This window comes from Meridianimaribacter sp. CL38, from assembly GCF_004328055.1.
Lineage (GTDB): Bacteria > Bacteroidota > Bacteroidia > Flavobacteriales > Flavobacteriaceae > Gaetbulibacter_B > Gaetbulibacter_B jejuensis.
Genome location: NZ_QKWS01000004.1, coordinates 1 through 115,343, shown reverse-complemented (window position 1 = coordinate 115,343; position 115,343 = coordinate 1). Strand labels below are relative to the sequence as shown.

Here is a 115,343-nt window from a genome sequence, read left to right as displayed (position 1 = left end):
AATAATAACTTTGCACAAAACTAAATCAATTTAATGGCGAAAAAAAATAGTAATGTCGACCAATTAATAACTACCATATTAGCTGGTATTGAAGATGTAAAAGGGAAAGAAATAACAATCCTTGATTTAAGAGAAATTGAAAACACAGTTTGTGATTATTTTATTGTTTGCGAAGGTACTTCAAATACGCAAGTAAACGCCATAGTAAATTCAATTCAAAAAAAGGTTAGCAAAGAACTTAAAGACAACCCTTGGCATGTTGAAGGTGTTGATAATGCCGAATGGGTTTTGATAGATTATGTTAATATTGTTGTACATGTTTTTCAAAAACACATTAGACAATACTACGACATTGAAAGTCTTTGGGGAGATGCAAAAACAACTGTTATAGAAACTAGTTACTAAAAAAGAATTAATGGCAAACGAAAATAAAAATACAAATAAGAAACCAAAACTGAATCCATATTGGATTTATGGAATAGCAATTTTTGCTATTATCGCTTTTCAGTTATTTTCAGGTGGATTTGGATCGCAAAATGTGGCGACCACAACCCCTTCTCAATTTTTAGAATATTTAAAAAATGGTGATGTTTCAAAAATTGAAATCATAAACCGAAGAGAAGCAAAAGTTTATCTTACCGAAGAAGCACAAAATAAAGAAATACATAAAAAGACCAAACCTAGTAGTATTTTCCCTGCAATGACTCCTGCTCCAAACTATTCGTTTGAGTTTGGTGATTTGCAAAACTTTGAAAAAGACATCAACAAAACCCTTGAGGATAACAACTTAAATACTGAGCTAAAGTATAAAACCGAAGAAAATCTTTGGGGTAACTTTTTAATCTCCTTATTACCGTTTATCCTAATCATAGGTGTTTGGATTTTTATAATGAGACGTATGTCATCAGGTGCTGGTGGAGGCGCTGGAGGACAAATTTTTAACATCGGAAAATCTAAAGCAAAACTTTTTGATGAAAAGACTGACATTAAAACTTCATTCAAAGATGTAGCAGGTTTAGAAGGTGCAAAAGAAGAGGTTCAAGAAATTGTAGACTTCCTTAAAAACCCTGAAAAATACACTTCACTTGGTGGAAAAATACCTAAAGGAGCTTTACTGGTAGGACAACCTGGAACAGGAAAAACCTTATTAGCAAAAGCTGTTGCTGGTGAAGCACAAGTACCTTTCTTTTCACTATCTGGTTCTGACTTTGTAGAAATGTTTGTAGGTGTTGGAGCATCGAGAGTACGAGATTTATTTAAACAAGCAAAAGAAAAATCGCCTTCTATTATATTTATTGACGAAATTGATGCAATTGGTAGAGCTAGAGGAAAAAACAATTTTTCAGGATCTAATGACGAACGTGAAAATACCTTAAACCAATTATTAACTGAAATGGATGGTTTTGGCACTAACACCAATGTTATTGTATTAGCTGCTACAAACAGAGCCGACGTATTAGATAAAGCTCTTATGCGTGCTGGACGTTTTGATCGTCAAATTTTTGTTGACTTACCAGATGTAAGGGAACGTAAAGAGATTTTTGAAGTTCACCTAAGACCTATCAAAAAAGCAGAGGATTTAGATATCGATTTTCTTTCAAAACAAACACCTGGTTTCTCTGGTGCTGATATTGCCAATGTATGTAATGAAGCTGCACTTATTGCTGCTAGACAAGGTAAAAAAGCAGTAACAAAACAAGATTTCCTTGATGCTGTTGATAGAATTGTTGGTGGATTAGAGAAGAAGAACAAAATCATTACACCAGAAGAAAAACGTGCCATTGCTTTCCACGAAGCTGGACACGCAACTGTAAGCTGGATGCTAGAGCACGCTGCTCCATTAGTAAAAGTAACTATTGTTCCTCGTGGACAATCGTTAGGAGCTGCTTGGTATTTACCAGAAGAACGCTTAATTGTTAGACCAGAGCAAATGTTAGACGAAATGTGTGCTGCATTAGGTGGTAGAGCTGCTGAAAAAGTTATTTTCAATAAAATATCAACTGGTGCTTTAAGTGACTTAGAAAAAGTAACCAAACAAGCTCGTGCCATGGTTACAATCTATGGATTGAGTGATAAAGTAGGAAACTTAACCTACTACGACTCTTCAGGTCAGTCTGAGTATGGGTTCACAAAACCTTACAGCGAAGAAACTGCTGAGTTGATTGATAAAGAAATTTCTAATATTATCGAAACACAGTACCAAAGAGCTGTAGCACTTCTTGAAGAAAATAAAGATAAACTTACTGAACTTGCAGAAGTTTTATTGGAAAAAGAAGTTATTTTTAAAGATAATTTAGAGAAGATTTTTGGTAAGCGTCCTTTTGGAAAAGACGAAGAAGAATAAAAGCCAAAAACATAATATTATTATAAAAAGCTTAAATTAATCACGTGTTAATTTAAGTTTTTTTATATTTGAAATAATACGCAAATTAAAACCTAGGTAATAGCAACCCATACATGAGTCTATTTCGTAAAATCTTCGGCCTAAAATCTGATAGTGAAGAAGATAACATAAAAAGCGAAGAGAGAGGCAAATATATGCCTGAAATTAAATTGCCCGCTGACGAGAGATTTACCATAAATTTTAAAGCCAATGGCGGAAAGTTTTTGTATTGCGAAAATTTAAACGAAGTCAAGGATAATTTATCGCAAATTCTTAGTGAAAATGAATGGGAAGACAAAAACGCTTTACTCTTTGATGATAGACTTTCTGAATTATTTAAAGATTTTCATTTAAATCCAACTAAAAAAGTTTCAGAAAGCACGTATTTTTTATCCACTTGTGAATACCTTATTTCAGATGATGGTTCGCTATTAATTTCTTCAAATCAAATTGCTGAGAAGAAACTAAAAGAGCTGCCTACCAATTTTATAATATATGCAACAACTAGTCAGTTTGTTGAAAATATAGGTGAAGGCCTTAGAGGTATTAAAGGTAAAAACAGAGAAAAAATCCCAACTAATATTACTACGATAAAGCATTTTAAAACTGTTGAGGATAAAGATTTTCTAACTTATGGAAGTAGCTCAAAAAACCTATATTTGCTTCTTCTAGAAGACCTATAGATGAAAGAAGCCGTTACCAGAGCATTATCCGGAGCAATATACATCACATTACTAATCTTGTCACTGTATTGGCAACATGCATTGGCTGCATTATTTTTTGTGTTTGGTATTATTTGTCTAGCTGAGTTTAAAAAACTTATCAACTTAAAAGATTTTTATCCGTTTATAATCTTCACGATTTTATATTTTGTGTTTGGATATTGGTCTACTATTATAACCACTACAAATGGTTTTGATGAGGCTATTCAAATACTTCATGTAATTACAATTTTTGTTCAGTTGTTTTTAATTAAAGATTTATTTTCTGAGAAAACCATACCGCTTTTCAGCTCTAAAAGATATCTAATCACTACTTTTTATTTAAGTAGTGCGTTTGTGTTTTTAATTTTAATAGCAAACTTTAAGCATGAGTTTACTCCATTGTTGCTTTTAGGTACTTTTATTCTTATATGGATTAATGACACATTTGCGTACTTAGTTGGAAAAAACTTTGGAAAGCAAAAGCTGTTTCCTAGTATTTCGCCTAAAAAAACAGTTGAAGGATTTTTAGGTGGTTTGTTTTTTTCGTGTGTTGCTAGTTATTTTATTGCTAAATTTACAAATACGTTAGATTCTACTTATTGGTTAATTTTAGCAATTATAGTTAGTGTTTTTGGTACACTTGGAGATTTGATAGAATCTAAATTTAAACGACAAGCTAAAGTAAAGGATAGTGGTGTAATCATGCCTGGTCATGGTGGCTTATTAGACAGACTAGATAGTATAATATTTGCTGCTCCTTTTATTTATTTATTTTTAAGAATAGTAACTTATGTTTCATAAAGAAGGCCATAAAATTATATTTATTTCACTAGTTATAGTAGTTGGAGCTGTTTTACTCATTGATTATTTTATACAACTACCTTGGCTAAGAACTTCACTAATGCTACTTTTTGTAGTGTTCTTGGTTTTAATTCTTCAATTTTTTAGAAACCCTAAACGAAACACCATTTTAAATGAAAAACAAGCCGTTTCGCCTGTTGATGGTAAGGTTGTAGTTATTGAAGAAGTTTTTGAAAAAGAATATTTTAACGACAAGCGCATACAGGTATCTGTTTTTATGTCGCCAATTAACGTTCATGTTACACGCTATCCAATAAGTGGAAATGTATTGTACAGCAAATACCATCCTGGGAAATATTTAGTTGCATGGCATCCAAAAGCCAGTGAAGAAAACGAGCGCACGACTATTGTTGTAGAAAACAACTCATTTGGAAAAATACTATATAGACAAATTGCTGGTGCACTAGCAAAACGTATTGTTAACTATGCTAAGGTTGATGACAAAGCAATACAAGGTGCTGATGCTGGGTTTATAAAATTTGGGTCGAGAGTAGATTTATTTTTACCTTTAGATGCAGACGTTAAAGTAACCTTGAACCAAGTTGTAAAAGGAGGCGAAAGTATTATTGCTGAAATTTAAAATGACACCTGAAGAACTAGACATAGAGTTTAGAGACGCTGTAGAGCGTATAAACAATCATACCGAACCTTTTCCGGCTGATTTTTTACTTCGCCTTTATGCTTACTACAAAAAGGCTACAAACAACTATGGTAGACCAAGTAGCCGAAAGCCTATAATTAACGCGTTTAAAACAAATGCATTATTTCAGGTTAAAGATGTTTCGCCAGATGAAGCTAAACGTATTTATATTGATTTGGTAAACAATTATTTTTTATACCGAAAATAAGTTAATCCCTTATCAAAGGCATTGTAGAGCAACGTAGTAAACCTTCTTGTTTAGCTATTTCTGCATAAGGAACTTCTTCAACAGTAAATCCATTTTTTCTTAACCAAGTATTTAATCTTGTAAAGTTTTTTTCTGAGATAATCACGTCTTCAGATATTGAAAAAATATTACTGTTCATATCATACATTTCGTCTTTTGTAATGACAAAACAATTTTCTTCTCCAAAGAAATTAAGCAACCACTCATACTCTTCTTCAACTAAAAACCCTTCTTTATGTAAGATTGCTTTATTTGTTCCTATTGGTTGAAAGCAGCAATCTAAATGTAAAGCATTGTCTCTAGGGTTTACTTGAGATTTTTTAAGGTCGAAACTTTTTATGGTTTTATGCGGAAATTTTTCAGTAATGTAATCTACACCTAATTGGTTTGTACGAGCCACAATATAATCAGAATAATCAGCTCCTCGGTAAGTTCCAATAAAGATATGGTCATTCCATACAATCACATCTCCTCCTTCAATGTGAGCTTCTTCAGGAGGTCTAATTACTTTTTTAGGGTCAATTTGATCAATAACATATTGAATGGCTTCTAGCTCTTCTTCTCGATCTGGTAATATATTGGCTTTTACAAACACATCATCAATTACGAAAGCTATATCTCTGGCAAAAATTTGATTACAGTCCTCAATAATATTAGGTCTGTACACTTTTACATCATACTTTTCAAAAACTTTAGCTACTGCTTCCATTTCATTAACCATATCGGCTTCTAAGGGATATGTCCCTGCTTTTATGTGCTCAAGAGATTTTGGGTCGTATGCGTCCTCTATTTTAGGAGTTGGACCATTACTTTTAGCTGTTCCTAAAACCACTGCTCTAAGACGAGAGGTTTCATTTTTAACATTCAATTTCAGCATAATATAAATTATAAAAAAAGCTTCATTAAAATAAATAATGAAGCTTATATGATGTAATAAGCCTAAGCTTAACGCTCGTTAATTCCTTTAAACGATCTTAATGTTTCACCTGTATATACTTGTCTTGGACGACCTATTGGCTCTTTATTTAAGCGCATTTCTCTCCATTGAGCAATCCAACCAGGTAAACGCCCTAGTGCAAACATTACTGTAAACATTTCAACAGGAATATTCATTGATCTATAAATAATTCCTGAGTAGAAATCTACGTTAGGATATAGTTTTCTTTTTACGAAGTAATCATCTTCTAAAGCTTCTTTTTCTAATCCTTTTGCAATATCTAAAATAGGATCTTCAACACCTAAATCACCTAAAACGTCATCGGCTGCTTTTTTGATTATTCTAGCTCTTGGGTCAAAGTTCTTGTATACACGATGTCCGAATCCCATTAAACGGAAAGGGTCTTCTTTGTCTTTTGCTTTACCCATATATTTTTTAGTATCTCCTCCATCTTCTTTGATAGCTTCAAGCATTTCTAAAACTGCTTGATTTGCTCCACCATGTAAAGGTCCCCAAAGTGCAGAAATACCTGCAGATAAAGAAGCAAATAAACCTGCATGCGAAGAACCTACAATTCTTACTGTAGAAGTTGAACAGTTTTGCTCATGATCAGCATGTAAAATTAAAAGCTTGTCTAAAGCATTTACTAAAATTGGGTTTTGCTCATAGTTTTCATCTGGTCTTTTAAACATCATTTGTAAAATGTTCTCAACATAACCTAATGATGAGCTTCCATAATCTAATGGTAACCCCATTTTCTTACGCATTGTCCATGCTACTAAGATTGGGAACTTACCTAAAATTCTAACAATAGCATTGTACATTTCTTCTTCAGAATCTACATTTACTGACGAAGGATTAAATGCTGTCAATGCACTTGTAAGTGAAGATAAAACTCCCATTGGATGTGCTGACTTAGGGAAAGCATCTAAAATTTTCTTTACATCGTCGTCAACAACAGAATGCTTTTTTATGTCTGAATGAAATTTATCTAATTGCTCTTGTGTTGGCAATTCTCCAAAAATCAAAAGATAAGCTACTTCAAGGAAATCTGCTTTTTCAGCTAGTTCTTCAATTGAATATCCTCTATACCTCAATATTCCTTTTTCTCCATCTAGAAATGTAATGGCACTTACACAAGATCCTGTATTTTTATAACCTGGATCAATTGTAGTAACGCCTCCTGTTACACTTCTTAAGGCCTTAATATCTATTGCAACCTCATTTTCGGTTCCTGTAATTAAAGGAAATTCATGTTTTTGACCGTTAATTTCTAATGTAGCTTTATCTGACATTTTTATGTTTATATTTTTTTAAAGTTTTATTGTTAAAAAGATTGTACGAAAATACGAAATATCTTAGGATTTTTAAAGCTTCTCCATAAAGGATTTATCTATTGTGATATTACGAAAATTGATGCTTGGATGTAACTCATAATTGAAAATACAAGCGCACATAAACTACAGCATTATTTGACATTTATTTTATACAATTTCTTGTAATATTCTTTTACTGAAGATTGCCAAGTAAACTTTTGTGATTTAGCATTGAGGCAAATAGTATCCCATTGACTTTTGTCTTCAAAAAAGATTTTTAATGCTTGAGAAAATACCGATAAAAAGTTAGCATTCTTTTCATCAATTGTTTTTCCGTTGAATGAAAATCCTGTTTTTAAATGTTCAACAGTATCTTTCAATCCACCTGTATGGTGTACTAGACATGGTTGCGCATTTCGCATTGCTAACATTTGACTGATTCCGCATGGTTCAAAAAGACTGGGCATTAAGTATAAATTAGATTCGGTATAAATCGAATCAATAACCTCTTCGGACTGTCCATTAAAAAACACAAAGTTGTCATATTCATAGCTTATGTTTTGTAATAACTGCTCATACTCTGGTGCTCCAGTTCCAAGTACTACATAAATACCATTTACTGCTTTTAGTTTTTCTAAAATTGATTTTAATAATTCAGGTGAATTTTTAAAAAAGAAAAACTTCTGCTCTGTTAGTCTTGCAACACTGGCACAAACAAATTTTGCTGGTTCTTTTATGAGTCTTACTATTTTTTCTCCTGTATGAATTAAAAAATCAGCTTTATATTCTTTTTCAGGTTCTTGCAACCACTCAAAAATCGCTTGAATAGCATTAACATAAAATGCTCCATGTTGCACTAAGTTTATGTTTTGATAATTACAACCGTTTAAAATTCCTACTAGGCGTTTTTCTTTATTAGCTTCTTTTAAATAGTTTTCTAAACCTTCTCCACCTATAAAATCTGGAAAATTGCTAGATTTCATTATATCTTCTTTATAGGAAGGAGACACTGTGTGCACAACATCGGCTAGTTTAATTCCTACAGCCATAAGGTTTATACAATCTTGATATCTTGGATCTTTTAAATTCTCATAATCTATATCTAACTCAGGATAAAAAGCATGTAACGAAGAGTAATTATCTTTAAATGGTCTAATACCTTGAATAGCCAAATTATGAATTGAATATACAAACCTTATATTTTGCAATACTTTATAAGAAGGATGGTATTCTTTTAAAAACAACAATAAACTAGTATGCCAATCGTGTAAGTGTACAACATCTAATTTCCCAAAACTATTTTGTGTTATACTCTCTGCTACTGCACTACAGAATAAGGAGAACATACAAGCATCAGTATAAAATGGTTGTTCTGGGTCATTAAAATAAATATGGGCAATATTACCTGACTTTATATCAGGATGATGAATAACATAATGTGTAATATTTTCAATTTCTTTCTTTGGAGCGACTTGGTAAATAATTGCTTTGGCAGTTTCTCCTCTATAAGAAAACTCAACCTCCTTAATCTTTTTTTGCCCTATGTGCAATCGTCCATAAGCAGGAGTTATAACACTAACTTTATCACCTAAAGCTGCTATTTGCCTAGGAACGTCTCTAACAACATCTCCCATGCCACCAGCTTTACATTTTTTGATGGCATCGTTTTCAGCAGAAACAAAAAGGAAATTTGACATTAAGTACTGAGTTTTAATAATGAAGTATAAATTACTTAAAATAAATTTACTTAAAAAACTAATACACATTAATTAGTTGTTAAAAGTAAAAAAGGCTTCTGTAATTAAACAGAAGCCTTTTTTAATACCATATTTTAAATATTACTTTACTTTAAAAGCCTTTTCTTGAGGATAGTAAGCAACGTTACTTAATTCTTCTTCAATTCTTAATAACTGATTGTACTTTGCCATTCTATCACTACGAGATGCAGAACCTGTTTTAATTTGACCAGTGTTTAATGCTACTGCTAAATCAGCAATAGTATTATCTTCAGTTTCACCAGAACGATGAGACATCACTGACGTATAGCCTGCGTTATGAGCCATATTAACAGCTGCAATAGTTTCGGTTAAGGTACCAATTTGGTTTACTTTAATTAATATTGAGTTAGCAATACCATTTTCAATACCTCTTGATAAACGCTCTACATTTGTTACAAATAAATCGTCACCTACTAGTTGTACTTTATCTCCAACTTTTTCGGTTAAGTATTTCCAACCTTCCCAATCGTTTTCATCCATTCCATCTTCAATAGAAATAATAGGATATTTAGCAGCTAATTCAGCTAAGTAGTCTGCTTGCTCTTGACTAGTTCTTACTTGACCTTTGTCTCCTTCAAACTTAGTATAGTCATATTTTCCATCTACATAAAATTCGGCCGAAGCACAATCTAAAGCAATCATTACTTCATCACCTAATTTATAACCTGCTTTTTCAACAGCTTTGGCAATTGTATCAAGTGCATCCTCTGTACCATCTAATGTTGGAGCAAAACCTCCTTCATCACCTACAGCAGTACTAAGACCTCTATCGTGTAATACTTTTTTAAGGTTGTGGAAAATTTCTGTACCCATTTGCATAGCATGAGTAAAGTTTTTTGCTTTTACAGGCATTACCATAAACTCTTGAAATGCTATTGGCGCATCACTATGAGAACCTCCATTAATGATATTCATCATTGGTACTGGTAACGTGTTTGCTGAAACACCTCCAACATATCTGTATAATGGCATTCCTAATTCGTTTGCAGCGGCTTTAGCAGCAGCTAAAGACACTCCTAAAATAGCATTAGCTCCTAATTTTGATTTATTTGGTGTACCGTCTAATTCAATCATTAATTGATCGATAGCATTTTGTTCAAACACTGAAACACCTAACAACTCTTGAGCAATTATAGTATTGACATTTTCTACAGCTTTTGTAACTCCTTTTCCCATATAGGCATTTCCACCATCTCTAAGTTCAACTGCTTCATGTTCTCCTGTTGACGCTCCTGATGGTACTGCAGCTCTACCTACAACTCCATTTTCTGTAGTAACATCAACCTCTACAGTTGGATTACCACGTGAATCTAAAATTTGTCTTGCATGAATATTAATTATAATGCTCATATGTTTCTATTTAATGTTGTTTAATTGTATGTCAAATTTACAAAATTGTTAATCTAAAAGGTGTTTACCTATTCATTATTACATTTTAATTTTACTAAAATGTTTTCGTAAATAAAAAACCTCAATGAAAATCAATTTTCTTTGAGGTTTGTTCATTATTTATTTTTAATATTTTCTATAAATTGGTCAAATAGATACGACGAATCGTGAGGTCCAGGACTTGCTTCTGGATGATATTGAACTGAAAAACAGTTCTTACTCTTCATTTTAATACCTGCTACAGTATCATCATTTAAATGCAAATGAGTAATCTCAATATCTGGATGATTTTCAGTTTCTTCTCTATTGATAGCAAAACCATGATTTTGTGAAGTAATTTCTCCTTTACCAGTAATAAGGTTCTTTACAGGATGATTAATACCTCTATGTCCATGGTGCATTTTATAAGTAGAAATTCCGTTAGCTAACGCAATTACTTGGTGCCCTAAACAAATACCAAATAGCGGAAGGTTACGTTTAATGATTTCTTTAGCCAAATTTTGTGCTTCAACCAATGGCTCAGGATCTCCTGGTCCATTAGATAAGAAATAGCCATCTGGTTTAAATGCTTCTAACTCTTCAAAAGTCGAATTATAAGGAAACACCTTAATGTAGGCATCTCTTTTAGCTAAATTTCTAAGGATATTAGTTTTAATTCCAATATCTAAAGCTGCTATTTTATACGTAGCATTTTCGTTACCAAAATAATATGGTTCTTTAGTAGATACTTTAGAAGCCAACTCTAAACCATTCATATTTGGTACATCTGCTAGTTGTTTTTTAAGGTCTTCAATATTATCAACCTCAGTAGAAATTACAGCATTCATAGCTCCATTATCTCTAATATAGCTTACAAGAGCTCTTGTATCTACATCAGATATAGCCAATACATTATTCTTCTCAAAGAAATTTTCGAGTGAATCATCTGCTGCTGGTCTTGAATAATTAAAACTGAAATTTTTACAAATTAGACCTGATATTTTAATGGAATTAGACTCCACTTCTTCAGAAAGTGTTCCATAATTACCAATGTGCGCATTGGTAGTCACCATTAATTGTCCGAAATAAGATGGATCGGTAAATATTTCTTGGTAGCCTGTAGTACCAGTGTTAAAGCAAACCTCTCCAAATGCAGTACCTTTTTTTCCTATTGATTTTCCATAGAATATGGTTCCGTCTGCTAGTAATATTAGTGCTTTTTCTCTTTTATTATACTTCATAGATTCTAAAAGTTTCGCAAAATTGCATAAAAAAAAGGATAAACTAAAATGTTTATCCTTTAATATTTCAAATGCTTATTAACATTTATTCTTCTTCGTTAGTTGCCTTAGTTTCTGCAACAGGAGCTGCAGCTGCTTTGCTACCACCTCTTCTACTTCTACGAGTAGATTTTTTCTTAGGCTTATCAGCATTGTAGATTTCATTGTAGTCAACTAATTCTATCATTGCCATATCAGCGTTATCACCAAGACGGTTACCAAGCTTAATAATTCTTGTATATCCTCCAGGACGATCACCTACCTTAGCAGCAACATCTCTAAATAATTCTGCCACAGCCTCTTTTTGTCTTAATCTAGAAAATACAATACGTCTGTTGTGAGTAGTATCTTCTTTAGATTTTGTTACTAAAGGCTCAACAAATTGTTTTAACGCTTTAGCTTTAGCTACTGTAGTGTTAATACGCTTGTGCTCTATTAAAGAACATGCCATATTAGCTAACATTGCTTTTCTGTGGGCAGTTTTTCTACCTAAATGATTAAATTTCTTTCCGTGTCTCATGACTTTTGTTTTATCATCTTGCTACCAAATCCAAAGAGTAAGTCTAAGGAGAGCAAAATATGATTAATCTTTATCTAATTTGTATTTGCTTAAGTCCATTCCGAAGTTAAGACCTTTAACATTTACTAATTCTTCTAGCTCTGTTAAAGATTTTTTACCGAAGTTACGGAACTTCATTAAATCATTTTTGTTGAATGATACTAAATCTCCTAATGTATCAACCTCTGCTGCTTTTAAACAGTTTAAGGCACGTACAGAAAGATCCATATCAACTAATTTAGTTTTTAATAACTGTCTCATGTGAAGTGATTCTTCATCATAAGTTTCAGTTTGAGCAATTTCGTCAGCCTCAAGAGTTATACGCTCATCAGAGAATAACATGAAGTGGTGAATTAATATCTTAGCCGCTTCAGTTAATGCATCTTTAGGATGAATAGAACCGTCTGTGATGATTTCAAAAACTAATTTTTCGTAATCGGTTTTTTGTTCAACACGGAAGTTTTCTATACTGTACTTCACGTTTTTTATTGGCGTATAGATTGAGTCAGTAAAGATAGTTCCAATAGGTGCAGAAGCTTTTTTGTTTTCTTCAGCAGGAACATATCCTCTACCTTTTTCAATAGTGATTTCCATATTGATGCTTACTTTAGGATCTAAGTTACAAATCACTAAGTCTTTGTTTAGTACTTGGAAACCTGAAATAAACTTTTGGAAATCTCCAGCTGTTATTTGCTCTTGACCAGAAATTGAGATTGAAACAGACTCATTATCGATTTCATCTATTTGACGCTTAAAGTTTACTTGCTTTAAGTTCAAAATCATTTCTGTTACATCTTCAACTACACCTGCAATTGTAGAAAACTCGTGATCTACACCTTCTATTCTTACAGATGTGATTGCGAAACCTTCTAAAGAAGATAATAAAACTCTTCTTAAAGCGTTTCCTACTGTTAGTCCATAACCTGGTTCTAGTGGTCTGAATTCGAATTTGCCTTCAAAATCAGTAGAATCGATCATGATTACTTTGTCAGGCTTTTGAAAATTTAATATTGCCATAGTGTTCTTCGTTTTAATTGTTATTTAGTTGCGCGATTTAAAAGCTTGAAGACGTCTAATAAATCCTTTGGCTAAATACCAATATGTTTAATTTATTATTTAGAATATAATTCGACGATGAATTGCTCGTTGATGTTCTCAGGAATTTGAACTCTTGCAGGAACAGATACAAATGTTCCTTGTTTAGTATCGTTATTCCATGTAATCCACTCATAAACATGACTAGAGTTTGTTAATGAATTTTGGATTGCTTCTAAAGATTTTGATTTTTCTCTTACAGCTACAACATCTCCTGCTTTTAATTGGTAAGAAGGAATGTTTACGATGTTTCCGTTAACAGTAATGTGTCTGTGAGATACTAATTGTCTAGCTCCACTACGTGAAGGAGACATTCCCATTCTGTAAACTACGTTGTCTAAACGAGACTCACAAAGTTGTAACAACACCTCACCAGTAATTCCTGGAGCAGCAGTTGCTTTTTTGAACATGTTTCTGAATTGCTTTTCTAAAATACCATAAGTGTATTTTGCTTTTTGCTTCTCCATTAATTGGACAGCGTATTCAGATTTTTTTCCACGACGCTTGTTTGCACCATGTTGACCTGGAGGATAATTTCTTTTTTCAAAAGCTTTATCATCTCCAAAAATAGCTTCACCAAATTTACGAGCTATTTTAGTTTTAGGACCAGTATATCTTGCCATTTTTAAATTAAATTATGAGAGTGTTTATGAATTAAGGTCTTAATCTTATCCTTCGATAAACGTGAATCTCTCGTTGATACTTGTTTAAAATTTTTCAGTTTGCAAATTTACATATAAAAAATTAATATCAACTATAAAAAACAGTTGATATTAATTCTTCAAAATATAAATTAAACTCTTCTTCGTTTTGGTGGACGACATCCGTTATGTGGTAATGGAGTAACATCTACGATTTCTGATACTTCAATACCAGAGTTGTGAATAGATCTAATTGCAGACTCTCTACCATTTCCAGGACCTTTAACAAACACTTTCACTTTCTTTAATCCAGCTTCTTTTGCTACTCCTGCAGCATCTTCAGCAGCTAATTGTGCAGCATAAGGAGTGTTCTTTTTAGAACCTCTGAATCCCATTTTACCAGCAGATGACCATGAAATTACGTCACCTTTTTTGTTTGTTAAAGAGATAATGATGTTATTGAAAGATGCAGCAATGTGCGCTTCTCCAATTGCATCTACTATTACTTTACGTTTTTTAGTACTTGACTTTGCCATATTTTTTAGTTTCTAGTTGTTAGCTTTTAGTTGTTAGAATCCTAAACCTTTCGATTTCGAACAGATTCATCTAACGTCTAATTACTAATGACTACTGTCTTGTTATTATTTAGTTGCTTTCTTCTTGTTAGCAACGGTTTTTCTTCTACCTTTTCTAGTTCTAGAGTTGTTCTTTGTACGTTGACCTCTTAATGGAAGCCCAGATCTGTGACGAATACCTCTGTAACATCCAATATCCATTAATCGCTTAATGTTTAATTGAGTTTCAGAACGCAATTCACCTTCTATAGTATAAGTTCCAACAGCGTCACGGATTGCTCCAATTTGATCATCTGTCCAATCTTGTACTTTTGTGCTTTCATCAACTTTAGCCGTTGCCAAAATTTCTTTTGCTCTACTTTTACCTACTCCGTAGATATAAGTTAAAGAGATTACTCCTCTTTTCTGTTTTGGTATGTCTACACCTGCAATTCTTGCCATAATTATCCTTGTCTTTGTTTGAATCTAGGATTCTTTTTGTTAATTACGTAAAGTCTACCTTTTCTACGCACTAATTTACAATCAGCGCTTCTTTTTTTAACTGATGCTCTTACTTTCATCGTATTAGTATCTATAGGTTATACGAGCCTTTGTTAAATCGTAAGGACTCATTTCTAATTTTACTTTGTCTCCTGGTAACAACTTAATATAATGCATACGCATTTTACCAGATATATGTGCAGTCACAATATGACCATTTTCTAATTCAACACGAAACATCGCATTAGATAATGCTTCTATGATTGTTCCGTCTTGTTCTATTGCTGCTTGTTTTGCCATAGTATATAGTTTTAAGCTACTGCTTTTCTATTTTTACCTGTTTTCATCAAGCCATCATAGTGTTTATTCAACAAGTAAGAATTTACTTGTTGCATGGTATCAATTGCAACTCCTACCATAATCAATAATGACGTTCCTCCAAAAAACAATGCCCAACCAGCTTGTACATCCATAAGCTTTACAATAATTGCTGGGAACACAGCTATTAATGCTAAGAATAATGATCCTGGTAAAGTTATTTGAGACATTATTTTATCTAAATACTCAGAAGTTTCAGTTCCTGGTCTAATACCTGGAATAAAACCTCCGCTTCGTTTTAAGTCGTCAGCCATTTTGTTTGTTGGTACTGTAATAGCTGTATAAAAATATGTAAACACTATAATTAAGAGTGCAAATACTAGGTTGTACCAAAATCCGAAAATATCAGAAAACTGTGTTTGCATCCATGTACCTACTTCTCCTGATCCAAATGATTTACCAATTAAACTTGGCACAAACATGATAGCTTGAGCAAAGATGATTGGCATAACTCCTGAAGCGTTTAACTTTAATGGTAAAAACTGTCTAGAGCCAAATGCATTTTTTTCGTATCCACCTGTAGCTGTACGTCTTGCATATTGCACTGCAATTTTACGTACTGCCATAACTAGCATTACTGAGCCTAGTATAATTAACAACCAAATAACAAGCTCAATTAAAATCATAATTAAACCTCCATTAGATTGTGTTACTCTTGCTGCATACTCTTGTAAAAATGATTGTGGTAAAGTAGCTATAATACCTACCATAATTAATAATGAAATACCATTACCAATACCTTTATCAGTAATTTTTTCACCTAACCACATTGCAAAAATACATCCAGTAACTAATATTATTACTGAAGAAATCATAAATGTAGTTGGAGAAAAACCATTAACTAAAAGTGCACTTGTTGAGTTAACTCCTGTTAATGATGGTAAGCTTGCTAAATATCCTGGTGCTTGAACCAAACAGATACCTATTGTTAACCAACGGGTAATTTGAGTGATTTTCTTTTGACCACTTGCTCCTTCTTTTTGAAGTTTTTGTAAATAAGGAATTGCTATTCCCATTAACTGCACTACAATAGAAGCAGAGATATAAGGCATAATACCTAGGGCAAATACTGATGCGTTAGAAAAACCTCCACCAGTAAACGCATTGATTAACCAAATTAATCCACCTTCGGCAGCATCTCCTTGTAATCCTGATAATTTAGTAAAGTCAATACCTGGAAGCACAATTTGTGCACCAAAACGGTAAACTAAAAGCAAACCAAGTGTTAACATGATTCGGTCTTTTAGTTCCGTTATTTTCCAAACATTTTTTATAGTGTCTATAAATTTCATACTTATAATAATCTTATAAAGTTACAGCTTCTCCTCCTGCAGCTTCAATAGCAGCTTTTGCTGAAGCAGTAAATTTATGAGCAGATACTTTTAATTTAGATTTTAATTCTCCACGACCTAATATTTTTACTAAATCGTTTTTACCAGCCAAACGTAATTGTACTAGCGTTTCAAAATCTATAGTATCTTTTATCTTCTTATCGTCAACCAATTGTTGTAATGTATCAAGATTTACACCTTGATATTCTACACGGTTGATGTTAGTAAATCCGAATTTAGGCACACGTCTTTGAAGTGGCATTTGTCCACCTTCAAAACCAAGTTTTTTAGAATATCCAGAACGAGACTTTGCTCCTTTGTGACCACGTGTTGCAGTACCACCTTTTCCAGAACCTTGTCCTCTACCTACTCTTTTTCCTTGATTTTTAACTGAGCCTTCAGCTGGTTTTAAATTACTTAAGTCCATTTTTGTGTCTTATTATTTTGTTTCTTCAACAGAAACTAAATGTTTAACTTTATTAACCATACCAACGATATTTGGAGTGGCATCATGTTCTACAACCTGACCGATTCTTTTTAAACCTAAAGCCTCTAAAGTTCTCTTTTGGGTTTGAGTACGATTGATTGTACTTTTTACTTTTGTTACTTTGATCTTTGCCATCTTCCTTAAGATTAACCGTTAAATACTTTTTCTAATGATATTCCTCTATCCTTAGCAACTGTGTCAGCACTTCTTAATTGTAATAAAGCATCAAAAGTAGCTTTAACAACGTTGTGAGGGTTAGAAGATCCTTGAGATTTAGATAATACATCATGTACACCTACTGCTTCAAGAACTGTTCTTACAGCTCCACCAGCAATTACTCCTGTACCAGGAGCAGCAGGAATAATGTTTACTCTAGCTCCACCAAATTTACCTTTTTGCTCGTGTGGCAAAGTTTTTTTGATGATTGGTATTCTAACCAAGTTTTTCTTTGCGTCTTCAACTGCTTTTGCAATTGCGGTAGCAACATCTTTAGATTTTCCTAAACCATGTCCTACTACACCTGCTTCATCACCTACTACTACGATAGCTGAAAAACCAAATGCTCTACCACCTTTAGTTACTTTTGTAACTCTTTGTACACCAACTAAACGATCTTTAAGATCTAATCCACCTGGTTTTACTAATTCTGCGTTTTTATATTTTTGATACATAATGTCTTAAAATTTTAGTCCGCCTTCTCTAGCACCTTCTGCTAACGATTTTACTCTTCCGTGATATTGATATCCACCTCTGTCAAAAGAGATAGTTTCTACACCTGCTTTTAATGCTTTTTCAGCTACTGCTTTACCAACTAAGGCAGCAATTTCTGTTTTAGTACCTTTTGCAGAACTAATGTCTTTGTCTCTTGAAGATGCAGCACTGATAGTTTTACCTGTTACATCATCCACAACTTGAGCATAAATTTCTTTATTACTTCTAAATACAGCTAAACGTGGTCTAGATTCAGTTCCTGAAACTACCTTACGAATTCTGCTTTTTATTCTTAATCTTTTTTGATTCTTTGTTAATGCCATAACTAAACTATTAAGCTGATTTACCTGCTTTTCTTCTTAATACTTCTCCTACAAACTTAATTCCTTTTCCTTTGTAAGGTTCTGGTTTTCTAAATGCACGAATTTTCGCTGCTACTTGTCCTACCAATTGTTTGTCGTGAGATGTTAATTTTACGATTGGGTTTTTTCCTTTTTCAGAGATTGTCTCTACTTTTACTTCTGGAGCTAAATCCAAAATAATGTTGTGAGAAAATCCTAAAGCTAAATCCAATTTTTGTCCTTGGTTAGATGCTCTATAACCTACACCTACCAATTCTAGTTCTTTTGTCCATCCTTCAGATACACCTTTAATCATGTTGTTGATTAAAGCTCTGTAAAGACCATGCTTTGCTCTTTGGTCTTTTTTATCTGTTGAACGCGTTACTTGTACGCTTCCTTCTTCAACAGCTATATCTACGTCTGAAAATTCTTGAGTTAATTCACCTAATTTACCTTTTACAGTAATTACATTGTCTTTAACTTCTACTGTAACTCCTTGTGGGATAGTTACTGGGTTATTACCTATTCTTGACATGTTCTTTCTGTTTTAAATTAGTAAACGTAACACAATAATTCTCCACCAACGTTTTCTCTTTGCGCTTGTTTTCCTGTTAATACACCATGAGATGTTGAAACAATTGCAATTCCAAGACCGTTAAGGATTCTTGGCATTTCGTTAGCACTTGCGTATTTACGTAAACCTGGTTTACTTATTCTTTGAATTTTCTTGATTACAGGTTCTTTAGTCTCTTTATTGTACTTAAGAGCTATTTTAATAGTTCCTTGTACTGTAGAGTCATCAAACTTGTAACTTAAAATATATCCTTGATCGAATAATATTTTAGTAATTTCTTTTTTTAGATTAGATGCAGGTATCTCAACCACTCTGTGGTTAGCTTTTACTGCATTTCTAACTCTCGTTAGATAATCTGCGATTGGATCTGTATACATTTATATTAATTTGCGGTTTTGGTTTTCGAAAATTAGTTTTTCGAACTTCAAACCAATTTATAATTCTTTGTTTACCAACTTGCTTTTTTAACTCCTGGTATTAAGCCTTTGTTAGCCATTTCGCGTAACATTACACGAGAAATTCCAAATGTACGTACATATCCTTTTGGTCTTCCTGTTAATTTACAACGGTTGTGCATACGTACAGGTGATGCATTTCTTGGTAACTTTTGTAATGCTTCGTAGTCTCCAGCTTCTTTTAAAGCTTTACGTTTTTCAGCATATTTTGCTACCGTTTTTGCTCTTTTCACCTCACGGGCTTTCATTGATTCTTTAGCCATATCTTAGTTCTTTTGAAAAGGTAATCCTAATTCAGTTAATAACGATTGTGCTTCTTTATCTGTGTCTGCAGATGTTACGAAAGTAATATCCATACCAGAAATTCTGTTGATCTTGTCAATATCAATCTCAGGGAAAATGATTTGCTCAGTAACTCCTAAGTTGTAGTTACCTCTACCATCAAATCCTGTAGCTTTAATACCATCAAAGTCTCTAACTCGTGGTAAAGCTGAAGTAATCAAACGGTCTAAAAACTCATACATTTGCTCACCTCTAAGTGTTACTTTAGCACCTATTGGCATTCCTTTACGTAATTTGAATGATGCAACGTCTTTTTTAGATAAAGTTGCAACAGCTTTTTGACCAGATATTTTTGTTAATTCTTCAACAGCGTGATCAATTAATTTTTTATCTGCTACTGCTGCTCCAACACCTTTAGAGATTACAATCTTTTTAAGTTTTGGAACTTGCATTACATTTTTATAACCGAATTCTTCTGTAAGAGCAGAAACTATTTTGTCCTTGTACTCTTGTTTTAATCTTGGAATGTAAGCCATAATTATATTACTTCATTAGATTTTGTAGAAAATCTTACTTTCTTATCACCTTCCATTTTATATCCTACTCTTGTTGGTTCACCTTTACTTGTTAAAAGTGACAAGTTAGAGATATGAATTGGTGCTTCTTTTTCTACGATACCACCTTGAGGGTTTTGTGCACTTGGTTTAGTGTGTTTCTTTACCATGTTTACACCTTCTACGATGGCCTTGTTTTTATCGATAAATACTTTAAGTACTTTCCCTTCAGACCCTTTGTGATCTCCAGCGATTACTTGTACTGTATCTCCTGATTTTATTTTAAGCTTTGTCATCTTGTTTATCAATTAAAGCACTTCTGGTGCTAATGATACAATTTTCATGAATTGTTTATCACGAAGTTCTCTAGCAACAGGTCCAAAAACACGTGTTCCTCTCATTTCTCCTTGCGGATTTAAAAGTACACAAGCGTTATCGTCAAATCTGATATAAGATCCGTCTGGACGTCTTACTTCTTTTACTGTACGCACAACAACAGCTGTTGATACTGCTCCTTTTTTAATGTTTCCGTTAGGAGTTGCGTCTTTTACTGAAACTACTATTTTGTCACCAATAGAAGCATATCTTCTTTTGGTTCCACCTAGAACACGTATTGTTAATACTTCTTTTGCTCCAGTGTTATCAGCTACTTTTAATCTTGATTCTTGTTGTACCATAATTACTTCGCTCTTTCAATTATTTCTACTAATCTCCAACATTTAGATTTACTTAAAGGTCTTGTTTCCATGATCTTTACTGTATCTCCAATGTTACAGTCGTTTGTCTCATCGTGTGCAACGTATTTTTTCGTTTTTAACACGAATTTTCCATACATAGGATGTTTTACTTTTTTAACCTCAGATACCACAATTGATTTCTGCATTTTGTTACTTGTAACAACTCCTATACGTTCTTTTCTTAAGTTTCTTTTTTCCATCTTTCAGCGGAATACAATTATTGTATTTCTCTTTTAGTTAATTCAGTTGCGATTCTAGCTACTGAACGTCTTACGTTTCGTAACTGGATTGGATTCTCTAAAGGAGATACTGCGTGAGCCATTTTTAGGTCAGCATAACTCTTTTGTGTCTCACCAAGTTTTTCTTGTAACTCAGCCGTTGATAGCTGTTTAATTTCTGATTGCTTCATAATACTACTATTAAGCCTCGTAATCTCGAGCTATTATAAACTTTGTTTTAACTGGTAACTTTTGAGCTGCTAAACGTAATGCTTCTTTAGCAGTTTCTAAAGGCACACCTCCAACTTCAAATAAAACTCTTCCTGGTTTTACCACAGCTACCCAATATTCTACAGAACCTTTACCTTTACCCATACGTACTTCAAGAGGTTTCTTTGTTATAGGCTTGTCTGGAAATATTTTAATCCAAAGTTGCCCTTCTCTTTTCATGTAACGTGTTGCGGCAATACGAGCTGCTTCTATTTGACGTGATGTTAAGAAATTCGAATCGAGTGATTTTATACCAAACATTCCATTAGATAACTGGTGTCCTCTTCCGGAATTTCCTTTCATACGTCCTTTTTGGACTTTACGAAATTTTGTTTTTTTCGGTTGTAACATTTTCTTTTACTTTAAAAATTACTTTCTGCGACGAGATTTATTGTTCCCACCACGTCCTCCACCAGACTTACCTTGTTTTTTAGACAACCCTACAAGTGGAGAAAGTTCTCTTTTACCATATACTTCACCTTTCATGATCCATACTTTAATTCCCAATCTACCGTAAGTAGTATGAGCTTCAACTAAAGCATAGTCAATATCGGCTCTAAATGTTGATAATGGAATTCTACCTTCTTTGTAGTGCTCGCTACGTGCCATTTCAGCTCCGTTTAAACGACCACTAATTTGAATCTTGATTCCTTCAGCATTCATACGCATAGCAGCAGCAATAGCCATTTTTATTGCACGACGGTAAGAAATACGATTTTCAATTTGACGTGCAATGCTTGATCCTACTAAGAATGCATCTAATTCAGGTCTCTTAATTTCGAAGATGTTCAATTGAACTTCCTTATCTGTAATTTTCTTAAGCTCTTCTTTTAACTTGTCTACCTCTTGACCACCTTTCCCGATAATAATACCAGGTCTTGCAGTAGTGATAGTAACGGTTACAAGTTTAAGTGTACGCTCAATAATTACTCTAGACACACTAGCTTTTGATAAACGTGCATGGATGTACTTTCTGATTTTGTCGTCTTCAGCAAGTTTGTCTCCATAATCGTTTCCACCATACCAGTTAGATTCCCATCCTCTGATGATTCCTAAGCGATTTCCGATTGGATTTGTTTTTTGTCCCATACCTCTATCTTAGCTTTGTGTGTTATTTAATGCTCCAATCACAACTGTTACGTGATTCGAACGTTTTCTAATTCTGTGTGCACGACCTTGAGGCGCTGGACGTAATCTTTTTAACATAGATCCTCCATCAACTCTGATCTCTTTTACAAATAGGTTTGCGTCCTCAATACTTGCATCTTCGTTTTTTGCTTGCCAGTTAGCTATTGCAGATAACAATAACTTCTCTAAGCGACGAGATGCTTCTTTTGAACTAAACCTTAAAATTTGAAGAGCTTTCTCAGCTTTTTGACCTCTAACCAAGTCTGCAACTAAACGCATTTTTCTTGGTGAGGTTGGACAGTTGTTCAACTTTGCAAAAGCAACTTGTTTTCTGTCTTCCTTTATAGCATCTGCCATTTGTTTTTTACGACTTCCCATAGCTCTACTTATTTTTTACCTTTATTTTTTGCACCTGCATGTCCTCTAAACGAACGTGTTGGTGAAAATTCTCCTAATTTATGACCTACCATATTTTCAGTTACATAAACTGGTACAAATTGACGACCGTTGTGTACAGCTATAGTCTGCCCTACGAAATCTGGTGAAATCATTGATGCTCTAGACCAAGTTTTAATAACAGTCTTTTTATTTGAAGCTACGTTTTCTGCAACTTTCTTTTCTAATTTATAATGGATGTAAGGTCCTTTTTTTAATGAACGTGCCATATTATCTCAATTATTTCTTTCTACGTTCTACAATATACTTGTTACTCGCTTTGGTTTTAGAACGTGTTCTATAACCTTTAGCTGGAATACCATTTCTAGATCTTGGGTGTCCACCAGACGAACGTCCTTCTCCACCACCCATTGGGTGATCAACTGGGTTCATTACTACTGGTCTCACTCTAGGTCTTCTTCCTAACCAACGTGTTCTACCTGCTTTACCAGATACTAACAACTGGTGGTCAGAGTTTGATATAACACCTATTGTTGCCATACAATCTGCAAGCACTAAACGTGTTTCACCTGATGGTAATTTAATAGTTGCAAATTTTCCGTCTCTTGCCATTAATTGAGCAAACGCTCCTGCGCTTCTTGCCATAACTGCTCCTTGACCTGGACGTAACTCTATACAAGAGATAATAGTACCAAGAGGAATTTGGCTTAAAGGCATTGCATTACCAATTTCAGGAGCGATACCTTCTTTACCCGAAACAATGTTTTGTCCAACTTGTAGACCGTTTTGAGCAATAATGTATCTTTTTTCTCCGTCTTGGTAGTTCAATAACGCGATAAAAGCTGTTCTGTTTGGATCGTATTCAATTGTTTTAACTTCAGCTGGAATTCCAGTTTTGTTACGCTTAAAATCAATGATACGATACTTCTTCTTATGACCTCCACCAATATGGCGCATGGTCATTTTTCCTTGACTGTTTCTACCACCAGATCTTTTGTTCGGAGCAAGTAAACTTTTCTCCGGCTTATCAGTAGTGATGGCGTCAAATCCATTTACTACTCTAAAACGCTGAGCTGATGTGATCGGTTTTAATTTTCTTACTGACATTTTCGTCTAATTACATGTTACTGTATAAATCAATAGTCTCACCTTCCACCAGTTGTACAATTGCTTTTTTAATAGCATTTGTTTTACCATGTTGAATACCTGTTTTTGTGTAACGGGTTCTTCTATCTGGACGGACATTTATAGTACGAACTTTTTCAACAGAAACTCCATAAGCAGCTTCAACTGCTTTTTTGATTTCTACCTTGTTCGCCTTTGTATTCACTTGGAAACTAAAGCAGTTGTTTAACTCACTATTAGTTGTCGCTTTTTCAGTGATAATAGGTTTAATTAAGATACTCATGGTTTTCTTATTTACTTAAATTCGACTCAATTTCTTCTAGAGAACTCTCTAAAAGAACTAATTTATTTGCGTTTAAAATTTTATAAGTGTTTAGTTCTGAGTTAGTTACAACTTCAGACCCTTTAAAATTTCGTGATGACAAATATACATTATTATTTGAAGCACCCAACACAAACAACGATTTTTTGTCTTGTATGTCTAATGCTTTCAGTACTGCTGTAAAGTTTTTCGTCTTTGGAGCATCAAAATTGAAGTCTTCCAAAACAACGATATCTTTATCATTAGCTTTCATTGTTAAAGCAGATTTTCTTGCTAAACGCTTCAAGTTTTTATTTAATTTGAAGCTGTAGTTTCTTGGTCTTGGTCCGAACATACGTCCACCACCTTTAAATACACCAGACTTGATACTACCTGCTCTTGCAGTACCAGTACCTTTTTGTTTTTTAATCTTACGTGTACTTCCTGCAATTTCTGCTCTTTCTTTAGCCTTGTGCGTTCCTTGACGTTGGTTAGCAAGATATTGCTTAACGTCTAAGTAAACAGCATGGTTGTTAGGCTCAATAGCGAACACATCTTTAGAAAGCTCTGCTTTTCTACCTGTGTCTTTTCCGTTTATATCTAAAACTGCTACTTTCATTATTTCTCAATGATTACATAAGAGTTTTTGTGTCCAGGAACACATCCTTTTACAACTAGTAAGTTCTTTTCAGGAACTACTTTGTATACTCTTAAATTTTCAACTTTCACTTTTTCGCCACCCATTCTTCCGGCCATCTTCATTCCTTTGAATACTCTCGCAGGATAAGAAGCTGCACCAATAGAACCTGGAGCTCTTAAACGGTTGTGCTGACCATGCGTTGCTTGACCAACTCCACCAAAACCATGACGTTTTACAACACCTTGGAATCCTTTTCCTTTAGATGTACCAGCAATATCTACAAACTCACCTTCAATGAAGTGCTCTACAGTAATTGCATCACCTAATTTGTAATCTCCTTCAAATCCTTGGAATTCTACGACTTTAGTTTTAACAGAAGTACCAGCTTTCTTAGCATGACCTAATTCAGCTTTAGTAGCACTTTTATCTGTCTTGTCATCGAAACCAAGTTGAAGGGCATTGTACCCGTCAACCTCTTCGGTTCTGACTTGGGTAACGATACATGGACCTGCTTCAATTACTGTACAAGGAATGTTTTTCCCGTTTTCATCAAAGATGCTGGTCATACCGATTTTTTTTCCTATTAACCCAGACATATTTATTAATTATTAATTATTACTATTCTATTTATTAAAATTCAAGGCTGAAAAATACGTTTCAGCCTTGAATTGTATTTTTAACCGTTTTTCCCTCGCTCGCAGCTCAGGACATGTTTGTGTTCACTTACACTTTAATCTCAACTTCAACTCCACTTGGTAATTCAAGTTTCATTAAAGCATCAATTGTCTTTGAAGATGAAGAGTAGATATCCAATAATCTCTTGTAAGAACTTAATTGGAATTGTTCTCTTGACTTCTTGTTTACGTGTGGTGAACGTAACACAGTGAAAATCTTTTTATGTGTTGGTAACGGAATTGGTCCTGTTACAACAGCTCCAGTACTTTTTACTGTTTTTACAATCTTATCAGCAGACTTGTCAACTAAATTGTGATCGTAAGACTTTAATTTTATTCTAATTTTCTGACTCATTTTCTTTTAGTTTTAAGCTTCTACGCCTTTAGCTGCTTTGATTACTTCTTCTGAAATGTTTGAAGGAGTTTCAGCATAGTGTGAAAATTCCATTGTTGATGTCGCACGTCCTGAAGACAATGTTCTTAATGTTGTTACATATCCAAACATTTCTGATAAAGGCACAACAGCTTTTACTGTTTTAGCTCCTGCTCTGTCTCCCATATCACTTACTTGTCCTCTACGACGGTTAAGGTCACCTACGATATCACCCATGTTTTCTTCTGGAGTGATAACTTCTAATTTCATCATAGGTTCCATAATCACAGCTTTTGCAGCTTTTGCAGCAGCTTTGAATCCTAATTTAGCAGCTAATTCGAATGATAGCTGATCAGAATCTACATCGTGGTAAGAACCATCAGTTAAAGTTACTTTCATAGCATCAACTTCATATCCTGCTAAAGGACCGTTTTGCATTGCCATTGTGAATCCTTTCTCAATTGAAGGGATAAATTCCTTAGGAACGTTACCACCTTTAATTTCAGAGATAAATTCTAAACCTTCCTTACCTTCTTCAGCTGGCTCAAGAGTAAATACAATATCTGCGAACTTACCACGTCCACCAGATTGTTTCTTATAAACTTCTCTGTGTTCTGCACGTTGAGTGATAGCTTCTTTGTACTCTACTTGTGGCTGACCTTGGCTAACCTCTACCTTAAACTCACGTTTAAGACGGTCAACAATAATATCTAAGTGAAGCTCACCCATTCCAGAAATAATAGTCTGTCCTGAAGCTTCGTCAGTTCTTACTGTAAACGTAGGATCTTCCTCAGCAAGTTTACCTAATGCTAAACCTAATTTATCAACATCAGCTTTAGTTTTTGGCTCAACTGCTATACCAATTACTGGATCTGGGAAATCCATAGATTCCAATACAATTGGGTGTTTTTCATCAGACATAGTATCACCAGTCTTGATGTCTTTAAACCCTACTGCTGCTCCAATATCTCCTGCTTCGATATATTCAATAGCATTTTGTTTATTAGAGTGCATTTGGTAAATACGAGAGATACGCTCCTTTTTACCTGAACGGTTGTTCAAGATATAAGAACCTGCATCTAAACGACCTGAATATGCTCTAAAGAATGCTAAACGACCTACGAAAGGATCAGTAGCGATTTTAAATGCTAAAGCAGAAAAAGGTTCTTTTGCATCTGGTTTACGTACTTCATCAGCACCTGTATCTGGATTTGTTCCTACAATATTATCTCTATCTAATGGAGATGGTAAGTAACGACATACAGCGTCTAATAAGAACTGTACACCTTTATTTTTAAACGAAGAACCACAAATCATTGGAATGATAGCCATATCCATTACAGCAGCTCTAAGTGCAGCGTGCACTTCTTCTTCTGTAATAGAATCTTCATCTTCCATGAATTTTTCTAATAAGTTCTCATCGTAAGTAGCTACTTCTTCAATAAGAAGTGCTCTATATTTACGAGCTTCTTCTTTTAAATCATCTGGAATCTCAATTACATCAAAAGTTGCTCCTTGAGTTTCTTCGTGCCAAACAATAGCTCTGTTTTTTACTAAATCTACAATACCTTTAAAGTCTGCCTCATCACCAATGTTTAATACAATTGGCACAGCGTTTGACTTCAACATATCTTTAACCTGTTGGCAAACAGCCATAAAGTTAGATCCTTGACGGTCCATTTTGTTAACGAAACCAATACGAGGGACTTTATAGTTATCAGCAAGTCTCCAGTTAGTTTCAGACTGTGGCTCAACACCATCAACTGCACTAAACAAGAATACTAACCCATCAAGTACACGTAAAGAACGGTTTACCTCAACCGTAAAATCAACGTGACCTGGAGTGTCAATAATGTTAAAGTGATACCCTTTAGTTTCTGGAGTTGGTTGCGCGTTTTCTAATGGAAACTGCCAAGTACAAGTTGTAGCAGCAGAAGTAATTGTAATACCTCTTTCTTGCTCTTGCTCCATCCAGTCCATAGTAGCAGCACCATCATGTACTTCACCAATTTTGTGAGATACACCAGTGTAATAAAGGATACGCTCTGTAGTTGTTGTTTTTCCTGCGTCAATATGCGCAGCAATTCCTATGTTTCTAGTATATTTTAAATCTCTTGCCATTTTAATTAAAATCTAAAGTGTGAGAATGCTTTGTTTGCTTCTGCCATTTTGTGAGTATCAACTCTTTTCTTAACAGCAGCTCCTTCTTCTTTAGCAGCAGCTAAAATTTCAGCAGCTAATTTTTGTGACATAGATTTTTCATTTCTCTTACGAGCATAACCTATAAGCCATTTCATTGCTGTTGAAACTTTACGATCTGGACGGATTTGCATTGGAATTTGGAATGTAGCTCCACCAACACGACGACTACGCACTTCTACGTGAGGCATAACGTTAGATAATGCATCTTTCCAAGTTTCTAAAGCTGTTTTTTCTTCATCTGTTTTTTTCGATTCTACAATATCAATTGCATCATAGAATACTTTAAAAGCTACTGACTTTTTACCGTCCCACATCATCATATTAACGAAACGAGTTACTAACTGATCGTTAAAACGTGGATCTGGTAAAAGCGGTCTTTTTTTCGCTTGTCTTTTTCTCATGTCTTCTTCTTAAAGTTTTTTAATTACTTCTTAGGGCGTTTTGCACCATACTTAGATCTACGTTGCGTTCTACCCGAAACACCTGCTGTGTCTAAAGCACCACGAACGATGTGATATCTAACACCTGGTAAATCTTTTACCCTTCCACCTCTAACCAATACTATCGAGTGCTCTTGTAAATTGTGACCTTCACCACCGATGTATGCGTTAACCTCGTTTCCGTTTGTTAAACGAACCCTTGCCACCTTACGCATTGCTGAGTTAGGTTTCTTAGGAGTTGTCGTGTAAACACGAGTACACACACCACGTCTTTGTGGACACGAATCTAAAGCAGCCGATTTACTCTTCTTGGTTATTTTGGCTCTTCCTTTTCGTACTAATTGTGAAATTGTTGGCATATATTACTATATAATTTTTATTAAACCCTTGTTTAAAGGGCTGCAAAGGTAGAAATAAATATTAATTTTTCAAACGTAAATCAATTAATTTTAAATAAGTTGCCTATTTATTTTTAGCTAAACATATTTTTAGTGATAAAAATCCGTTAGCTTTGGGTAATCTTTTTATTTATGCCTGAAAAAAAATTGCTGCTACAATTTGCGATTTGGTTGCTTTTTACAGCAAACCTTTTTTCGCAGTCGTTATATTTATCAGCAATTGGTGATAATGAAAATGAAACCGCTGTTATTGATTCATTATTATACAGGAAAACATTTAATGATTATCAAAGTTTATTACAGGAAGTAGACACATTAAAAGCTAGGTTAAACACTATTGGATATATTGAAAGTGAACTCAAGAGTTTTAACAAGTCTAATGACTCAACCTACACTGCTCAATTTTCTTTAAACAATAAATATGATTACATACATATATATTATAAAGGTGTCATCGACAAAAAACTATTATCTTTAATTTCTAACTCTGTAACTGATGATTATTTTGAAGTTAACATCAGCAATTTAGAAGCGTCATTAAACATTCTAAATACTGAAATTTCTAATCAAGGTGATCCGTTTTCTTTTTTACAGTTAGATGAGATTTCTAAAAAAGACACTTCTACACTATCAGCAAACTTAGTACTATCAAGTAAAAGTCAAAGATTTATTGACAAGATCATTGTAAAAGGTTACGAAAAGTTTCCGAAGTCTTATTTACGACATTACCTTAATATTAAAAAAGGACAGACTTTTAATCTTTCAGACATAAAAAATAAATCTTCAGTAATTAACGATTTGAGGTTTGCGAATCAAATTAAAGACCCTGAGGTTTTATTCACAAAAGACTCCACCATATTATATGTATACATCGAAAAAGTAAAAAGCAACACTTTTGATGGCTTTTTGGGCTTTGGCACAAACACTGAAACCAATAAAATTGAATTTGACGGCTACTTAAATTTAAACCTTACAAACAACTTAAATTATGGAGAGTCTTTAAAACTACTTTATAAAAGTGATGAAAACGAGCAAAAAACTTTTGACATAAATACCACGTTTCCTTATATGTTTAGAACTCCTTTAGGCGTAGATTTAAATCTAAATATATTTAAACGAGATTCTTCATTTATTAATGTATCACAAAAGGCGAAGCTTTTTTATCAGTTAAATCCAAACAATCAAGTATCATTAGGAATTAATTCCATAAAATCTGAAAACTTACTTAACTCAAACGTTACAACCATTACTGATTTTAAATCAGATTATTACACGGCCAACTACATCCACACAAGGCCACAAAACTACAACATATTATTTCCTACAAATTTTCTCTTCGACATTACATTAGGTTTGGGAAATAGAAATTCTGAAGGTGAAGATGAAAGGCAAACCAAAGTAGAGTTAAACACCTTTAAAATTTTCAATTTAAATGATAAAAACAGCTTTTATTCACGGTTAAATTTTGCCTATTTAGACTCTAACACCTACTTAGAAAACGAATTATTTCGATTTGGTGGAATAAATTCAATTAGAGGATTTGAAGAAAACAGTCTTACAGCAAACCTATACACTGTTTTAAATACAGAATATCGCTACCAACTAAACAACACTCTCTACGTAAACAGTGTTATTGACGCTGCATATTTTGAAGACAATTTCAATTCAATAAAAGAAAAACTTTTTGGTTTTGGGTTTGGCTTCGGACTACTTACAAACTCTGGTTTATTTAAGTTAAACTACTCTGTAGGGAAAACCGAAAATCAAAAGTTTAAGTTTTCTAACTCAAAACTTCACATTAGCTTATCCGCAAACTTTTAGGGAAAACCATAATTTATTTTCAAAATTTTAATACAATATTATTGTTTTATTAACTTTTTATTAAGACTTTTGGCTTAGGCTAATTCAAATTAATTTAAATATGAAAACAAAGTTTAGTGGAATTCTAACGCTATTACTAGCGTTTGTCGTGCAATTAACTTTTGCACAAGAAAAAACAGTCTCAGGGACTGTGTCAGACGAATCTGGCTTACCTCTCCCTGGCGTTAATATCATTGTAAAAGGAACTACAAACGGGACTCAAACTGACTTTGATGGTAAATACTCCATCAATGCCAATGTGGGTGACGTGTTAACTTTTACATATGTTGGATTAAAAACCCAAGAAATTACAGTTGGATCATCTGACACAGTTAATGTAACTATGTTAGAAGACGCTGCAGTACTTGATGAAGTAGTAGTAACAGCATTAGGTATTGAAAGAGAAAAGAAATCTTTAGGTTATGCAACCCAAGAAGTTAAAGGGGATGCTGTATCTAAAATTAAAAGTTCAAACTTTGTTAATTCACTATCAGGTAAAGTTGCTGGTTTAGATATTAAATCTTCTGGTACTTTAGGTGGATCAACAAACGTTGTTATTAGAGGTAACAGTTCTATCGCTGGTAACAACCAAGCATTGTTTGTTGTTGATGGTATTCCTATTGACAACGGAAACACTAACTCAAGCGACCAAATAACAGGTCGTGGTGGTTATGACTACGGTAATGCCGCATCAGATATTAACCCTGATGACATTGAATCTATCAACGTTTTAAAAGGTGCTGCTGCATCTGCCCTATACGGTTCTAGAGCTGCAAATGGTGTGATTATGATTACAACCAAAAAAGGCGCTAAAAAGAAAGGTTTAGGAATTACGATAAGCTCAAGTTTAACTTTAGGAAATGTTGATAAAGAAACATTACCTGTATACCAAAAAAGATATGGAGCTGGTTATGGACCATATTATGATGACCCTACTGGTTATTTTGGTTTAGCAGATATTGATGGAGATGGAATAGATGACCTTACTACAGTATTTACTGAAGATGCTTCTTATGGAGCTGAATTTGACCCTAACTTAATGATTTTTCAATGGAATTCAATCTTTCCACAGTTAGACACTTACCAACAAGCGTCTCCTTGGGTTGCAGGAGCTAATGACCCTAACTATGTATGGAAAACAGCATCAACAGCTGTTAATTCAGTATCAATTGATGGAGGTACAGACAAATCTGCTTTTAGATTAGGGTTTACCAACATGCTGCAAGAAGGTGGTTTACCTAACAGTAATATTAAAAGAAATACTATTAATTTTTCTGGTTCTCATGAGTTATCAGATAAATTAACTGCATCTGCAACAATGACCTATACCAAAACAAATGGTAAAGGTAGATATGGTACAGGTTATGACGCTAACAACGTAATGCAACAATTTAGACAATGGTGGCAAGTAAATGTTGATGTTAGAGAACAACAACAAGCTTACTTCGCAACTCGTGAGAATATCACTTGGAACACTAACTCTGCTACTGATTTAACTCCAATTTATTCTGACAACCCTTATTGGACGTTCTACGAAAACTATCAAACAGATGAGCGTAACAGATATTTCGGTAATGTTGCTTTAAACTACGAAATTAATGATTGGTTGAGTATTTTAGGACGATTTACATTTGACACCTACAGTGAGATTCAAGAAGAAAGAACAAACGTAGGAAGTGCTAATGTTTCTAAATATAGCAGATACAATAATAATGTAGCCGAATACAACTATGATTTCATCTTAAGTTTTAACAAAGACCTAAATGATAAATTAGACTTAGATGGTAACTTAGGTGCTAACTTAAGAAGAAATGAAAACAGCAGTATTTATGCTTCTACAAATGGAGGTTTAAACTTAGCTGGCCTTTATTCATTATCTAACAGTGTAAGCCCAATTAATGCTCCTGACGAATACGAAGCTGTACAAATGGTAGACGGTATTTATGCGCGTGCAGGTTTAGGTTATGACGATTTTGCATTTGTTGAAGGTACATATAGAATTGACCGTAACTCAAGCTTACCAAAAGCTGATAACACATACGATTATTGGTCAATAACAGGTAGTATGATTTTTACTCGCTACTTAAAAGCAGATTGGTTAAACTTTGGTAAGTTACGTGCTAACTATGGTATTGTTTCAAACGGAACTATTCCTTACAGAGTATTTAATACTTACGGAATTGGAACTCCATTTGGAGGTACTGGTATAGCATCTAACCAAGGCTCACTAAATAACGCAAACCTTAGACCAGAAGAGCAAAAAAACTGGGAAATAGGTTTAGAAATGCAGTTCTTAGACAGACGTTTAGGATTTGACGTAACCTATTACGATGCATTAAACGTTGATCAAATTACAGCTGTTCCAGTATCTAACTCAACTGGGTATACTTCTGTCTTACTTAATGCTGGTACTATATCAAACAAAGGATGGGAAGTACAATTAAATGGTACTCCTTTAAAGACTGAAGACTTTAGATGGGATGTAAACTTAAACTGGGCGAAAAACACTAGTTTAGTTGAAAGTTTAGCTGATGGTATTGATAACTTAGTACTTGGTTCTTTCCAAGGTGGTGTATCAATTAACGCTACTCCTGGACAACCTTACGGTACTATCAGAGGTACAGATTTAGTATACCATGAGAACGGTCAACCAATTGTTAACCAAACTGGTTCTGCTTCAAGAATTGGTACTTACATGGTATCTGACACAAACAACGAAGTTATTGGTGATATCAACCCTGAATGGACTGCTGGTTTATTCAACAGCTTCACTTACAAAAACTTCAATTTAAGCTTCTTAATAGACATGCAAAAAGGTGGAGACGTTTTCTCTCTTGATACATGGTATGGGTATGCAACAGGATTATATGATTTCTCAGCTGGAAACAACGAATTAGGAAACCCTATTAGAGATGCTGTTACTGGTACTCCTGGAAATTATGGTGCCGACAGTGGTGGTATAATACTACCTGGTGTTGCTCCAGACGGTTCTCCTAACGAAGTAAGAGCTAACGCAAATATTTATGCAAACCCTTGGGGTTATGCAAGAGCTGCTAATAAGCAACACGTTTATGATGCAGGATTTATTAAACTACGTGAAGCAAGTTTAACTTATAATTTAGATTCTAAAATTTTAGACAGACTTCCTTTTACAAGCGCTTCGGTTTCAATTATTGGTAGAAATTTATGGATAATTGATAAAGATGTTCCTTATGCTGACCCTGAAGCTGGTTTAAGTTCTGGTAATATCCAAGGATATCAATCTGGTTCTTACCCAACTATGAGAGAAATAGGAGCAAGTCTTAAATTACAATTTTAAAAAAGAAGAATTATGAAAAAAATATTTTTAACAGCTCTATCACTTGTAGTATTGGTGTCTTGTAAAACTGATGACCAATATGAAGATTACAATAGAGACCCAAAAAATCCAACTCAAGTAGCTGCTGAGTTTACTTATAACGCAGCTGTAAAAAGTTTGTTTGACCAAATGACTAGCACAAATGTTAACACTAACATATTTAGACTTTTAGGTCAACATTGGACAGAAACCACCTATACTGATGAGGCTAACTATGATTTTACAACGAGAAATATTCCTCAAAATCATTGGTCTGAAATGTATAGAGATGTATTACTAGATTTAAAAACCACTAAAGAAATTGTTGCTGGTGATACTGAATTGACAGACGCTGAAAAATCAGCTAGAACTGCTCAAGCTGAAATCTTAATGATATACACTTGGCAACAACTTGTGGATACATTTGGAGACATTCCTTATACTGATGCATTAAGCGATGTGACATTACCAACATATGATGATGACACGGTGATTTATGAAAATTTAATTGAAAGAATTAACGCTGCTATCCCAGATATTTCTGGTTCTGGTTTTTCTGCTGCAGATAAAATTTACGGAGGAGATGCTGCCGCTTGGAGTAAGTTCGCTAACTCTTTAAAGTTAAGGCTTGGTATTCGTTTAACTGATGTTAACCCAGGGTTAGCTCAGTCAACAATTACTTCTGCAGTAAGCGCTGGTGTATTTACTTCAAATGCTGATAATGCACTATTACAGTATGAAGGTGCAACACCTAACACTAACCCTCTTTGGGTTGATTTAGTTCAATCAGGACGTTCTGACTTTATTGCTGCTAACACTTTAGTAGATATTATGAATGACTTAAGCGATCCTAGAAGAGAAGTTTACTTTGATCAAAACTTAGGAGCAGGTGTTTATGTTGGTGGTCCTTATGGAGAGAACAATAGTTTTCCTAATTACACTCATGTAGGAGCTGCAATGCACGAACCTACTACTCCAGGAGTATTATTAGATTATGCTGAAGTTTCTTTTTACTTAGCTGAAGCTGCTGAGCGCTCAATTGTAGGAACTCCTGCTGATGCAGAAATGTACTACAACCAAGCTATTACTGCTTCTTTTGATTATTGGGGAGCGGATATCACTGGTTATTTAGCAAATCCTGATGTAGCCTATACAACTGCTGCCGGTGACTGGAGACAAAAAATTGGTACTCAAATGTGGTTAGCAATGTATAATAGAGGTTTTGAAGCTTGGACAGCGTGGAGAAAATATGATGCTCCAGCATTAAATATTGCTGCAATTTCTGAGCTACCTGTTCCTACTCGATATACTTATCCAGTAAACGAACAAAACCTTAACCAAGTTAATTACGAAGCAGCTTCTGCTGCTATAGGTGGTGATGATCAAACCACTAAAGTATTTTGGGATACAATGTAATTGTAAACCACTATATTAAACAACTAAAAAGCCCGAAAAGTTTAAACTTTTCGGGCTTTTTCATTACAACAACCACCTCCTTAATTTAACATATTTTAACGTTTTTAGTGCGCTTTTTTAAGATTTAATCATTTTTCAACCCTTATTTTTGTGAAAATTGTTAAAAAAAGAAAAATGCTATTGAAAAAACACTACTCAATTTTATTGATATGTCTTCTATTATCCATCATTACCAAAGCTCAAAATACAGTTGGTACTATATTAAATACTGAAGACTCATTTGGTGGATATACACTTTTTACAGCTCAAACTGAAACTTATTTAATAAACAACTGTGGAGAAGTAGTAAACCAATGGACTAGTCAGTACCCTCCTGGTAACTCTGTATATCTATTAGAAGACGGTTCTTTATTAAGAGCTTGTAATGTAGGTAATACACACATACAATTTGGTGGTACTGGTGGTAGAATTGAAAAATTTGATTGGGATGGAAATTTAACTTGGAGTTTTGATTATTCTAATACCACTATGTTACAGCATCATGATATTTTCCCAATGGATAATGGAAACATACTGGTTCTAGCCGCTACTGAAATGACTAGCGAAGAAGCTATTGAAGCTGGTAGAGACCCAAGTAAATTAGATAACGGAAGGTTATTAAACGAGCAAGTTATTGAAATTGAACCATCTGGAACAAACTCAGCTACTATTGTCTGGGAATGGAATATTAAAGACCACCTTGTTCAAGATTTTGATAGCACTAAAGACAATTACGGAGTAATTTCTGAAAACCCAAATAAACTTGACATTAACTATCTAGGTGGTTTAAGCGGAAACGAAAACTGGCTACACATAAACTCTATTCAGTATAATAAGAATTTAGACCAAATTGTATTATCGTCTAGACATATGAATGAAATTTACATCATAGATCACTCAACAACCACAGCTCAAGCAGCCTCTAGTACAGGAGGAGTTTATGGAAAAGGTGGTGATTTTCTTTACCGATGGGGAAACCCACAGGCTTACGACCATGGTACTGAAAGCGACAGAAAACTTTTTGGTCAGCATTACCCACATTGGATTCCTCAGGGATTACCATATGCTGGAAAATTAATATTATTCAATAATGGATTTGGTAGAGTTCCTAGTTTTTCTGAAGTATTTATAATTACTCCACCAACTACTAGTCCTGGTGTTTATTCATATTCTCAAAATGTAGCATTTGGTCCTACTTCTACTGATTACACATATACTGACCCTAATAATGAAACGGAATTCTTTTCAAGAATTTTATCTGGAGCTCAAATGCTTCCTAACGGAAACATTTTAATTTGCGATGGAGATTCAGGGTACTTTTTTGAGATAGATTCTAACGAGAACACTGTTTGGGAATACATAAACCCTTCAAGTTCAAATGGAATTTTATCACAAGGAGATAATCCAAATGAAAACCCAAATATAGTATTTAGAGCCACCAGATACTCTCCAAGTTATTCTGCCTTTACAGGAAGAGATTTAACACCTGGAGATCCTATAGAATTGAACCCTAATTTATCAGGATGTGAAGCTCTTAGCTTATCTGATGTTGAACAAAACTCTGTTAGCGTATATCCTAACCCAACAACAAACAGAATCAATATTAAAACCCAAGGTACTATTGACAGTATTGAAGTATATAACGTTATGGGTATGAGAGTAGCTCAAAACAAAAACACCAATGGTATTGATTTGAACAACTTAAAGTCTGGAGTATACTTTTTAAATATTACAGATAATGGTAAGCTAACTACAAAAAAAGTCATAAAGCAATAATTCATCAAATACCATTAACTCTTTTACTTTTAAAGGTTGGTTTTTTATACCTTTGACCCAATGGAAAAAGAGACCACAATTTTCGGCATAAGAGCTATTATAGAAGCTATTAAATCTGGTGAGAATATTGATAAAATATTTCTTCAAAAAGGTTTAAAAGGAGATTTATTTACAGAATTGGAACAACTTATAAGACAAGAACGATTGAACGCGTCTTATGTTCCTATTGAGAAATTAAACCGATTAAGCAAAAAGAACCATCAAGGAGCTGTAGCTCAAATAGCTCCAATTTCATTTTATGATATTGAAGACTTGGTACTAAATGTTATAGAATCTGGTAAAACGCCATTATTCTTATTGTTAGACCAACTTAGCGATGTTAGAAATTTTGGTGCCATTATTAGAACTGCTGAATGTACTGGTGTTTCAGGAATTATTATCCAGAAAAAAGGCGGAGCTCCTGTAAATGGAGACACTGTAAAAACAAGTGCTGGAGCTATTTTTAAAATCCCAATTTGTAAAGTTGACCATATAAAAGATGCGGTTTTTCATATGCAAGCATCAGGAATTAAAGTTATTGCAGCCACAGAAAAAACTGATAATACGATTTATGATGTTTCGTTTAACGAACCTTGTGCTATCATCATGGGATCAGAAGGTAAAGGCATCAACCCTTCGGTATTGAAAGTAGCTGATGAAAAAGCAAAACTTCCTATTCTTGGAGAAATTGAATCTTTAAATGTTTCAGTAGCTTGTGGTGCTTTTTTATATGAAGCTGTTAGGCAACGTCTTTAATCGTCGCCTTCTTCTTTCTTCCTAAAGTCATACACAACCTTTATTGACCTTTGCTCTGAATCTACATTTGTTTCAGGTTCAATCTCAGGTTCTATATGTTCAATAAAATTACCATTTTCATCAAAATGCCTTAAAAAAGGATCATCTTCTTCGTTATACTCTGGTTGCTGCCAAACATACTTTTCAGGTTTAGCAATAGCTTTTCTAAAGATTAAAGCAAATACAAAACCAGTAATTAATCCTGCTAAGTGACCTTCCCAAGAAATGCCTTTTTCAACAGGAAATACATACCATATCATACTTCCGTATAAAAATATGATTAGTAGTGATAATGCTACAAGCCTAAAATGTCTTGCAAAAACGCCTTTAAAAAATATAAAACTTACAAGCACATAAATTAAACCACTGGCTCCAATGTGGTTTGCTGGTCTACCAATACACCAAGTGATTAATCCTGACAGTAAAATACCGTACAAAATCACTTTCCAAGAAATTTTTCGGTAGAAATAAAACAAAGCCATTGAAAGCACAAACAACGGAATGGAATTATTGTATAAGTGTTCAATATCTGAATGAATAAAGGGACTTAGTACAATTCCTTTTAGTCCTTTTAATGTTAATGGATATACACCTAAGCTTTTTATACTAGGAAAAAAGCGCACTTGCATCCAAAACACAAGCCATAGCAACATAACAAAAAAGATAGGATATGCTATCACTCCTGTAGAATACTTAAACTGTTGATGATTGCTCATAGACTAAATTTAAAATTTTATATTCAAAATATTGACCATTTATAGGTTTTATGAAATATTGTCACCTACAATTTTGTAATTTTACTTTATGAATGAACCTTTAGCAGAACGTCTACGACCAAAACACTTAAAAGACTACCTTAGTCAAACGCATTTAGTTGGAAAAAACGGAGCGCTTTCACTGCAAATAAAGCAAGGTATAATCCCTTCCATGATATTTTGGGGACCTCCAGGAATAGGAAAAACTACACTTGCTAACATTATTGCTAATGAATCTGACAGACCGTTTTACACGCTAAGTGCTATAAATTCTGGTGTTAAAGACATTAGAGAGGTTATTGATAAAGCAAAGCAAAGTGGTGGTTTATTTACTACCAAAAACCCTATTTTGTTTATTGATGAGATTCATAGGTTTAGTAAATCGCAGCAAGATTCATTATTGCAAGCGGTTGAAAAAGGTTGGGTTACGCTTGTAGGAGCAACTACTGAAAACCCAAGCTTTGAAGTAATACCTGCTCTCTTATCTCGCTGCCAAGTGTATGTGTTAAACTCGTTTAGTAAAGACGATTTAGAAGCTCTTTTAAATCGTGCAATTACTGAAGATGAACAACTCTTAAAACGCAATATAGAGCTTAAAGAAACTGAAGCTTTAATACACCTTTCTGGTGGTGACGCTCGAAAACTACTTAATATTTTTGAACTGATTGTAAATGCCTTTGATGCAGATAAAAAGCTAATTATCACTAATGATTTAGTGCAACAAAAAGTACAAAACAATACTGCCAGATATGACAAAACTGGTGAGCAACATTACGACATTATTTCGGCTTTTATAAAATCTATTAGAGGTAGCGACCCAAATGCAGCTGTATACTGGTTAGCGCGTATGATTGAAGGTGGCGAAGATGTAAAATTTATTGCGCGACGATTACTTATTCTTGCTAGTGAAGATATTGGAAACGCAAACCCAACTGCTTTGGTAATCGCCAACAATACATTTCAAGCGGTTTCAGTAATAGGAAATCCGGAATCTCGAATTATCTTAAGCCAATGTGCTACTTATTTAGCCTCTTCTCCTAAAAGTAATGCTGCATATCAAGCTATCAACGATGCGCAACAATTGGTAAAACAAACTGGAGACCTATCAGTACCATTATCTATAAGAAACGCACCTACTAAACTTATGAAAGAGTTAGGTTATGGAGATAATTACCAATATGCTCACAACTACGAAAATAATTTTGCAGCTCATGAGTTTTTACCTGAAGAGATAAAAAATACTACTTTGTATCAACCAGGTAACAATAGTAGAGAAAATGCGCAACGTGAATTTTTAAAATCGCGTTGGAAAGACAAATACGATTATTAAAACTTAATATTTAATGTTTTAATTGAAACCGTTTTTCCATCATTGCTTGAATAATACCAAAACCCATCTTCTTTATACACAATTGCATTTTGGTCTTTTACAATAAATACATTTTGCTTTTTGGTTTCTAAAAGCACCATAACAACACTAGGTTTCATATCAACAACCTGAAACCCATTAGCTATTGGTTGTGCATATAGTGCATCAACTTCAGTAAGTTCTGAAATTGTAGGTTCAGTGTGTTTAACAGCTTCAACTACTGGTTGCACTTTAACTTTTGGTTCTTTTGCCGCCTTTTCTTTGGCTTCTTTTAAATCATCAATTTCTTTTTGCAAACGTGCAATTTCAGCTTTTGACTGCTGTACTTCCTCAACAGCAACAACATCAGCAGATTGTGTTTGAGTTGAAACTGATGTAATTTTAGTGTTAGGCTCATACTTATAATCAAGGTGTTGATACGTTTCAAAAGCATCTCTTAATGCTAAATTGTAAGCTTTATCAAACTCTTTTTCTCTAGTTTCACCAACTTTAGATTCATATACAATTCTTCCATTACAGTCTTTTAAGTCTATCTTAATCTTAGTCTTAAAAAGTCCTTTTTCATTTGACACATCAGCATACATTGCTAAACACCTGTTAGACTGTAAATCATCAGGAAATTGGTCTTCATAAAAAAATGCTGTATAACCGTATTTATTAAACAAAAACTTGGTAAGCGAGTTTAATTGGTATTGATCTTTCTCTTTTAAGAAACTATATTCTGAAGGTATAATTACATACTTATAGCTATTAATAGATTCTTGAGAAAAAAGTTGTGATGGCAAACACACTATTGCCAACAACAATAATATAGATTTGTAAAATTTCATTCTTACGTAATGGTTTTTAATATTTATATACAATAGTTAAAGATAGTTTTTTAATTGTAATAATGTATCAACTTCTTTAATGTTTGCCTCTGGTTTTAGTTTGTGGATGTTATATAAAATAGCTTCTAACCCAACATCTAAAGCACCAAGAATATCGGCTTCGTAGTTATCTCCTATCATAATACTTTCATTTGGTTTTGCCTTAGCTTGATCCAAAGCAAAATTGAAAATTAATGGGTTTGGTTTTTTTACACCTACCATTTCAGAGTTTGTAACAGTTTCAAAATAATGAAGAATATTAGATGCTTTCATCTTTTTTTCTTGAGCTTCTTGAAATCCGTTAGTGATAATATGTAATTTATACCTTGTTTTCAAATAGTTTAAAATATCTAAAGTATCATGAAACAAGTGGTTGAAAGAAGTTAAGTATTCAATATAATCCACTGATAGTTTATTGATAACTTCATCTTTAATACTATGTTCAATACTATCAAAACTATCCTTTAGTCTTTTATACCTTAGGTTTTCCTTATCTATTCGTTCTTCACGGTAAAGCTTCCAATAGCTTAAATTAATAGGCTCATACACTTTTAAAAAACGGTCAATTTCAACCTCAACATTGTGTATTTTAAAAATTTTTTCAAAAGTCAATGCTGAGTTTTTATCAAAGTCCCAAAGTGTATGGTCTAGGTCAAAAAACACATGTCGTATACTATTCATCATCTACTGAATCTAAAATTACACCAAATAAATCTCTAAATCCTTTCCAACGTACATCATCGCCAAAGGTATAATTATGAAATACAGGTGTAAAGGTTCCATTTACTTGCTTCACCTGTTGTATTAAACGTTCTAGTTCTTGCTTTTTATCTAAAAAAGACTGCCTTTTTAGCAACGCATAATCTATACAATGAAATGCATTGATTTGCAAAGGTGTTTGCACTTCGTAGTCTAAATCGTAAAACTGAAAAGCTGTACAAGTTCCTGCTCTAAAACCTAGTTCGTTAATATAACCCATTGTGAAATCCTGTTTTACCTCAAGCTCAATAAGGTTTCTATAAGATTCTGGTAAGTTCAATTTAGAAAACGAATGTCTTGAAGCCTCTAAACCATAATTGACAATAGATTCCATTTTTTTCTTTTCCTTTTTCAACACTTCAATATCTTCCAATGCAAAATAAGAGGCTTTGAGTCCTACTTTGCAATAATCAGATACCGATTTTATCAACGACACAAACTGCTTTCTATTAACATTAATATTCTTGTCATAGGTTGAATAATCGCCTATCAAGAAAAAGACGACAAACTTAAACTTGGTTTGTTTTTGCTTAGTGATAATCCATTTAAACGTATCATAAGGGTCTCTTTGAAATCCAAAAAGCACTAAATAGCGTTGGTAAAACTGCCTGAATTTAAACCTAAACAAATCGCCTAAAGTTCCGCCAATGGTTCGTAGCAATCCTTTTTGCCTAAAGTAGTATGCCATTGGGACATCAATAACTGGCTGAATGGAATACGACTTCTTTGGAAATTCAAAATCTGGAAATTGAGCTTGCAACACACTTTTAAATTTATATGCCCAAATATCAATTACAGGTTGGTGTAAAAATCCGTTTTTAAAGGCTAAACTTTCTTTTGCTAAAAAGCGTCCGTACTCATCTTTTACATGTGGCAAATATTCTTCATAGCGACTTAACAGGTAAAAAGTAGCTGCAAAAATATCATAAGGCAAACTACTTTTTTCTGAAGTATTAAAAAATGCTTTAGTAGTGTCCCAATCGTGCACGTGTATTTCTACATCGTTGAGTCCTTGTTCAAACAACAACTCATGACTTCTTATAAAAATCTCATTACTCAACGGTTGTTTAGCATACGAAATCTTTAAGCTTTCATGAGCTATAAACTCTTCAATTGTTGTGGTAAAACTTACTGGAACACCTAAAATTCTTGTGCATATATGCTTAAAAGCATAGCTTAACCTTGGTGTTATTTTATGGGTGAAAACTAATAGCACTTATAAGATATTTTCATCTGCAAAGCTAAAGTATGCTTTTTCGGTAATAATTAAGTGGTCTAGCACTTTTATATCCAAACTCTCTCCTGCATATTTCATTTTTTGGGTAAGTTGCTTGTCGGCTTCACTAGGTTTTAATGTTCCTGATGGATGATTGTGCGCTAAAATAAGTCCTGTAGCACCAAGCTCTAATGCATTTTTCATCACTAAACGTACATCTACTAGAGTTCCTGTAATGCCTCCTTTACTTAATTGTTGCTTTTGAATTACTTTATTAGAATTGTTTAAATATACAATCCAAAATTCCTCATGTGGCAACTCGCCAATAACAGGTTGCATCAATTCAAATACCGAAATACTTGAGGTAATCTTCTTTCTTTCTAGCGCTTCTTCTCCTCTACGTCGTCGTCCCAATTCCATAGCAGCTGCAATAGTAATGGCTTTAGCTTCACCAATACCTTTAAAATCCATCAATTGTTTGAGTGATAGTTTTCCAAGTTCGTTTAAGTTATTGCCAACGCTTGCCAAAATACGTTTAGACAACTCTACAGCACTTTCTTCTTTATTTCCTGAACCTATCAATATAGCTACTAATTCGGCATCGCTTAACGTTGCTTTACCTTTATCGCGAAGCTTTTCTCTAGGTTGGTCGTCTTGACTCCAATGCTTTATAGAAAATGAAGTGGGTTTCTCCTGCATAGCATAAAGATAAATATTGTAACTTTCAGAAGCAATTTTTTATCCATTCAACCTTTTAAAAAATTTACTATGAAATCATTGTTTTCAGAAGACGCAGTTACAGAAATAAAATCTCGTTTAGAACAACTATCACCAACTCACAAACCACAATGGGGAAAAATGAATGTCTCTCAAATGTTAACACACTGCCAGTTTCCGTTACAGGTTGCTGTAGGCGAGTTAAAACTTGAAAGACCAAATGCCTTTAAACGCGCGTTGTTTTCAATGTTTAAATCCTCATTATACAATGATAAACCTTGGAAACAAGGATTACCAACAGCTAAAGAATTTGTGGTTACGACTGATACTGAATTTGCTCCTGAAAAATCGAAGTTGCTCACTGAAATTGATAAGTTTCACGCTAAAAAAACACAAACCCAGTGGCCTGAACATCCTATGTTTGGTAAGTTTAATTCAGAACAATGGGGGCAAATGCAGTATAAGCATCTTGACCATCATTTAAAACAATTTGGTGTGTAATGACCTATCCTCCAAAAATACATCAGGATGACAATAAAGCTCACATGATTGCTGTGATGCAACAGTATCCTTTGGCGACACTTATTTCGGCAAAAAACAATGAACCTTTGATAACACATTTACCATTAATTTACAAAGACGAATCCCTTATTGGTCATTTGGATATGTTTAATCCGCAAGCCGAACTACTTAAGAACAACCAAGCTGTAACGGTTATTTTTTCTGGACCAGAATGTTACATATCACCAAGTATTTACAGTACTGAACAACTCCCAACATGGAATTATGTAAAAGTACATCTTAAAGGAACGGTTGCCGAAATTGATAATCCTGAAGCCATAAAGCAAAGCATGATTGCAATGACCGAGTTTCTTGAACCTGATAATGCGTATGTACTAGAACCTGACAACCCAAAAATGGATGCATACCTGCCTTATGTAAAGGGTTTTAAAATCACAATTAACGCTTGGGAAGGCAAGTTTAAACTCTCCCAAAACCGAAATAAAAAAGATTTTGAATTAGCTAAAGATGAACTGATTAAACAAAACCAGAATAGCATTAAAACTTTTTTGGATAATATATTTTGATTTCTCAGTTACTGAAAAGAATAACTTTGTAATTTCCTGTAGTAACCAGCAGTTTCTGCTGAAAGAAAAACATGATCATCTTTAACCAACCCAATTCCATCAGAATAATAAACGCGATTTTTAGCAGGATAAATAAAGCCATCATCCCTTACAAAAGATACTATTAACTCAAGGCAATCAAAAGTACCTGCTTCGGTATCATACATAACGATTTCAGCTTGAGTTTCTGCAATACTATTTACTATTCCCGAATTCTCTTCATAAGAAGGATATATTATAAAAGAGTCATTAATATTGTTAGAAAATTTAATTCCTCCTTCACTATTAACTAAATACCCTAAGGAATCTCTATAATATTCAAAATGCTCTCCGTTTTCTGGCACAAAACCATAATTTCCATTAAAATTCCCAGTTATTGTTCGACTGAATTTATAATATAAATTGTCATTGATTTCCTCCATTCCTACAATTGAAATTGTTTCATGTAAATCCATTGGGTTTTCATTCCCCTCATTATCGATGCCATACCATCTATACTCCCATAAATTACCTACAGTTAAGGCGTAAAAATTGTTTTCGCTTTCAGACTGAGGTTGTGAACTATCACCTGAATTGCAAGAGAAAATCAATGTTAAAAAAGCTAGAAAGAAAATACTACGTTTCATTTTTGAAAAAATTAGTCGATTAATAACGTAGTTCTATTTTATAAAAAAGTATTGTTGGTTGATATACTCCTAAACGAAAAGGGTTTGGGATTATTATGTTATTTGATGTAAAACCCAAAGAAACAAAGAAGATTCCGCATCGCAGTACGGAATGACAAACTACCCAATCAATCCTTTAATGGCATCAAAATCCAATCCGCCATAATTCCCAGAACTCATTAACAACAAGGCTTTGTCTTTAAAATCTTGAGAGAATAAGTAGTTTTTAAAATCGTCAGGATTGGTATAAATAATTAAGTCATCACGCTCAAACGCTTTGGCAATTTGCTCGTGCGTTACTGCATCTAGCTTTTTAATTTCCACAGCATGCGGACTATAAAATACCACTGCAACATCAGCAGCATCTAAAGCACCTTTGTATTCTTTTAAAAATTCAGCATTTAAACTAGAATAGGTATGCAGTTCTAAACACGCAACTAGCGTTCTGTTTTTATACTGCTCTTTAACCGCTTTTGTTGTGGCTTCTACCTTACTTGGTGAGTGCGCAAAATCTTTGTAAGCAACACTGGTTGCGCTTTCAGCTATTTTCTCCAAACGTTTACTAGCGCCTTTAAAGGTTGCAATAGCTTCATAAAAATCGTCTTCGTCAATTCCCATGTGTTGGCAAATCCATTTAGCTCCTGCAAGATTATTTAAATTATGCTTACCAAATACTTCAATAGGTAAAGGACCTTCTGGAGTTTCTAATAGGGTTTCGCCATCTTCAACCGTATATTCTGGTGTGTAATATGGTAGCTTACGTATGGTATTTTCACTAGCTTCTACTACTCTAGCAACTTCAGCATCTTCAGCATTATATGTCACACTTCCACCGCGAACAATACTATCAACAAAAATGCTGAATTGCTCTACATAGTTTTCATAGGTTGGAAATACATTAATATGATCCCAAGCAATACCACTTAACAAGGCAATGTTAGGTTTGTACAAGTGAAACTTTGGTCGTCTGTCTATTGGTGAACTTAAATATTCATCACCTTCTAACACGATAAAATCGTTGTCATCTGTGAGTTTTACCATAACATCAAACCCTTCAAGTTGCGCACCAACCATATAGTCGACATCACGATCGTGATAATGCATCACGTGTAAAATCATAGACGTAATAGTGGTTTTACCATGACTTCCACCAATAACAACACGTGTTTTTTCTTTTGACTGTTCGTACAAAAACTCTGGATAGCTATAAATTTTTAAGCCCAATTCTTGCGCTTTAAGCAACTCCGGATTATCAGCTTTAGCATGCATCCCTAAAACGACTGCATCTAAATCTGCTGTTATTTTTTCAGGAAACCAACCAAAAGCTTCTGGTAACAAACCTTTATTTTCTAATCTAGATTTTGAAGGGTCAAAAATAGTATCGTCGCTTCCTGTTACTTGATAACCTTTGTTATGTAATGCAATGGCCAAATTGTGCATAGCTGCACCACCTATAGCTATAAAATGTACGTTCATAGTAAAAAATAATTCGAAATGTTACTTCGAGAAATTCCTGTTAGTACAGGATTAAATTAAAAAGTAAATATACTAATTGATGCTGGAAGACCGAAGTTTGAAGTCACAAGTTTTTCTATATTTTTCAAGCTTGGGTTAAGGTCGCTTGCTTTCAAGTTTAGCTTTACGAGTTAATAAACTTTCATCTTTAAGACTCGCATAGGCTTCGTCAATAGTTTTTATTGCCAACTCATAATTTTCTCGCTTTTCATACAAATCAATTAAATGCGTGTAGCACTTAATAGAACCTCCTACTCTCACTGCATTTTTATAATTGCTTTCAGCTGGTCCATATTCTTTTTCGTCTTCATGCACATGACCCATTGCCAAATATCCATCAACTGGAGAAATGGCAAAGAGTTCCTTGGCATACTTCATCGCTTTTTTTGAGCTTCCACCTATAATTCCTGGAACTTCAAGATAATAATGCACCAAAGCCCAACGAGTGTCAATGTGGTTAGCGTCTAAATTTGCTGCTGTTAAAAATGCGTCTTCAACATCTCCAATTAAACCTAACGCTCTAAACTTACTAACCGATTTGGCTTTCATACCAAGAGCGCCTCCATACTTGTAATGGTAATTAGCCACATTGGGTTTAGCTTCAACCAATTTTTCATAGTTCTCTATAGCGTTGTCCCAATCTTTTTGGTGGCCATAAACATCACCCAAAACTTCAATAGCTTCGAGATTGTTTGGATTTTCTTTATGATATTTAAGCGCTAAGGTTTTTGCTTGTTCAAGTTGATTATTGTCTAAAAGCGTATGAATCTGCTCTACAGTTTTTGACTGTCCAATCAGTATCAATGGAAATAAAAGAAAAGCAAAAAATAATTTCATACGTCTTTAATTACTACTACAAATCTAAACTTTCAAATTCAAATGTTATTGTTTTTATAACCTAATTCGGTTTCTTAGTCTCTTAAAAAATGGCTACTTTAACTCAACCAATACTATACTTTACTAATTCATCGTTTTTTGGAATACATTTTGAAGTTAGTTTTGAAGAAAACGCATATTTATGAAACAACTTATAGCACTTTTAATGATAATTCTTTTTGCAAACCACACACATGCTCAGTCCAATAATTATGACGATCTCTGGAAAAAGGTCAGTCAGTTTGAAACTGACGGTTTACCAAAATCGGCTTTAGAGGTTGTGGAGCAAATAAGAACACTTGCCAAAAAAGACAACAATGCTCCACAAAACATTAAAACACTTATCTACAAAAGTAAATATGCTTTAACGCTAGAAGAAGATGCGCAACTCAACATTATTAATGAGTTTAAAACTGAAATTGGTACTAGCGAAACACCTGTTAAAAATGTATTGGAAAATATGCTTGCCACAATGTATTGGCAATATTTTCAACAAAACAGATACCTTTTCTACAACCGTACGCATACTGAAACTAAAGTGGATAGTACCGATTTTAGGACTTGGGATTTACAAACCTTGTTTGACGACATTCATTTGCATTATCAAAATTCTTTAAAAAACGGACTCATACTTCAGCAAACACCTTTGGTAAACTATGATGATATTTTGCTTAAAGCAACTGAATCTAAACGTTACAGACCAACACTTTTTGACCTTTTAAATCACAATGCACTAGCGTTTTATAAAACCGACGAAAACAGTATTACCAAACCTGCTTATCAATTTGAAATTGACAATGCAAACTATTTAAGTGATGCCAAAACATTTGCTAACCTAAACATCACATCAAAAGATTCTACATCGTTACAATTGCATGCGCTCAAAATTTATCAAGACCTGATACAATTTCACGTAAAAGATAAAGAACCTTATGCATTGGTAGATGCAGATATTGACCGTTTACTGTTTGTATCGCAAAACAGCATTTTAGATAATACAGAAAGTCTTCTTCTAGATACCTTAAGAGCTTCACAAGAGCTTTGGAACACACATGAAACCTCAGCTTTATATAGTTACCACATTGCTTGGACACTTTATCAACAAGGTAATAAGTATGTACCTAAGACAAATGCTGATGTGAGATGGAAAACTAAAGAAGCCTTAGAACTTTGTAACGCAGTAATACAAAAATTTCCTGAAAGTAGAGGTGCTGAAAAATGTGAAGTTCTTAAAGGCATGATTTTGCAAAGCAACCTTCAAATTACTACTGAACGCTTTTTACAAATTCAGCAGTATGGCAAAGCTTTGGTAAAGTATAAAAATATTGACCAATTGCATTTTAAAGCTTATAAAGTAACTAGTTCAGAAGCTACAGCTTATAACAAATTATATGATGCTGAAGAACGCCTGAACTACATCAACAAACTAAAAGTTACTGAGCAATGGCAAGTAGAATTGAAAAATGAAAATGATTACCAATTGCACACTACCGAAGTGATTTTACCAAAATTAAACAATGGTCAGTATATCATAATGGCAAGTGTTGATAATGAAGACAAGACATTTGCAACCCAAATCCTTCAGGTCACTGATATGGCAGTTGTTGAAAAATCAGACAAAACCCATCATATTTATCAAATTATTGAAAGGGAAAATGGACAACCAATTGCTGGTTTGGACGTAAAAATTTCTTATAAAAAAGACTATAATCGCAGCTACATTACCGAAGAATTAACCACAAATCAAAATGGTGAATTCAAACTAAAAAAGCATAAAAATGATTTCTTTTACGACCTCAGTATTTATGCTGAACGCAAAGGCGAAATCGCTTTTTTTAACGGATTTTATTTAAGAAATTATGGTTGGAGAGATGATATCATAACCACTTACCGAGCATTTTTATTTACTGATAGAAGTATATACAGACCAGGACAAACCGTTTATTTTAAGAGTATAGCTATGAAAGCCAAAGATGGAAAATCTGAGGTTTTAACAAATGAAAAATTAAGCGTTGTACTGTATGACACCAACTATGAAGTTGTAAAGGAATTACACCTAAAAACCAATGAGTTTGGTTCTATTTCAGGAGAGTTTATACTACCTAGCAACGGACTTACTGGTAATTACACACTTGATTTAAAAGCTAGCAGCAACGATATTCATGCTTCAAGTTCTATTTCGGTTGAAGAATACAAACGTCCTAAGTTTGAAACCAAGTTTAACCCTGTTACCGAAACTTACAAAGTTAACGACTCGGTAACTGTAAAAGGAACAGCTTTAGCTTATGCAGGAAGCAACATTACTGATGCTAAAGTGGTATATCGTGTACACCGAAAAGTGCAATATCCCGATTGGTACTATTGGTATCGTCCTTGGTTTAATAGCGAACCTCAAGAAATAACACATGGTGAAAGCATAACCAACAGCAAAGGTGAATTTGAAATCACCTTTAAAGCACTTCCTGATGAAAGTGTTGATAAAAGTAGTTTACCTGTTTTCAATTATGAAATTACTGCTGATGTTACCGACTTAAATGGTGAAACACGCAGTGCTACAACTATTGTTAATGTAGGTTACCATGCATTAATGGCTTCCATTTTGGTTGATGACACATTAGACAAGAACAAAAAAGACCACACTATTAGTATTGATACCAAAAACCTTAATGGTGAATTTGTTGCTGCTAAAGGAACACTTAAAGTATATAAATTAAATGCTCCTGACAGAGTTTTAAGACAGCGTACATGGGATGCACCAGATTATCAAGTTATTTCTAAAAAAGAATTTACAAGCAAGTTTCCACATGAAGCTTATAGTAACGAACATAATCCAGACAATTGGAAAAAAGGAACACTTGTGTTGACCAAATCTTTTGATACCGAAACCTCAAAAGAGGTTAAACTAGGCACCATTAAAAGATGGGAATCTGGTCAATACATTATTGTTTTAGAAAGTGAAGATAAGTTTGGTCAATTGGTAAAAGACCAAGCTAAAACCACATTATTCAGTGATAAAGACAAAACCTTAGCAGACAATCAACTTTTCAGTATTACAACAGACAAATCAACTTATAGTGCCAATCAAAATGTATTGGTTACTTTAGGTTCAGCTGCTGAAGATATTATTGTAACGCTTGAAGTTGAGAAAGACCAAGACATCGTCAAGACATTTATTATTCCGTTAAGCAACACTAAAAAAATCATTTCTATTCCTGTAACTAGTGATAATATTGGTGGGTTTGCTATTCATTATAGCTTTGCAGCTTACAACAGTTTTATGAGTTCAACATTGCCTATTGCTGTACCATATCCTAAAACCGATTTAGAGATAGAAACCCTAACATTTAGAGATAAGCTACAACCTGGAGCTGATGAAACTTGGAGTTTTAAAATTAAAGGCCCTAAAGGTGAAAAAGTAAGTTCTGAGCTGTTGGCAAGCATGTACGATGCCTCTTTAGACCAATTTAAACCTCACAACTGGACGTTTACCTCAATACAACAACCAACCTATTACTCAAACCATAACCGAAATGCGTCTCGTAGTTTTGGTACAAAAGGTTTTAGAGTGTTTAACCCTTCACTAATCCATAAACGTTTTGAGCGACAACAGTACGACCAACTCAATTGGTTTGGATTGTCTTTTGGAAGTAACTATCACATGTTACGAGGACGAGTTGCTGGTTTAGAGTTACGAGAAGAATCCATGAGAACTTTTTCTGCTGAAGAGATGGAATTGGATGAAGTTGTTGTAACAGATTCTCTTGGTAAAAAAGCTCTAGTATTTAACAGTAAAACTGAACAAAGTGGAGGTTACATAATTGCTGAAACAACTAAGAAAGATTCAAATCAAAAAGAAAACTTTGAAGATGTAGTAATTAGAAAAAACCTTCAAGAAACTGCATTTTTCTTTCCGCAGTTACAAACCGATGAAAACGGAAACGTAAGTTTTAATTTCACAACACCAGAAGCCTTAACCAAATGGAAATTGCAGCTTTTAGCACATACAAAAACGCTTCATAGTGCTGTAAGCAGTTTTGAAACCGTAACTCAAAAAGAATTAATGGTGTTACCAAATGCACCTCGCTTTTTACGTCAAGGTGATGTTATTACCATTAGTACCAAAATTGCTAATCTTACTGAACAAGCGCTTTCAGGACAAGCTAAATTAGAGTTAACAGATGCTATTTCAGGAAAAGATATTAATGAAGATCTTATCAGTTCCAACGTAGTTGAAACCTTTTCAGTGGATGCAAAAGGTAATACTCAAGTGTCATGGACGCTAAACATTCCTGATAATGTGAGTGCTGTTCAATATAAAATTATAGCAAAATCTGGTGATTTTAGTGATGGTGAACAAAGTGCATTACCTGTACTAACTAACAGAATGTTAGTCACCGAAACATTACCGATGTGGATAAAAAGTGATGAAACCAGAACGTTTACTTTAGACAAACTTAAAAACAACACATCTACAACCTTAAAACATCATAAGCTTACTTTAGAGATGACCTCTAATCCTGCGTGGTATGCAGTGCAAGCATTACCTTACCTTATGGAATATCCGTATGATTGTAATGAGCAAACCTTTAGTCGTTACTATGCAAATGCGTTGGCAAGTCATATTGCAAACAGCAACCCTAGAATACAAGAGGTTTTTAATCAGTGGAAAAACACAGATGCATTACTAAGTAATCTTGAAAAAAATGAAGAATTAAAATCTATTCTTATTCAAGAAACGCCTTGGTTACGCGATGCGCAAAGTGAAACTGAACAAAAGAAACGTATCGCTTTGTTGTTTGACATGAATAAAATGAACAACGAATTACAATCTGCATTACGCAAATTACAACAAAACCAAATGAGCAATGGCGCTTGGTCTTGGTTTAAAGGTGGACGCGAAAACCGTTACATTACGCAGCATATTATTACTGGTTTTGGACATTTAAAACACTTAAATGTAAATTCTAGTTTTGAAGAGCAATCAATGATACAACATGCTATGGAATATCTAGATGCTGAATTTGTAAAAGAATATAAAGACCTTAAAAAATACAATAGCAAAGTAGATTTAAGTAAAGACCACTTGAGCTATACACAATTGCATTATTTGTACATGCGAAGCTTTTTCCCTGAAATTAAAACATCAAAAGAAGTTGAAGACATTACCAAATATTACCACACACAAATACAAAAATATTGGTTGTCACGTTCGTTATATGCTAAAGGATTAATGGCTTTAATTACACACAGAATGGAAGATGATAAAACAGCTTCTAAAATCTTAAAGTCATTAAAAGAAAACAGTATTACTTCAGAAGAATTAGGAATGTACTGGAAAGAAAACACAAGTTCTTGGTATTGGTATCAAGCTCCTATTGAAACGCAAGCGTTGCTGATTGAAGCGTTTTCAGAAATTGAAAATGACACTAGAACTGTAGACAACCTAAAAATATGGTTACTTAAAAACAAGCAAACCAATCAATGGAAAACCACAAAAGCAACTACCGAAGCAGTTTACGCATTGCTATTACAAGGTAGCGATTGGTTAAGCGTTACCGAAATGGTTGATGTTGTTTTAGGTAATAAACCTGTTGAACCTTCAAAATTAGAAGCTGTAAAAGTTGAAGCAGGAACTGGTTATTACAAAACATCTTGGAACTCTACCGAAATTAAACCTGAAATGGCAGAAGTAAAACTCACCAAAAAAGGTAATGGCATTGCTTGGGGAAGTTTATACTGGCAATATTTTGAAGATTTAGATAAGATTACTTCCGCTGAAACACCTTTAAAACTTCAGAAGAAATTATTTAAAAAGAATAATACTGATACTGGTGAAGAGCTTACAGAAATTACTTCTGAAACGCATTTAGAAGTTGGCGATTTGGTTCGTGTACGTATAGAATTACGTAGTGATCGTGCTATGGAATTTGTTCACATGAAAGATATGCGAGCAGCAGGATTAGAACCTGTTAATGTAATGTCGCAGTACAAATGGCAAGATGGATTAGGCTATTATGAAGCGACTAAAGATGCAAGCACCAATTTCTTCTTTGATTATTTACCAAAAGGAATTTATGTGTTTGAATACGACTTACGTGTAAACAATTCTGGAGATATGAGTAATGGCATCACAACCATTCAAAGTATGTATGCACCAGAGTTTAGTAGCCATAGTGAAGGCGTGAGAATTTCAGTTAATAATTAAATAAAAAAGGCTTCAAAAATTTGAAGCCTTTTTTATTATTTACTTGGTGGCGTTGTTGGCCTAACCTCTATTTTACTAGGTAAGGTTCTTGGATTCATTTTTAATAAATCAACAACCAATTCACCAATATCTTCACTTTGAATTTTCCAAGCATCTTTATCACTTGGTTCATTACCATTAAAATGTGTAGACACTGATCCTGGCATAATGGTACTCACTTTAATACCATATTTACGCAAATCTAACATAACCGCTTGTGTAAAACCTGTAACACCAAACTTACTGGCATTATAAGCTGAACCATTCGCAAAGAAATTGGTTCCTGCCAAACTTGAAATAGAAATATAATAGCCTTGACTATTTTTTAAAGCATCAACACTTGCTTTAATAGTATAAAATGCTCCTGTAAGGTTTGTATCAATAGTATCTTGCCATTGCTGTAACGTAATATCTTCAATACTTGCAAAATGACCAACACCTGCATTAGCAATTACAACATCTAACTGTCCAAATTGGGAGACCACATCTTTTACAGCGTCTTGTTGGCTTTTAAAATCAGTAACATCGGCTTTGAGTCCAATAGCTTTTGCGCCTGCTTTACTTGACGCGTTTAATTTACCTGCAATTTCATGTGACCTTGCACTACTTCTGCTGGTTATGGCAACATGAACACCTTGATCCATTAAACATTTAGCAATGCCATAGCCAATACCTTTTGTGCCTCCTGTAATGAGTGCAACTTTATTTTGTAACATATATAAATTATTTTTTTGGTGGATAATTTTCTAAAATCTTTACCACAATAGCTTTGAACTTAGCTTCGCGTTTATCTGGTTTTGCATTTGGATTAAAACTGTCTTCACTTACGGCTTGCCAAAACAAACCAACACCGTTTTCATCAACAAAATCAATAATAATTTGACGATTGAGATTTGATTGTCCAACAGGAATTCCAATAGAAACGCCTCCTCCTACATTACGTCCTCCTCCACCTAGACCAACACCAACCGAACTTCGGTTTGCTTCTTGAAACTCATCGCTTTTAATATCTATAAAGAAGTCTGGTGTTTCAGACAAAGTAAGTCCTTTACTTTGAAGCTCTTCGTCTAAAGCGTTCATTAAACGGTTAGTATCCAGCTCACTTAACCCTGATTGGATATTTGCGTAATAATTATAAGTTTTATAAGTTGTAAAGTCGGTTGCAGTTTCGTAGTCGTAATTCACTCTAATTGGAGCGCAAGACACCAAAAACAGCACAACTATTAATGATAAATATCTCATAACTTTTTTATTTAAAGTTACGAAATTAATTACTCATCAGCAGGTTTTGCGTTAAGCATTTGCCAAAGTTTATCTTTAAGTTCTTGAAGACCTTGTTGCGCTACTGAAGACATAAACATATAATCTACTGGGAGTTCATTATCTAATTCTTCTTTAAGCTCTGCTTTTAACTCGTCATCTAGCATATCACTTTTAGAGATAGCTATAAAACGTTCTTTATCTAAAATTTCAGGATTGTAGCGCTTTAATTCATCTAGTAAAATATCATACTGTTTTTTAATATCATCAGCATCCGCAGGAATTAAAAACAACAATACAGAGTTACGCTCAATATGACGAAGGAAATAATGTCCAAGTCCTTTTCCTTCTGCAGCACCTTCGATAATTCCAGGAATGTCAGCAATTACAAACGATTGATGGTCTCTATACTCTACAATACCTAGGTTAGGTTTTAAGGTTGTAAACTCGTAATCGGCAATTTTAGGTTTAGCAGCTGTAACCACTGAAAGTAGTGTAGATTTTCCTGCATTAGGGAAACCCACTAAACCAACATCAGCTAAAATTTTAAGCTCAAGAATAATGTCACGATCTTCTCCTGGAATTCCAGGTTGCGCATATCGTGGTGTTTGGTTAGTAGAACTTTTAAAATGCCAGTTTCCACGTCCTCCCATACCACCTTTGGCAATGATTTTTTCCTCGCCATTTTCGGTAATTTCAAAAAGGATTTCGTTAGTTTCTTTGTCTCTAATTACAGTTCCTAGTGGCACATCCATGTACACATCTGCTCCATCGGCTCCTGTGCTTCTACTCTTACCTCCATGCTCACCATGTTCAGCTCTAAAATGCCTTTTAAATTTATAGGTATACAAAGTCCATAGGTTAGCATTACCACGAATAATAACGTGACCTCCTCGTCCACCATCACCTCCATCTGGACCTCCTTTTTCTATATATTTTTCACGATGTAAATGCGCAGAACCTTTACCTCCATTTCCGGAAGCAACGTGTAGTTTTACGTAATCGACAAAATTACCTTCAGTCATTGTATGAGTTTAAAAGTTGAAAGTTTAAAAGTTATAAATTTTTAAACCCAAATAAAGTTATAACGAATCTATAACAGCACTTAATCGCTCAGTGATATCTTCAATACTACCAACACCATCTACACCATAATATTTGTCTTGTGCAGAATAGTAATCTTTAAGTATAGCTGTTTTTTTGTAGTATTCTTTAATTCGGTTTCTAATAATGTTTTCATCAGCATCATCAGCTCTACCACTAGTTTTACCACGCTCTAATAAACGTTGCACTAAAACTTCATCATCAACTTCAAGAGCAATCATAGCATTAATTTGAGAGTCCTTTTGATCCATTAATTTATCTAATGCTTCAGCCTGTGCATTGGTGCGTGGAAAACCATCAAAAATGAACCCTTTAGCATCTGCATTTTTTTCTACTTCAGCATTAAGCATATCAATAGTTACTTGATCAGGAACCAACTCTCCTTTGTCCATGTATGATTTTGCTAACATGCCAAGAGCGGTTTCATTTTTAATATTGAATCTAAACACATCACCTGTTGAAATGTGTACTAAACTGTATTTTTCTTTTAAAAATTCGGCTTGTGTGCCTTTTCCTGCTCCTGGAGGTCCAAATAGGACAAAATTAGTCATGTGTTGTGTGGTTTTTAATTGATATATCGCTGGCAAATCTCTACCTAGTCCATCATAGTCAAGTCCGTAACCAACTATGAATTTATTAGGAATTTCCATACCAACATAATGTAGTTTAAAATCTTTCTTATAGGCTTCTGGTTTATAAAACAAGGTCGCTATTTTAAGTTCTTTTACATTTTCGTTTTTGAAAATTCTATGAACTTCAGCTAGTGTTTTACCAGAGTCGATAATGTCTTCTAAAATTACAACTGTTCTACCTGTTAAATCTTGTGTTAAACCTACTAGACGCTGAATATCGTCAGTAGATTTTAAACCTTCATAAGACGCTAGTTTTATAAAAGTAACTTCACAAGGTTTTGGGTATTTCTTTACAAAATCGCTTACAAACATAAACGACCCATTTAAGATCCCAACAAACACTGGTACTTCATCTTGCAAATCGTTTGCTATGGCAGTAACCATGTGTTGTACAGTCGCTTGAATTTCGTCTTCAGAAATAAACGGTTTAAAATGTAAATCGTGAAGCTTTATCACTTGTTTTTAATTTTAGAAATGCAAAGATAATCATTTGATTAACGTTTTGCGAATTCTCGTTTAGATTGTTAAGATTTTAGTTTTTTCAGAGGGTTTTGATTTGTACTTTTGTGGAAAATCAACACAATGAATTTTTTCTCTTCAGAATTTAAGCTAGGTATTCTTGGTGGTGGACAACTTGGTAAAATGATGCTTTACAATACCAGAAAATTTGACATCCAGACTAAAGTACTAGATGCTAGCAACGAAGCACCTTGTAAAATTGCATGCGACGAGTTTCAACTTGGTGATTTAATGGATTTTGATGCGGTTTACAATTTTGGAAAACAGGTTGACGTTTTAACCTTTGAGATTGAAAACGTAAACACAAATGCACTTGAAGCTCTAGAAAAAGAAGGCGTAAAAGTATATCCTTCTTCAAAAACTTTGAGAACCATTCAAAATAAAGCAACACAAAAACTGTTTTATAAAGACCATAACATCCCTACAGCCGATTTTACTCGATTCGCTTACACTTCTGAAATTAAAGAAGCTATTCACAATGGAGGTTTACAACTCCCCTTTGTATGGAAAAGCGCTCAGTTTGGTTATGATGGTAATGGTGTAAAAGTTTTAAGAACTATAGAGGATTTAGAAGGTTTACCTAATGTTGAGTGTATTGCAGAAAACATGATTCCGTTTAAAAATGAACTCGCAGTTATTGTGGCTAGAAATGTTGATGGTGATATAAAAACGTATCCAGTAGTTGAAATGGAATTTCATCCTGAAGCCAACCAAGTGGAATATGTTATTTGTCCTGCACGAATTGATGACACTGTTGCGCAAAAAGCTCGTGAAGTGGCTTTAAATGTTTCAAAAGCGTTTAACCATGTTGGACTTTTAGCGGTTGAAATGTTTCAGACTAAAAACGATGAGATTTTAGTTAACGAAGTAGCACCAAGACCTCACAATTCAGGTCATCAAACTATTGAAGCGAGTTACACTTCACAGTTTGAACAACACTTACGTGCTATTCTTAATTTACCATTAGGGCAAACCGATAGTAAAGTTGGTGGAATTATGGTAAATTTGGTAGGAGCCGAAGGTCATACAGGAGATGTTGTTTATGAAAACATTGCTGAAATAATGAAACTAGAAGGTGTTACACCTCATATATACGGAAAAAAACAAACACGTCCGTTTAGAAAAATGGGACATGTAACCATTGTAAATGAAGATATAAACGAAGCAAGACGTGTAGCTGAACAAGTAAAGAAAACCATTAAAGTTATAAGCAAATAAACTATGAGCAAAGTAGGAATCATTATGGGAAGTAAAAGCGATTTGCCTGTTATGCAAGACGCTATTGATATACTAAAAGGATTTGATATAGATATAGAAGTTGATATTGTTTCGGCTCATCGCACACCTGAAAAACTATTCGATTACGGTAAAAACGCACATACAAGAGGCATTTCAGTAATTATTGCTGGAGCTGGAGGTGCAGCACACTTACCTGGTATGGTAGCTTCTTTATCTCCACTACCTGTTATTGGTGTTCCTGTAAAAAGCAGCAACTCTATTGATGGTTGGGATTCTGTTTTATCTATTCTTCAAATGCCTGGTGGTGTTCCTGTTGCAACTGTGGCTTTAAATGGTGCAAAAAATGCAGGAATTTTAGCTGCTCAAATTATTGGTAGCTCTGACCAATGTGTTCTAGATAAAATAATGGTTTACAAAGAAGGTCTGAAAGCCAAGGTAATAGAATCTGCTAAAGATTTATAACAAAAAAACCTCGACAGAAAGCCGAGGTTTTTAACGCTATTAATCAATTATTTCTTTAAAGAGCTCTCTTTAAAACTCTTATGAAAAATCTGCCGCAAAGATAAAATTATATTTTAAATAAAAACCTAAAAAAAAAGTTAATATTCAGTATTTCAATTTCTTAGTAGGAAAAATATCACACTGACTTTAACAATTAATAGCACTTAAAATGAATATTTTAAACAAACCCTTTGACACTCAATTTCATACTGCTCCGTTTTCAAAAATAAAGAACGAGGATTTTCTTCCTGCAATTAAAAAAGGAATTGAAGATGCAAAAGCAGAAATTGATGCCATAACCAACAATACGGAAGCACCAACATTTCAAAATACTATTGAAGCTTTAGATTTTTCAGGTGAACAGTTAGATAGAATCTCAAGTATATTCTTCAATTTAAATTCTGCTGAAACCAACGACGAAATTCAAAAGATTGCTCAAGAAGTTTCACCTTTATTATCTGAATTCAGTAATGATATTACTTTAAACGAAACGTTATTTAAGCGTGTTAAAGTCGTTTACGATGCCAAAGACAGTTTAGATTTAACAACCGAACAGTTAACACTTCTTAATAAAAAATATAAAGGGTTTTCCAGAAATGGAGCCAATTTACCTGAAGACAAAAAACAACAGCTTCGCGACATTGATAAAGAATTAAGTAAACTAAAACTAAAATTTGGCGAAAACGTACTGGCAGAAACCAACAAATATGAACTTCATATTACTAATGAAGCTGATTTAGATGGTTTACCAGAAAGTGCCAAAGAAGAAGCCAAACAAACTGCTGAACAAAAAGGTAAAGACGGTTGGATGATTACCTTACAGTATCCAAGCTACATTCCATTTATGACCTATGCTAAAAATCGTGAGTTACGTAAAAAACTAGCTTTAGCATTTGGAGCAAAAGGGTTTAACAATGATGCATTAGACAATCAAGACATTGTTTTAAAAATTGCCAAATTGCGTCATCAACGTGCCAAATTATTAGGGTACAAAACGCATGCGAATTTTGTTTTAGAGGAGCGAATGGCAAAAAACCCTGAAACTGTAAATACCTTTTTAACCGATTTGTTAGAAAAGGCTAAACCAGCTGCCGAACGTGAATTTAAAACATTAAGTGATTTTGCCAAAGAACTAGATGGTATTGAGCAATTACAAAAATGGGATGGTGGTTATTATTCAGAAAAATTAAAACAAAAGCTATTCGATTTAGATGACGAAAAGCTAAAACCTTATTTTAAACTTGAAAACGTTATTAATGGTGTGTTTACCATTGCCAAAAAATTATACGGTTTACAGTTTGAAGAAATCAACACGATTGATAAATACCACGACGATGTACTTACTTACAAAGTAACTGATAGTGACGGTAATTATATTTCTGTTTTTTACGCTGATTTTTTCCCAAGAGCAGGAAAACGTAATGGTGCGTGGATGACTGTTTACAAACCACAGTATGTGAAAAATGGCGAAAATAGCAGACCTCACATTTCTATAGTTTGCAACTTTACTAAACCTACAAAAACCAAACCTTCACTTCTAACCTTCAATGAAGTCACCACACTTTTTCACGAGTTTGGTCACGCTTTACATGGTATGTTAGCCAACACTACCTACCCAAGTATATCTGGCACAAGTGTGTTTTGGGACTTTGTAGAATTACCAAGTCAGGTATTAGAAAACTGGTGTTACGAGAAAGAAGCTTTAGAGCTGTTTGCAACACATTATGAAACTGGAGAAGTGATCCCAATGGATTTAATTGAAAAAATAAAAGCTTCGGCTACGTTTCATGAAGGTATGCAAACTTTACGTCAATTAAGTTTTGGGTTACTGGATATGAGTTGGCATGCTAATGAAGCACCAGAAACAATAAATTCTGTAAAAGCGCACGAACAAAAAGCATTTGAGAACACTAAACTTTATCCTGATGTTGCTGAAAATTGTATGAGCACCTCATTCTCGCACATTTTCCAAGGTGGATATTCATCTGGTTATTACAGTTACAAATGGGCTGAAGTATTAGATGCTGATGCTTTTGAGTTTTTTAAGGAAGAAGGCATTTTTAGTAAAAATGTTGCACAGAAGTTTAAGGACAATGTGCTTTCACAAGGAGGAACTGAAGACCCTATGACGCTTTATAAACGTTTCCGTGGAAAAGAACCTCAACCAGAGGCACTACTAAAACGTGCTGGTTTGATTGAGAAGTAAAAATTATGATTAAATAACGTTGTTGTTTTATGAAGTTTTTAAAGCTTTTAGGACATATCTGCGTTATTCTATTTTTAACTGTAATTACACAAGTTGGTGGAATTGTATGGCTCTTATCTGTTTTTGTTTCAAAAAAGGTAAAAACTAAAAAGCGCTATACATTTCCACTTTTATATTTAGTCTTTAACCTTTTAATTATTCCGCCAATTGCTAAAATATTTGGTCGTGAAAAGTTACCAGTTTTCAGTTCAGAACTTAAACCAAGAAATATAGCATACCCTTTACTTTTTAGAAATTATGTAACTCCTGAATTAAGTAATCTGTTAATAACTTCAGCTACAGATTTAAACTCTAGCAACATTTCAATTACTTATCTAGATGCTAACTTTCCTTTTTTAAATGGTTTTCCGTTGCTGCCACATTTAAGTCATAATGATGGTAAAAAAATTGATATTTCATTTCAATATTTAGATAATGAAGGAATGCCTACCAATAAAAAACCTTCTGTTTCAGGATATGGAGTTTATGTCAATTCAACAAATCAAACATCAGAAAAATGCAAATATGAAGGCTATTGGCAATACGACTTTCCAAAATACTTATCTTTTGGAAAATTAAATGAATTAACTCTAGATGAAAAAAACACTAGAACTCTAGTGTTAGAATTCGTTAACAACTCCAATACTCAAAAAATCTTCATTGAGCCATATTTGAAGCAACAATTGCAGTTGCAGAATTATTCAAAAATCCGATTTCATGGGTGTCAAGCTGTAAGACATGATGATCATATTCATTTGCAAATAAAATAACTTTCAATAATTTTTGAAAGTTTAAAATGTTTTATATATTTGCTCTATGGAATATCAAGAAGCAAAAGAAAAATTTATTAGCACTTGGGGAAGTTTGGGCTCGCTTTGGGGAATAAATAAAGCCATGGCGCAAATTCAAGCATTGCTTTTTATTTCCACAAAACCCTTGTCTATGGAAGACATCATGGAAGAACTTAAGATTTCAAGAGGTAACACTAGCATGAACTTAAGACAATTAATGGATTGGGGAATTGTAACCAAAGAAATTATTCCTGGTGAGCGTAAAGAATATTTCACTACCGAAAAAGATGTACAAGAATTAGCACGAATTGTCGCTAAAGAACGTAGCAGACGTGAAATTAAACCAGTGGTTAAAATCCTAAAAGATGTATCATCTATAAAAGATGATGGCACTGAAAAAACTAAAGAACTTATAAAACAAACAAAAGCATTACATGAACTAACCGACACAATGGATACTATGATAAACAAAGTGGTAAACCAGCAACAAAATTGGTTAACAAAGTCGTTACTTAAACTCTTTAAATAAAAAAATTTAAATCATACTTTCAAAAATTATTGAAAGTTTAAAAATATTAAAATGTATAAAATTACAAATATAACTTTAGCAGGCATCTGGTTTATAAACGGATTGTTTTGCAAGGTTTTAAACCTAGTACCTAGACATGAACAAATTGTTGCAAATATTTTGAGTGAAGACTATTCTAGACCTCTAATTATAACGATAGGATGTCTAGAAATTGCTATGGCGTTTTGGGTTCTATCCAATAAATACTCAAAATTTAATGCTGTTGTACAAATTGTAATCATTGCAAGTATGAACATTTTAGAATTCGTCATCACTCCAGAACTATTACTTTGGGGAAAATTCAATGCTTTGTTTGCCTTTATCTTAATCATTGTTATTTACTACAATCAATTTCACTTTAATAAGACACATCATGAACTTATCAAATCTTAAAAATCACCCTTTTGGCGTAGAAGCCTTTTTTGAAAGCTCGATTGTATTGGCATTTGCTGTTCCAAAAGAACAATTGGAGCCATTAATTCCTGATTGTTTACAGTTAGATACATTTCAAGATAGATGGGCTTTTGTAGCTGTCGCTATGGTGCAAACCAAAAATTTACGCCCTAAAGGATTTCCAAAGTTTTTAGGCAATGATTTTTTCTTAATAGGTTACCGCATTTTTGTTCGCTACACTACAAATCAAGGCAAACGCTTACGTGGATTGTACATTATAAAATCTGAAACCGATAAGAAAAAAATGGCTTTTATGGGCAACATATTTACCCATTACAATTATACAACCACTGATATTACAAGGGTACAAAACAATAGCAATGTTGAAATCACCTCTAAAAAATCAAATTTTAAAATCAATTATAGTGAAGATAATGAAGCGGTTGGTTTGCCTAAAAATTCACCATTTTTAAACTGGAAAGAAGCAAGACGATTTGCTGGACCACTACCCTTTACATTCACTTATAATGAAAACAAAAAAGAAGTCTTAATCATTGAAGGTGTAAGACAAAACTGGAAGCCAAAACCACTAAAAGTGAATGATTACAACTTTGAGTTTATCAATACTCTAAAATTAAAAAACCACAAACTAGCAAACGCATTTATCATTGAACAAATACCATATTACTGGAAAAAAGGAAGAAAAGAATTATGGAAACAAAACGAAGACAATTTCAAGGCGTCCTTAACATTTTAAGCTTTAACAGGCATTTTTATGCTATTGGAATTACAATACTAGCTACTATTATATCAAGTCAGTTATACTTTCAGTGGTCACAATCACTATTATGGGTAATCATAGGTCTGTTTTTATATGGATTATTGATGCCACTGATAGTTTCGGCTTACGTATTTGATTTTTCAGGTTACTATAATTTTGATTGGTTAAAGCCTTTACAACTTAAAGATTCAGAAGAAAAACTAGTGTTAAATATCAATGCAGGTTTTGATGAAACAAGTTACATTCTGAAAAAAAATCTCCCTAAATCAAAACTTCAAGTATATGATTTTTATAATGCTGAACAACATACAGAGCCAGCAATTGTTAGAGCTAGAAAAGTAAGCCTAACCTACCCTAACACGTTACAAATAAAAACCAATCACATGCCGCTTAAAACCGATTCGGTTGATTATGTTTTTCTACTTTCAGCAGCTCATGAAATTCGTTCTTTTGATGAAAAAGTTCAATTTCTAAAAGAGTGTCACAGAGTTTGCAAACCTAACGGAAAAGTCATTATGGTAGAACACTTACGAGACTTCCCAAACTTTTTGGCATTCTCTGTTGGGTTTACACATTTCTTTCCAAAAAATCATTGGGAAAAAGCTTTTAAAACTGCTGGTTTCAATACATTCAACGAAACAAAGTTTACACAGTTTATGTCAGTATTCAACTACCAATCTTAATAAATATATTATGATAATTCATCTAAAAATAGTCGGTTACCTCATGCTTGTATTAGCTTGCATTCACATTGTTTTTCCAAAGTATTTTAATTGGAATAAAGAGCTAAAACATTTGAGTTTAATTAATAACCAAATGATGCGAACACACACATTTTTTATAGCACTCACTGTTGGTTTAATGGGACTATTATGCACTACATCAGCATTAGAATTAACAGAAACTGCTTTAGGTAAAAAAATCACATTAGGGTTAGGAATATTTTGGAGTATCAGACTATTGTTTCAATTCTTTGTCTATTCCTCAAAATTATGGAAAGGTAAACTATTAGAAACCTCGATTCATATATTGTTTTCAATGATGTGGTTATATTTTAGTATCACCTTCTTACTAACATATTACATGAATAAGGGATAGAAATAAAATTTTTAGCTATTTTTGACTAAATACTTGAAAAAGAAACATGCCTAACCATACACTAAATCCTGATAATTGGATTGACAACTATTCCGATTATCTTTTTAACTATACCATATCGCGTGTAAACGACCGTGAAATGGCTAAGGATTTGGTTCAAGACACTTTTTTTGCCGCATTAAAATCAATGAAAAACTTTAAAGGCGATGCCAACGAACGCACATGGCTTATTGCTATTTTGAAGCGAAAAATCATTGACCATTACCGCAAGATAAACTCTAAAAAAGGACAAGCTGAAGTGCGTATGTCTTACAACTCCGATGAAGCTGAAGGCGATTGGCTTGAAGAACGTGTTTCGGATCCATTTGATAAAACAGCGGAAGACAAACTTGAAAACGAGGAGTTAGGCGATGCTATTTACAACTGTTTAGGTAAACTTCCTGAAAAACAAGCTAATGTTTTTAAAATGAAAACCATAGAAGGATTAGATACTGAAACTATTTGTAATGAATTAAACATTACTGCGTCTAACCTTTGGGTAATTATCCATAGAGCCAGAAATGCTATGGCTGAATGTTTAGAAGAAAATTGGTTATAATAACAACAAATGAAAAAAAGTGTACTGTTTATATCGTGCGAAGAAGCAAAACAAATTTGTGATAAATCACAATATGGAGATGCTACTTTTTGGGAAAGAATAAAGCTTACAATACGCTTATCTTGGTGTAGAGTAACAAGAGCTTATACAAAACGAAATAAATCGCTTACAAAAACCATAAAGTTTTCGGATGTGGAATGCTTAAAAAAAGAAGAACGTCAAGCACTTAAAGATCAATTAAGTCAGCAGTTGAAAAACCAAAACTAATAGCAACCACAAAACAGGAATGCCTTCTACAAAAAAGGCACTGTAATATTTTGATTGTTCTTTTTTAGCCAACACAACACTTAGCAAAGTAATTGCAGTAACTACCAATAAAACCAGTAGATTCATTAACTGCATATCATCTTTTAAATAGTCCAAAAAGAAGAGCACCATAAGTAACAACACACCTATCACTTTAGTTTTTTTAACTCCTATTTGCTGCGGAATTGTTGCTAGCTTTACACTATCATATTGTAAATCTCTTATTTCAAATGGTAACATCAACACGAGGACAAATACAAAACGCTGAATTGCTGTAATACTCACATCCCAATTCATTAAAAAATCTGCATTCGCAAGCGGCAAAAACACAGTAACACCACACCAAACTAAAGCTATCACATACACCTTAAGACCACTTAAACTTCTTAAGTTTTGTTTCTCATCAAGAAAAATCTTTTTGGGTAAAAATGGGATTGCATATAAAAATGTAACAACTCCAAAAACTGAGATATATACTAATGTTGTTTGCTCCAACTGCAAGACATAATAACACATCAATAAAAAACAAACCAACGAGAATAATTGAATATATTTCAACCACGTTGCCAAACTTCTATGATGAAACTTTGCTAAGCCAAAAAACTTCACAAAATTATATCCTGTAATGGAAGCAAAGAAGATGAAAAAAAGGACATTTTTATCATAAGGCAATTCAAACTCTAAAAGTGTAATCCACGCTAACGAAAACACTGATAAAGCCACATGAATACTGCTATTGATATAAAAATCAAAAATACGCTTCAAAACCTTCATATAACAAAAATAGTCAAAGTGTTAATAACAGTTGTATTTGGTTAAAAACTTTCATTTTCATTAACAAAAAAACATGAATAATTCCGTAATTTTGCGCTTCAAAACACAACATAATTTTAATGAATACAAATGCTTTCGCACTTCGTCATATTGGTCCTAGAGAAGACGACCAAAAAGAGATGCTAAAAACCCTTGGTGTTGACTCTTTAGAACAACTAATTTACGAAACCATTCCTGATGATATTCGCTTAAAAAAAGAATTGAATCTAGATGAACCAATGACCGAACATGAATACAATATTCATATTCACGAATTATCAAAAAAGAATAAGGTTTATAAAACATACATAGGTTTAGGATACCACCCAACTATTTTACCTGCAGTTATTCAGCGTAATATTTTAGAAAATCCAGGTTGGTATACAGCTTACACACCTTACCAAGCCGAAATTGCTCAAGGTCGTCTAGAGGCTTTATTAAATTTCCAAACCATGGTTACAGACCTTACAGGTATGGAAATAGCAAATGCATCTTTACTTGACGAAAGTACTGCTGCTGCTGAAGCTATGAGTTTGTTATTTGCAGTAAGAGAACGCGACCAAAAGAAACAAGGCGTTAACAAGTTTTTTGTTTCTGAAAATATATTACCGCAAACGCTGTCTTTACTAGAAACAAGATCCACTCCTATTGGTGTAGAAATTGTAGTAGGCAATGAAGATGAGTTTGATTTTTCTTCGGAATTTTTTGGAGCTATCCTTCAATATCCTGGAAAAAACGGAGAGGTTACTGACATAAAATCTTTCATTTCAAAAGCTAACGAAAACCAAATTAAAGTAGCTGTAGCTGCTGATATTTTAAGTTTAGTTAAACTGGAAGCTCCTGGACAATTTGGAGCTGATGTTGTTGTAGGTACTACCCAACGTTTTGGAATCCCAATGGGTTATGGTGGACCTCACGCAGCATTTTTTGCAACTAAAGAAGCCTACAAACGTGATATTCCTGGTCGTATTATTGGTGTAACAAAAGACACTAATGGCAACAGAGCATTACGTATGGCATTACAAACACGTGAGCAACACATTAAGCGTGACAAGGCAACATCAAACATTTGTACTGCTCAAGTATTATTAGCTGTTATGGCTGGAATGTATGCAGTATATCACGGTCCTAAAGGGCTTAAATTTATCGCTAACAAAGTTCACAATTCAGCCTCAACACTAGAAAAGGCATTAAAAAAATTAGGTTATAAGCAAGCTAATACTTCTTACTTTGATACGCTTCAAATAAAAACTGATGCTAAAAAACTTAGAAAGATTGCTAAAGAGAAAAAAGTAAATTTCTTCTATCCTGATGATAACACAGTAACTATTGCGTTAAACGAAACAACATCAGTAAGAGATTTAAATTATATTATTGCTGTTTTTGCAAAAGCGGCTAAAAAAGAGGCTTTCGAAATTTCTTCAATTTCTGAAGACGTTAATATTGCTGAAGATTTACAAAGACAATCAGACTTTTTAACGTTAGATGTTTTTAACACTTATCACTCAGAAACCGAGTTGATGCGTTATATAAAATCTTTAGAGCGTAAAGATTTATCATTAAACCACTCGATGATTTCTTTAGGTTCTTGTACTATGAAACTTAATGCAGCTGCTGAAATGTTGCCTTTAAGTATTTTTAAATGGGCAAACATTCATCCTTTTGTTCCTAAAAAACAAGCTGAAGGTTATCTTACGGTTTTAAAAGAACTAGAAGATCAACTTACTGAAATCACTGGTTTTGCAGCTACTTCCTTACAACCAAACTCTGGTGCTCAAGGTGAGTTTGCTGGACTTATGGTTATAAAAGCATATCACGAATCTCGTGGAGATCATCACAGAAACATTTGTTTAATTCCGTCGTCTGCACATGGCACCAATCCTGCAAGTGCAGTAATGGCAGGAATGAAAGTTGTAGTTACTAAGTCTACTGACGAAGGTAATATTGATGTTGATGATTTACGTGAAAAAGCCGAACTACACAAAGACAATTTGTCTTGTTTAATGGTCACTTACCCTTCAACACATGGTGTTTACGAATCTGCCATAAAAGAAATTACTAAAATCATCCATGATAATGGCGGACAAGTTTATATGGATGGAGCAAACATGAACGCTCAAGTAGGGTTAACAAACCCTGGAAATATTGGTGCAGATGTATGTCACCTTAACCTTCATAAAACGTTTGCTATTCCTCATGGTGGTGGAGGTCCTGGAGTTGGACCTATTTGTGTTGCTAAACAACTTGTACCTTTCTTACCAGGAAATCCAATAGTAAAAACTGGTGGTAAAAAAGCTATTACAGCTATTTCAGCTGCACCTTTTGGTTCTGCGTTAGCATGCTTAATTTCTTATGGATATATTAAAATGCTTGGTGCAGAAGGTTTAACTCAAGCTACCAAAATTGCCATTTTAAATGCCAATTATATCAAACATCGTTTACAAGGAAGTTTTGACACACTGTATTCTGGGGAACGTGGTAGAGCAGCTCATGAAATGATTGTAGATTGTAGAGCATTTAAAGCCAACGGAATTGAAGTGGTTGACATTGCAAAACGTTTAATGGATTATGGGTTCCATGCACCAACAGTATCTTTTCCTGTGGCAGGAACAATGATGATTGAACCTACTGAAAGTGAAAGTAAAGCTGAAATGGACCGCTTTTGTGACGCTATGATTTCTATTAGAAAAGAAATTAGCGAAGTTTCTAAAGAAGACGACAATAATGTCTTAAAAAATGCACCTCACACTTTAGAGTTAGTTACCTCAGACGAGTGGTTACTACCTTACTCTAGAGAGAAAGCTGCTTTTCCTTTGGACTATGTAAAAGACAATAAATTTTGGCCTTCTGTAAGACGTGTTGACGATGCTTATGGAGACCGTAATTTAATATGCACTTGCGCTCCAATTGAAGAATATATGGATGCATAATACGATGTTGAACATCGTAAAATAATCAGATAATAAAGACGCCTTTAATTTACAGCTAGTATATTTGTTATATTAGTAAAAATTAAAGGCTTTTTTCTTTTATGAATATAAAAATTACAGGTACTGGAAGCTATATCCCTGATACCATTGAAAAAAATGAAAACTTTCACCAACACCAGTTTTTAAACACTGATGGCTCAGAAATTAATCATCCTAACGAAGTTATTGTTGATAAATTTAAAGCCATAACTGGTATTGCTGAACGTAGATATGCAAAACACCATTTAACAGCATCTGACCTTGGGTTCTTTGCTGCCGAAAAAGCTATTGCTAACGCAAACATAGACCCTGAAACTCTAGATTATATCATAGTATCACACAATTTTGGTGATGTTAAACACAACACCATTCAAAGTGACATTTTACCATGTTTAGCAGCAAGAATAAAACACAGCTTGCGTATTAAAAACCCAAAATGCGTTGCCTATGACATTCTTTTTGGTTGTCCTGGTTGGGTAGAAGGTGTTATACAAGCTAATGCATTTATTAAGGCTGGTATTGCAAAACGTTGCTTAGTTATAGGAGCTGAAACTTTATCGAGAGTGGTTGATAAGCACGATAGAGACTCTATGATTTACAGTGATGGAGCTGGCGCAACAATTATAGAAGCTACTAATGATGAAGGCGGAATTTTAGCACACGAAAGTGCTAGTTTTACTTATGATGAAGCTTACTATTTATTCTTCGGAAACTCAAACAATCAAGACCTTTGTAGAGACACACGTTACATTAAAATGGATGGTCGTAAAATTTACGAATTTGCTTTAAGCAATGTTCCAAGTGCAATGAAAGTCTGCTTAGATAAAAGCGGAATTGACATTAAAGAGGTGAAAAAAATATTCATCCATCAAGCTAATGAAAAAATGGACGAAGCCATATTAAAACGCTTTTACAGACTCTACAAAACCGATATTCCTGAAGGTATTATGCCTATGAACATTCAAAAATTAGGTAATAGTTCTGTTGCAACTGTACCTACACTTTTTGACTTGGTAAAGAACAATAAATTAGAAAATCATAGTCTTACAAAAGGAGATATTATTATGTTTGCAAGTGTTGGTGCAGGAATGCACATTAACGCTATTGTTTACAAATATTAATAATACTTCCACTGTTGTGGAAAGAAGCTATGTACGAAGGAAAATTTCCACACAAGAGATATAAAATAACTTTAGAGTTCTTAAAAAAGCATATTAAAACACCTGCTTCTGTTTTGGATTTAGGTGTAGAAAACCCATTTACAGAAATTATGAAAGCAAATGGGTTTTCTGTTGAAAACACTTCTGGTATTGATTTAGACGAAGACACCTCTGAAATTGAAAACGCCAATACTGATGTGGTAACTGCTTTTGAAATTTTTGAACATTTGCTTTCACCTTATACTGTTTTAAAGTCTATAAAATCAGATAAATTAGTAGCTAGCATTCCTTTAAAATTATGGTTTGCTTCTGCTTACAGAAGTAAAACCGATATGCGAGATCGTCATTACCATGAGTTTGAAGATTGGCAGTTTGATTGGTTATTAGAAAAAACAGGTTGGAAAATTATAGACTCTAAAAAATGGACCAATCCAACAAAAAAGATAGGTATTAGACCAATATTACGTTGGTTTACGCCAAGATATTACATTGTTTATGCTGAAAGAGTTTAACTTTGAATACTTAATATTTCAAATTTTTGAACTTTTATATCGTCATACCAGCTTATAATGAAGAAGATTGCATTGCGCAAACTTTAGAGTCGTTAGTTAATCAATCGGTTTTACCTAGAAAAGTGGTTGTAGTTAACGATAACTCTACAGACAAGACCGAAGCTATAGTCTCTTCTTTTTGCTCAAAACACTCCTGGATAACCCTTGTAAATTACAAATCCTCTAACACTCATCTTCCGGGTTCAAAAGTAATAAACGCCTTTTACCAAGGCTACAACACGCTAGACGACAACTACGATGTAATTTGTAAGTTTGATGCAGACATTATTCTCCCTACCAATTATTTAGAGTGTATAAAAATGGTTTTTGAAAGTAATAAATCTGTTGGAATTGCTGGAGGTTTAGCCTATATAAAAAAAGATCATGAATGGGTTTATGAAAACATTGCCAACAAAACGCATGTTCGTGGACCATTTAAAGCTTACCGAAAAGCTTGCTTTAAAGCTATTGGTGGTTTAAAACCATCTATTGGCTGGGACACTGTAGATACTTTACTCGCTAAATACCATAATTGGAAAGTGGTTGTTGACGAGTCGCTTTGTGTAAAGCATTTAAAACCCACAGGAAATAGTTACAATAAAGCCTCTAAACATTTACAAGGTGAAGCCATGTATAAAATGCGTTATGGTTTTGTAATTACATTAATTTCGGCATTAAAACTATCTTATAAAAAAAGAAGTTTTGCTCTATTTAAAAATTACTTAGTAGGCTATTTTAAAGCCAAAAAAGAACGTAAAGCGTTCTTAGTTTCTAAAGATGAAGGGAAATTTATACGACAACTTCGTTGGAAAGGAATAATAGGCAAACTCAAACAATAAGCTTAAAAAAAGTAGGTATTATAGCAACACTAAAGACATTTTTTCAATCAAAACTCCACGCTTTGTAACTACTTGAAGCCTCTAACCTATTTTCAATAGCGTCATCTAGTTCTGGAAAAAAATCAATTCCTGTTAACGCTTCTAAAGAATCTACCGAAACCACAAACTCATACAATGGTTTATTAGAGTTTTCATGAGGCATCAAAAACGCTATCATTTTTGTATTACCAGTATTATCATCAATAAGCACTTTGTAAAACTGATTAGGAACCGCTACGCGCTCTTCTCCTATAGTTTTTAAATTGCCTTTTAACACACCTCCAGAAATCACATATACGCCATCATACTTACTAGCCCAATAACGCACTTTTTGCTCTAAAGTATTCCAAATACCAGAATTAAACGCATGCTTTTGCGGACTAATATTACTGGTTAAAAATGTTTCATCATGAACATATTTACTGTATTTTCTATCTCCTGCAGGACATAAATGCCCTCGATCATACCCTGACTTTTTATAATTGCGCCAATGTGCTGCTCCAGTTTTTACAGCTTTATCAATTTCAAAATATGGTCGTTTAAAATTAGTATTTGATAAATGCGATTTTTTCAACTCATAAGCTACCCATTCAGCTTGCTCGTGAGGTTCACTGTAAGATAGCGAGTAACTTTCATGATGTACTATTTGTCCTGTTGTGCTTGTTGGCAAAAAGTATTCGTTAGTATCTGTTTTTACAGTTTCTCCTTCAGATACTATTTCGGCTACTTCTTGTTCTTTTAAAAAGTGTTCGTAGCCATAAATACCTATGACAATAAGTACAACAATAATGGTATATAATCGTCTTTTATTCAAACTAATCTAAAACAAACCCTAAAGGTTGTCCTGTTGCACCATTAGGAAAACTAATACCTAAAAATGCCGAAATTGTTGGTGCAATATCTGGTATTACGGTTTTTTGAAATGTTTCTCCATGCTTAATTCCTTTTCCGAAGAATAATAAAGGCACATGTGTATCATAATTTAACCCACTACCATGAGTTGAACCTGTTTTACTGTATGAAATATGTGCTGGATTTGGCACTACCAAAATATCTCCAGAACGTCTTTGATTATAACCTTTTTGAAGTAATTGCTCTACTCCTGAGTCAAACGACATTGTACTCATTGTTTTAGATGAATACACTTTATATACATTTTCATAAGTAATTAACTCATCAACGATAGCCTCTTGTACATCATCTAAGTCTAAATCTAGAGTTTTTAGTTTCTCTCTATTTAAAAATATTTGATCATTGCTTACATTTTCAACTAAATCAGACGCTCCAAACTTAGCAGTCATAAACTCATTAAAATCAGCTTTAGTTTTTGAGTTATTCAAATACCCAGCAGGAATTTTAACCGATTGTAAATATGAAGGCACATCAACAGCTCCATGATCTGCTGTTAAAAATACAGTGTATTCTCCTTTACCAACTGTCGCATCTAAGTGATTAAATAATCGCTCTAAGTCTTTATCTAGTCTAAGGTATGTATCTTGAACTTCTTTAGAATTCACACCAAAATTGTGCCCAACATAATCAGTACTTGAGTAACTTAAAGCCAAAACATCAGTGATACTATCTTTACCCAATTGTTCTCCATCAATTGCAGCTAAAGCAAAATCTGTAGTAAGGTCGTTTCCATAAGCAGTTCCTTTAAGGATATCAAAACCTCCATTAGAGTCTTTTAAAGCAGCCAAGTCATAAGGAAAAGTTGCTGTTTCCTTACCTTTAAACCCTCCTTCAAAATTGTTTAAATCGCTACCGCTTTCAATATAAGTATTGATATCGTATAAGGTATTCCAAACTTTAAAATAAGATTGCGCAACATTTGAATTATTAAAATCCTTAACCCATTGCGGAAGATCGTTCATGTAAAAAGTACTCGATATCCATTTTCCTTCATTTTTACCATGAAACCAATACGCTGCATTAGCAGTATGTCCTGCAGGTAAAATTGCTCCTCTATCTTTCATTGAAATACCAATGGTCTTTCCTCGCATTTGAGTAAACAATCTATTTTCATCAGCAAAACTGGTTGTTAACATGCGTTGTGGTGACATTTTTCCAGAAGAACTTGTTGTCCCTACTGATTCCACCGTGTCATCTCCTGCACAGTACACCATTTGTTTAGCATCTTTATCATACCAATCATTAGCAATTATACCATGATATTTTGGTGTAGTTCCTGTATAAACCGATGCATGTCCTGGTCCTGTTTTTGTCGGAATGTAGTTGAAATGGTTGTTCTTACAGTTAAACCCTTCGTTTATCATTCGTTTAAATCCACCTTCTCCAAAACGATTATAAAAACGTGTTAAGTAATCGTATCTCATTTGGTCAACTACAATACCTACAACCAATTTTGGTCTTGAAGTTAAATCATGCTCATACTGAGTTTCTATCTCTGTAATTTCATGTTGGGCTTTACATGATAGAGTAATTGCTAATAATACTAATAGTGTTAAATGTCTTTTCATTGTTGTGATTTGTAAACGAAGCCCAAAAATACAGATTTTAAAACATCATAATTTAAAATTAAGGTTAAATACCTGTAAGTTTTTTTTACTTTAGCAGTAACAAATTATACTATGACGTACCTTCATAATATTGGTAAATATTTTTTGATGATTGCTGAAATGTTCCGCAAGCCTACGAAGTGGAGCGTAATGAAGCAGTTGATATTAAAAGACATTGACGATTTGGTTATTGGCTCTTTAGGTATTGTTGCATTTATAGCCTTTTTTGTTGGAGGCGTTGTTGCAATACAAACGTCATTAAACATCAACAACCCTTTAATACCAAAATACCTTGTTGGTTTTGCAACTCGACAATCGATAGTACTAGAATTTGCTCCAACGTTTATCTCTATTATTATGGCTGGTAAAGTGGGTTCTTTTATTACCTCAAGCATAGGAACTATGCGAGTAACCGAGCAAATTGATGCTCTAGAAGTTATGGGAATTAACTCGTTAAACTATCTTGTTTTCCCTAAATTCATTTCGCTTATGCTTTATCCTTTTGTGATTTCCATTGCAATGTTTTTAGGCGTTCTTGGTGGTATGGCTGCATGTGTGTATGGCGGTTATGGTACTTTAGAAGATTACGTTATAGGTATTCAAACAGATTTTATTCCTTTCCATATTACATATGCGTTTATAAAGACTATAGTTTTTGCTTTTATTTTAGCAACCATACCTTCATTTTATGGATATTACATGAAAGGTGGAGCTCTTGAAGTAGGTAAAGCCAGCACAACCTCGTTTGTTTGGACTAGTGTTGTAATTATTCTCTTAAACTTTTTACTAACCAGTTTGTTATTAGGCTAATGATAGAAGTTAAAAATTTACATAAATCGTTTGGAGAAGCTCATATTTTAAAAGGAATTACAACCTCTTTTGAAAAAGGCAAAACCAATCTTATTATTGGACAAAGTGGTTCTGGTAAAACAGTTTTTTTAAAATGTTTGTTGGGTTTATTTGATTATGAAGAAGGCTCTATTGCTTACGAAGGAAAAATATTTAGCAAGCTAAGTCCTGATGAAAAACGAAATTTAAGAGCCGAAATAGGCATGGTATTTCAAGGGAGTGCACTTTTTGACTCTATGACGATTGCCGAAAATGTAATGTTCCCATTACGTATGTTTACTAAACAAAGTAAAAGTGAAATGCAAGATCGTGTAGATTTTGTGCTTAAGCGTGTTAATCTTGACGATGCTCACAATAAAATGCCAAGTGAAGCTAGTGGTGGAATGCAAAAGCGTGTTGCCATTGCTCGTGCTATTGTAAACAATCCTAAATATTTATTTTGCGACGAACCTAACTCTGGTTTAGATCCTAAAACTGCAATTGTTATTGACAACTTGATACAAGAAATTACTGACGAGTATAACATTACTACTGTAATAAACTCCCATGATATGAACTCAGTGATGGAAATAGGTGAAAAAATTGTGTTTCTTAAAAACGGACTAAAAGAATGGGAAGGCTCTAAAGACACTATTTTTAAAACTGACAACGAAGCAGTAACAAACTTTGTATATTCTTCTGAATTATTTAAAAAAGTACGAAGAATGTACTTAGAAGAGAATAGCTAAAAAAACTATTCTCTCTTTACACTTATTTTTTCAGTTTTAAGAGTTTGCTTTAACCAAGCTAGTAACTCACCTTCTTTTACTAAAGCAATACTATCACTAACGTTGGTTTTCCATTTAATATTAGCAATTGTTACTGTATCTACTTTTATAAAGTCTTTAGACTCTAGTCTTTTTGAATATCCAAAATAGTCTAAATCAGAAAACTTAATTTTAGCATCTTTAGCTAAACTAGAAAATGCAACCGCATTTGAAGTGTTATTAGTTTCTAACTGACCATTTAACCCAGAAATGGTTTGTTGTAATTCTCTTATCTCTTGTTCTAGACCAGAAATAATCATGTCTTTTCTATCTAGTTCATTAATAGCTCTATCGTAAGCATCAGATAATTTATCAAAGCTTCTGTTTTTGTTTCCAAAGAACTCAAGTGTAAAATCACTGATATTATTGTATTGTTTCAACTCGTTTCTTAAGTCAGTTTCAGTAGCTTCAGATATTTCACCATTAAAGTAAAGTGTTATTTTTTTATCAGTATAATGAGGTATTCCTTTTTGATACCAAAGGTCGTTATTAGATTTCACCTCATTTTCAATAAAACTCTCATAATCTCCTTTTAACCTTGTCTCTGTAATAAAATCTATAAAACTTAATGTTGGCCAAATCATTACTACTATAGCAATTAACGACGCTAACTGAGCAATACGTTTTCTCTTTTTAGAGTTTGCATATCTAAGCATAGGAAAACGCAACACTTTTAACACTATAAAAGTGGCAAGAGCAATAAATATAGTATTAATGGTAAATAGGTTCATTGCTCCTAGGAAAAACTCCCAGTTATGTGCTAGTCCATAACCTGCTGTACATAAAGGAGGCATTAAAGCTGTTGCAATAGCAACACCAAAAATAACTGATGCTATTGTTCCTTTTTTAGTCCTAGCTATAATTAAAGCTGCTCCACCAAAAAAAGCGATTAACACATCTCTAATATCTGGTTTGGTACGTCCAAAAATCTCATTGGTTTGTATATCAGCAGTTGGAAAGAATTTAAAAAACAAAAAGGCTGTGAGTAAACTCAACACAATCATTATCGCTAAGTTTATCAATGACTTCTTAAGTGTATCAATATCGTTGAGTGCAATAGACATACCAATACCTAAAATAGGACCCATTAATGGAGAAATTAACATGGCACCAATAACAACAGCAGGAGAATCAGCATTTAGTCCTACTGAAGCCACCATTATTGAGCACACCAAAATCCAAGCCGTAGCGCCTTTAAAAGGAATATCGGCTTTTATAGCAGCAATAGTTGCGTCTCTATCTGTATCGTCTCTAAAGTCTAGAAGCTCACTTAAAAAGTTAGATATACTAGCAAAAAGACCTTTTGCATCTTTTCTAACAGCTTCTTTTTTCTCTTCTACAGCTTTGTCTTTATCTTTTTGTATTTGCTCGTCTTCAGAGAAGTTAAATTTACTTTCGTTGCTCATATCTTTAAAATTCCAACCTTGTAATAATTTAATCTAAAATAATTACTTTATGAACAATTAACCATAAGACTCTCCAAATTTTTCTTTCACATTTTGAAGTACCTTTTTGATGTCTTGTTCTTTTGCTTTAGGGAAGATAAGCAAAACTTCGTCTTTATCAACAATTATGTAATCTTTTAAACCGTCAACAACTACAATTTTATCTTTTTTACTTCTAATCATATTTCCCGTAGCATCTTCAGTCAAAGTTTTAGCATTCACAACTGCATTATTATCAGAATCTTTATCTAGTTTATCATAAAGACTTCCCCAAGTACCAAGGTCGTTCCAATCAAAAGTTGCTGGCAACACAAACACATTTTCGCTTTTTTCCATTATGGCATAATCCACTGAAATATTCTCTGCTTTGGCATAATTTTCTTGAATAAAACCATCTTCCAAATCGGTATTATAAGCCTCAATTCCTGTTTCAAACAAACTATACAATTCTGGTTGATTGCTTTTAAAGGCTTTAATCACACTTTTTGCACTCCACATAAAAATACCTGCATTCCATAGGAAATTTCCTTGTGCTATGAATGATTTGGCAGTTTCATAATCTGGTTTTTCTCTAAACTGATTTACTGGTTTTATATCTTGATTAGACGATTTATCAAACTCTATATAACCATATCCTGTATTTGGAAAAGTAGGTTGAATACCTAAAGTCATTAAGGCATCGTTTTGTTCACAAAACTCAAAGGTTTGCTTTACATTTTGTGTAAATGCGTTTTCGTCTTCTATCCAATGGTCACTTGGTGCAACAATCATTACTGCATCAGGATTTTCCTTTTGAATTTTTAAAGATGCATATAAAATACAAGGTGCTGTATTTCGCATTGCAGGTTCTAAAACTACTTGACGTTTTGTAACATCTGGCAACTGCTGAAACACCAAATCGTTGTAACGCTCATTGGTAAGAATAAAAATATTTTCTTTTGGAATAAGCTCAGACAATCTATTAAAAGTTTTTTGTATAAGTGTATCACCAGTACCTAACATATCATGAAATTGCTTTGGATACTCTTGAGTACTTACAGGCCAAAATCTGGAACCAACTCCACCTGCCATTAATATTGCATAATAATTCTTATTCATTGTTATTAGTTTAGTAATTCTACTTCTGCGTTTGGATTAAAAAGATATACTTTTCCTGATTTTACCTCAACACACTCAAAACGCTTTCTGCGCTTTTCTCCTTTTAAAAACATCCTGCCATTGTAAAGCTTAAATGTTTTACCCAAAGGTACTTCAAAAACAAATGTTTTATCATTAGGTTCGTCAAATTGCTTTAATGCTAAGGCCAATGGTGCATCTGTATCGCTAGATGCCTTTGGGTTTTTAAAGTGTTTTGCTAATAGAGGTAAAAGCTCATTTGGGAAAACGTTAGGGTTTAAAAACGGTAGCATCAATTTCTGAAAGGTGTGCTTCCACTCTACTCCATGAGGTTTTATAAAGCGTCCAAACTCTTTGTATGCTTCAAAATGTGCTATCTCATGAATAAGTGTAATTAAAAACCTAAACCTATTCAAGTTAGAGTTTACAGTAATTTGATGTGTTCCATTTGGTAAACGTTTATAATCTCCATGTCTGGTTTTACGTTCATTCTTCACCTTTACAGTTAAATGGTCATGGTCTAAAAGCTCTAAAACTTTTGGGAGTGCACTTTCTGGAATATAATTTTGAAGTGTGTTTTGCATCGCAACAAAAATAAAGGATTTGTATTTAGTTTTTAAAAAAAATAAAGACATAAATTCGTCATTATCTGATAAAACCATTAATTTTCTTGTTCTGATTTAAAAGCTGCTTTTATTATGAAAAAACAATTGACAAAGAACGACAGCGATCAACTACTTAAAATTCTCAAACTACGTTTTGAAAAAAATATGCAAAGACATAATAGTATTGAATGGGACAGTGTACAAAAACGACTTGAAGAAAACCCTGAAAAACTATGGTCTATACAGCAAATGGAACAAACAGGAGGCGAACCTGATGTTGTATATTTTGACTCCAAGACAAATGAATATTTGTTTTTTGACTGCTCAACTGAAAGCCCTAATGAACGTAGAAGCTATTGCTACGACTTTGAAGCTCAAGAATCTCGTAAAAAATTTAAACCCGAAAACAATGCCATTGATGTAGCCAAAGCAATGGGAATTGAATTATTAACCGAAACACAATATAGAGCTTTACAGCAATTAGGAGATTTTGACACCAAAACATCTAGTTGGATACAAACTCCTGAAAATATTAGAAAACTTGGAGGTGCTCTTTTTGCTGATTTTCGTTATGATACTGTTTTTGTTTATCACAATGGAGCACAATCTTATTATGCAGCAAGAGGATTTCGTGGTTGTTTAAAAGTGTAGAAAAGTCCTCTAGTTATTTTCTAGAGGACCAACCTTTTTATTTTTTTATTCTTTTTTTAATCACAAAGAATAATAAACTACCTAAAATAATAAACGGCCAAATATGAATGATTCCTAACACAATGGTTTCTATAAAATTCCAACCAAAAACTAAGCCTTCTTTAGTTTTGCTCCAAAATGATTTTTTATAACTCGTTGGCTCTTCTTTGTAATCAACCGTTTCATATAAATCTATTTGTATGGTACTGTAAGCTACTTTGTTGGTTAAGTATTTAAGTCGTCCTTGTTCGCTTTCAATCTCTTCTTGTATCACACGAAGTTTTTCTTCGGTTGCTAAAATTTCTTCAACTGTTTTGGCTTTTTGTCGTAATATGGTTTCATACCTTTGTTTTACTTCTAGTTTGGCTTTTAATCTGGTTTCAATATCAATGTACTCTTCGGTGACATCTTGTGTGGTAATATTCTCATACTCTACAAATTCAACAATTGCACTTATGGAGTCCATCATAGCATCAAAATGCTGCTGAGGCACTTTTACAGTAAACCTGTTTTCGATTCTGTATAAATCGTTTTGAAATCTTAAGTCGGAAATATAAGCGTCAAAGTTTAAAGCAATTTGCTTTATTTTCTTCGTTGCAACCTTTACATGCTTTACCTTATATCTGGCATTTGCCGACTTAATAATTTTTAGGTTGTTAGGAATTGTACTTGTTGATGGTTCGGTTTTTGAAGTTACAGCCTCATACTCTTCTGACACAGCAGTATCTGCTACTGATACATTTTCTTTATAACTTTCATTTTGACATGCTGAAAGCAGCATAACAAATAAACTTATAGTTATAATTTTAAATACTGATTTTAATGGATTTGCGTTCATAATTTTATATTTTTAAAATTTACATAGCAAACCTATTAAGCAATACCATTTTTATATTGTAAAGCTGTAGAAAAGCTTTTGTAAACTATTTTACAATTAAAAAAGACACTAAAAAAACAGCAGTTTACACTATTTGAATCCTGAACATTCATATCATTTTAATCTTTTAAAACAGACTGTTGCAACTACTTTTTTGCAGCATTATAGTGCGCCTAATGCTATTGAAGAATGGAAAGGAGAAGACATTGTTGCCTTTCAAGAAGATTTATTTAGCAAGGTAAAAGCAAAGGTTAGCGAAAAATGGTTTTATACCTATTTTAAAAACGAACCTGAAAAGCTACCTCGAATAGACATGCTTAATCTCTTAAGTCAGTATGTTGGTTTTAACAATTGGCATGCCTTTAAAGAAGCACATCTATTTTCAAGTTCAACAAAAAAGAAAAACAAAAAGCCGTTATATTGGCTTACAGCGCTACCTATAATTATGCTTATTTTTTATAGTAAGAGTTTGAAAAATGAATTTCACTTTTGTTTTGTTGATGAGATTAAAAATGAAGCCATCACAAAAATACCTTTGGATATTAAAGTTCTACAAAACGGAGAATCTCCTTTACATTTTAAAACCGATAGTCTTGGGTGTTTTGAATTTACCACTAAAGAAAAAACCATCACTTTTGTTGTACAATCTCCATATCATAAAACAGATACCATTGTAAGGTCAATTGACTCAAATAAAAACCAAACTGTCAAATTAGCTCCTGATGATTATGCGTTAATGCTCCACTACTATACTAATGGTAATATTAAAGATTGGACTACACATAAAACACAGCTTAATAATTTAATAGCTGACAATGCAAAAATTTACCAATTGTTTGCAAACAATATTGGCGTAGAGCTTTATACCAAGGACAAGTTTATAAGAACATTAACCATACCTACTAGCAGCTTAAAATCTATTGAAATTCTAGACAAGCGACTGGTTAATGGTAAGATTGTAATGCTTAAATTTATTGTGAAATGAAAAGGATATTAATAGGTTTTTGGGTATTACTTTTTGTTTCATGCGCTAATGAAACAAAAACCTTTAATGAGAACAATATCGCTGCTGAATCAGTAATTGATGATCTTGATAATTATTTGAGCACTCAAGAAGACTTTGAATATCAAACTGTGGCTTCTCAAAAACTTCAAGAGCTTTATGATTTGTCTTTACTATTAAAACATCATCCTGAATTTGAAGTGGACATCACTAAGCAAATTGAAAACCTTTCTAACAACGCTGTTAGCTTACCCAACACTATACGACAAGCACATATTGAAAACGTAACTAAAGTTAATACCGAAATACTTTCTGATTCTGTTTCTAAACTACACCTTGCTTTTGATATTATTACTGATAGAGGTTCACAAAAAGATTCAATAACTGCAATTATACGTTCAGAAAAAACAACTATTGACAACGCTGAACTTATGACTACAAAAGTAAAGTTCGAAAAAAACAATTAGATTAATTCCAATAGTTTTTCCATTGAATTAAAGGTAGTAGTTGCTTCTGCTTCTAACTCGTTATTATAATAATGAGCAGTAAATCCAAAAACATCAAAACCACCTGCTTTAGCAGCTTGTATTCCTGTTAAGCTATCTTCAATCACTACGCAGTCTTCAGGTTTAAAACCCATAGTTTTTGCAGCCCAAATAAACACATCTGGTTCTGGCTTCCATTTTTCGATAGTGTAACAACTAAAGATGTTGTCTTCAAAGTAAGGCAGCAAACCAGTAAGTTCTAAGTTAAGGCGTATTTTTTCAGTTGGCCCACTTGAAGCCACACAAAAAGGAATAGATAATGACTCAATCACCTCTTTTACACCTTCTACAGGTTGAATTTGTTCTTTAAACGCACTATAACTTCGTCTTCTATATTCTGCTATAAAACCTTGAGATAATGGTTGATTTACCAACGCTTGAATTTTATCTCTACAAGTATATATTGAACCTCCTTTAAAATGCTTAAACGCATAATCTAAATCTATATCAGCTCCATAACTATTAGCCATATCAACCAACACCTGATTGCCAATTGGCTCGCTATCGACCAACACACCATCACAGTCAAAAATAATACACTTGTATTTAGACATCATTAAGGAGTAGAATTAGATACTTGCAATGCTTTTCCGTTGTAATATTTATTTCCGTTAAGCGAAAAGTCTGCAATATACTCAGCCATTTGCAAAGCTGTAGTTGGAGCCTCATAACCTGGAAAAGCTTCGGCAAGCATTTCGGTTTGTACTGCTCCTAAAGCTAACACGTTGAATTGCGGACCAGAATTTTTGTATTCTTCAGCCAACAATTCGGTTAATGTAATAACTGCTCCTTTGCTAGAACTATATGCAGCTAGTCCTGGAAATTTCATACTTCCTTGAATCCCTCCCATAGAGCTTATGGTTACAACGTGTCCATCGCTTTTCATAAATGGTAAAACCACTCTAGTCATTTCAGCTACACCAAAAACATTAGTTTTATAAACATGCTCAAAATCGTCCATTGTGGTTTCTGAAAAGGGCTTGTTAAGCAATGCTCCTGCATTGTTGATTAAAACATCAACATGGTTCCATTCATTTTTTATGAATTGTTCTACTTTTTGATAGTCATCATCATTACATAAATCAAAAGAAAAGGATGTAATATTATCAAAATGTAGATTATTTACTGGTTGCGCATTTCTTGATAGTGCCAACACATTGTGTCCTTGATTAGCAAAAAGATGAACCAGCTCAAAACCAATACCTCTACTAGTTCCTGTAATAATAATATTTTTACTCTGCTTCATGCATTACAATCTCTTTAGTTGGCGTATTACTCATAGTTTCAATAACAGGAATTGTAGAGTTGATAAGGTTTGCCATGAAATTAAAGTCCATAAGTTCAATTTCATCATCAACATGATGATAAAAATCAAAATTAGTTAAATCACAGCTTGATAATGTTTGACAAGGTGCCTTAAACTGATCGTAAAATGGGTAATTATCTGAACGCATAAAAAGTCTGTATTTTTTAGAAACTTCAGAAAAACCTATCAGTTTACTTCCTGCGTAAGCATTCATTTTCTCAGCCATATTAGATAACTCATAGCCTGTTAAAAACGCTTGATAATCTCTATCCTTAAAAGGTACACCTATCATTTCAAGATTAACCATTGTATATACATTTAAGCTATCACTCTTTAAACGTTCAGCAAGATGCTTTGAACCTAACAACCCTCTTTCTTCAGCAGTAAAAAGTGCAAATAAAATGCTACGCTTATTGTTTTTTCTAGTTGCAAAATATTTAGCCATTGCCATTACACCAGCTGTTCCAGTAGCATTGTCATTAGCTCCATTAGCAATTGAGTCATTTTCAACAGGTTTTCCATAACCTATGTGATCATAATGAGCACCTATAACTATATATTCATTTTTTAACGTTTCATCTACACCTTCAATAACTCCAACCACATTAAAAGCATCTAAACTATCAAGCTTAAAATTATCCCTAAAAGTTTCAAAATAAGGTTTTACACCATAGCTTTCAAATTGTTTTTCAATATATGTTGCTGCATCATCTATACCTTGCGTACCAGTATCTCGACCTAATAGTTCATCTGAAGACAAATAAGTCACAGCTTCTTTTAACTCACCACTTGTAATAGTAATTTTAGGTCCTACTTCTACTTTAGGTTCATTTTTACAGCTAAACGCTAAAACAACAATGATAAGTGCTAATAGTTTTTTCATAATTTTTGATTGATTGTATTAAAGCTTAAAGATAAAAAAATCCTGATTGGAAAAAATCAAATCAGGATTATATTATAATGTATGTTCTGCTTACGCAGAAGTTTTCTATACTAACATTGTAACAGGATTTTCAATATATCCTTTTAATGTTTGAAGGAATTGAGCTCCAGTTGCTCCATCTACAGTTCTGTGGTCACAAGCTAAACATAACTTCATGGTATGTCCTACTACAATTTGACCATTTTTAACTACAGGTTTTTCAACAATATTTCCTACTGAAAGAATTGCAGAGTTAGGTTGGTTGATGATAGATGTAAAACTATCTATACCAAACATTCCTAAATTAGATACAGTAAACGTACTACCTTCCATTTCTTGAGGCGTTAGTTTCTTGTTTCTAGCTTTACCTGCAAGTTCTTTAACCTCAGCACCTATTTGCGGTAATGATTGCTCATTAGCAAAACGCACTACAGGAACTACCAATCCGTCAGGAACTGCAACTGCTACACCAATATGCACATGGTGATTTAAACGCATCTTATCTGCAGACCATTGTGAGTTTACTTGCGGATGTTGTTTTAACGCTAAAGCACATGCTTTAACAATCATATCATTGTATGATATTTTAGTATCTGGAATAGAGTTAAACTGCGCACGGAAAGCTATAGCATTTTCCATATCAAACTCTACATTTAAGTAATAATGAGGTGCTGTAAATTTAGATTCTGCTAAACGTTTTGCAATCACTTTACGCATTTGCGAATTGTTTACTTCTTCAAAATCTTCTTGACCTGTTGGTACAAATTTACCTACTGCAGCGGCAGATGTTCCTGGTGTGAAGTTTTCTATATCGCGTTTTATAATACGACCATTCTCACCTGAACCTGTTACTTGAGATAAATTAATACCTTTTTCATCAGCCATTTTTTTAGCTAATGGTGATACAAATACTCTATCTGAAGATGATGTTGATGCTGGAGCAGAAACTTTAGGCGTTTCTTTTTTAGGAGCTTCAACTTTTGGCTCTGGTTTAGAAGCTGATTTTGGTGCTTCCTCTTTTGGAGCTTCTGCTTTTTCTCCTGATGATGCTTTGAAATTCTTTGCAATGTTTGCAACATCAGTTCCTTTAGGACCTAAAATAGCTAAAAGTGCATCTACTTTTGCAGATTCTCCTTCTTGCAATCCTACGTGTAATAATGTACCTGATTGAAAAGACTCAAACTCCATAGTCGCTTTGTCTGTTTCAATTTCGGCTAAAATATCACCTTCTTCAACGGCATCGCCAACTTTTTTCAACCATGTTGCAACAGTTCCTTCTTCCATAGTATCACTTAAACGTGGCATTGTTACCACTGTAACACCTTCAGGAATATCTACAGTTTCTGTTGCTGGCTCGCTAGTTGCTTCTTCTTTTTCTTCTTTTGGTGCCTCTTCTTCTTTTGAATCTTGAGTAGCACTTCCATTTAATAAACCAGAAATATCTTCTCCTTCTTCTCCTATAATAGCTAAAAGCTCATCTACTTTTGTAGTTTCACCTTCTTGAACACCTATATGTAATAGTGTACCTTCATAGAAAGACTCAAACTCCATAGTTGCTTTGTCTGTTTCTATTTCGGCTAGGATATCTCCTTCTTCTACTTTATCACCAACTTTTTTCAACCAAGTTGCGACAGTACCTTCTTCCATAGTGTCGCTCAAACGAGGCATGTTTATTACTTCTGCCATATCTTATTATAGTTTGTGTTGTATAAATGGATAATCTTGTTGCTCGTAAACCGCATCGTACATAACATTCTTTTCTGGGAATGGAGATTCTTCAGCAAATTTTTCGCATTCGCTTACTAAATCTTTTACGCGCTTGTCAATAACTTTTATATCAGCTTCAGTTGCATATTTGTTTTCCAAGATAATGTCTTTTACTTGTGTAATAGGATCTATTTTCTTGTACTCTTCAACTTCTTCTTTTGTTCTGTAGTGTTGTGCATCAGACATTGAGTGTCCTCTGTAACGGTATGTTTTTAATTCTAAAAATGTTGGTCCGTCACCACGTCTAGCTCTTTCAATAGCTTCATCAAAGGCTTCAGCAACTTTTACTGGATTCATACCATCTACAGGTCCGCAAGGCATTTCATACCCTAAACCTAGTTTCCAGATATCTGTATGGTTTGCAGTGCGCTCTACAGATGTTCCCATAGCATAACCGTTGTTTTCACAAACAAATACTACTGGTAATTTCCATAACATTGCCAAGTTGAACGTTTCGTGAAGTGAACCTTGTCTTGCAGCACCATCACCAAAGCAGCAAAGCGTTACAGCATCACTACCATGATATTTATCACCAAATGCAATACCAGCACCTAGAGGAATTTGACCACCTACAATACCATGACCACCATAAAAACGGTGTTCTTTAGAAAAAATATGCATTGAACCACCAAGACCTTGAGAGGTACCTGTTGCTTTACCATATAATTCTGCCATAACACGTTTTGGGTCTACACCCATACCAATTGGTTGTACGTGGTTACGATATGCGGTTATCATTTTATCTTTAGTCAAATCCATAGCATGTAGCGCTCCTGCTAACACAGCTTCTTGACCATTGTACAAGTGAAGAAATCCTCTTACTTTTTGTTGGATATAAACTGCAGCTAGTTTGTCTTCAAACTTTCTCCAGAATAACATGTCTTCATACCATTTAAGGTAAACTTCTTTTGTTACTTTTTGCATTTAACTTAATTTATAAAAGAAAAACAATGCGTGTCCTAATAAAATTGACACAAGCGAATAACAAAAGTAACACTTTACATATTAATGAAAAAACAGTAATTCGTAAATTTTTACCGAAAACGTTATAGAAATGATTTATCAAAAACTAAAGGCAGAAGATTTGCCAATGAATTTGACTTTACAACCTTTCCTGTCTCTCCCATAAAATAGATTTCAATAGGTGCATCTTGTTTTACTTCATACTCAGCTATTGCCTGTCTACACGCACCACAAGGCGGAATTGGAGACATTGTTTGTTTTATTGTAGAACCTGCTATTATTGCCATTTGAACAATTTTAGCTTTGGGATATTTTGCACCTGCATAATAAATGGCTGTTCGCTCTGCACAAAGCCCAGAAGGATAAGATGCGTTTTCTTGATTACTACCTGTAACAACTTCTCCATTATCTAGAAGTAAAGCAGCACCAACATTGAACTTTGAATAAGGAGCGTAAGCATTTTGTCGTGCTTGCATAGCTTTTTCCATTAAGCTTATCACATCTTTGGAAAGCTCTTCTATATTATCGTAAACCGTCAAAACGGATTCTATCTTTACTTCTTTCACTTTTATATTTTACTTAATAAAGGTATAAAACTATTTTAGACAAAAAAACTATTGCTGTTAACAATAGTTTTTAGTTTGTTTATTAAAAATGAATGTCTAATATTCATCATATTCACCATCTCCAAAGTTAAACGTTAATGAGAAACGCAACGTGTTCTCTAACGGACTTTGTACTTTTGATGCTGAAAACAGATATGACATGTCAATATCTATTGCAGAGTATTTAAATCCTGCTCCTAAAGCAAAAAACTTTCTTGCTCCTTTATCTTCGCTTTCATTAAAGTAACCTGCTCTAAACGCAAATGAGTCTTGGTATTTATACTCAGCTCCTAAAGCCCAAGTAAACTCTTTTAACTCTTCGCTAAATCCACCTGGTGCATCACTAAAAGATTGAAAAATACCTTTTACAAAACTTACGTCGTTATCTTTACCTTCAACAATTATTGTTGGTTCATTAGCATCTTGCTGCCCATTAGGCTCTGTATCTCCTTCTTGAACAGTATCAACAAAACCTAAGACTGGAGGTGTTGGTACTAATAACTTGTTAACTTCTGCAGTAACTGACAGTTTATTATAATCGTCAAAAATAAAATCGAATCCACCACCAAGTTTTAGGTTGGTAGGAATAAAGTTTTCTCTTCCAGCATCGTCATATTTAATTTTTGGACCAAGGTTTTGAATTGCAAATCCTGCTCTCCAACGACCGTTAAAATCATTATATGCTTCTTCTTCACTTTGATAATATCCTGCAATATCAACTCCTATTGAGCTTGCAGCACTTGCATTAGCATCAACTGCTTGAATTCTTAAATCTGAACGCAAATATCTTAAAGCCACTGCCATTGAAAACTGATCTGCTAAACGTAAAGAGTAAGATACATCTACAGTAAGTTCGTTTGGTTTTTCTATTAAAGCTTCAGAAAATTCATCTTGCACAATTTCAATTTCACCAAGGCTAAAGTATTTAAAACTTGCAGCGAAAGCACTTCCTTCGTTAATTCGGTTGAAATACGTAATATTCCCTAAAAAGATGTCATTTACAAGTTTACTTAAGTATGGAGTATAACTTACTCCAATACCTGATTTGGTTTCAGAAAATGCATATTTAGCTGGATTCCATTGTTGTGAATACGCATCGGCTGATGTTGCTACTCCCATATCTCCCATACCTGCTGCACGAGCATCAGACGCTATAAGTAAAAAAGGAACGCCTGTTGTAATTACTGATGATTGATTATCAAAAACAACAGTTTCTTCCTGTGCATTTGAAATATTAAAAACTAATAAAGTAATTAGGGCAATTGTGTATTTTTTCATGTGTTATTAAGTATTCAACTTAGTGATTATAAACCACTAAAATATTTAGCAAATATAAATCTTTATTATAGTATTACAAGTTTTTGAATTTTTTCTACCTGTTTGTTTAATTGGTTTGATCGCACTTTTAGCTTATAAATATAAACCCCTTTTCCTATTTTATCCCCAAAGTCGTCTCTTCCATCCCAAACAATGCTTCTTGACAACGAAGATGTTCCATTATTACAGCATCCTTCGGAATTGGTTTGACCGTTTAAAGTTCTTACCAGTTTCCCTGAAACCGTAAATATCTGTATAGAAACGTCTAAATTATCTGAACTATTGTGATTGAACCAAAATTCAGTGTAGTTTACAAACGGATTTGGATAGTTAAGTACATTAGTAATAACTAGTTTTTCATCTTTATCATGTACTACAAACTGTATTTCAGAAGTTGATGAATTGTTGTAAACATCCCAAGCTTTTAAGGTTAATGTATGTAAACCTGGTTCTAAATCTCTAAATGGATAAGTCACCTCTCCATTTTGGTAATCATCAACGTTAGCTTGATAATAATCGTTTAAAATATAAGGGTTTGCTTCATCTCCATCAATAATAGCAACAATATCATGTCCTACTCCACTAGATGTATTAATACCATTATCATCTTGAAGTTTTGCTAAAAGTGTAGGAGCTTCGTTAGTTATACCACCTGAAACAAAGTTTTCATCATTCATATAAAGGTTTATAACTGGTCCAATATTATCTTCTTCTGCATTTTCGTTAATACCTCCAACTTGAATATCAAAACTTGCTCCTGTTTGGTCTTGTGCAGGATTTTCAGTTTGAGCATAAAAACTAACCTTCCCATTACCTACAGGAATACTAATATCTCTAGGCACCACAAACTCAAAGTCAAATTGACCGTTTTCTACAGTTGCTTGTCCTTTAAAAATAATTTCTCCTAATGTTTCAAAATCCATGATAATGAGTTGACCGTTTTCAGTAGTACCATCATTACCTAATGTTTGTCTTTCTATATTTTTATCAAAAACTGTTGCTGTTAATACACCATTATAATTTGGAATAAGGTTACCTGATTCATCAACTACTTCTCCTGATAATTTAACCTTATCTAATGCTTTTAAAACGTCTGTTTCTTGATCAATTGAAACATCGTTAACTGCTGTTAATCTAATATCTGGTTTAGGGAATGCTAGCTTCATTGCTGGATCTCCAATATAAAACACCAATCGTTTTTGTGATATACCTGAAATTGTAGGGTGTGTTTTTGTTAACCTTAGGGCTTCAGCAATTGAAGGGTATTCATTAGAACCAAAAGCAAACATATATTCGGTTAACTTTATATTAAATGATACACCCACACTAACAAAAATTTGCCTAGTTGTAGTAATCAACCCTATAGCTCCTCCTTCTTTATTCCAATAGGTATATTCTCCTGCTGTTGGTCTTAATGGATCATCAAACCTTGTGTACTCACATGTTACAGTAACAAAACAGTTATACTTACAGGTGTTATTTACTTCTTGAGAATCAATTTTATCAAAAATTCTTTCACCTGAAAGCCCATCTTCTCCTCCATGACCGAAGTAATTCACGACTAACGCACCTACATCTATCGCGTCTCTAATAGCTTTATTAACTGAAGGATTACTATCTCCACTCGATGTCGATTCTTGTTGATAAGAGTCGGAATGAATTTTTATAGCGTTAATGAATGGTTTTTCTTCAGTGACTAAATCTGCAATTTCATCTGTTGTTTCCTGTAAAATTCTTTCCCAAGCTTCATCAACATCATCTGAAATAAAGATGCAATTATTTCTCCAACTACCAAAAGATGCAGTTTTATGATAAGAGTCAATTTTATCCACTAGCTCAGTCGCACTTTGTAAATCTTGAGCCAAAATTCTTCCAACTGCAATATCTAATAAGTTGTTGCTTGCCATATTACCTTCATTTTCGTCCATCAACCCATAGTAATCATCAGACACAAAAGAGTCTGTAAGACTAAAACTAGCATAAGAATGCCATGATGGTACTACATCTGTTTTAGGCGCTATACGTTCTTTATGATCATAAGATGCATCACCAAATAAACATAAATACTTGAGTCTTTTATCTGGAGCACTTGCATTATGATACACATATCTAACAAGGTTCCTTATTGCAGTAACATCAACATTACCTGAACTAAATTCGTTATAAATTTCATTTAAGGTCACAACTTTAACAGTTAACCCATATTGATCTCTATTGATTTGCGCTAGTCTTTCAGCTTGTGACGCTAGTGCATTTGGTGAAATTATTAAATAGTCTATATCTTCAAACTCTCCTGAACTATTATTAAATATTGTTCCTTTTATATTTTGGTTCGCAATTGTAGTAACACTTTCTCTTAGTGGTTGAAAATAATCTGAAGGCGTAACTGCCAAATATATTTTTGAAGTACCTGCTGTAGTTTTAAAACTAAAGTTTGAACTTTGATCAGAATTTGTATAGCCTACTACATTATACTTATCAGTGATATCCCATACTTCTGAAACGTTAGCTGCATTAGCTAAATTGTATTGAGCTATTCCAGCAGAGGTTGCCACATTAGCATTTTTAAAAGTAAACTGACCTCCTTCAAAACTCAGCTCTCTGGTAGCCTCTACAGAAATATAATCTAAGTACCCTAAAGAAGCAGGATTATTATTGTTATTATACTTTAAGTTAAATACAACATCAGGAGAATTAAGCATTAAATCACTATTAAAAAACCCTCCAGAAGCTAGAGTTGGATTATCAATTGCTGCAAAAGTAAAATTTGAGATTGTATTTCCATTAAGCTTTACTTCCATTGATGTTCCAATTTCAGAAACTGCAGCAGCATAAACCCTCACTCTAGCAGGTTCAGAAGTCACTAAGTTTGGAAATGTAAAAGTAAACTCTTTTTCATTTTCGATATCAAACCTATCTCCAAACCATCGCCTACCTACTTTCACCAAATTATATTGGTCTATTTCATGAAATTGATAATCCTGAAATGTGTTTACTTCAAAATCTGCATCATCGTTTGGCTGAGTAGCTTCCGGGATTCTTTTTCCCATTCCACTACTAATATTAATGTAGTAGTAAGATTTATCTGTATATGCGTTTATATTGGTATTACTCTCTTCATTATAGCCTCTTGGTCCTTCTGCATAAAACAATATATAATCGTCATTATCAAAATCACCATCTTCTTCACCAACAAACTTAATAGCATTCTCGGTTAAGTCAATTGGATAAAAAACTGAGTTTTCTTTAGGTAACATTGCTCCTCCATTTCCATAGACTTTAATATTTCTAGGATCCACCGAGTTTGTATTAACACCTAACTGATTTAAAAAACTTTTAGTTAGTCTAAAAACACCAGTAGTATCTACATAAAACCTATACCAACTCCCAGAAGCCAACACAGAGTTTGTAACTGCATTTGTTTGCAACATAGAGCTAGAAGATCTTCCTAAAGCACTAGAACTATTAGTTGTGCTGTAGCTTACGGTAAATGAAGTAATTTTTTTATACACTCCATTTTGTTTAACAATAGGTTTCAACTCTAAATAAGCAGACACATCATCTCTTGCTATTGCATTTGATAGTTTTAATTCAGGTGAATTAGAAATGGTATTAATTGGAACTCCTTTTAAATCTGTTGCACTAATAGTTGAGTATGAAACATTAGCTAATTGAACAGAGCTTTCATTGATATAGTTGTTGGTTTTCCAATGTGCAAAAAACTTCAATCCATCAGTATTACTAAAATTAAAGTTGTCCTTATTAAAATATGGAACAGTAACAATTGAAGAATCAGCTCTTAATGTTTTTTCTCCTTCCCAATTAATTTGAAATGTTTTTTGTTGAGAAAACCCTATAAAAGGCAGTAATACAAAAAGTAAGAGTAAGTGTTTTTTCATAGTATAATAAACGTTAGTACAGATATGTTATTATAGCTTTTCAATTTTTTATTCAAAATTACAACAATATTTAATTTATTTGTTCGTTAATTGGTAACAAATTACATCGATAAAAAGAGCAAAAATCCGATATCGTGTACAAAAAAAAGGATGAAATGCACTTTTTTTTTGATATAAATTACAAAAAAACGTTGTTATTTTTTCTTTAATTACTATATTGCGTCACTAAAATAAACTAGCTTACTTAAAAGTATGTATATGAAAAATGTATTTAACCTACGGATAATTTTAGCCCTAATGCTATCTTTAGCCATGTTTAGTTGTAAGAAATCTTCTTCGTCAAAGAACAGTTCTAGAGCCACTGGCTGGAACATCAACGACAAAAATGGAGGTTTTCAGTACAATACTAACTTTAAAGAACAAGAAACTGCTCCTGGATTAGTTTTTATAGAAGGAGGTACATTTACCATGGGTAAAGTACAAGATGATGTTATGCATGATTGGAATAATAGCCCAAACCAACAACATGTACAATCTTTTTACATGGATGAAACTGAGGTAACCAACATGATGTACTTAGAGTATCTTGATTGGATAAAAAGAGTTTACCCACCAGACGATCCTAACTTTAGACTTATTTATGATGGAGCTCTTCCTGATACATTAGTTTGGAGAAACCGTCTTGGATATGCTGAAATGATGACTGAAAACTATTTACGTCATCCTGGTTATGCTGAATACCCTGTTGTAGGTGTTAGTTGGATTCAAGCCGTTGAATTTGCTAACTGGAGAACAGATAGAGTAAATGAAATGTACTTACAAGATGCTGGTTATTTAAAAAGAGACTCTCACTTAACTGATACATCTGCTGATAGCAACTTTAACACTGACACTTATATTACTGCTCCAACTGAAACTTTTGGAGGTAACGAAGAAGTACTTAAAGGAGGTAAAAGAAAAGCTAGAACAGATGCTGAGGGTAACGAAATAAATGTTTACGCTAGTAGAGAAACTGGAGTAATTTCTCCAAAATACCGCTTACCATCTGAAGCAGAGTGGGAATATGCTGCTCTTGGGATGAGTGAATTAAGAAACTACAACACTTATAGAGGTAGAAAAAAATACCCTTGGAATGGTCAATACACACGTTCTGGAAAAAGAAAGTCTAGAGGTGACCAATTAGCTAACTTCAAGCAAGGAAAAGGTGACTACGGTGGGATTGCTGGATGGTCTGACGATGGTGCTGATATCACTGCACAAGTTATGTCTTACGAAGCTAACGATTATGGATTATACGATATGGCTGGTAACGTTGCAGAATGGGTTGCTGACGTATACAGACCAATTGTTGATGATGAATTTAATGACTTTAACTACTATCGTGGAAACGTATATACCAAAAACGCAATTAATGATGATGGTACAGTTAAAATTGTAACTCCTGAAGAAGTAGTATATGATACTTTAAGTAATGGTAAACTTGTTGCAAGAAACTTACCTGGTGAAATTTTACAAGTTCCAGTTGACGAAAACGAAACTTACTTAAGAACAAATTTTGATACTAGTGACAACAGAAACTACAGAGATGGTGATGCTAGATCTTCTCGCTATTACAACGAAAGTTTTGACGAAGAAGAAACTGCTAATACTAGAAAAATGTATAACTCTCCAAAACATAATATTGAGAGAGACTCTTCAGGTAACTTAATTAAAGAGTACGACAAGTCAAACGACAGAACCTCTTTAATCAATGATAAAGTAAGAGTATACAAAGGTGGTTCTTGGAAAGATAGAGACTACTGGTTAGATCCAGCTCAACGTAGATTCTTCCCTCAAGATATGGCAACAGATTACATCGGTTTTAGATGTGCTATGTCTAGAGTAGGTTCAAAATCTAAAGGAAAAAACAAGACTAAAAATTAATTCTAGATTAATTTAAAAATACAAAGTCCTAGCAGTAATGTTAGGACTTTTTTATTACATTTAATTTATGAATATCACACAAATTTACAATTGCTTTCTTGAGTGTAAATCAGTCACTACTGATACTCGAAAAATTACAAAAAACTCAATGTTTTTCTCCTTAAAAGGTGAAAATTTTAATGGCAATACGTTTGCATTTGAGGCTATTGAACAAGGTTCAAAATATGCTATAGTAGACGAAAAAGAATACGCTATAAATGATAATATCATTCTTGTAGATGATGTATTAAAAACACTGCAAGAACTCGCAACATATCACAGAACCCAACTAGGCATCCCAATTATTGCATTAACTGGTAGCAATGGAAAAACAACCACAAAAGAACTTATTAATGCTGTTTTAAGTCAGCAATATAACACTACAGCCACATTAGGGAATTTAAACAACCATATAGGTGTTCCACTAACATTACTGTCAATGAGTAATCAAACTGAAATTGGCATTGTTGAAATGGGAGCTAATCATCCTAAAGAAATAGCTTTTTTAAGCAGTATAGCATTACCTGATTATGGGCTTATCACTAACTTTGGTAAAGCTCATCTTGAAGGTTTTGGAAGTATTGAAGGTGTTGTTAAAGCAAAATCTGAGTTGTATGATCATTTAAAACAGTACAACAAAGCAATTTTTATGAATGAAGATGATATAAAACAAGTGAACCAAATAGGGAGTTATACCAACACCATAAAGTTTGGAACTACAAGCGATATTCTAAAAATTGAATTTATAGGTGCTCAACCTAATGTTGAAGTAAAATTAAAAGACATAAGAATTGCCAGCAACTTAACAGGAAAATATAACTTCAGTAATATTGCCTATGCAATTGCTATTGGAATTTACTTCAAAATTGATAACAAAAACATTAAGAAAGCTATTGAAAATTATTTCCCAAAAAACAACAGATCTCAAGTAATTAATGTTGGTTCAAACGAAATTATCTTAGACGCTTACAATGCAAACCCAACAAGTATGATGGCTGCTTTAGAGAACTTTTTACAATACAAGAGAGATAACAAAGTATTGTTTTTAGGAGATATGTTTGAGTTAGGGTCAACTGCGCATAATGAACATCAAAACATTGTAAACTTCATTGAAGATAATTTCAATGCTAACACATATTTAATTGGCGAGAATTTTTACAGCACACAATTAAAAAACACTGATGGGTTTATAAAAAAGTTCAGAAATTTTAATGATTTAGCTATCCACTTTGACACTCTAACTTTTAAAGATAAGCTCATGCTTATAAAAGGATCTAGAGGTATGGCTTTAGAGCGAATATTAGACTTAATAAAATAAAAAAAGTGCCTATTGATATTATATAAATATTATAGACACTATTTTTCCCTTTGTAATTAACTAATAGCGATGTAAAATTCTTATTTTTTTCAAAGCTATACAATACTCAATTTGAGTAGTTTTTAATTAAAATAGGGTTTTATTCATTTTTAACATCCCAATAAGTTCTCCTGTTGACGTAATATTTAGTTTTTTTAGGATGTTCCGTCTATGTGTATCTACAGTATTAGGGCTTATATTTAGTTTTATTCCAATTTCCTTGCTAGAGTAATTCAAAACTAATAAACGTATAATATCACGCTCTCTATTTGTAATATCGTTAGTTAATAGTTTCTGAGAAAAGTTATTGAAATACTTGGTTTCGTATTCATCATTTTCATTTAAATATTTAGCCGTAGCTGTCACACCAAGCTTTACTCTTGAATCTACAACAGTATAATGAGCCAAACCTATTATAGGCTTCATAAATGAATCAAACTCCAAAGGTGTCGTATTTTGAATAATGTTTACATACTCATCTCTTCCGTTTTTAAACCTATAGTTCCAGGTGTAACTCATTTTATGTCTTTCATCTTCTGAAATTTCATCAAGAGTGTACTCCATTAATGCATTTAAAGCTTGTAACCAATATTCAACGTCTTCTGGGTGTATTCTACTCCAATAATAACGCATAGCTTCTTGTTTCAGCTTTAAAGGGTCAATATGCAAACAAGAAAACATATTCTTACTAATGTATTCAAATCCTAATTCCTGTGTATTTGTAATACAGAAAAACGTAGAACTATGTGGTAAGTAAACATCAAGTTCAACAATCTTTTCAATGTGTTTTTCTAAAGTTGGACTATCGTAAGACTTAAAAATATCTTTGTAGAGGTTTTTAATGTTTCCTAATATCATAAAACTTTAAGAAGAAGATTAGCTATAGTTAATTATTTGGATTATAAAAATAAGAAAGATAATGTAAATAAAGCTAAAACTTTGAGGTATAAAAAAACCCTAGAGAAGTTCTCTAGGGTTAAATTTCTGTGGGCGCGAAGGGATTCGAACCCCTGACCCCTTGGGTGTAAACCAAGTGCTCTGAACCAACTGAGCTACGCGCCCTCTGTAATTGGATTGCAAATATAAATTAGTTTTTGATATCCCAAAAGCTTTTTTGAAAAAAATTTAAATTATTTCTGCAACAACAAAAGTACTTCCTCCAACATAAATTAAATCTTCTGGTTTTGCACTTTTTTTCGCGTTGCTTAATGCTTCATTTACACTAGAATACGACTTACCCGCAAAGCCATGAGCTTTAAAAGTATGTTTAAGATTATTTTCATCTAATCCTCTTGAAATATTTGGCCTGCAAAAATAATATGTAGCTTTTTTAGGCAAAATTGCAATTATGGTTGATAAATCTTTGTCACTTACAACCCCAAAAACGATATGAAGCTTATTATAGACCTCAGTTTTTAATTGATTAACCACATATGTTAATCCTTCTTTATTATGAGCTGTATCACAAATTACTTTTGGAGATTCTTGTAAAATCTGCCATCTACCTTTTAAACCTGTATTAGAAACAACCGAATTAAGTCCTAAAGCAATATTCTTTTGAGAGATATTAAAATTGTTTTGCTTTAGGATCTGTAAAGTTTGTAAAACGGTTTTTATATTTTTTTGCTGATAACTTCCTTTTAAGTCACTATCTAAAACTGAAGTTATATTTTGGTCTGCAAAATAAATTTCTGAATTATTGTTTTTAGCTGTTTCAGTAAAAACACTTTTGGTTTCAGTTTGTATTTCTCCAATAACAACAGGTATATTAGGTTTAATGATTCCTGCTTTTTCGACTGCTATTTTTTCTAATGTATCTCCTAAAAACTGCGTGTGGTCTAAACCAATATTAGTAATCACAGAAACGAGTGGTGAAATTATATTTGTTGAATCTAAACGACCACCAAGCCCTACTTCAATAATAGCTATATCAACTTTTTTCTTTGAAAAATAGTCAAAAGCCATCCCAACAGTCATTTCAAAAAAAGAAAGTGTATGTTGCTCAAAAAACGGTTTGTGCTTTTTAATAAAACTTATAACAAACTGTTTACTGACTTCTTTTCCGTTAATCTTAATACGCTCTCTAAAATCTTTTAAATGTGGTGAAGTATATAACCCAACTTTATAACCTGCTTCTTGAAGCACAGAAGCCAACATATGACTTGTTGATCCTTTTCCATTAGTACCACCAACATGAACAGTTTTAAACTTGAATTCTGGATGATTAAGATGTTCTGCTAAAACCTGAGTATTATGTAAATCTGCTTTATAAGCCGACTTACCTTGTCGTTGATACATTGGAAGTTGCGAAAACATCCAGTTGATAGTATCCTGGTAGTTCATATTCTTATTGACCTAAACTAAAATCAATTTTAACCCAGCCTATTTGTGTAGCTGGTGCTTTAGAATCTGCTTTCCATCTATGAGACAATGCAGTTTCTTTAGCAGCTTGATACAAACAAGCATCGCCTGTTGTTCCTCTTTTTCCTGGAATAGCTTTAATTACTTTACCTGAACGGTCAACATGAATTTCGACCACAACTCTTCCTTCTTCTTGACAATCTGGAATCACTTTATTATACGTCGCCGAACCTCTACCATTTAAACCGTATCCTTTTCCTCCATTACCACTTCCTGGGTCTCCAAAATAGCTAGGTGCATAAGGGTTACCATCTAGCTGTCCTTTATCTCCTCCGCTATTATCTGGTCCTTCGCCACCTGTTTGAGTGCCTTCGGAGTTACTTACACCACCTATTAAAGCATCAAGCTCCTTTTTCTTTTTCTCTTCTTCAAGTCTCTTTTTTTCTTCAGCTTGTCGTTTCTCACGCTCAACACGTTCAGCTTCTGCCTTAGCTTTTGCTTCGGCTTCTTTTTGCTTTCTTATTGCAATAGCTTCAGGAGACTCTTGGGTAAGTACATCTTCTGTTTTAGCAGAAGACGAAGTAGTTTCCTGAGGTTGCGTTTCTTCTACTTTTGGTTGTTCAACAACTTCCCTTGGTTGCGATTTTACAGGTTCAGTTGGCTGGATATTTCCGCTACCAACTTCTGAATTTCCAAAATTAACAGCTACACCATATTCTTCTGGTGGATCCATATATGAATGACCAACAACAAACAGCAGCAAAATCAAAATCACCACAATTAAAGTTGTGATTTTTGCCGAATTACGTTCGTGTATGGTTTCAAAATACTTCATTAATTAGGTTTAACCGCCAAAATTACTTTAAACTTATTTCTATTAGCTATATCCATTACTTTTACCACATTATCTACTGGAACAGATTTTTCTGCTCTAAGCACAATAGTAGGTTGATCTTGTCCTGAAAGTGCTGATAGTAATTGATTTTCCAATACACTTTCTCCAACTAATTTTTGGTCTATATAATATCTTAAGTCTTTAGTGATACTAACAGCAACCGATTTTTTATTCTCGGTTTTTCCACTAGCCTTAGGCAATAGGATATCAATAGCATTTGTAGTCACTAAAGTAGAGGCCAACATAAAGAATATCAATAACAGAAATACGATATCTGTCATTGAAGACATGTTGAATTCTGGTGTAACTTTATTTCTTCCTCTAATATTCATTAAATAGGCTCGTTTAAGTGGTCTAAAAACTCTAGCGAATTGGCTTCCATTTGGTAAACAACTTTATCAGTTCTTACCACTAAATGGTTATAAGCGATGTAACCAACAATACCTACAATAAGTCCTGCAACTGTGGTGGTCATTGCTGTATATAATCCATCTGCTAGAAGTTTAATATCAATTTGACCTCCTGAATTAGCAATTTCAAATATTGATAAAATCATTCCAATTACTGTACCAAGAAATCCAATCATTGGAGCTGCACCTGAAATTGTAGCCAAAATACTTACGTTTTTTTCTAGATTATAAACCTCTAAACGTCCTGCATTTTCGATAGCTGTATTAATATCTTCCAATGGTTTTCCAATTCTGGTAATTCCTTTATTAATTAATCTAGAAACTGGAGAGTTTACTTGAGCACAAAGCATCTGTGCCGAATCAATTTTACCATTGGAAACATGGTCTTTAATTTGATTCATAAAATTGGAATCTATTTTTGAAGCTGCTTTGATAGCAAAAAGCCTTTCAAAATAAATATAAATAGCAACAACTAAGAGTACAAATAATATACCTATAATTAGCATTCCTGCTGTACCACCACTAAAAATCAATTCAATGATAGAAAGCGTTTTTTCAACAGATTCTCCATCAGTTAAAACCTCAGCTTCTTCAGGAGTAGTTTGTAATAACATATTTAGCATAAAGTGTTAATTTTTTTTATAACGTTAATTTTCTACCTAAAGTATAAATTAAAATATAGTTCTTGTAAACATAAACGCAATTGCACCTACTAAAAACCCAACAAGCGCTAACCAAGATATTTTCTTTAAGTACCAGAAAAAGTCAATTTTTTCCATTCCCATTGCTACTACACCAGCAGCCGAACCAATAATTAACATGCTTCCTCCTGTTCCTGCCGAATAAGCAATAAAGTGCCATAATTCGTTATCGATAGGCTCAGAGAACATACCCAAACTTGCGGCAACAAGCGGCACGTTATCAATAATTGCAGATCCAACCCCTAATAATAAAACTACTAAATCGGAAACGCCTTCATGGTGTAACTCAGTTCCCATCATAGGCATTTTGTCTTGTAGTGTGGTTGCAAAACCAAATAGGATACCTAAAGATTCTAATGCTGCAACAGCCATTAATATACCTAAGAAAAATAAGATACTTGGCATCTCAATTCTAGATAATGAATGATGTACTGGACTGTGGTGCCCTTGATAATCTGCTCCTTCAGCATCTGCATGAGATAATGCAAATTTTGAGTTACTATAAATCTCAGCAAAAATAGCAACAACACCTAAAGCTAACATCATTCCTACATATGGAGGCAAGTGTGTTACCGTTTTAAAAATTGGCACTGATACAATACCTCCTAAACCTAAATACAACATTGTTGAACTAAATTTACTCTTAGGCTTGTCTTCTTTTTCGTCTTCATTTTCTAAATTTCCTTTAAAAGCAGGTAAAAACGAAGCAATAAATGTTGGCACCAACATACAAAGTAGAGATGGTACAAAAAGATATACAAATAAGTGACCAGTAGACACTTTCTTAGCAATCCATAACATTGTTGTGGTTACATCTCCAATTGGAGACCAAGCTCCACCAGCGTTTGCTGCGATTATTATTAAACCAGCATACCATATCCTAACATCTTTATCTTGAATAAGTTTTTGAAGTATAGATATTAATACAATTGTAGCAGTTAAGTTATCTATAATTGCTGAAAGGAAAAATGCTAAAAACGCAAAGATCCAAAGCAATCGTTTTTTACTTTTTGTTTTTATAAATCCTTTGATAGTTGAAAATCCATCAAAATAATCAATGATTTCAACAATAGTCATTGCACCTAGTAAGAACACAAGAATTTCGGCTGTTTTACCTAAATGATGTAAGAGCGTTTCTTCCATCATATGCATTTTGTCTTCGTGCTCTAATAATCCAAAATTATCTAGAAGAGCGTGTTTTCCTGAGTCGAACCATTGTGTGAAATTATCGATACCTAAAGCTATCAAAGCCCAACTTATAGCCATCATGACCAAAGCAGGAATAAGTTTATCGATTTTTAAATTGTGTTCTAGTGTAATAGCTAAATAACCTACTACAAATACTAATACAATTAGTGTTTCCATATTAAGTGTTATGTTATATAAGTTGACTTAAAGCAATCTCAAAAGCTGTTGCGCTTATACCAGTTTTTGATTTGTTGTTTTTATGTACGTTTTCTAATGCTTGTTTTATACGGTTTGAGGTATCATTAAAAATGGCTTCGTCAGTCATTTGAACTTTGCGCTCCATAAAATAAGCAAAAACTCTTGCCATACCGCAATTTGAAATAAAATCTGGAATAAGACTTACTTTATTATCTGTATATTCCATAATTGGTCCAAAAAATATCTCCTTATCTGCAAATGGTACATTTGCGCCACAAGAAATTACTTCAAGACCTGTATTAATCATATTATCTATTTGCTCTTTAGTAATTAATCGAGAGGCAGCACATGGTGCAAAAATCTCGGTTTCTAAAGCCCAAATCTTTTCATTCATTTCATCGAAAGGAATCAAATGATCGCTCACTAAAGTATTTCCAGACTTATTAGAATATAGCTGAGTAATTTCATCAAAAGTAAAACCTTCTTCTTTTATTAATCCACCTACTCTGTCAATAATCCCTACTACTTTAGCTCCCATTTGTGCTAAATAAAAAGCTGCAGCAGCACCAACGTTACCAAAACCTTGAACAATGGCACGCTTGCCAACAACTGAATCTTGGTGGATATCATAAAAATGACGAACAGCCTCAGCAACACCATAACCTGTAATCATATCAGCAACAGTATATTTTCTTGTTACATTAGGTGAGTATTTTGGGTTTTCAATAACCTTAATAACACCATGCCTTAACTGTCCTATTCTATTAATTTTATCGGCTTGTGTTGGTCTAAAATGACCTTCAAAAACACCTTCTTGAGGATGCCATACACCACTTTCTTCAGTGATTGGGATAACCTCATGTATTTCATCAACATTTAGGTCTCCTCCTGTACCATAATAACTTTTTAGTAATGGCGAAACGGCTTTATACCAACGTTCTAAAACGCCTTTTTTTCTTGGGTCTTGTGGGTCAAAATTAATACCAGACTTAGCACCTCCAATTGCTGGTCCAGAAACGGTAAACTTAACTTCCATAGTTTTTGCAAGCGATAGCACTTCGTTCATATCGAGTCCTTTTCGCATACGTGTTCCTCCACCAGCTGCTCCTCCTCTTAAGGAGTTTATTACTGTCCAGCCTTCAGCTTCGGTTTCTGGGTCTTTCCAATTAAAAATAATTTCAGGGTCTTTGTCTTCGTACTTTTGAAGTAAATCTTTCATGTAGTTAGTTATTCTTCAACAAATATAAAAAACTAAAAATCCTTAAATATTAATTTTATAATAATTTTATGGATAATAAATCCTACCAGAAGAATGATCTTTTTTGGCTCCTGTTACACTTTTTAAACAATTAACTGCTCCTTTGAGTTTTAAAACTCCTAACAATCCAAAAATTAATGCTTCTTTAAACTCAATAATCTCTTTTGAAGGCAACTCTACACTGTTTTTAGTTTTGGATACAATTAAGTCGAGAAGAAATTTATTGTATGCACCTCCTCCACTTACTAATACTTTTGCATTGTGCTTGTTATTGATTTCTTTTGAAACTTGAATAGCTACATGCTCAGTAAATGTTCTTAAAATTGTTTCTATTGGAAGATTATACGCATCAATTATAGGGAAAATAAGTTGTTTAACCCATTCTAACCCCAAAGACTTTGGGTGACTCTTTGAGTAAAAATCTAAATCATTCAGTTGGTTTAACAACTCTATATGTAATTTTCCTGATTTAGCAATTTGCCCTTCATTATCATAATTAAAGCCTAATGGCTTAACATAGTGATTAAGCACAATATTTACAGGACAAATATCGTAGGCAATTCTTGTATCATCAATTTCAGTTGAAATATTAGCGAATCCGCCAAGGTTTAAGCAAAAGTCATAATCAGAAAACAGCAATTTATCTCCAATAGGCACCAAAGGCGCTCCTTGGCCTCCAAGTTCAACATCTTGCACTCTAAAATCGCATACAACAGTATGCTGTAAAAGTTTTGACATTTTTGGTAAGTTCCCAATTTGGTAAGTCATACCGCTTTGAGGTTGATGCAGTGCTGTATGACCATGAGAACATATAGCATCTACAGTTTCAATATGATGTTTTTTAATAAACAAATTAATAGCCTCTGCTAAATATACAGTGTAATCATCATCGATGTCTTTTAATTCTTGCTTAGAGTTTGAAACTAAATGTTTCAAAGTATTTTCCCAATACTGGGTGTAAGAAACAGTTTCTGTAGTATAAATAGTATAGGTCCATTTTTCATTAAAATTGAACTGTACATATATTAAATCGATACCATCTAATGATGTACCAGACATTACACCTATAACTTTGAATGTTTCTTTTGTCATATATGGTAAAAATAACAATCATTATTGAAAAAATGCTAACAAAAACTTATCTTTGACATCATTTTTTAACAAATCAATAATTTTATCACTACATATGGATTTTAATCTTACAGAAGAACATCTAATGATTCGCGATGCTGCTCGCGATTTTGCTCAAACCGAATTATTACCAGGAGTAATTGAACGTGATGAGAAACAACAATTTCCACAAGAACTTGTTAGAAAAATGGGAGATCTTGGTTTTATGGGAATTATGGTTGACCCTAAATATGGTGGAAGCGGAATGGATGCCATATCTTATGTGCTTATAATGGAAGAGTTATCAAAAATTGATGCTTCTGCTTCGGTTATGGTTTCTGTAAATAACTCATTGGTGTGTTATGGACTTGAAGCTTATGGTAGCGAAGAACAAAAACAAAAGTACCTTACTAAACTTGCCACAGGAGAATTTATTGGTGCATTTTGCTTAAGTGAACCAGAGGCTGGTAGTGATGCAACTTCTCAAAGAACAACTGCTATAGATATGGGAGACCATTACTTATTGAATGGTACTAAAAACTGGATAACAAATGGAGGTCGTAGTGATGTTTATTTAGTGATTGCACAAACTGATAAAGATAAAGGGCATAGAGGTATTAATGCTTTTATAGTTGAAAAAGGTATGCCTGGTTTTGATGTAGGTCCTAAAGAAGATAAACTAGGAATTAGAGGAAGTGACACACATACATTACAGTTTAATGATGTGAAAGTGCCTAAAGAAAATAGAATTGGTGAAGACGGATTTGGTTTTAAATTCGCTATGAAAACTTTATCTGGTGGTAGAATAGGTATTGCGTCTCAAGCTTTAGGTATTGCTTCTGGAGCTTATGAGTTAGCGCTTAAGTATTCTAAAGAACGTAAAGCGTTTGGTACTGAAATTTGCAACCACCAAGCCATTGCTTTTAAATTAGCAGATATGGCTACCGAAATTGAAGCTGCTAGAATGCTTGTAATGAAAGCGGCTTGGGATAAAGACCAAGGGAACAACTATGATATGTCTAGTGCAATGGCAAAATTGTATGCTAGTAAAGTAGCAATGGAACAAACTGTTGAAGCGGTTCAAATTCATGGTGGAAATGGTTTTGTAAAAGAATACCATGTTGAACGATTAATGCGTGATGCCAAAATTACTCAGATATATGAAGGTACTTCTGAAATTCAAAAAATTGTAATTTCGAGAGGTGTTATAAAAGGATAAATTATTTATAATATATATTTTAGAAAAGGCTGTTTGAAAAGACAGTCTTTTTTGTTTTTATTATTTCACCTGCGATTCTTCCTTTTTCTTACAAAGAAAAAACTTAGTAAGCTACCTACTATTTTTTTAGCTTCCAATATTTAACAATACAAGTAAAACTACTTTATGTTACATATATTGCATATTGTGTTACAATAGTTATATCATTTAGTGTCAAGCATATATAATTTTATGCCGTATAAACAAAACACTAATTATTTATGAAAACACAATTAACTATTTATGCATTGCTTATTTCGTTTTTTTCATTAGCTCAAGTAGGTATTAATACTGACACTCCAAATCAAGCTTTGGATGTAAATGGAAAAATAAAGATTGGAAATGACGGTACAACTCCTACCGAAGGTACTGTTCGTTATAGTGCAACTGGTGACTTTGAAGGTTATACTGCTAATGGCTGGACAAGCCTAACAACATCTGAAAATAATATTTTCCCAAACCAAGGGACTGCTGTTTATGGATATAGTTTTGCTATTTCCCCTGGGTCATTTAACCAACTTATATCTATTGAAAGGTTTGATGATCTTTCAAGTTTAACTTCTATTCCAAATGATAAGTTCTTATTAGTAACTTCAATAGTAATTGAGCCTAATGGTTTGAATGCTTCTGGAAAGTTCGAAGCAACAATAGGAAGAGCTCCTGGTGGATTTATAAGTCAATATAGTGCAATACGGCTCAATGGAGAACCTAAAAGCAGAATTTACCAAGACCCTTATGGTATATTGATGGTTGTTAGAGGTGGAGAAGTATTGAGAATATCAAATGAAACATCTTCAGACTTTTCGATAAATGTAAAAATTAGGGGCTTTTTAGTTGACTCATTATAGCTTATTATTTCAAAAATATTCAAAACAAAAAAATGAAGATATTATTAACCATATTACTATCATCAATATATCTAAATGCATTAGGGCAGAAAGGTCTTTATGTTAACTCAGGAGCTTATCTTTTTAATGATAATACTAGTATTACTATTAAAAATGGAAGCTTTGTTAATGACAACAATGTAGTTTTAAATGGAGGTTCAATATTAATGCAAGGTTTGGATGGCAACTCTTACAGTTTAGAGTTCAACAACCCAAATACAATTAATAATTTAGAGTTATATGGTACGTCAACTTTTTCCCTTTCGGGAGCAATAATTGTAAACAGCGAGCTTAAATTTAATGATATGGCAAATCTTCATCTTAATACTGATAGCCATATAATACTTTCTTCAAATGCTAAAATAATGGGAGAATCTAACTCAAACGCTATTACTGGCGAAAATGATACTTATATTACAACAACAAGAAATCATACTGCAGGAGAAACCAACACATTTGGGAATATTGGCTTAGAGGTTTTTAATGGAACAGAGTCTATGGGAACCACTGAAATTTTTAGAAGGTATGGTAGTATAAATATTGATAGCAATACTGCTGTAAACCGATATTATGAAATTAATCCTACAATCAATACTAATTTAGAGTTAGATGTTTATTTCTATTTATTAGATGTAGACCTTAATGGACTAGAAAGATCAAATTTAGCGGCTTTTAGAAGCACAGACAATGGTAATACATTTACTAATGAAGGCGGAACAGCTGGAGAATCATATCATTCTTTAACAAATATTAATGCTTTTTCATTATGGGCATTTGCAGATTCAGCTGTATTGAATCTAGGAAATGCTGGCAACCCAATTGAAACTATTCAAATATTTCCAAACCCAAGTAACAGTTTAGTTACAATAAAAAATATTAAAATTATAGATGTTATTTCAATTGAATTAACCAACCCTCTAGGACAAAAGTTTAACATAGAATTGTTAAATGAAAATTCGTTTTATGTTCACGACCTTTCTGAAGGGATATATCTGTTAAACATTAAATCAAAAACAGGAAACACAACAAAGAAATTGATTGTAAAAAAATAAAAAACTTACAACCCATAAAAACCAATCAAAAGTTGATGGGCTTTTATAGAATAATATAAATATCTAAAACCAAGCAAATTTCATTATATTAGTAAAGTTAATAGCATAAAATCTCCCCTAAAAAAATTAATCTATACAGTAGTTTATGACGTTATGGAGATACAAAACAGTTGACAATTTCATTGTTATTTTTCTAACAATGTTATCTGCACTTTTTTGTAGCGGTCAAGAAACTATAACTGAAAAACCATTTTCTTTCAATACCTTAACCATTAATGATGGTTTATCGCAAAATAGTGTTATAAGTATTGCCCAAGATAGTATAGGTTATTTGTGGTTGGCTACACAAGATGGTTTAAATAAATATAACGGTAAAAGCTTTAAACACTACGACAAGCAATTTGAAGACATTACAAGACCAAATTTTAGCAAACTTGGTAAAATTTATATCGATAAGCAAAACCGATTATGGGTTATCACTAACTCAGGAAAGCTAGAACTTTACAATCCAAAAACTGATACTTTTAAGCATTTAGAACATTTTAATAATGTTAGTTCAATCATTCAGGATAAAGCACTAAACACTTATATAGGAACCTACGGTAAAGGGCTCTTCAAAATTGATACTACAACTAAAGATACACTACAAGTTTTAAATAATCAGGACAAACTCAGAACCATTTATGAGTTTATAGAAACTGATACTGCTATAATAGTTGCTACTTCAGGAGCTGTATTTCAATTTAATGGCAATACGTACAATGAGGTTAATGTTGAATCGCACACTAACGCGAACTTTAGTGCGCTTACAAAAGATAAAGACAACAATATATGGCTAGGAACATTTGGTCAAGGGCTTTACTTTAAAGAAAATAACAAGACAGCTTTTATAAAATATCAACATTCACAATTACCAAATGACCTTAATATTGAAGACTTACTTATAGACAGTAAAAACAGGTTATGGATTGCGACTTATGGCAATGGCGCTTATCTACTTAATCTTGAAAATAATACTATTACGAACTTTAAAGCAGACAAAAACAACCCTTTTGCCATACATTATAATGACATCTTATGTTTATACGAAGACGCTACAGGAGTGATATGGCTAGGTTCTGACGGAACTGGAGCAAGCTATTATGATGCTCACCTCATAAAATTCAATGTGCTCACAAATAATCAAGTTCCTAAAAATGTAAATGTAGATGTGGTTAGAAGCATAAGTACTGATGTAAATAATAATTTATGGATAGGTACATCTGGTAAAGGGCTTACACATATCAACTTTGATAATTATGAATATAAAACATATACCATTAACAACTCTTCAATAGCTAGTGATAGAATAATAAGTTTACTCTACAACAACAATAAATTGTGGATAGGTCACCAAGGATTTGGTTTAAATATCAGAACTGACTCTGGAGACTATTATTCATTCCCTGAAATTTCAAATCTTACAATCTGGAGAATTATAAAAGAGAACGATAATCAAAGTTGGTTGTGTACCGAACGTAATGGTATTATTTTATTCGATATAGATAAAGGTATAGTTAAGCAATTCAATACTGATAATTCTACCCTATCAACAAATGACATTAAAACAGCTATAAAAGGCAATGAGCACACACTTTGGATTGGTACTGATGATAAAGGGTTGTATAATTTAAATTTAGAGACTAATGAAATAACCAATATCAAATCCTTAAATGACAAAATAAAATCATTGCATTATGACAATGAAATTTTATGGATTGGCACAAATGGTAAAGGTTTAAAAAAGTATAATACTATAAACGGATTATTAGATGTTTACACCAAAGTTGATGGTTTACCAAACAATGTGATTTACGGTATACTACCAGATAAAGAGAACAACTTATGGTTGAGCACTAATTATGGTATAAGTAAATTAAACATTAAGGATACTATTTTTGAAAACTACAGCAACTATGATGGTTTACAGGCTTTAGAATTTAACACTGGAGCTTACTATAAAGACGAAAACGAAAACTTATATTTTGGAGGACTTGAAGGCCTCAATTGGTTTAACCCTAACCAACTTACATTTAACCCAATTAAACCAAAAACCATTATTTCTAAGTTTGAGATTTTCACTGAAGGTTATCCTTTAAAACAAAACTCAACCTTTAAATTCAATCAAAATACTGTAACCTTTACTTTTTCTAGTTTACATTTCTCACAACCTGAACGTAACCTTTATAAATATCAACTCGTAAATCATGATGAAAATTGGATTAGTTCAGAAAACAATAATTCAGCACATTACACCAACCTACCTCCTAACGATTATACATTTAAAGTAATATCAAGTAACTATGATGGTGTATGGAATACTACACCTGCTACATTTACTTTCACAATACTACAACCTTGGTATTTAAGCAAGCTAGCTATTGTTTGTTATGCACTACTTTTTTTGATTAGCATGTATTTGTTATACAGGTATTTTAAATGGCGTTGGCACATGAAAATGCAATTACAATTTGAACATAATGAAACCGAGCGCTTAAAAAAATTAGATGAATTTAAAACCAGGATTTACACCAATATATCTCATGAGTTTCGAACACCATTAACACTTATTTCTGGTCCAATCGAAAAACAATTATCTAAGTCTAACCTAACAGAAGATGATAAGAAAGAACTCTCTTTAGTTCAAAACAACTCTAAACGATTGTTAAACCTAGTCAACCAATTACTAGACCTATCTAAGTTAGAATCAGGAAACTTAAAACTCTCTGTTTCTAAAGGAAATATTACAGCATTCCTCAAACAAATAGCAGCTTCTTTTGAATATAAAGCTAAAGACAAAAACATACATTTTTCACATAAAATTCAATCAATTCCTGAAGCTTGGTTTGATAAAGATGTTATCGAAAAAATCACCACCAATTTACTTTCTAACGCAGTAAAATATGCTCCAGTAAACGGTCAAATTCACTTTGCTGCAATCGAAAAAAACGGTCAAATTATTATCACAATTATTAATAACGGAAATACCATTTCTAGTAAAGAGTTAAGCAAACTATTTCAAAGGTATTACCAAAACAATAAAAATGCTGATGGTGTAGGCATTGGACTTTCGTTAGTGAAAGAATTAGCTATTTTATCACATGGAAATATTGTAGCGCACACTATGAATACAGATGATATTCAATTTACTGTAACTTTACCTATTGAGCGTTCTTTTTATAATATTTCCGAAATAAACGAAGACACTAAAACAGTTGTTAATGATGAGCTTGATACAGTCTTAGAAACTCCAGTAACTTCTGAAGAACAAGCTATTAATAATTCTAAAGACAAACCTATTTTATTAATAGTTGAAGACGATAAAGATATAAGAGAATTTATAAGTTCAATTTTTAAAAATGACTATGACATTAAAGAAGCTCCTAATGGTGAAAGTGGCATTAAAAAAGCCATAAAATACATTCCTGATATTATCATTAGCGATATAATGATGCCTAAAATTGATGGTATTGAACTTTGTAATACTTTAAAAAAAGACGAAAAAACAAGTCATATTCCTATAATTTTACTCACAGCTAAAAGTGGTGACGAAAATGAAATAAAAGGATTAGAAACTGGAGCAGACGATTATATTGTAAAGCCCTTTAATAGTAACAAACTTAAAATACGTGTTGAAAAGCTTATAGAACTAAGACAAAAACTACAGTCAAGATATAGCGCTCATTTTGAACTCAGCAGTATAAGTACAACTCCTGTTGATCAGCAATTTTTAACTAAACTAAAAACTATACTCAACGATTATATTACCGACTCGTCATTTAACTCTAATGATTTATCTAAAAAAATGGCTATGAGTAGGATGCAACTACACAGAAAACTAAAAGCTATAACAGGATTTTCAACAACCGAGTTTATCCGCAACGAACGCTTAAAGCTAGCGGTTAACCTTTTAAAAGACTCTGACTTAAACATTTCTGAAATCGCATATCAAGTCGGTTTCAATACACCTTCCTATTTTATAAAATGCTTTAAAGACGTTTATAAGTCTACTCCTTCAGAATTCACTTCAAATCAATAAATACCAACAACTTTACGACATATGTTACATAGTTGATATAGTTTGTTACATAATTGACATCAAACTTTTTATTCTCATCATAACTTTACAAAACAAACAACGCATCCCTTTAATGCATTTTGTTAACCTCTCAATTAATAGCGTCTAACTAAGCACTGTAGTAATGCTAAAAGAAAAACTATTAGACGAAGCTAATAACGACCAGAATATTTATATAAGCATAGACCATTTAAAACATGGCAACTATATCATAAATATAATGTTAAACGATCAAGTTGTTAAATCTGTAAGAATCAATAAAAAAACATCATGAAAACAAAACTCATTTTTATAACATGCGCATTTTTACTTTGCGGAATAAATGCCGAAGCACAGCTTTTAAAAAAACTAAAAAAAAGAGCTGAACAAGCAGCAGAACGTACCATCCTTAATAAAACAGATGAAGTAGTATCTAAAAAAACTGAAAAAACTATTGATGATGCAACTTCAAAAAAAGAAAAATCTGATAAAAAAGAAGATGAAGATACCAGCGAACTCGAAGCATCAAACACAGCTTTAACTAAAAATACTGAAGCTAAAAAAGCATTTTTCAAAGAAGATATTATCATAAAAATGCACGAAAATGGGAACTTAAACCAAACTCAGTTTTTTGATGCCAATGAAGTAGCTGTTAGAATGGAAGATCCAAAACAACCTAAACCTGGTTTCATTGATAGTGAAGGCTATATGTATGTATACAGCGAAGGCGAATACCAAAAAACAGGAATTGTAGCACTTCAAAGTCAAGGTTTGATGGCTCCTACTATGATGATTGAAGCCTATAAACTACCACCTGAACCCTTTATGGCTCAATTTGAAAAACAGCAAGATTTAGGCGTGACTGCTAACCCTTTCAATGGAATTGTAGAGTTTGCATTCATATATAAGCCAGATGATTTTAGGTATGATGATTTTAATGAAACTACCCAAACGTTAAGAGGTAAAACGTATACTAAGTTTGAGTATTTAAACGAACCTGGTTATGAAGGTAGTTACGTTCTTTTTGATGACCAAGACAGATTAGTTGAAATCTACACTAAAACATCAGAAGAAGCTGAACTTATTGATGGCTTTGGTTCACAAGGACAAGCCGGTGAAAGTTTAATGGTATATGATTACAAACCTGTTGAAGTCAAACTGCCTAAAGCTAGAGAAGTCAAAACCGTTGGAGAAGGACTTATGGGAGGCGTTATGGAAAACATTGTTAAAGGAGGAAATACCGGAAACACCAACATAGATGACGATGATTATGATAGCAGTAATAATAAAGGAAGTGTAAAATCGGCAAGAAGATCAATAAAAAATCATAAAGTAACAGTTAATGATTTACCTGAAAGCTATGACTTTAATTGGCAACTTGAAACAGAAATGACATTAAACACAAGAAAGAAAGAGACCATAATGATGGTGTTTTTAATTAATGAAAGTGCATCGTATCAAGCTACAAAAATGACTATGGTGAATAACAAAAATACAGGAACTACAACTATGCTGTTTGACATGGACTTAAGTACAATGGTTATGTTTATGGATGCTCAAGGTACTAGTTTTTTACAAATGTATCCTATACCAGAAGTTAAATCCTCTAAAGAGAGTTTAGACGATTATAACATAAAAAAGTTACCAGCTAAAACCATTATTGGTTATACCTGCGAAGGGATACAATTTGAAGATGACAGGTATATAATGAAAATGTATCACACATTAGATGCAAAAATAAAACTTACAAACTTTTTGAATTTTGGTTCTCAAAAACCATCAGATTTTCCTGATATGGACTCGAGGGTGTTAGATCAATTCTCTAACGGTTTAATTTTAGAAATGGATATCATTGATAAAAAGAAATCTAAAAACAACGTAAACATTATTGCTAAAGCATTAAACCAACAAAAGACATCTATAAAAAAAGCTAATTACAAAACTATGGATTTATTTTCAGGCGCAAGGATGAAAAAAAACTAAGTTTATAAAATTTAAATATGAAAACAATACTTTTAAAAAGACTAATACTAGTTAATATTACTATAGCTGTTATAAGTTCTTGCGGTGAAAATTCAAAACAAGACAACACTTCTACCAAAATTAAAACTGTAAAAAATACCATAAAAACTATTAGTAAAACTGAAAGTTTATTAGAAACAACTTCACTTACAAATGAGGCATTACAAGATTGGTTTCCTAATCAATTAATGAGTTAACAAAAAACTACAACTAGTAATGCCCCAATGTCAACACATGGTATTAATGGAGCAAATGCCAATTATGATGGAAATAATAAAGAAAAAATAAAAATCACATTATATGATTGCTCAGGTGAGAAAGGAGTTTTGCTTTTAAGTCAATACTCGTTCTATAAAAATATGACTGTAGATAACGAAAATGATTACAAAATTGAAAAATCATTTAATAAAAGAGGTATGGAAGGTATTGAAGCCTATGATAAGAACAGACAATATTCTGACATTTCCTTTTTATATAATGATCGGTTTGGTGTAAACATTAAAGTTTATAATATGAATAGAGAATCCGTTTGGGAATCTATAAATAATTTAAAGTTTGATGAATTGCTTAAATAAAAACAATTCTATAAATAAAGCTTTAATTATAAAAAGGATTCTAGCTTTACTTATTTTAGTTCTTAATTGGATAAATAATCACTATTAATTCATTAAGAAAACTCTATAAAACAAAAAAAA

Annotated in this window: 117 protein-coding genes and 1 tRNA gene; 45 read left to right on the top strand and 73 right to left on the bottom strand. The window is 33.3% G+C overall.

Features of this window, described 5'->3' with window-relative positions:
- The first annotated feature begins 33 nt into the window (after nucleotides 1-33).
- From rsfS to DMZ43_RS10790, 6 genes are all read left to right on the top strand, one after another.
- On the top strand, nucleotides 34-405 hold the full coding sequence (gene rsfS, locus DMZ43_RS10815; RefSeq protein ID WP_129761408.1) for a ribosome silencing factor: 372 nt from the start codon (nucleotides 34-36) through the stop codon (nucleotides 403-405).
- Nucleotides 406-415: 10 nt separating this feature from the next.
- The gene (gene ftsH, locus DMZ43_RS10810) at nucleotides 416-2,344 is read left to right on the top strand and encodes an ATP-dependent zinc metalloprotease FtsH (protein WP_131508168.1); all 1,929 of its coding nucleotides are present in this window, start codon (nucleotides 416-418) and stop codon (nucleotides 2,342-2,344) included.
- A gap of 113 nt (nucleotides 2,345-2,457) precedes the next feature.
- Nucleotides 2,458-3,066, top strand: coding sequence for an LUD domain-containing protein (locus DMZ43_RS10805; RefSeq protein ID WP_129761410.1), 609 nt, complete (start codon nucleotides 2,458-2,460; stop codon nucleotides 3,064-3,066).
- Complete coding sequence (locus DMZ43_RS10800) at nucleotides 3,067-3,888, top strand: phosphatidate cytidylyltransferase (protein ID WP_131508166.1); 822 nt, start codon at nucleotides 3,067-3,069, stop codon at nucleotides 3,886-3,888.
- Nucleotides 3,878-4,528 (top strand): phosphatidylserine decarboxylase family protein, encoded by a 651-nt coding sequence (locus tag DMZ43_RS10795; RefSeq protein ID WP_131508164.1) that lies wholly within the window; start codon nucleotides 3,878-3,880, stop codon nucleotides 4,526-4,528. Before DMZ43_RS10800 ends, DMZ43_RS10795 begins: the two co-directional genes overlap by 11 nt.
- 1 nt (nucleotide 4,529) lies before the next feature.
- A complete protein-coding gene (locus DMZ43_RS10790; RefSeq protein ID WP_129761413.1) occupies nucleotides 4,530-4,796 on the top strand; it encodes an acyl-CoA-binding protein in 267 nt (88 codons plus the stop codon).
- A 1-nt stretch (nucleotide 4,797) separates the two neighbouring features.
- Here DMZ43_RS10790 and DMZ43_RS10785 read toward each other — a convergent pair whose 3' ends face one another.
- The 37 genes from DMZ43_RS10785 to rpsL all read right to left on the bottom strand — a co-directional run bounded on the left by DMZ43_RS10785 (nucleotide 4,798) and on the right by rpsL (nucleotide 28,840).
- Nucleotides 4,798-5,712, bottom strand: coding sequence for a dimethylarginine dimethylaminohydrolase family protein (locus DMZ43_RS10785; RefSeq protein WP_131508162.1), 915 nt, complete (start codon nucleotides 5,710-5,712; stop codon nucleotides 4,798-4,800).
- Nucleotides 5,713-5,780: 68 nt separating this feature from the next.
- Nucleotides 5,781-7,067, bottom strand: a complete 1,287-nt coding sequence (locus tag DMZ43_RS10780) for a citrate synthase (RefSeq protein ID WP_131508160.1) — start codon at nucleotides 7,065-7,067, stop codon at nucleotides 5,781-5,783.
- A gap of 173 nt (nucleotides 7,068-7,240) precedes the next feature.
- Complete coding sequence (locus tag DMZ43_RS10775; protein ID WP_131508159.1) at nucleotides 7,241-8,785, bottom strand: glycogen synthase; 1,545 nt, start codon at nucleotides 8,783-8,785, stop codon at nucleotides 7,241-7,243.
- A 141-nt stretch (nucleotides 8,786-8,926) separates the two neighbouring features.
- The gene (gene eno, locus DMZ43_RS10770) at nucleotides 8,927-10,216 is read right to left on the bottom strand and encodes a phosphopyruvate hydratase (protein ID WP_131508157.1); all 1,290 of its coding nucleotides are present in this window, start codon (nucleotides 10,214-10,216) and stop codon (nucleotides 8,927-8,929) included.
- A gap of 155 nt (nucleotides 10,217-10,371) precedes the next feature.
- Complete coding sequence (carA, locus tag DMZ43_RS10765) at nucleotides 10,372-11,475, bottom strand: glutamine-hydrolyzing carbamoyl-phosphate synthase small subunit (protein ID WP_131508155.1); 1,104 nt, start codon at nucleotides 11,473-11,475, stop codon at nucleotides 10,372-10,374.
- Between the two features lie 85 nt (nucleotides 11,476-11,560).
- Entirely contained in the window at nucleotides 11,561-12,034 is a 474-nt protein-coding gene (gene rplQ / locus DMZ43_RS10760) for a 50S ribosomal protein L17 (RefSeq protein ID WP_129761419.1), read from the bottom strand.
- A gap of 63 nt (nucleotides 12,035-12,097) precedes the next feature.
- Complete coding sequence (locus tag DMZ43_RS10755; RefSeq protein ID WP_129761420.1) at nucleotides 12,098-13,090, bottom strand: DNA-directed RNA polymerase subunit alpha; 993 nt, start codon at nucleotides 13,088-13,090, stop codon at nucleotides 12,098-12,100.
- Nucleotides 13,091-13,185: 95 nt separating this feature from the next.
- On the bottom strand, nucleotides 13,186-13,791 hold the full coding sequence (gene rpsD, locus DMZ43_RS10750) for a 30S ribosomal protein S4 (protein ID WP_129761421.1): 606 nt from the start codon (nucleotides 13,789-13,791) through the stop codon (nucleotides 13,186-13,188).
- A 170-nt stretch (nucleotides 13,792-13,961) separates the two neighbouring features.
- Nucleotides 13,962-14,345: a 30S ribosomal protein S11 gene (gene rpsK / locus DMZ43_RS10745; RefSeq protein ID WP_129761422.1), complete on the bottom strand. Its 384-nt coding sequence runs from the start codon at nucleotides 14,343-14,345 to the stop codon at nucleotides 13,962-13,964.
- Between the two features lie 105 nt (nucleotides 14,346-14,450).
- The gene (rpsM, locus tag DMZ43_RS10740; protein WP_129761423.1) at nucleotides 14,451-14,825 is read right to left on the bottom strand and encodes a 30S ribosomal protein S13; all 375 of its coding nucleotides are present in this window, start codon (nucleotides 14,823-14,825) and stop codon (nucleotides 14,451-14,453) included.
- Between the two features lie 2 nt (nucleotides 14,826-14,827).
- Nucleotides 14,828-14,944, bottom strand: coding sequence for a type B 50S ribosomal protein L36 (gene ykgO, locus DMZ43_RS10735; protein WP_008269159.1), 117 nt, complete (start codon nucleotides 14,942-14,944; stop codon nucleotides 14,828-14,830).
- Nucleotides 14,945-14,948: 4 nt separating this feature from the next.
- Entirely contained in the window at nucleotides 14,949-15,164 is a 216-nt protein-coding gene (gene infA / locus DMZ43_RS10730) for a translation initiation factor IF-1 (RefSeq protein ID WP_007094967.1), read from the bottom strand.
- Nucleotides 15,165-15,175: 11 nt separating this feature from the next.
- Nucleotides 15,176-16,534 (bottom strand): preprotein translocase subunit SecY, encoded by a 1,359-nt coding sequence (secY, locus tag DMZ43_RS10725; RefSeq protein WP_131508153.1) that lies wholly within the window; start codon nucleotides 16,532-16,534, stop codon nucleotides 15,176-15,178.
- Nucleotides 16,535-16,547: 13 nt separating this feature from the next.
- Nucleotides 16,548-17,000 (bottom strand): 50S ribosomal protein L15, encoded by a 453-nt coding sequence (gene rplO / locus DMZ43_RS10720; protein WP_129761425.1) that lies wholly within the window; start codon nucleotides 16,998-17,000, stop codon nucleotides 16,548-16,550.
- A gap of 12 nt (nucleotides 17,001-17,012) precedes the next feature.
- A complete protein-coding gene (gene rpmD, locus DMZ43_RS10715; RefSeq protein WP_129761426.1) occupies nucleotides 17,013-17,195 on the bottom strand; it encodes a 50S ribosomal protein L30 in 183 nt (60 codons plus the stop codon).
- Between the two features lie 11 nt (nucleotides 17,196-17,206).
- On the bottom strand, nucleotides 17,207-17,731 hold the full coding sequence (rpsE, locus tag DMZ43_RS10710; protein WP_129761427.1) for a 30S ribosomal protein S5: 525 nt from the start codon (nucleotides 17,729-17,731) through the stop codon (nucleotides 17,207-17,209).
- A gap of 6 nt (nucleotides 17,732-17,737) precedes the next feature.
- A complete protein-coding gene (gene rplR / locus DMZ43_RS10705; RefSeq protein WP_129761428.1) occupies nucleotides 17,738-18,094 on the bottom strand; it encodes a 50S ribosomal protein L18 in 357 nt (118 codons plus the stop codon).
- Nucleotides 18,095-18,104: 10 nt separating this feature from the next.
- Nucleotides 18,105-18,647, bottom strand: a complete 543-nt coding sequence (gene rplF, locus DMZ43_RS10700) for a 50S ribosomal protein L6 (RefSeq protein ID WP_131508151.1) — start codon at nucleotides 18,645-18,647, stop codon at nucleotides 18,105-18,107.
- 17 nt (nucleotides 18,648-18,664) lie between these two features.
- Nucleotides 18,665-19,063, bottom strand: coding sequence for a 30S ribosomal protein S8 (gene rpsH, locus DMZ43_RS10695; protein WP_129761430.1), 399 nt, complete (start codon nucleotides 19,061-19,063; stop codon nucleotides 18,665-18,667).
- 71 nt (nucleotides 19,064-19,134) lie between these two features.
- Nucleotides 19,135-19,404 (bottom strand): 30S ribosomal protein S14, encoded by a 270-nt coding sequence (gene rpsN, locus DMZ43_RS10690; protein WP_129761431.1) that lies wholly within the window; start codon nucleotides 19,402-19,404, stop codon nucleotides 19,135-19,137.
- Nucleotides 19,405-19,407: 3 nt separating this feature from the next.
- The gene (rplE, locus tag DMZ43_RS10685; protein WP_129761432.1) at nucleotides 19,408-19,959 is read right to left on the bottom strand and encodes a 50S ribosomal protein L5; all 552 of its coding nucleotides are present in this window, start codon (nucleotides 19,957-19,959) and stop codon (nucleotides 19,408-19,410) included.
- Nucleotides 19,960-19,961: 2 nt separating this feature from the next.
- The gene (gene rplX, locus DMZ43_RS10680) at nucleotides 19,962-20,273 is read right to left on the bottom strand and encodes a 50S ribosomal protein L24 (RefSeq protein WP_129761433.1); all 312 of its coding nucleotides are present in this window, start codon (nucleotides 20,271-20,273) and stop codon (nucleotides 19,962-19,964) included.
- Between the two features lie 12 nt (nucleotides 20,274-20,285).
- Nucleotides 20,286-20,654: a 50S ribosomal protein L14 gene (rplN, locus tag DMZ43_RS10675; RefSeq protein ID WP_129761434.1), complete on the bottom strand. Its 369-nt coding sequence runs from the start codon at nucleotides 20,652-20,654 to the stop codon at nucleotides 20,286-20,288.
- A 2-nt stretch (nucleotides 20,655-20,656) separates the two neighbouring features.
- The gene (rpsQ, locus tag DMZ43_RS10670) at nucleotides 20,657-20,914 is read right to left on the bottom strand and encodes a 30S ribosomal protein S17 (protein WP_073085362.1); all 258 of its coding nucleotides are present in this window, start codon (nucleotides 20,912-20,914) and stop codon (nucleotides 20,657-20,659) included.
- A 17-nt stretch (nucleotides 20,915-20,931) separates the two neighbouring features.
- A complete protein-coding gene (rpmC, locus tag DMZ43_RS10665; protein ID WP_129761435.1) occupies nucleotides 20,932-21,123 on the bottom strand; it encodes a 50S ribosomal protein L29 in 192 nt (63 codons plus the stop codon).
- 10 nt (nucleotides 21,124-21,133) lie between these two features.
- Nucleotides 21,134-21,553: a 50S ribosomal protein L16 gene (rplP, locus tag DMZ43_RS10660; protein WP_129761436.1), complete on the bottom strand. Its 420-nt coding sequence runs from the start codon at nucleotides 21,551-21,553 to the stop codon at nucleotides 21,134-21,136.
- 18 nt (nucleotides 21,554-21,571) lie between these two features.
- Entirely contained in the window at nucleotides 21,572-22,291 is a 720-nt protein-coding gene (rpsC, locus tag DMZ43_RS10655) for a 30S ribosomal protein S3 (protein WP_129761437.1), read from the bottom strand.
- 9 nt (nucleotides 22,292-22,300) lie between these two features.
- On the bottom strand, nucleotides 22,301-22,708 hold the full coding sequence (rplV, locus tag DMZ43_RS10650; protein WP_129761438.1) for a 50S ribosomal protein L22: 408 nt from the start codon (nucleotides 22,706-22,708) through the stop codon (nucleotides 22,301-22,303).
- An 8-nt stretch (nucleotides 22,709-22,716) separates the two neighbouring features.
- A complete protein-coding gene (rpsS, locus tag DMZ43_RS10645; protein ID WP_008269180.1) occupies nucleotides 22,717-22,995 on the bottom strand; it encodes a 30S ribosomal protein S19 in 279 nt (92 codons plus the stop codon).
- 10 nt (nucleotides 22,996-23,005) lie between these two features.
- On the bottom strand, nucleotides 23,006-23,833 hold the full coding sequence (gene rplB, locus DMZ43_RS10640; RefSeq protein ID WP_129761439.1) for a 50S ribosomal protein L2: 828 nt from the start codon (nucleotides 23,831-23,833) through the stop codon (nucleotides 23,006-23,008).
- Nucleotides 23,834-23,843: 10 nt separating this feature from the next.
- Nucleotides 23,844-24,134 carry a 50S ribosomal protein L23 gene (gene rplW / locus DMZ43_RS10635; RefSeq protein WP_131508149.1) on the bottom strand — a complete coding sequence of 97 codons (291 nt, stop codon included), beginning with the start codon at nucleotides 24,132-24,134 and terminating at the stop codon, nucleotides 23,844-23,846.
- A 7-nt stretch (nucleotides 24,135-24,141) separates the two neighbouring features.
- Nucleotides 24,142-24,771 (bottom strand): 50S ribosomal protein L4, encoded by a 630-nt coding sequence (gene rplD / locus DMZ43_RS10630; protein WP_131508147.1) that lies wholly within the window; start codon nucleotides 24,769-24,771, stop codon nucleotides 24,142-24,144.
- Nucleotides 24,771-25,388, bottom strand: coding sequence for a 50S ribosomal protein L3 (rplC, locus tag DMZ43_RS10625; RefSeq protein WP_129761442.1), 618 nt, complete (start codon nucleotides 25,386-25,388; stop codon nucleotides 24,771-24,773). The genes rplD and rplC overlap by 1 nt, the downstream gene beginning before the upstream one ends.
- A 127-nt stretch (nucleotides 25,389-25,515) precedes the next feature.
- Nucleotides 25,516-25,821, bottom strand: coding sequence for a 30S ribosomal protein S10 (rpsJ, locus tag DMZ43_RS10620; protein WP_007650482.1), 306 nt, complete (start codon nucleotides 25,819-25,821; stop codon nucleotides 25,516-25,518).
- A gap of 12 nt (nucleotides 25,822-25,833) precedes the next feature.
- The gene (fusA, locus tag DMZ43_RS10615) at nucleotides 25,834-27,960 is read right to left on the bottom strand and encodes an elongation factor G (protein WP_131508145.1); all 2,127 of its coding nucleotides are present in this window, start codon (nucleotides 27,958-27,960) and stop codon (nucleotides 25,834-25,836) included.
- Between the two features lie 5 nt (nucleotides 27,961-27,965).
- Entirely contained in the window at nucleotides 27,966-28,442 is a 477-nt protein-coding gene (gene rpsG, locus DMZ43_RS10610; protein WP_131508143.1) for a 30S ribosomal protein S7, read from the bottom strand.
- Between the two features lie 23 nt (nucleotides 28,443-28,465).
- Nucleotides 28,466-28,840 carry a 30S ribosomal protein S12 gene (gene rpsL / locus DMZ43_RS10605; protein WP_019386263.1) on the bottom strand — a complete coding sequence of 125 codons (375 nt, stop codon included), beginning with the start codon at nucleotides 28,838-28,840 and terminating at the stop codon, nucleotides 28,466-28,468.
- Between the two features lie 171 nt (nucleotides 28,841-29,011).
- On the opposite strand from rpsL, the gene DMZ43_RS10600 reads away from it, so the two are divergent.
- The 5 genes from DMZ43_RS10600 (at nucleotide 29,012) to rlmB (ending at nucleotide 38,102) form a co-directional block, all read left to right on the top strand.
- Nucleotides 29,012-30,700, top strand: coding sequence for a POTRA domain-containing protein (locus DMZ43_RS10600; RefSeq protein ID WP_131508141.1), 1,689 nt, complete (start codon nucleotides 29,012-29,014; stop codon nucleotides 30,698-30,700).
- Nucleotides 30,701-30,800: 100 nt separating this feature from the next.
- The gene (locus tag DMZ43_RS10595; RefSeq protein ID WP_131508139.1) at nucleotides 30,801-34,058 is read left to right on the top strand and encodes a SusC/RagA family TonB-linked outer membrane protein; all 3,258 of its coding nucleotides are present in this window, start codon (nucleotides 30,801-30,803) and stop codon (nucleotides 34,056-34,058) included.
- A gap of 12 nt (nucleotides 34,059-34,070) precedes the next feature.
- Nucleotides 34,071-35,492 (top strand): SusD/RagB family nutrient-binding outer membrane lipoprotein, encoded by a 1,422-nt coding sequence (locus DMZ43_RS10590; RefSeq protein WP_131508137.1) that lies wholly within the window; start codon nucleotides 34,071-34,073, stop codon nucleotides 35,490-35,492.
- A 174-nt stretch (nucleotides 35,493-35,666) separates the two neighbouring features.
- Nucleotides 35,667-37,307: an aryl-sulfate sulfotransferase gene (locus tag DMZ43_RS10585; RefSeq protein ID WP_131508135.1), complete on the top strand. Its 1,641-nt coding sequence runs from the start codon at nucleotides 35,667-35,669 to the stop codon at nucleotides 37,305-37,307.
- A gap of 60 nt (nucleotides 37,308-37,367) precedes the next feature.
- Entirely contained in the window at nucleotides 37,368-38,102 is a 735-nt protein-coding gene (gene rlmB, locus DMZ43_RS10580; RefSeq protein WP_131508133.1) for a 23S rRNA (guanosine(2251)-2'-O)-methyltransferase RlmB, read from the top strand.
- On the opposite strand, the gene DMZ43_RS10575 is transcribed toward rlmB, so the two are convergent.
- Complete coding sequence (locus DMZ43_RS10575; protein ID WP_131508131.1) at nucleotides 38,099-38,857, bottom strand: rhomboid family intramembrane serine protease; 759 nt, start codon at nucleotides 38,855-38,857, stop codon at nucleotides 38,099-38,101. The two genes, rlmB and DMZ43_RS10575, sit on opposite strands and share 4 nt — an antisense overlap.
- Before the next feature lie 88 nt (nucleotides 38,858-38,945).
- Between DMZ43_RS10575 and DMZ43_RS10570 the strand changes: the two genes are divergently transcribed.
- Nucleotides 38,946-40,226: a replication-associated recombination protein A gene (locus tag DMZ43_RS10570; protein ID WP_131508129.1), complete on the top strand. Its 1,281-nt coding sequence runs from the start codon at nucleotides 38,946-38,948 to the stop codon at nucleotides 40,224-40,226.
- Here the strand turns inward: DMZ43_RS10570 and DMZ43_RS10565 are convergent.
- The 4 genes from DMZ43_RS10565 to radC are packed head-to-tail and all read right to left on the bottom strand — an operon-like array spanning nucleotide 40,223 to nucleotide 43,808.
- Nucleotides 40,223-41,095, bottom strand: a complete 873-nt coding sequence (locus tag DMZ43_RS10565) for a hypothetical protein (protein WP_131508127.1) — start codon at nucleotides 41,093-41,095, stop codon at nucleotides 40,223-40,225. The two genes, DMZ43_RS10570 and DMZ43_RS10565, sit on opposite strands and share 4 nt — an antisense overlap.
- A 36-nt stretch (nucleotides 41,096-41,131) precedes the next feature.
- Nucleotides 41,132-41,818, bottom strand: coding sequence for a YjjG family noncanonical pyrimidine nucleotidase (locus DMZ43_RS10560; protein WP_131508125.1), 687 nt, complete (start codon nucleotides 41,816-41,818; stop codon nucleotides 41,132-41,134).
- Nucleotides 41,808-43,109, bottom strand: coding sequence for a polysaccharide deacetylase family protein (locus tag DMZ43_RS10555; RefSeq protein WP_131508123.1), 1,302 nt, complete (start codon nucleotides 43,107-43,109; stop codon nucleotides 41,808-41,810). Before DMZ43_RS10555 ends, DMZ43_RS10560 begins: the two co-directional genes overlap by 11 nt.
- On the bottom strand, nucleotides 43,110-43,808 hold the full coding sequence (radC, locus tag DMZ43_RS10550; protein ID WP_131508121.1) for a DNA repair protein RadC: 699 nt from the start codon (nucleotides 43,806-43,808) through the stop codon (nucleotides 43,110-43,112).
- 69 nt (nucleotides 43,809-43,877) lie between these two features.
- On the opposite strand from radC, the gene DMZ43_RS10545 reads away from it, so the two are divergent.
- On the top strand, nucleotides 43,878-44,327 hold the full coding sequence (locus DMZ43_RS10545; protein ID WP_131508119.1) for a DUF1569 domain-containing protein: 450 nt from the start codon (nucleotides 43,878-43,880) through the stop codon (nucleotides 44,325-44,327).
- The gene (locus tag DMZ43_RS10540; protein ID WP_131508116.1) at nucleotides 44,327-44,914 is read left to right on the top strand and encodes an FMN-binding negative transcriptional regulator; all 588 of its coding nucleotides are present in this window, start codon (nucleotides 44,327-44,329) and stop codon (nucleotides 44,912-44,914) included. The genes DMZ43_RS10545 and DMZ43_RS10540 overlap by 1 nt, the downstream gene beginning before the upstream one ends.
- Before the next feature lie 8 nt (nucleotides 44,915-44,922).
- Here DMZ43_RS10540 and DMZ43_RS10535 read toward each other — a convergent pair whose 3' ends face one another.
- From DMZ43_RS10535 to DMZ43_RS10525, 3 genes are all read right to left on the bottom strand, one after another.
- The gene (locus DMZ43_RS10535; protein ID WP_131508114.1) at nucleotides 44,923-45,579 is read right to left on the bottom strand and encodes a hypothetical protein; all 657 of its coding nucleotides are present in this window, start codon (nucleotides 45,577-45,579) and stop codon (nucleotides 44,923-44,925) included.
- A gap of 159 nt (nucleotides 45,580-45,738) precedes the next feature.
- Complete coding sequence (murC, locus tag DMZ43_RS10530; protein ID WP_131508112.1) at nucleotides 45,739-47,094, bottom strand: UDP-N-acetylmuramate--L-alanine ligase; 1,356 nt, start codon at nucleotides 47,092-47,094, stop codon at nucleotides 45,739-45,741.
- A 135-nt stretch (nucleotides 47,095-47,229) separates the two neighbouring features.
- Nucleotides 47,230-47,970, bottom strand: coding sequence for a lipopolysaccharide assembly protein LapB (locus DMZ43_RS10525; RefSeq protein WP_131508110.1), 741 nt, complete (start codon nucleotides 47,968-47,970; stop codon nucleotides 47,230-47,232).
- A 181-nt stretch (nucleotides 47,971-48,151) separates the two neighbouring features.
- Here DMZ43_RS10525 and DMZ43_RS10520 point away from each other — a divergent pair, with 181 nt between their 5' ends.
- Nucleotides 48,152-54,214, top strand: a complete 6,063-nt coding sequence (locus DMZ43_RS10520) for an alpha-2-macroglobulin (protein WP_131508108.1) — start codon at nucleotides 48,152-48,154, stop codon at nucleotides 54,212-54,214.
- A gap of 35 nt (nucleotides 54,215-54,249) precedes the next feature.
- On the opposite strand, the gene DMZ43_RS10515 is transcribed toward DMZ43_RS10520, so the two are convergent.
- The 4 genes from DMZ43_RS10515 to DMZ43_RS10500 are packed head-to-tail and all read right to left on the bottom strand — an operon-like array spanning nucleotide 54,250 to nucleotide 57,705.
- Nucleotides 54,250-54,969 carry an SDR family oxidoreductase gene (locus tag DMZ43_RS10515; protein WP_131508106.1) on the bottom strand — a complete coding sequence of 240 codons (720 nt, stop codon included), beginning with the start codon at nucleotides 54,967-54,969 and terminating at the stop codon, nucleotides 54,250-54,252.
- Between the two features lie 7 nt (nucleotides 54,970-54,976).
- Nucleotides 54,977-55,495 (bottom strand): DUF4136 domain-containing protein, encoded by a 519-nt coding sequence (locus DMZ43_RS10510; RefSeq protein WP_131508104.1) that lies wholly within the window; start codon nucleotides 55,493-55,495, stop codon nucleotides 54,977-54,979.
- A gap of 29 nt (nucleotides 55,496-55,524) precedes the next feature.
- Nucleotides 55,525-56,538, bottom strand: a complete 1,014-nt coding sequence (gene obgE, locus DMZ43_RS10505) for a GTPase ObgE (protein WP_131508102.1) — start codon at nucleotides 56,536-56,538, stop codon at nucleotides 55,525-55,527.
- A 57-nt stretch (nucleotides 56,539-56,595) separates the two neighbouring features.
- Nucleotides 56,596-57,705: an adenylate kinase gene (locus DMZ43_RS10500; RefSeq protein WP_129761466.1), complete on the bottom strand. Its 1,110-nt coding sequence runs from the start codon at nucleotides 57,703-57,705 to the stop codon at nucleotides 56,596-56,598.
- A gap of 126 nt (nucleotides 57,706-57,831) precedes the next feature.
- Here DMZ43_RS10500 and DMZ43_RS10495 point away from each other — a divergent pair, with 126 nt between their 5' ends.
- From DMZ43_RS10495 to DMZ43_RS10445, 11 genes are all read left to right on the top strand, one after another.
- Nucleotides 57,832-58,986 (top strand): 5-(carboxyamino)imidazole ribonucleotide synthase, encoded by a 1,155-nt coding sequence (locus DMZ43_RS10495; RefSeq protein ID WP_131508100.1) that lies wholly within the window; start codon nucleotides 57,832-57,834, stop codon nucleotides 58,984-58,986.
- Nucleotides 58,987-58,989: 3 nt separating this feature from the next.
- Nucleotides 58,990-59,469 (top strand): 5-(carboxyamino)imidazole ribonucleotide mutase, encoded by a 480-nt coding sequence (gene purE, locus DMZ43_RS10490; protein ID WP_129761468.1) that lies wholly within the window; start codon nucleotides 58,990-58,992, stop codon nucleotides 59,467-59,469.
- 208 nt (nucleotides 59,470-59,677) lie between these two features.
- Nucleotides 59,678-61,714 carry a M3 family metallopeptidase gene (locus DMZ43_RS10485; protein ID WP_131508098.1) on the top strand — a complete coding sequence of 679 codons (2,037 nt, stop codon included), beginning with the start codon at nucleotides 59,678-59,680 and terminating at the stop codon, nucleotides 61,712-61,714.
- A 29-nt stretch (nucleotides 61,715-61,743) separates the two neighbouring features.
- Nucleotides 61,744-62,523 carry a hypothetical protein gene (locus DMZ43_RS10480; RefSeq protein WP_131508096.1) on the top strand — a complete coding sequence of 260 codons (780 nt, stop codon included), beginning with the start codon at nucleotides 61,744-61,746 and terminating at the stop codon, nucleotides 62,521-62,523.
- A gap of 46 nt (nucleotides 62,524-62,569) precedes the next feature.
- Complete coding sequence (locus DMZ43_RS10475) at nucleotides 62,570-63,073, top strand: GbsR/MarR family transcriptional regulator (RefSeq protein ID WP_131508095.1); 504 nt, start codon at nucleotides 62,570-62,572, stop codon at nucleotides 63,071-63,073.
- A gap of 51 nt (nucleotides 63,074-63,124) precedes the next feature.
- Nucleotides 63,125-63,505, top strand: coding sequence for a DoxX-like family protein (locus tag DMZ43_RS10470; protein WP_131508093.1), 381 nt, complete (start codon nucleotides 63,125-63,127; stop codon nucleotides 63,503-63,505).
- On the top strand, nucleotides 63,486-64,262 hold the full coding sequence (locus tag DMZ43_RS10465; RefSeq protein ID WP_131508091.1) for a DUF2071 domain-containing protein: 777 nt from the start codon (nucleotides 63,486-63,488) through the stop codon (nucleotides 64,260-64,262). The genes DMZ43_RS10470 and DMZ43_RS10465 overlap by 20 nt, the downstream gene beginning before the upstream one ends.
- Entirely contained in the window at nucleotides 64,217-64,969 is a 753-nt protein-coding gene (locus tag DMZ43_RS10460) for a class I SAM-dependent methyltransferase (RefSeq protein WP_131508089.1), read from the top strand. Before DMZ43_RS10465 ends, DMZ43_RS10460 begins: the two co-directional genes overlap by 46 nt.
- Before the next feature lie 10 nt (nucleotides 64,970-64,979).
- Nucleotides 64,980-65,384: a hypothetical protein gene (locus DMZ43_RS10455; protein ID WP_131508087.1), complete on the top strand. Its 405-nt coding sequence runs from the start codon at nucleotides 64,980-64,982 to the stop codon at nucleotides 65,382-65,384.
- 46 nt (nucleotides 65,385-65,430) lie between these two features.
- Nucleotides 65,431-65,982 (top strand): sigma-70 family RNA polymerase sigma factor, encoded by a 552-nt coding sequence (locus DMZ43_RS10450; RefSeq protein WP_131508085.1) that lies wholly within the window; start codon nucleotides 65,431-65,433, stop codon nucleotides 65,980-65,982.
- 9 nt (nucleotides 65,983-65,991) lie between these two features.
- On the top strand, nucleotides 65,992-66,249 hold the full coding sequence (locus tag DMZ43_RS10445) for a hypothetical protein (protein WP_129761471.1): 258 nt from the start codon (nucleotides 65,992-65,994) through the stop codon (nucleotides 66,247-66,249).
- Here DMZ43_RS10445 and DMZ43_RS10440 read toward each other — a convergent pair.
- Nucleotides 66,220-67,062, bottom strand: a complete 843-nt coding sequence (locus DMZ43_RS10440; RefSeq protein WP_131508083.1) for a hypothetical protein — start codon at nucleotides 67,060-67,062, stop codon at nucleotides 66,220-66,222. The genes DMZ43_RS10445 and DMZ43_RS10440 overlap by 30 nt on opposite strands.
- Nucleotides 67,063-67,181: 119 nt before the next feature.
- Between DMZ43_RS10440 and gcvP the strand changes: the two genes are divergently transcribed.
- From gcvP to DMZ43_RS10420, 4 genes are all read left to right on the top strand, one after another.
- A complete protein-coding gene (gcvP, locus tag DMZ43_RS10435) occupies nucleotides 67,182-70,031 on the top strand; it encodes an aminomethyl-transferring glycine dehydrogenase (RefSeq protein WP_131508081.1) in 2,850 nt (949 codons plus the stop codon).
- Nucleotides 70,032-70,132: 101 nt separating this feature from the next.
- Nucleotides 70,133-71,191 carry a 3-oxoacyl-ACP synthase III family protein gene (locus tag DMZ43_RS10430; RefSeq protein WP_131508079.1) on the top strand — a complete coding sequence of 353 codons (1,059 nt, stop codon included), beginning with the start codon at nucleotides 70,133-70,135 and terminating at the stop codon, nucleotides 71,189-71,191.
- 29 nt (nucleotides 71,192-71,220) lie between these two features.
- Complete coding sequence (locus DMZ43_RS10425) at nucleotides 71,221-71,742, top strand: methyltransferase domain-containing protein (RefSeq protein WP_131508077.1); 522 nt, start codon at nucleotides 71,221-71,223, stop codon at nucleotides 71,740-71,742.
- A gap of 26 nt (nucleotides 71,743-71,768) precedes the next feature.
- Entirely contained in the window at nucleotides 71,769-72,620 is an 852-nt protein-coding gene (locus DMZ43_RS10420) for a glycosyltransferase family 2 protein (RefSeq protein ID WP_131508075.1), read from the top strand.
- A 43-nt stretch (nucleotides 72,621-72,663) separates the two neighbouring features.
- On the opposite strand, the gene DMZ43_RS10415 is transcribed toward DMZ43_RS10420, so the two are convergent.
- Together DMZ43_RS10415 and pafA are read right to left on the bottom strand one after the other, a co-directional pair.
- Nucleotides 72,664-73,473, bottom strand: a complete 810-nt coding sequence (locus DMZ43_RS10415; RefSeq protein ID WP_131508073.1) for a DNA/RNA non-specific endonuclease — start codon at nucleotides 73,471-73,473, stop codon at nucleotides 72,664-72,666.
- Between the two features lies 1 nt (nucleotide 73,474).
- Nucleotides 73,475-75,139, bottom strand: coding sequence for an alkaline phosphatase PafA (gene pafA, locus DMZ43_RS10410; RefSeq protein WP_131508071.1), 1,665 nt, complete (start codon nucleotides 75,137-75,139; stop codon nucleotides 73,475-73,477).
- Between the two features lie 111 nt (nucleotides 75,140-75,250).
- Between pafA and DMZ43_RS10405 the strand changes: the two genes are divergently transcribed.
- Entirely contained in the window at nucleotides 75,251-75,988 is a 738-nt protein-coding gene (locus DMZ43_RS10405) for an ABC transporter permease (RefSeq protein ID WP_129761479.1), read from the top strand.
- Nucleotides 75,988-76,755: an ABC transporter ATP-binding protein gene (locus DMZ43_RS10400; RefSeq protein WP_131508069.1), complete on the top strand. Its 768-nt coding sequence runs from the start codon at nucleotides 75,988-75,990 to the stop codon at nucleotides 76,753-76,755. The genes DMZ43_RS10405 and DMZ43_RS10400 overlap by 1 nt, the downstream gene beginning before the upstream one ends.
- Nucleotides 76,756-76,760: 5 nt before the next feature.
- Here DMZ43_RS10400 and DMZ43_RS10395 read toward each other — a convergent pair whose 3' ends face one another.
- From DMZ43_RS10395 to DMZ43_RS10385, 3 genes are read right to left on the bottom strand one after another with little or no spacing between them, the layout of a single operon-like run.
- Nucleotides 76,761-78,239 carry a DUF389 domain-containing protein gene (locus DMZ43_RS10395; RefSeq protein ID WP_131508067.1) on the bottom strand — a complete coding sequence of 493 codons (1,479 nt, stop codon included), beginning with the start codon at nucleotides 78,237-78,239 and terminating at the stop codon, nucleotides 76,761-76,763.
- 57 nt (nucleotides 78,240-78,296) lie between these two features.
- Nucleotides 78,297-79,376, bottom strand: coding sequence for a mannose-1-phosphate guanylyltransferase (locus DMZ43_RS10390; RefSeq protein ID WP_131508065.1), 1,080 nt, complete (start codon nucleotides 79,374-79,376; stop codon nucleotides 78,297-78,299).
- A gap of 5 nt (nucleotides 79,377-79,381) precedes the next feature.
- Nucleotides 79,382-79,978: a SprT-like domain-containing protein gene (locus DMZ43_RS10385; RefSeq protein WP_131508602.1), complete on the bottom strand. Its 597-nt coding sequence runs from the start codon at nucleotides 79,976-79,978 to the stop codon at nucleotides 79,382-79,384.
- Nucleotides 79,979-80,092: 114 nt separating this feature from the next.
- On the opposite strand from DMZ43_RS10385, the gene DMZ43_RS10380 reads away from it, so the two are divergent.
- A complete protein-coding gene (locus DMZ43_RS10380; protein ID WP_131508063.1) occupies nucleotides 80,093-80,650 on the top strand; it encodes a DUF4256 domain-containing protein in 558 nt (185 codons plus the stop codon).
- Between the two features lie 37 nt (nucleotides 80,651-80,687).
- On the opposite strand, the gene DMZ43_RS10375 is transcribed toward DMZ43_RS10380, so the two are convergent.
- Complete coding sequence (locus DMZ43_RS10375; RefSeq protein WP_131508062.1) at nucleotides 80,688-81,527, bottom strand: DUF4349 domain-containing protein; 840 nt, start codon at nucleotides 81,525-81,527, stop codon at nucleotides 80,688-80,690.
- 133 nt (nucleotides 81,528-81,660) lie between these two features.
- Here DMZ43_RS10375 and DMZ43_RS10370 point away from each other — a divergent pair, with 133 nt between their 5' ends.
- Nucleotides 81,661-82,551 (top strand): hypothetical protein, encoded by an 891-nt coding sequence (locus DMZ43_RS10370; protein ID WP_131508060.1) that lies wholly within the window; start codon nucleotides 81,661-81,663, stop codon nucleotides 82,549-82,551.
- Entirely contained in the window at nucleotides 82,548-83,036 is a 489-nt protein-coding gene (locus DMZ43_RS10365; protein WP_131508058.1) for a hypothetical protein, read from the top strand. The genes DMZ43_RS10370 and DMZ43_RS10365 overlap by 4 nt, the downstream gene beginning before the upstream one ends.
- Here DMZ43_RS10365 and DMZ43_RS10360 read toward each other — a convergent pair.
- From DMZ43_RS10360 to porU, 8 genes are all read right to left on the bottom strand, one after another.
- Nucleotides 83,033-83,668: an HAD family phosphatase gene (locus tag DMZ43_RS10360; protein ID WP_131508057.1), complete on the bottom strand. Its 636-nt coding sequence runs from the start codon at nucleotides 83,666-83,668 to the stop codon at nucleotides 83,033-83,035. The genes DMZ43_RS10365 and DMZ43_RS10360 overlap by 4 nt on opposite strands.
- Before the next feature lie 2 nt (nucleotides 83,669-83,670).
- Nucleotides 83,671-84,360, bottom strand: coding sequence for an SDR family oxidoreductase (locus DMZ43_RS10355; RefSeq protein ID WP_131508055.1), 690 nt, complete (start codon nucleotides 84,358-84,360; stop codon nucleotides 83,671-83,673).
- Complete coding sequence (locus DMZ43_RS10350; RefSeq protein ID WP_131508053.1) at nucleotides 84,347-85,303, bottom strand: M28 family peptidase; 957 nt, start codon at nucleotides 85,301-85,303, stop codon at nucleotides 84,347-84,349. The genes DMZ43_RS10355 and DMZ43_RS10350 overlap by 14 nt, the downstream gene beginning before the upstream one ends.
- 105 nt (nucleotides 85,304-85,408) lie before the next feature.
- The gene (locus tag DMZ43_RS10345) at nucleotides 85,409-87,028 is read right to left on the bottom strand and encodes a pyruvate dehydrogenase complex dihydrolipoamide acetyltransferase (protein WP_131508051.1); all 1,620 of its coding nucleotides are present in this window, start codon (nucleotides 87,026-87,028) and stop codon (nucleotides 85,409-85,411) included.
- A 6-nt stretch (nucleotides 87,029-87,034) separates the two neighbouring features.
- The gene (gene pdhA, locus DMZ43_RS10340) at nucleotides 87,035-88,033 is read right to left on the bottom strand and encodes a pyruvate dehydrogenase (acetyl-transferring) E1 component subunit alpha (protein ID WP_131508049.1); all 999 of its coding nucleotides are present in this window, start codon (nucleotides 88,031-88,033) and stop codon (nucleotides 87,035-87,037) included.
- A 122-nt stretch (nucleotides 88,034-88,155) separates the two neighbouring features.
- Nucleotides 88,156-88,638, bottom strand: coding sequence for a cytidine deaminase (gene cdd / locus DMZ43_RS10335; protein ID WP_131508047.1), 483 nt, complete (start codon nucleotides 88,636-88,638; stop codon nucleotides 88,156-88,158).
- 96 nt (nucleotides 88,639-88,734) lie between these two features.
- On the bottom strand, nucleotides 88,735-89,955 hold the full coding sequence (gene porV / locus DMZ43_RS10330) for a type IX secretion system outer membrane channel protein PorV (protein WP_129761492.1): 1,221 nt from the start codon (nucleotides 89,953-89,955) through the stop codon (nucleotides 88,735-88,737).
- A gap of 65 nt (nucleotides 89,956-90,020) precedes the next feature.
- Nucleotides 90,021-93,893, bottom strand: coding sequence for a type IX secretion system sortase PorU (gene porU / locus DMZ43_RS10325; RefSeq protein ID WP_131508045.1), 3,873 nt, complete (start codon nucleotides 93,891-93,893; stop codon nucleotides 90,021-90,023).
- Nucleotides 93,894-94,145: 252 nt separating this feature from the next.
- Here porU and gldJ point away from each other — a divergent pair, with 252 nt between their 5' ends.
- Nucleotides 94,146-95,816 (top strand): gliding motility lipoprotein GldJ, encoded by a 1,671-nt coding sequence (gldJ, locus tag DMZ43_RS10320; protein WP_129761494.1) that lies wholly within the window; start codon nucleotides 94,146-94,148, stop codon nucleotides 95,814-95,816.
- 67 nt (nucleotides 95,817-95,883) lie between these two features.
- Nucleotides 95,884-97,173, top strand: coding sequence for a UDP-N-acetylmuramoyl-tripeptide--D-alanyl-D-alanine ligase (murF, locus tag DMZ43_RS10315; protein WP_131508044.1), 1,290 nt, complete (start codon nucleotides 95,884-95,886; stop codon nucleotides 97,171-97,173).
- Between the two features lie 126 nt (nucleotides 97,174-97,299).
- Here the strand turns inward: murF and DMZ43_RS10310 are convergent, their stop codons facing one another.
- From DMZ43_RS10310 to DMZ43_RS10270, 9 genes are all read right to left on the bottom strand, one after another.
- Nucleotides 97,300-98,070, bottom strand: coding sequence for a response regulator transcription factor (locus DMZ43_RS10310; RefSeq protein WP_129761496.1), 771 nt, complete (start codon nucleotides 98,068-98,070; stop codon nucleotides 97,300-97,302).
- Nucleotides 98,071-98,199: 129 nt separating this feature from the next.
- A tRNA-Val gene (locus tag DMZ43_RS10305) sits at nucleotides 98,200-98,274 on the bottom strand.
- A 63-nt stretch (nucleotides 98,275-98,337) separates the two neighbouring features.
- Nucleotides 98,338-99,555: a folylpolyglutamate synthase/dihydrofolate synthase family protein gene (locus DMZ43_RS10300; protein ID WP_131508042.1), complete on the bottom strand. Its 1,218-nt coding sequence runs from the start codon at nucleotides 99,553-99,555 to the stop codon at nucleotides 98,338-98,340.
- Nucleotides 99,556-99,559: 4 nt separating this feature from the next.
- A complete protein-coding gene (locus tag DMZ43_RS10295; RefSeq protein WP_129761498.1) occupies nucleotides 99,560-100,408 on the bottom strand; it encodes an energy transducer TonB in 849 nt (282 codons plus the stop codon).
- Nucleotides 100,408-100,800, bottom strand: coding sequence for a biopolymer transporter ExbD (locus DMZ43_RS10290; protein WP_129761499.1), 393 nt, complete (start codon nucleotides 100,798-100,800; stop codon nucleotides 100,408-100,410). Before DMZ43_RS10290 ends, DMZ43_RS10295 begins: the two co-directional genes overlap by 1 nt.
- Entirely contained in the window at nucleotides 100,800-101,492 is a 693-nt protein-coding gene (locus DMZ43_RS10285) for a MotA/TolQ/ExbB proton channel family protein (protein WP_131508040.1), read from the bottom strand. The genes DMZ43_RS10290 and DMZ43_RS10285 overlap by 1 nt, the downstream gene beginning before the upstream one ends.
- Nucleotides 101,493-101,549: 57 nt before the next feature.
- Nucleotides 101,550-102,944: a sodium:proton antiporter NhaD gene (gene nhaD, locus DMZ43_RS10280; RefSeq protein ID WP_129761500.1), complete on the bottom strand. Its 1,395-nt coding sequence runs from the start codon at nucleotides 102,942-102,944 to the stop codon at nucleotides 101,550-101,552.
- A gap of 13 nt (nucleotides 102,945-102,957) precedes the next feature.
- Nucleotides 102,958-104,184, bottom strand: coding sequence for a Glu/Leu/Phe/Val dehydrogenase dimerization domain-containing protein (locus DMZ43_RS10275; RefSeq protein WP_131508038.1), 1,227 nt, complete (start codon nucleotides 104,182-104,184; stop codon nucleotides 102,958-102,960).
- 66 nt (nucleotides 104,185-104,250) lie between these two features.
- Entirely contained in the window at nucleotides 104,251-105,315 is a 1,065-nt protein-coding gene (locus DMZ43_RS10270) for an anhydro-N-acetylmuramic acid kinase (protein ID WP_131508036.1), read from the bottom strand.
- A gap of 94 nt (nucleotides 105,316-105,409) precedes the next feature.
- Here DMZ43_RS10270 and DMZ43_RS10265 point away from each other — a divergent pair, with 94 nt between their 5' ends.
- The 8 genes from DMZ43_RS10265 to DMZ43_RS10235 all read left to right on the top strand — a co-directional run bounded on the left by DMZ43_RS10265 (nucleotide 105,410) and on the right by DMZ43_RS10235 (nucleotide 115,223).
- Nucleotides 105,410-106,552: an acyl-CoA dehydrogenase gene (locus DMZ43_RS10265; protein WP_131508600.1), complete on the top strand. Its 1,143-nt coding sequence runs from the start codon at nucleotides 105,410-105,412 to the stop codon at nucleotides 106,550-106,552.
- Nucleotides 106,553-106,812: 260 nt separating this feature from the next.
- On the top strand, nucleotides 106,813-107,439 hold the full coding sequence (locus DMZ43_RS10260) for a hypothetical protein (RefSeq protein WP_131508034.1): 627 nt from the start codon (nucleotides 106,813-106,815) through the stop codon (nucleotides 107,437-107,439).
- Nucleotides 107,440-107,471: 32 nt separating this feature from the next.
- Nucleotides 107,472-108,530 (top strand): T9SS type A sorting domain-containing protein, encoded by a 1,059-nt coding sequence (locus tag DMZ43_RS10255; RefSeq protein ID WP_131508032.1) that lies wholly within the window; start codon nucleotides 107,472-107,474, stop codon nucleotides 108,528-108,530.
- Between the two features lie 145 nt (nucleotides 108,531-108,675).
- On the top strand, nucleotides 108,676-112,608 hold the full coding sequence (locus tag DMZ43_RS10250) for a hybrid sensor histidine kinase/response regulator transcription factor (RefSeq protein ID WP_131508030.1): 3,933 nt from the start codon (nucleotides 108,676-108,678) through the stop codon (nucleotides 112,606-112,608).
- Nucleotides 112,609-112,771: 163 nt separating this feature from the next.
- The gene (locus DMZ43_RS15035; protein ID WP_238155811.1) at nucleotides 112,772-112,921 is read left to right on the top strand and encodes a hypothetical protein; all 150 of its coding nucleotides are present in this window, start codon (nucleotides 112,772-112,774) and stop codon (nucleotides 112,919-112,921) included.
- Complete coding sequence (locus DMZ43_RS10245; protein ID WP_131508029.1) at nucleotides 112,918-114,609, top strand: DUF4412 domain-containing protein; 1,692 nt, start codon at nucleotides 112,918-112,920, stop codon at nucleotides 114,607-114,609. Before DMZ43_RS15035 ends, DMZ43_RS10245 begins: the two co-directional genes overlap by 4 nt.
- A 17-nt stretch (nucleotides 114,610-114,626) precedes the next feature.
- Nucleotides 114,627-114,845: a hypothetical protein gene (locus DMZ43_RS10240; RefSeq protein ID WP_131508027.1), complete on the top strand. Its 219-nt coding sequence runs from the start codon at nucleotides 114,627-114,629 to the stop codon at nucleotides 114,843-114,845.
- A 27-nt stretch (nucleotides 114,846-114,872) separates the two neighbouring features.
- Nucleotides 114,873-115,223, top strand: coding sequence for a hypothetical protein (locus DMZ43_RS10235; RefSeq protein ID WP_131508025.1), 351 nt, complete (start codon nucleotides 114,873-114,875; stop codon nucleotides 115,221-115,223).
- Nucleotides 115,224-115,343 lie beyond the last annotated feature (120 nt).

What these genes read in the sequence shown, in the direction of transcription:
- rpsL (WP_019386263.1), bottom strand. Translation starts at nt 28,840, where the DNA reads ATGCCAACAATTTCACAATTAGTACGAAAAGGAAGAGCCAAAATAACC.
- DMZ43_RS10255 (WP_131508032.1), top strand. Translation starts at nt 107,472, where the DNA reads ATGAAGATATTATTAACCATATTACTATCATCAATATATCTAAATGCA.
- DMZ43_RS10510 (WP_131508104.1), bottom strand. Translation starts at nt 55,495, where the DNA reads ATGAGATATTTATCATTAATAGTTGTGCTGTTTTTGGTGTCTTGCGCT.
- rplW (WP_131508149.1), bottom strand. Translation starts at nt 24,134, where the DNA reads ATGAGTATCTTAATTAAACCTATTATCACTGAAAAAGCGACAACTAAT.
- DMZ43_RS10300 (WP_131508042.1), bottom strand. Translation starts at nt 99,555, where the DNA reads ATGAACTACCAGGATACTATCAACTGGATGTTTTCGCAACTTCCAATG.
- DMZ43_RS10445 (WP_129761471.1), top strand. Translation starts at nt 65,992, where the DNA reads ATGAAAAAAAGTGTACTGTTTATATCGTGCGAAGAAGCAAAACAAATT.
- DMZ43_RS10360 (WP_131508057.1), bottom strand. Translation starts at nt 83,668, where the DNA reads ATGTCTAAATACAAGTGTATTATTTTTGACTGTGATGGTGTGTTGGTC.
- DMZ43_RS10545 (WP_131508119.1), top strand. Translation starts at nt 43,878, where the DNA reads ATGAAATCATTGTTTTCAGAAGACGCAGTTACAGAAATAAAATCTCGT.
- DMZ43_RS10355 (WP_131508055.1), bottom strand. Translation starts at nt 84,360, where the DNA reads ATGAAGCAGAGTAAAAATATTATTATTACAGGAACTAGTAGAGGTATT.
- rplP (WP_129761436.1), bottom strand. Translation starts at nt 21,553, where the DNA reads ATGTTACAACCGAAAAAAACAAAATTTCGTAAAGTCCAAAAAGGACGT.
- rplC (WP_129761442.1), bottom strand. Translation starts at nt 25,388, where the DNA reads ATGTCTGGGTTAATAGGAAAAAAAATCGGTATGACCAGCATCTTTGAT.
- rplB (WP_129761439.1), bottom strand. Translation starts at nt 23,833, where the DNA reads ATGTCAGTAAGAAAATTAAAACCGATCACATCAGCTCAGCGTTTTAGA.
- rlmB (WP_131508133.1), top strand. Translation starts at nt 37,368, where the DNA reads ATGGAAAAAGAGACCACAATTTTCGGCATAAGAGCTATTATAGAAGCT.
- rsfS (WP_129761408.1), top strand. Translation starts at nt 34, where the DNA reads ATGGCGAAAAAAAATAGTAATGTCGACCAATTAATAACTACCATATTA.
- secY (WP_131508153.1), bottom strand. Translation starts at nt 16,534, where the DNA reads ATGAAATTTATAGACACTATAAAAAATGTTTGGAAAATAACGGAACTA.
- DMZ43_RS10430 (WP_131508079.1), top strand. Translation starts at nt 70,133, where the DNA reads ATGAATATAAAAATTACAGGTACTGGAAGCTATATCCCTGATACCATT.
- DMZ43_RS10570 (WP_131508129.1), top strand. Translation starts at nt 38,946, where the DNA reads ATGAATGAACCTTTAGCAGAACGTCTACGACCAAAACACTTAAAAGAC.
- DMZ43_RS10470 (WP_131508093.1), top strand. Translation starts at nt 63,125, where the DNA reads ATGTATAAAATTACAAATATAACTTTAGCAGGCATCTGGTTTATAAAC.
- DMZ43_RS10375 (WP_131508062.1), bottom strand. Translation starts at nt 81,527, where the DNA reads ATGAACGCAAATCCATTAAAATCAGTATTTAAAATTATAACTATAAGT.
- rplQ (WP_129761419.1), bottom strand. Translation starts at nt 12,034, where the DNA reads ATGAGACACGGAAAGAAATTTAATCATTTAGGTAGAAAAACTGCCCAC.
- rpsC (WP_129761437.1), bottom strand. Translation starts at nt 22,291, where the DNA reads ATGGGACAAAAAACAAATCCAATCGGAAATCGCTTAGGAATCATCAGA.
- DMZ43_RS10785 (WP_131508162.1), bottom strand. Translation starts at nt 5,712, where the DNA reads ATGCTGAAATTGAATGTTAAAAATGAAACCTCTCGTCTTAGAGCAGTG.
- rpsH (WP_129761430.1), bottom strand. Translation starts at nt 19,063, where the DNA reads ATGTATACAGATCCAATCGCAGATTATCTAACGAGAGTTAGAAATGCA.
- DMZ43_RS10270 (WP_131508036.1), bottom strand. Translation starts at nt 105,315, where the DNA reads ATGACAAAAGAAACATTCAAAGTTATAGGTGTAATGTCTGGTACATCA.
- rpmD (WP_129761426.1), bottom strand. Translation starts at nt 17,195, where the DNA reads ATGGCAAAGATCAAAGTAACAAAAGTAAAAAGTACAATCAATCGTACT.
- rplE (WP_129761432.1), bottom strand. Translation starts at nt 19,959, where the DNA reads ATGGCTTACATTCCAAGATTAAAACAAGAGTACAAGGACAAAATAGTT.
- pdhA (WP_131508049.1), bottom strand. Translation starts at nt 88,033, where the DNA reads ATGCAAAAAGTAACAAAAGAAGTTTACCTTAAATGGTATGAAGACATG.
- DMZ43_RS10285 (WP_131508040.1), bottom strand. Translation starts at nt 101,492, where the DNA reads ATGTTATTACAAACTACTCCTGAAGAAGCTGAGGTTTTAACTGATGGA.
- rplF (WP_131508151.1), bottom strand. Translation starts at nt 18,647, where the DNA reads ATGTCAAGAATAGGTAATAACCCAGTAACTATCCCACAAGGAGTTACA.
- DMZ43_RS10425 (WP_131508077.1), top strand. Translation starts at nt 71,221, where the DNA reads ATGTACGAAGGAAAATTTCCACACAAGAGATATAAAATAACTTTAGAG.
- rplO (WP_129761425.1), bottom strand. Translation starts at nt 17,000, where the DNA reads ATGGACTTAAGTAATTTAAAACCAGCTGAAGGCTCAGTTAAAAATCAA.
- rplV (WP_129761438.1), bottom strand. Translation starts at nt 22,708, where the DNA reads ATGGGAAGTCGTAAAAAACAAATGGCAGATGCTATAAAGGAAGACAGA.
- DMZ43_RS10265 (WP_131508600.1), top strand. Translation starts at nt 105,410, where the DNA reads ATGGATTTTAATCTTACAGAAGAACATCTAATGATTCGCGATGCTGCT.
- DMZ43_RS10380 (WP_131508063.1), top strand. Translation starts at nt 80,093, where the DNA reads ATGAAAAAACAATTGACAAAGAACGACAGCGATCAACTACTTAAAATT.
- DMZ43_RS10595 (WP_131508139.1), top strand. Translation starts at nt 30,801, where the DNA reads ATGAAAACAAAGTTTAGTGGAATTCTAACGCTATTACTAGCGTTTGTC.
- DMZ43_RS10290 (WP_129761499.1), bottom strand. Translation starts at nt 100,800, where the DNA reads ATGAATATTAGAGGAAGAAATAAAGTTACACCAGAATTCAACATGTCT.
- DMZ43_RS10345 (WP_131508051.1), bottom strand. Translation starts at nt 87,028, where the DNA reads ATGGCAGAAGTAATAAACATGCCTCGTTTGAGCGACACTATGGAAGAA.
- DMZ43_RS10405 (WP_129761479.1), top strand. Translation starts at nt 75,251, where the DNA reads ATGACGTACCTTCATAATATTGGTAAATATTTTTTGATGATTGCTGAA.
- rpsE (WP_129761427.1), bottom strand. Translation starts at nt 17,731, where the DNA reads ATGTATCAAAAATATAAAAACGCAGAATTAGTAAAACCAGGTGGATTA.
- DMZ43_RS10385 (WP_131508602.1), bottom strand. Translation starts at nt 79,978, where the DNA reads ATGCAAAACACACTTCAAAATTATATTCCAGAAAGTGCACTCCCAAAA.
- DMZ43_RS10250 (WP_131508030.1), top strand. Translation starts at nt 108,676, where the DNA reads ATGACGTTATGGAGATACAAAACAGTTGACAATTTCATTGTTATTTTT.
- porU (WP_131508045.1), bottom strand. Translation starts at nt 93,893, where the DNA reads ATGAAAAAACACTTACTCTTACTTTTTGTATTACTGCCTTTTATAGGG.
- DMZ43_RS10520 (WP_131508108.1), top strand. Translation starts at nt 48,152, where the DNA reads ATGAAACAACTTATAGCACTTTTAATGATAATTCTTTTTGCAAACCAC.
- DMZ43_RS10275 (WP_131508038.1), bottom strand. Translation starts at nt 104,184, where the DNA reads ATGAAAGATTTACTTCAAAAGTACGAAGACAAAGACCCTGAAATTATT.
- DMZ43_RS10465 (WP_131508091.1), top strand. Translation starts at nt 63,486, where the DNA reads ATGAACTTATCAAATCTTAAAAATCACCCTTTTGGCGTAGAAGCCTTT.
- rplN (WP_129761434.1), bottom strand. Translation starts at nt 20,654, where the DNA reads ATGGTACAACAAGAATCAAGATTAAAAGTAGCTGATAACACTGGAGCA.
- rpmC (WP_129761435.1), bottom strand. Translation starts at nt 21,123, where the DNA reads ATGAAGCAATCAGAAATTAAACAGCTATCAACGGCTGAGTTACAAGAA.
- eno (WP_131508157.1), bottom strand. Translation starts at nt 10,216, where the DNA reads ATGAGCATTATAATTAATATTCATGCAAGACAAATTTTAGATTCACGT.
- rpsQ (WP_073085362.1), bottom strand. Translation starts at nt 20,914, where the DNA reads ATGGAAAAAAGAAACTTAAGAAAAGAACGTATAGGAGTTGTTACAAGT.
- DMZ43_RS10805 (WP_129761410.1), top strand. Translation starts at nt 2,458, where the DNA reads ATGAGTCTATTTCGTAAAATCTTCGGCCTAAAATCTGATAGTGAAGAA.
- DMZ43_RS10540 (WP_131508116.1), top strand. Translation starts at nt 44,327, where the DNA reads ATGACCTATCCTCCAAAAATACATCAGGATGACAATAAAGCTCACATG.
- DMZ43_RS10790 (WP_129761413.1), top strand. Translation starts at nt 4,530, where the DNA reads ATGACACCTGAAGAACTAGACATAGAGTTTAGAGACGCTGTAGAGCGT.
- DMZ43_RS10590 (WP_131508137.1), top strand. Translation starts at nt 34,071, where the DNA reads ATGAAAAAAATATTTTTAACAGCTCTATCACTTGTAGTATTGGTGTCT.
- rpsM (WP_129761423.1), bottom strand. Translation starts at nt 14,825, where the DNA reads ATGGCAAGAATTGCAGGTGTAGACATACCAAAACAGAAAAGAGGAGTA.
- ftsH (WP_131508168.1), top strand. Translation starts at nt 416, where the DNA reads ATGGCAAACGAAAATAAAAATACAAATAAGAAACCAAAACTGAATCCA.
- nhaD (WP_129761500.1), bottom strand. Translation starts at nt 102,944, where the DNA reads ATGGAAACACTAATTGTATTAGTATTTGTAGTAGGTTATTTAGCTATT.
- DMZ43_RS10515 (WP_131508106.1), bottom strand. Translation starts at nt 54,969, where the DNA reads ATGTTACAAAATAAAGTTGCACTCATTACAGGAGGCACAAAAGGTATT.
- DMZ43_RS10600 (WP_131508141.1), top strand. Translation starts at nt 29,012, where the DNA reads ATGCCTGAAAAAAAATTGCTGCTACAATTTGCGATTTGGTTGCTTTTT.
- carA (WP_131508155.1), bottom strand. Translation starts at nt 11,475, where the DNA reads ATGAAGTATAATAAAAGAGAAAAAGCACTAATATTACTAGCAGACGGA.
- DMZ43_RS10440 (WP_131508083.1), bottom strand. Translation starts at nt 67,062, where the DNA reads ATGAAGGTTTTGAAGCGTATTTTTGATTTTTATATCAATAGCAGTATT.
- DMZ43_RS10475 (WP_131508095.1), top strand. Translation starts at nt 62,570, where the DNA reads ATGGAATATCAAGAAGCAAAAGAAAAATTTATTAGCACTTGGGGAAGT.
- murC (WP_131508112.1), bottom strand. Translation starts at nt 47,094, where the DNA reads ATGAACGTACATTTTATAGCTATAGGTGGTGCAGCTATGCACAATTTG.
- DMZ43_RS10295 (WP_129761498.1), bottom strand. Translation starts at nt 100,408, where the DNA reads ATGAAGTATTTTGAAACCATACACGAACGTAATTCGGCAAAAATCACA.
- pafA (WP_131508071.1), bottom strand. Translation starts at nt 75,139, where the DNA reads ATGAAAAGACATTTAACACTATTAGTATTATTAGCAATTACTCTATCA.
- DMZ43_RS10450 (WP_131508085.1), top strand. Translation starts at nt 65,431, where the DNA reads ATGCCTAACCATACACTAAATCCTGATAATTGGATTGACAACTATTCC.
- DMZ43_RS10800 (WP_131508166.1), top strand. Translation starts at nt 3,067, where the DNA reads ATGAAAGAAGCCGTTACCAGAGCATTATCCGGAGCAATATACATCACA.
- DMZ43_RS10350 (WP_131508053.1), bottom strand. Translation starts at nt 85,303, where the DNA reads ATGAAAAAACTATTAGCACTTATCATTGTTGTTTTAGCGTTTAGCTGT.
- DMZ43_RS10560 (WP_131508125.1), bottom strand. Translation starts at nt 41,818, where the DNA reads ATGATGAATAGTATACGACATGTGTTTTTTGACCTAGACCATACACTT.
- rpsG (WP_131508143.1), bottom strand. Translation starts at nt 28,442, where the DNA reads ATGAGAAAAAGACAAGCGAAAAAAAGACCGCTTTTACCAGATCCACGT.
- rpsN (WP_129761431.1), bottom strand. Translation starts at nt 19,404, where the DNA reads ATGGCTAAAGAATCAATGAAAGCCCGTGAGGTGAAAAGAGCAAAAACG.
- rplD (WP_131508147.1), bottom strand. Translation starts at nt 24,771, where the DNA reads ATGAAAGTAGCAGTTTTAGATATAAACGGAAAAGACACAGGTAGAAAA.
- DMZ43_RS10495 (WP_131508100.1), top strand. Translation starts at nt 57,832, where the DNA reads ATGAATTTTTTCTCTTCAGAATTTAAGCTAGGTATTCTTGGTGGTGGA.
- fusA (WP_131508145.1), bottom strand. Translation starts at nt 27,960, where the DNA reads ATGGCAAGAGATTTAAAATATACTAGAAACATAGGAATTGCTGCGCAT.
- rpsD (WP_129761421.1), bottom strand. Translation starts at nt 13,791, where the DNA reads ATGGCAAGATATACTGGTCCTAAAACTAAAATAGCTCGTAAATTTGGT.
- gcvP (WP_131508081.1), top strand. Translation starts at nt 67,182, where the DNA reads ATGAATACAAATGCTTTCGCACTTCGTCATATTGGTCCTAGAGAAGAC.
- DMZ43_RS10245 (WP_131508029.1), top strand. Translation starts at nt 112,918, where the DNA reads ATGAAAACAAAACTCATTTTTATAACATGCGCATTTTTACTTTGCGGA.
- DMZ43_RS10260 (WP_131508034.1), top strand. Translation starts at nt 106,813, where the DNA reads ATGAAAACACAATTAACTATTTATGCATTGCTTATTTCGTTTTTTTCA.
- infA (WP_007094967.1), bottom strand. Translation starts at nt 15,164, where the DNA reads ATGGCAAAACAAGCAGCAATAGAACAAGACGGAACAATCATAGAAGCA.
- DMZ43_RS10480 (WP_131508096.1), top strand. Translation starts at nt 61,744, where the DNA reads ATGAAGTTTTTAAAGCTTTTAGGACATATCTGCGTTATTCTATTTTTA.
- DMZ43_RS10755 (WP_129761420.1), bottom strand. Translation starts at nt 13,090, where the DNA reads ATGGCAATATTAAATTTTCAAAAGCCTGACAAAGTAATCATGATCGAT.
- DMZ43_RS10460 (WP_131508089.1), top strand. Translation starts at nt 64,217, where the DNA reads ATGGAAACAAAACGAAGACAATTTCAAGGCGTCCTTAACATTTTAAGC.
- rplX (WP_129761433.1), bottom strand. Translation starts at nt 20,273, where the DNA reads ATGACAAAGCTTAAAATAAAATCAGGAGATACAGTACAAGTAATCGCT.
- DMZ43_RS10235 (WP_131508025.1), top strand. Translation starts at nt 114,873, where the DNA reads ATGTCAACACATGGTATTAATGGAGCAAATGCCAATTATGATGGAAAT.
- DMZ43_RS10795 (WP_131508164.1), top strand. Translation starts at nt 3,878, where the DNA reads ATGTTTCATAAAGAAGGCCATAAAATTATATTTATTTCACTAGTTATA.
- DMZ43_RS10585 (WP_131508135.1), top strand. Translation starts at nt 35,667, where the DNA reads ATGCTATTGAAAAAACACTACTCAATTTTATTGATATGTCTTCTATTA.
- obgE (WP_131508102.1), bottom strand. Translation starts at nt 56,538, where the DNA reads ATGACTGAAGGTAATTTTGTCGATTACGTAAAACTACACGTTGCTTCC.
- DMZ43_RS10485 (WP_131508098.1), top strand. Translation starts at nt 59,678, where the DNA reads ATGAATATTTTAAACAAACCCTTTGACACTCAATTTCATACTGCTCCG.
- ykgO (WP_008269159.1), bottom strand. Translation starts at nt 14,944, where the DNA reads ATGAAAGTAAGAGCATCAGTTAAAAAAAGAAGCGCTGATTGTAAATTA.
- DMZ43_RS10535 (WP_131508114.1), bottom strand. Translation starts at nt 45,579, where the DNA reads ATGAAACGTAGTATTTTCTTTCTAGCTTTTTTAACATTGATTTTCTCT.
- rpsJ (WP_007650482.1), bottom strand. Translation starts at nt 25,821, where the DNA reads ATGAGTCAGAAAATTAGAATAAAATTAAAGTCTTACGATCACAATTTA.
- radC (WP_131508121.1), bottom strand. Translation starts at nt 43,808, where the DNA reads ATGCAGGAGAAACCCACTTCATTTTCTATAAAGCATTGGAGTCAAGAC.
- purE (WP_129761468.1), top strand. Translation starts at nt 58,990, where the DNA reads ATGAGCAAAGTAGGAATCATTATGGGAAGTAAAAGCGATTTGCCTGTT.
- DMZ43_RS10240 (WP_131508027.1), top strand. Translation starts at nt 114,627, where the DNA reads ATGAAAACAATACTTTTAAAAAGACTAATACTAGTTAATATTACTATA.
- DMZ43_RS10365 (WP_131508058.1), top strand. Translation starts at nt 82,548, where the DNA reads ATGAAAAGGATATTAATAGGTTTTTGGGTATTACTTTTTGTTTCATGC.
- DMZ43_RS10565 (WP_131508127.1), bottom strand. Translation starts at nt 41,095, where the DNA reads ATGAAATTTTACAAATCTATATTATTGTTGTTGGCAATAGTGTGTTTG.
- DMZ43_RS10310 (WP_129761496.1), bottom strand. Translation starts at nt 98,070, where the DNA reads ATGATATTAGGAAACATTAAAAACCTCTACAAAGATATTTTTAAGTCT.
- DMZ43_RS10780 (WP_131508160.1), bottom strand. Translation starts at nt 7,067, where the DNA reads ATGTCAGATAAAGCTACATTAGAAATTAACGGTCAAAAACATGAATTT.
- rpsK (WP_129761422.1), bottom strand. Translation starts at nt 14,345, where the DNA reads ATGGCAAAGTCAAGTACTAAAAAACGTAAAGTAATAGTAGATGCAATT.
- DMZ43_RS10390 (WP_131508065.1), bottom strand. Translation starts at nt 79,376, where the DNA reads ATGAATAAGAATTATTATGCAATATTAATGGCAGGTGGAGTTGGTTCC.
- murF (WP_131508044.1), top strand. Translation starts at nt 95,884, where the DNA reads ATGAATATCACACAAATTTACAATTGCTTTCTTGAGTGTAAATCAGTC.
- DMZ43_RS10455 (WP_131508087.1), top strand. Translation starts at nt 64,980, where the DNA reads ATGATAATTCATCTAAAAATAGTCGGTTACCTCATGCTTGTATTAGCT.
- DMZ43_RS10575 (WP_131508131.1), bottom strand. Translation starts at nt 38,857, where the DNA reads ATGAGCAATCATCAACAGTTTAAGTATTCTACAGGAGTGATAGCATAT.
- DMZ43_RS10400 (WP_131508069.1), top strand. Translation starts at nt 75,988, where the DNA reads ATGATAGAAGTTAAAAATTTACATAAATCGTTTGGAGAAGCTCATATT.
- DMZ43_RS15035 (WP_238155811.1), top strand. Translation starts at nt 112,772, where the DNA reads ATGCTAAAAGAAAAACTATTAGACGAAGCTAATAACGACCAGAATATT.
- rpsS (WP_008269180.1), bottom strand. Translation starts at nt 22,995, where the DNA reads ATGGCACGTTCATTAAAAAAAGGACCTTACATCCATTATAAATTAGAA.
- gldJ (WP_129761494.1), top strand. Translation starts at nt 94,146, where the DNA reads ATGTATATGAAAAATGTATTTAACCTACGGATAATTTTAGCCCTAATG.
- DMZ43_RS10525 (WP_131508110.1), bottom strand. Translation starts at nt 47,970, where the DNA reads ATGAAATTATTTTTTGCTTTTCTTTTATTTCCATTGATACTGATTGGA.
- DMZ43_RS10395 (WP_131508067.1), bottom strand. Translation starts at nt 78,239, where the DNA reads ATGAGCAACGAAAGTAAATTTAACTTCTCTGAAGACGAGCAAATACAA.
- rplR (WP_129761428.1), bottom strand. Translation starts at nt 18,094, where the DNA reads ATGGCATTAACAAAGAATCAAAAAAGATTAAGAATAAAAAGCAGAATT.
- DMZ43_RS10775 (WP_131508159.1), bottom strand. Translation starts at nt 8,785, where the DNA reads ATGTCAAATTTCCTTTTTGTTTCTGCTGAAAACGATGCCATCAAAAAA.
- porV (WP_129761492.1), bottom strand. Translation starts at nt 89,955, where the DNA reads ATGAAAAAATACACAATTGCCCTAATTACTTTATTAGTTTTTAATATT.